This is a genomic window from Leeia oryzae DSM 17879 (genome assembly GCF_000376945.1).
Classification (GTDB): domain Bacteria; phylum Pseudomonadota; class Gammaproteobacteria; order Burkholderiales; family Leeiaceae; genus Leeia; species Leeia oryzae.
In genome coordinates this window covers 458,150-573,054 of record NZ_AQXU01000025.1, presented here as the reverse complement: position 1 = coordinate 573,054, position 114,905 = coordinate 458,150, and the positions used below count along the sequence as shown (strand labels likewise).

General features: G+C 58.2%; 104 protein-coding genes (2 of these 104 running past the window's edge). 60 read left to right on the top strand and 44 right to left on the bottom strand.

The features are described from left to right. Window positions 1-2,531, top strand: partial view of a DUF2339 domain-containing protein gene (locus tag F552_RS0116190; RefSeq protein WP_026182815.1) — the 3' portion only. The gene continues 1,108 nt to the left of window position 1, outside the view; 2,531 of the gene's 3,639 nt are visible here — the last part of the coding sequence; its start codon lies beyond the left edge, outside the window; it ends in the stop codon at window positions 2,529-2,531. Window positions 2,532-2,591: 60 nt separating this feature from the next. Here F552_RS0116190 and corA read toward each other — a convergent pair whose 3' ends face one another. The 4 genes from corA to rpiA form a co-directional block, all read right to left on the bottom strand. Continuing rightward, window positions 2,592-3,656, bottom strand: a complete 1,065-nt coding sequence (gene corA, locus F552_RS0116185; protein ID WP_018152812.1) for a magnesium/cobalt transporter CorA — start codon at window positions 3,654-3,656, stop codon at window positions 2,592-2,594. 3 nt (window positions 3,657-3,659) lie between these two features. Next, the gene (gene ppx / locus F552_RS0116180) at window positions 3,660-5,141 is read right to left on the bottom strand and encodes an exopolyphosphatase (protein ID WP_018152811.1); all 1,482 of its coding nucleotides are present in this window, start codon (window positions 5,139-5,141) and stop codon (window positions 3,660-3,662) included. Between the two features lie 153 nt (window positions 5,142-5,294). Then, on the bottom strand, window positions 5,295-6,005 hold the full coding sequence (gene phoU / locus F552_RS0116175) for a phosphate signaling complex protein PhoU (protein ID WP_018152810.1): 711 nt from the start codon (window positions 6,003-6,005) through the stop codon (window positions 5,295-5,297). A 140-nt stretch (window positions 6,006-6,145) separates the two neighbouring features. Next, window positions 6,146-6,829, bottom strand: coding sequence for a ribose-5-phosphate isomerase RpiA (gene rpiA / locus F552_RS0116170; protein WP_018152809.1), 684 nt, complete (start codon window positions 6,827-6,829; stop codon window positions 6,146-6,148). 264 nt (window positions 6,830-7,093) lie between these two features. Between rpiA and ilvA the strand changes: the two genes are divergently transcribed. The 8 genes from ilvA to F552_RS0116130 all read left to right on the top strand — a co-directional run bounded on the left by ilvA (window position 7,094) and on the right by F552_RS0116130 (window position 14,898). Next, a complete protein-coding gene (gene ilvA / locus F552_RS0116165; protein WP_018152808.1) occupies window positions 7,094-8,599 on the top strand; it encodes a threonine ammonia-lyase, biosynthetic in 1,506 nt (501 codons plus the stop codon). A 131-nt stretch (window positions 8,600-8,730) separates the two neighbouring features. Next, window positions 8,731-9,894: a D-alanyl-D-alanine carboxypeptidase family protein gene (locus F552_RS0116160; RefSeq protein WP_018152807.1), complete on the top strand. Its 1,164-nt coding sequence runs from the start codon at window positions 8,731-8,733 to the stop codon at window positions 9,892-9,894. Window positions 9,895-9,965: 71 nt separating this feature from the next. Further along, a complete protein-coding gene (locus tag F552_RS0116155; protein WP_018152806.1) occupies window positions 9,966-10,241 on the top strand; it encodes a YbeD family protein in 276 nt (91 codons plus the stop codon). A gap of 9 nt (window positions 10,242-10,250) precedes the next feature. Beyond that, window positions 10,251-10,916, top strand: coding sequence for a lipoyl(octanoyl) transferase LipB (gene lipB, locus F552_RS0116150; protein ID WP_373280227.1), 666 nt, complete (start codon window positions 10,251-10,253; stop codon window positions 10,914-10,916). Beyond that, complete coding sequence (lipA, locus tag F552_RS0116145) at window positions 10,913-11,878, top strand: lipoyl synthase (RefSeq protein ID WP_018152804.1); 966 nt, start codon at window positions 10,913-10,915, stop codon at window positions 11,876-11,878. The genes lipB and lipA overlap by 4 nt, the downstream gene beginning before the upstream one ends. Before the next feature lie 529 nt (window positions 11,879-12,407). Next, window positions 12,408-13,157, top strand: a complete 750-nt coding sequence (locus F552_RS0116140; protein WP_026182812.1) for an SDR family NAD(P)-dependent oxidoreductase — start codon at window positions 12,408-12,410, stop codon at window positions 13,155-13,157. 5 nt (window positions 13,158-13,162) lie between these two features. Continuing rightward, entirely contained in the window at window positions 13,163-14,188 is a 1,026-nt protein-coding gene (locus F552_RS19640; RefSeq protein WP_033375685.1) for an AraC family transcriptional regulator, read from the top strand. A gap of 11 nt (window positions 14,189-14,199) precedes the next feature. Then, window positions 14,200-14,898, top strand: a complete 699-nt coding sequence (locus F552_RS0116130) for a Rossmann-fold NAD(P)-binding domain-containing protein (protein WP_018152801.1) — start codon at window positions 14,200-14,202, stop codon at window positions 14,896-14,898. Window positions 14,899-15,205: 307 nt separating this feature from the next. Here F552_RS0116130 and F552_RS0116125 read toward each other — a convergent pair whose 3' ends face one another. After that, the gene (locus tag F552_RS0116125) at window positions 15,206-16,192 is read right to left on the bottom strand and encodes an aldo/keto reductase (protein ID WP_018152800.1); all 987 of its coding nucleotides are present in this window, start codon (window positions 16,190-16,192) and stop codon (window positions 15,206-15,208) included. 427 nt (window positions 16,193-16,619) lie between these two features. Between F552_RS0116125 and F552_RS0116120 the strand changes: the two genes are divergently transcribed. Continuing rightward, window positions 16,620-17,774, top strand: coding sequence for a branched-chain amino acid ABC transporter substrate-binding protein (locus F552_RS0116120; RefSeq protein ID WP_018152799.1), 1,155 nt, complete (start codon window positions 16,620-16,622; stop codon window positions 17,772-17,774). A gap of 204 nt (window positions 17,775-17,978) precedes the next feature. On the opposite strand, the gene F552_RS0116115 is transcribed toward F552_RS0116120, so the two are convergent. Further along, window positions 17,979-18,419, bottom strand: a complete 441-nt coding sequence (locus F552_RS0116115) for an Lrp/AsnC family transcriptional regulator (RefSeq protein WP_018152798.1) — start codon at window positions 18,417-18,419, stop codon at window positions 17,979-17,981. A 258-nt stretch (window positions 18,420-18,677) separates the two neighbouring features. Between F552_RS0116115 and F552_RS0116105 the strand changes: the two genes are divergently transcribed. Beyond that, entirely contained in the window at window positions 18,678-21,725 is a 3,048-nt protein-coding gene (locus F552_RS0116105) for an aminotransferase class III-fold pyridoxal phosphate-dependent enzyme (RefSeq protein ID WP_018152796.1), read from the top strand. A 205-nt stretch (window positions 21,726-21,930) separates the two neighbouring features. Here the strand turns inward: F552_RS0116105 and F552_RS0116100 are convergent, their stop codons facing one another. The 3 genes from F552_RS0116100 to F552_RS0116090 all read right to left on the bottom strand — a co-directional run bounded on the left by F552_RS0116100 (window position 21,931) and on the right by F552_RS0116090 (window position 24,460). Beyond that, a complete protein-coding gene (locus F552_RS0116100) occupies window positions 21,931-22,896 on the bottom strand; it encodes a GGDEF domain-containing protein (RefSeq protein ID WP_018152795.1) in 966 nt (321 codons plus the stop codon). A gap of 42 nt (window positions 22,897-22,938) precedes the next feature. Beyond that, complete coding sequence (locus tag F552_RS0116095) at window positions 22,939-23,745, bottom strand: hypothetical protein (RefSeq protein WP_018152794.1); 807 nt, start codon at window positions 23,743-23,745, stop codon at window positions 22,939-22,941. 163 nt (window positions 23,746-23,908) lie between these two features. Then, entirely contained in the window at window positions 23,909-24,460 is a 552-nt protein-coding gene (locus tag F552_RS0116090; protein WP_211208302.1) for a GNAT family N-acetyltransferase, read from the bottom strand. 81 nt (window positions 24,461-24,541) lie between these two features. Between F552_RS0116090 and F552_RS0116085 the strand changes: the two genes are divergently transcribed. Further along, window positions 24,542-25,090, top strand: coding sequence for an NADPH-dependent FMN reductase (locus tag F552_RS0116085; RefSeq protein ID WP_018152792.1), 549 nt, complete (start codon window positions 24,542-24,544; stop codon window positions 25,088-25,090). Window positions 25,091-25,144: 54 nt separating this feature from the next. Here F552_RS0116085 and F552_RS0116080 read toward each other — a convergent pair whose 3' ends face one another. The 5 genes from F552_RS0116080 to F552_RS0116060 all read right to left on the bottom strand — a co-directional run bounded on the left by F552_RS0116080 (window position 25,145) and on the right by F552_RS0116060 (window position 29,451). After that, a complete protein-coding gene (locus tag F552_RS0116080) occupies window positions 25,145-26,026 on the bottom strand; it encodes a pirin family protein (protein WP_018152791.1) in 882 nt (293 codons plus the stop codon). A gap of 107 nt (window positions 26,027-26,133) precedes the next feature. Further along, window positions 26,134-27,306 carry a cyclopropane fatty acyl phospholipid synthase gene (gene cfa, locus F552_RS0116075; RefSeq protein ID WP_018152790.1) on the bottom strand — a complete coding sequence of 391 codons (1,173 nt, stop codon included), beginning with the start codon at window positions 27,304-27,306 and terminating at the stop codon, window positions 26,134-26,136. A 196-nt stretch (window positions 27,307-27,502) separates the two neighbouring features. Next, on the bottom strand, window positions 27,503-28,102 hold the full coding sequence (locus F552_RS0116070) for an undecaprenyl-diphosphatase (RefSeq protein ID WP_018152789.1): 600 nt from the start codon (window positions 28,100-28,102) through the stop codon (window positions 27,503-27,505). 52 nt (window positions 28,103-28,154) lie between these two features. Next, the gene (locus tag F552_RS19635; protein ID WP_018152788.1) at window positions 28,155-28,436 is read right to left on the bottom strand and encodes a PepSY domain-containing protein; all 282 of its coding nucleotides are present in this window, start codon (window positions 28,434-28,436) and stop codon (window positions 28,155-28,157) included. Window positions 28,437-28,533: 97 nt separating this feature from the next. Beyond that, complete coding sequence (locus F552_RS0116060; RefSeq protein WP_018152787.1) at window positions 28,534-29,451, bottom strand: LysR family transcriptional regulator; 918 nt, start codon at window positions 29,449-29,451, stop codon at window positions 28,534-28,536. Window positions 29,452-29,582: 131 nt separating this feature from the next. Between F552_RS0116060 and F552_RS0116055 the strand changes: the two genes are divergently transcribed. From F552_RS0116055 to chrA, 3 genes are all read left to right on the top strand, one after another. Further along, on the top strand, window positions 29,583-29,948 hold the full coding sequence (locus F552_RS0116055; RefSeq protein ID WP_018152786.1) for a sulfite exporter TauE/SafE family protein: 366 nt from the start codon (window positions 29,583-29,585) through the stop codon (window positions 29,946-29,948). Between the two features lie 59 nt (window positions 29,949-30,007). Then, a complete protein-coding gene (locus F552_RS0116050) occupies window positions 30,008-30,544 on the top strand; it encodes an aspartate carbamoyltransferase (protein ID WP_211208300.1) in 537 nt (178 codons plus the stop codon). Between the two features lie 80 nt (window positions 30,545-30,624). Next, window positions 30,625-31,977: a chromate efflux transporter gene (gene chrA / locus F552_RS0116045; protein WP_026182810.1), complete on the top strand. Its 1,353-nt coding sequence runs from the start codon at window positions 30,625-30,627 to the stop codon at window positions 31,975-31,977. A 127-nt stretch (window positions 31,978-32,104) separates the two neighbouring features. On the opposite strand, the gene F552_RS20190 is transcribed toward chrA, so the two are convergent. Further along, the gene (locus F552_RS20190; RefSeq protein WP_018152783.1) at window positions 32,105-33,721 is read right to left on the bottom strand and encodes a methyl-accepting chemotaxis protein; all 1,617 of its coding nucleotides are present in this window, start codon (window positions 33,719-33,721) and stop codon (window positions 32,105-32,107) included. Window positions 33,722-34,140: 419 nt separating this feature from the next. Here F552_RS20190 and F552_RS0116030 point away from each other — a divergent pair, with 419 nt between their 5' ends. Continuing rightward, window positions 34,141-36,204, top strand: a complete 2,064-nt coding sequence (locus tag F552_RS0116030) for a diguanylate cyclase domain-containing protein (RefSeq protein WP_018152782.1) — start codon at window positions 34,141-34,143, stop codon at window positions 36,202-36,204. A gap of 9 nt (window positions 36,205-36,213) precedes the next feature. Here the strand turns inward: F552_RS0116030 and F552_RS20185 are convergent, their stop codons facing one another. The 5 genes from F552_RS20185 to F552_RS0116005 all read right to left on the bottom strand — a co-directional run bounded on the left by F552_RS20185 (window position 36,214) and on the right by F552_RS0116005 (window position 41,652). After that, window positions 36,214-37,107, bottom strand: a complete 894-nt coding sequence (locus F552_RS20185; RefSeq protein ID WP_018152781.1) for an aldose epimerase family protein — start codon at window positions 37,105-37,107, stop codon at window positions 36,214-36,216. A gap of 2 nt (window positions 37,108-37,109) precedes the next feature. Then, the gene (locus F552_RS0116020; protein ID WP_033375891.1) at window positions 37,110-37,985 is read right to left on the bottom strand and encodes an SMP-30/gluconolactonase/LRE family protein; all 876 of its coding nucleotides are present in this window, start codon (window positions 37,983-37,985) and stop codon (window positions 37,110-37,112) included. Then, window positions 37,985-38,749 (bottom strand): SDR family NAD(P)-dependent oxidoreductase, encoded by a 765-nt coding sequence (locus F552_RS0116015; protein WP_018152779.1) that lies wholly within the window; start codon window positions 38,747-38,749, stop codon window positions 37,985-37,987. The genes F552_RS0116020 and F552_RS0116015 overlap by 1 nt, the downstream gene beginning before the upstream one ends. An 87-nt stretch (window positions 38,750-38,836) precedes the next feature. After that, window positions 38,837-40,558 (bottom strand): IlvD/Edd family dehydratase, encoded by a 1,722-nt coding sequence (locus F552_RS0116010; RefSeq protein ID WP_018152778.1) that lies wholly within the window; start codon window positions 40,556-40,558, stop codon window positions 38,837-38,839. Window positions 40,559-40,698: 140 nt separating this feature from the next. Beyond that, a complete protein-coding gene (locus F552_RS0116005) occupies window positions 40,699-41,652 on the bottom strand; it encodes a LysR family transcriptional regulator (RefSeq protein WP_018152777.1) in 954 nt (317 codons plus the stop codon). A 119-nt stretch (window positions 41,653-41,771) separates the two neighbouring features. Between F552_RS0116005 and araD1 the strand changes: the two genes are divergently transcribed. The 3 genes from araD1 (at window position 41,772) to chvE (ending at window position 45,406) form a co-directional block, all read left to right on the top strand. Continuing rightward, complete coding sequence (araD1, locus tag F552_RS0116000) at window positions 41,772-42,776, top strand: AraD1 family protein (protein ID WP_018152776.1); 1,005 nt, start codon at window positions 41,772-41,774, stop codon at window positions 42,774-42,776. Further along, the gene (locus F552_RS0115995; protein ID WP_018152775.1) at window positions 42,773-44,212 is read left to right on the top strand and encodes an aldehyde dehydrogenase family protein; all 1,440 of its coding nucleotides are present in this window, start codon (window positions 42,773-42,775) and stop codon (window positions 44,210-44,212) included. The genes araD1 and F552_RS0115995 overlap by 4 nt, the downstream gene beginning before the upstream one ends. Before the next feature lie 135 nt (window positions 44,213-44,347). Further along, window positions 44,348-45,406 (top strand): multiple monosaccharide ABC transporter substrate-binding protein, encoded by a 1,059-nt coding sequence (gene chvE / locus F552_RS0115990; RefSeq protein ID WP_018152774.1) that lies wholly within the window; start codon window positions 44,348-44,350, stop codon window positions 45,404-45,406. A gap of 36 nt (window positions 45,407-45,442) precedes the next feature. Here chvE and F552_RS21010 read toward each other — a convergent pair whose 3' ends face one another. Further along, window positions 45,443-45,568: a hypothetical protein gene (locus tag F552_RS21010; protein ID WP_018152773.1), complete on the bottom strand. Its 126-nt coding sequence runs from the start codon at window positions 45,566-45,568 to the stop codon at window positions 45,443-45,445. 84 nt (window positions 45,569-45,652) lie between these two features. On the opposite strand from F552_RS21010, the gene mmsA reads away from it, so the two are divergent. The 7 genes from mmsA to F552_RS0115950 all read left to right on the top strand — a co-directional run bounded on the left by mmsA (window position 45,653) and on the right by F552_RS0115950 (window position 55,265). Beyond that, window positions 45,653-47,185, top strand: a complete 1,533-nt coding sequence (mmsA, locus tag F552_RS0115980) for a multiple monosaccharide ABC transporter ATP-binding protein (protein ID WP_018152772.1) — start codon at window positions 45,653-45,655, stop codon at window positions 47,183-47,185. Beyond that, a complete protein-coding gene (gene mmsB / locus F552_RS0115975; RefSeq protein WP_018152771.1) occupies window positions 47,186-48,382 on the top strand; it encodes a multiple monosaccharide ABC transporter permease in 1,197 nt (398 codons plus the stop codon). It begins immediately after the preceding gene. Between the two features lie 100 nt (window positions 48,383-48,482). After that, window positions 48,483-49,436 (top strand): 2-dehydro-3-deoxygalactonokinase, encoded by a 954-nt coding sequence (locus F552_RS0115970; protein ID WP_051078336.1) that lies wholly within the window; start codon window positions 48,483-48,485, stop codon window positions 49,434-49,436. 42 nt (window positions 49,437-49,478) lie between these two features. After that, the gene (locus F552_RS0115965) at window positions 49,479-50,135 is read left to right on the top strand and encodes a 2-dehydro-3-deoxy-6-phosphogalactonate aldolase (RefSeq protein ID WP_018152769.1); all 657 of its coding nucleotides are present in this window, start codon (window positions 49,479-49,481) and stop codon (window positions 50,133-50,135) included. A gap of 49 nt (window positions 50,136-50,184) precedes the next feature. Next, window positions 50,185-51,804 carry a methyl-accepting chemotaxis protein gene (locus F552_RS19620; protein ID WP_245546701.1) on the top strand — a complete coding sequence of 540 codons (1,620 nt, stop codon included), beginning with the start codon at window positions 50,185-50,187 and terminating at the stop codon, window positions 51,802-51,804. A 189-nt stretch (window positions 51,805-51,993) separates the two neighbouring features. Continuing rightward, window positions 51,994-52,602: a TetR/AcrR family transcriptional regulator gene (locus tag F552_RS0115955; RefSeq protein ID WP_018152767.1), complete on the top strand. Its 609-nt coding sequence runs from the start codon at window positions 51,994-51,996 to the stop codon at window positions 52,600-52,602. After that, on the top strand, window positions 52,599-55,265 hold the full coding sequence (locus tag F552_RS0115950) for a PEP/pyruvate-binding domain-containing protein (protein ID WP_018152766.1): 2,667 nt from the start codon (window positions 52,599-52,601) through the stop codon (window positions 55,263-55,265). Before F552_RS0115955 ends, F552_RS0115950 begins: the two co-directional genes overlap by 4 nt. A gap of 21 nt (window positions 55,266-55,286) precedes the next feature. Here the strand turns inward: F552_RS0115950 and F552_RS19615 are convergent, their stop codons facing one another. The 3 genes from F552_RS19615 to F552_RS0115935 form a co-directional block, all read right to left on the bottom strand. Continuing rightward, window positions 55,287-59,795, bottom strand: coding sequence for a PAS domain-containing hybrid sensor histidine kinase/response regulator (locus F552_RS19615; RefSeq protein WP_156802354.1), 4,509 nt, complete (start codon window positions 59,793-59,795; stop codon window positions 55,287-55,289). Between the two features lie 63 nt (window positions 59,796-59,858). Continuing rightward, window positions 59,859-62,345, bottom strand: a complete 2,487-nt coding sequence (locus F552_RS0115940) for an EAL domain-containing protein (RefSeq protein WP_018152764.1) — start codon at window positions 62,343-62,345, stop codon at window positions 59,859-59,861. 552 nt (window positions 62,346-62,897) lie between these two features. Then, window positions 62,898-63,275 (bottom strand): group III truncated hemoglobin, encoded by a 378-nt coding sequence (locus F552_RS0115935; RefSeq protein ID WP_018152763.1) that lies wholly within the window; start codon window positions 63,273-63,275, stop codon window positions 62,898-62,900. A gap of 360 nt (window positions 63,276-63,635) precedes the next feature. Here F552_RS0115935 and F552_RS0115930 point away from each other — a divergent pair, with 360 nt between their 5' ends. The 5 genes from F552_RS0115930 (at window position 63,636) to F552_RS0115910 (ending at window position 66,685) form a co-directional block, all read left to right on the top strand. Next, on the top strand, window positions 63,636-64,925 hold the full coding sequence (locus F552_RS0115930) for an NAD(P)/FAD-dependent oxidoreductase (RefSeq protein ID WP_018152762.1): 1,290 nt from the start codon (window positions 63,636-63,638) through the stop codon (window positions 64,923-64,925). A gap of 49 nt (window positions 64,926-64,974) precedes the next feature. Next, window positions 64,975-65,361, top strand: a complete 387-nt coding sequence (locus F552_RS0115925; RefSeq protein ID WP_018152761.1) for a rhodanese-like domain-containing protein — start codon at window positions 64,975-64,977, stop codon at window positions 65,359-65,361. A 43-nt stretch (window positions 65,362-65,404) separates the two neighbouring features. Continuing rightward, a complete protein-coding gene (locus tag F552_RS0115920) occupies window positions 65,405-65,755 on the top strand; it encodes a carboxymuconolactone decarboxylase family protein (RefSeq protein WP_018152760.1) in 351 nt (116 codons plus the stop codon). Window positions 65,756-65,895: 140 nt separating this feature from the next. Further along, a complete protein-coding gene (locus F552_RS20585; RefSeq protein ID WP_156802353.1) occupies window positions 65,896-66,075 on the top strand; it encodes a hypothetical protein in 180 nt (59 codons plus the stop codon). Window positions 66,076-66,148: 73 nt separating this feature from the next. After that, window positions 66,149-66,685 carry a DUF4337 domain-containing protein gene (locus tag F552_RS0115910; protein ID WP_018152758.1) on the top strand — a complete coding sequence of 179 codons (537 nt, stop codon included), beginning with the start codon at window positions 66,149-66,151 and terminating at the stop codon, window positions 66,683-66,685. A gap of 76 nt (window positions 66,686-66,761) precedes the next feature. On the opposite strand, the gene F552_RS0115905 is transcribed toward F552_RS0115910, so the two are convergent. Both F552_RS0115905 and F552_RS0115900 read right to left on the bottom strand, forming a co-directional pair. Next, window positions 66,762-67,970, bottom strand: a complete 1,209-nt coding sequence (locus F552_RS0115905) for an MFS transporter (protein WP_018152757.1) — start codon at window positions 67,968-67,970, stop codon at window positions 66,762-66,764. A gap of 64 nt (window positions 67,971-68,034) precedes the next feature. Beyond that, complete coding sequence (locus F552_RS0115900; protein WP_018152756.1) at window positions 68,035-69,306, bottom strand: voltage-gated chloride channel family protein; 1,272 nt, start codon at window positions 69,304-69,306, stop codon at window positions 68,035-68,037. Window positions 69,307-69,720: 414 nt separating this feature from the next. Here F552_RS0115900 and F552_RS0115895 point away from each other — a divergent pair, with 414 nt between their 5' ends. Further along, window positions 69,721-71,205 carry an amino acid permease gene (locus F552_RS0115895; RefSeq protein WP_156802352.1) on the top strand — a complete coding sequence of 495 codons (1,485 nt, stop codon included), beginning with the start codon at window positions 69,721-69,723 and terminating at the stop codon, window positions 71,203-71,205. A gap of 113 nt (window positions 71,206-71,318) precedes the next feature. Here the strand turns inward: F552_RS0115895 and F552_RS0115890 are convergent, their stop codons facing one another. Next, entirely contained in the window at window positions 71,319-72,851 is a 1,533-nt protein-coding gene (locus F552_RS0115890) for a sensor domain-containing diguanylate cyclase (RefSeq protein WP_018152754.1), read from the bottom strand. 219 nt (window positions 72,852-73,070) lie between these two features. Here F552_RS0115890 and F552_RS0115885 point away from each other — a divergent pair, with 219 nt between their 5' ends. The 5 genes from F552_RS0115885 to arsB all read left to right on the top strand — a co-directional run bounded on the left by F552_RS0115885 (window position 73,071) and on the right by arsB (window position 77,191). Then, window positions 73,071-74,690, top strand: a complete 1,620-nt coding sequence (locus F552_RS0115885) for a methyl-accepting chemotaxis protein (RefSeq protein ID WP_018152753.1) — start codon at window positions 73,071-73,073, stop codon at window positions 74,688-74,690. A 99-nt stretch (window positions 74,691-74,789) separates the two neighbouring features. After that, a complete protein-coding gene (locus tag F552_RS0115880; protein ID WP_018152752.1) occupies window positions 74,790-75,140 on the top strand; it encodes an ArsR/SmtB family transcription factor in 351 nt (116 codons plus the stop codon). A gap of 24 nt (window positions 75,141-75,164) precedes the next feature. Beyond that, complete coding sequence (locus F552_RS0115875; RefSeq protein WP_018152751.1) at window positions 75,165-75,644, top strand: arsenate reductase ArsC; 480 nt, start codon at window positions 75,165-75,167, stop codon at window positions 75,642-75,644. A gap of 6 nt (window positions 75,645-75,650) precedes the next feature. Continuing rightward, a complete protein-coding gene (locus F552_RS0115870) occupies window positions 75,651-76,103 on the top strand; it encodes a protein-tyrosine phosphatase family protein (protein WP_018152750.1) in 453 nt (150 codons plus the stop codon). Window positions 76,104-76,147: 44 nt separating this feature from the next. Beyond that, window positions 76,148-77,191 carry an ACR3 family arsenite efflux transporter gene (gene arsB / locus F552_RS0115865; RefSeq protein WP_018152749.1) on the top strand — a complete coding sequence of 348 codons (1,044 nt, stop codon included), beginning with the start codon at window positions 76,148-76,150 and terminating at the stop codon, window positions 77,189-77,191. Window positions 77,192-77,289: 98 nt separating this feature from the next. Here the strand turns inward: arsB and F552_RS0115860 are convergent, their stop codons facing one another. Next, window positions 77,290-77,775, bottom strand: a complete 486-nt coding sequence (locus F552_RS0115860; protein WP_018152748.1) for an ArsI/CadI family heavy metal resistance metalloenzyme — start codon at window positions 77,773-77,775, stop codon at window positions 77,290-77,292. 12 nt (window positions 77,776-77,787) lie between these two features. Continuing rightward, window positions 77,788-78,111 (bottom strand): ArsR/SmtB family transcription factor, encoded by a 324-nt coding sequence (locus F552_RS0115855; protein WP_018152747.1) that lies wholly within the window; start codon window positions 78,109-78,111, stop codon window positions 77,788-77,790. A gap of 118 nt (window positions 78,112-78,229) precedes the next feature. Between F552_RS0115855 and arsA the strand changes: the two genes are divergently transcribed. Together arsA and F552_RS0115845 are read left to right on the top strand one after the other, a co-directional pair. Then, window positions 78,230-80,008: an arsenical pump-driving ATPase gene (gene arsA, locus F552_RS0115850; RefSeq protein WP_018152746.1), complete on the top strand. Its 1,779-nt coding sequence runs from the start codon at window positions 78,230-78,232 to the stop codon at window positions 80,006-80,008. Between the two features lie 150 nt (window positions 80,009-80,158). After that, on the top strand, window positions 80,159-81,292 hold the full coding sequence (locus tag F552_RS0115845) for a methyl-accepting chemotaxis protein (protein WP_018152745.1): 1,134 nt from the start codon (window positions 80,159-80,161) through the stop codon (window positions 81,290-81,292). 89 nt (window positions 81,293-81,381) lie between these two features. Here F552_RS0115845 and F552_RS0115840 read toward each other — a convergent pair whose 3' ends face one another. Then, entirely contained in the window at window positions 81,382-81,990 is a 609-nt protein-coding gene (locus tag F552_RS0115840; protein ID WP_018152744.1) for a TetR/AcrR family transcriptional regulator, read from the bottom strand. Between the two features lie 129 nt (window positions 81,991-82,119). Between F552_RS0115840 and F552_RS0115835 the strand changes: the two genes are divergently transcribed. The 12 genes from F552_RS0115835 (at window position 82,120) to F552_RS0115780 (ending at window position 91,316) form a co-directional block, all read left to right on the top strand. After that, window positions 82,120-83,397, top strand: coding sequence for an NAD(P)/FAD-dependent oxidoreductase (locus F552_RS0115835; RefSeq protein ID WP_018152743.1), 1,278 nt, complete (start codon window positions 82,120-82,122; stop codon window positions 83,395-83,397). 1 nt (window position 83,398) lies between these two features. After that, window positions 83,399-84,172: a DUF1365 domain-containing protein gene (locus F552_RS0115830; protein ID WP_018152742.1), complete on the top strand. Its 774-nt coding sequence runs from the start codon at window positions 83,399-83,401 to the stop codon at window positions 84,170-84,172. Next, complete coding sequence (locus F552_RS0115825) at window positions 84,169-85,380, top strand: SAM-dependent methyltransferase (RefSeq protein ID WP_018152741.1); 1,212 nt, start codon at window positions 84,169-84,171, stop codon at window positions 85,378-85,380. The genes F552_RS0115830 and F552_RS0115825 overlap by 4 nt, the downstream gene beginning before the upstream one ends. After that, the gene (locus F552_RS0115820) at window positions 85,349-85,897 is read left to right on the top strand and encodes a chalcone isomerase family protein (RefSeq protein WP_051078335.1); all 549 of its coding nucleotides are present in this window, start codon (window positions 85,349-85,351) and stop codon (window positions 85,895-85,897) included. Before F552_RS0115825 ends, F552_RS0115820 begins: the two co-directional genes overlap by 32 nt. Further along, window positions 85,894-87,117: an MFS transporter gene (locus tag F552_RS0115815; protein WP_018152739.1), complete on the top strand. Its 1,224-nt coding sequence runs from the start codon at window positions 85,894-85,896 to the stop codon at window positions 87,115-87,117. Before F552_RS0115820 ends, F552_RS0115815 begins: the two co-directional genes overlap by 4 nt. Beyond that, window positions 87,114-87,638: a DUF3833 domain-containing protein gene (locus tag F552_RS0115810; RefSeq protein ID WP_018152738.1), complete on the top strand. Its 525-nt coding sequence runs from the start codon at window positions 87,114-87,116 to the stop codon at window positions 87,636-87,638. The genes F552_RS0115815 and F552_RS0115810 overlap by 4 nt, the downstream gene beginning before the upstream one ends. Further along, complete coding sequence (locus F552_RS0115805; protein WP_156802350.1) at window positions 87,635-88,414, top strand: SDR family NAD(P)-dependent oxidoreductase; 780 nt, start codon at window positions 87,635-87,637, stop codon at window positions 88,412-88,414. Before F552_RS0115810 ends, F552_RS0115805 begins: the two co-directional genes overlap by 4 nt. Window positions 88,415-88,481: 67 nt before the next feature. Further along, window positions 88,482-88,904, top strand: coding sequence for a nuclear transport factor 2 family protein (locus F552_RS0115800; protein WP_018152736.1), 423 nt, complete (start codon window positions 88,482-88,484; stop codon window positions 88,902-88,904). Window positions 88,905-89,021: 117 nt separating this feature from the next. Beyond that, complete coding sequence (locus tag F552_RS0115795; protein ID WP_018152735.1) at window positions 89,022-89,648, top strand: thymidine kinase; 627 nt, start codon at window positions 89,022-89,024, stop codon at window positions 89,646-89,648. 71 nt (window positions 89,649-89,719) lie between these two features. Next, window positions 89,720-90,280 carry a hypothetical protein gene (locus F552_RS21005; RefSeq protein WP_018152734.1) on the top strand — a complete coding sequence of 187 codons (561 nt, stop codon included), beginning with the start codon at window positions 89,720-89,722 and terminating at the stop codon, window positions 90,278-90,280. Between the two features lie 126 nt (window positions 90,281-90,406). Further along, window positions 90,407-90,799: a DUF7793 family protein gene (locus tag F552_RS0115785; protein WP_018152733.1), complete on the top strand. Its 393-nt coding sequence runs from the start codon at window positions 90,407-90,409 to the stop codon at window positions 90,797-90,799. Window positions 90,800-90,971: 172 nt separating this feature from the next. Next, complete coding sequence (locus F552_RS0115780; RefSeq protein WP_033375679.1) at window positions 90,972-91,316, top strand: YnfA family protein; 345 nt, start codon at window positions 90,972-90,974, stop codon at window positions 91,314-91,316. A gap of 47 nt (window positions 91,317-91,363) precedes the next feature. Here F552_RS0115780 and ubiT read toward each other — a convergent pair whose 3' ends face one another. Genes ubiT through ubiU form a run of 3 tightly spaced genes read right to left on the bottom strand, consistent with a single transcriptional unit; the run spans window position 91,364 to window position 93,719 of the window. Next, window positions 91,364-91,792: a ubiquinone anaerobic biosynthesis accessory factor UbiT gene (gene ubiT / locus F552_RS19610; RefSeq protein ID WP_018152731.1), complete on the bottom strand. Its 429-nt coding sequence runs from the start codon at window positions 91,790-91,792 to the stop codon at window positions 91,364-91,366. Then, window positions 91,782-92,702 (bottom strand): U32 family peptidase, encoded by a 921-nt coding sequence (locus tag F552_RS19605; protein WP_018152730.1) that lies wholly within the window; start codon window positions 92,700-92,702, stop codon window positions 91,782-91,784. The genes ubiT and F552_RS19605 overlap by 11 nt, the downstream gene beginning before the upstream one ends. 9 nt (window positions 92,703-92,711) lie before the next feature. Further along, entirely contained in the window at window positions 92,712-93,719 is a 1,008-nt protein-coding gene (gene ubiU / locus F552_RS0115765; protein WP_018152729.1) for a ubiquinone anaerobic biosynthesis protein UbiU, read from the bottom strand. A gap of 156 nt (window positions 93,720-93,875) precedes the next feature. Between ubiU and F552_RS0115760 the strand changes: the two genes are divergently transcribed. After that, complete coding sequence (locus F552_RS0115760) at window positions 93,876-95,093, top strand: NnrS family protein (RefSeq protein ID WP_018152728.1); 1,218 nt, start codon at window positions 93,876-93,878, stop codon at window positions 95,091-95,093. Between the two features lie 3 nt (window positions 95,094-95,096). On the opposite strand, the gene F552_RS0115755 is transcribed toward F552_RS0115760, so the two are convergent. After that, window positions 95,097-95,351 (bottom strand): hypothetical protein, encoded by a 255-nt coding sequence (locus tag F552_RS0115755; protein ID WP_018152727.1) that lies wholly within the window; start codon window positions 95,349-95,351, stop codon window positions 95,097-95,099. A 443-nt stretch (window positions 95,352-95,794) separates the two neighbouring features. On the opposite strand from F552_RS0115755, the gene F552_RS0115745 reads away from it, so the two are divergent. Beyond that, the gene (locus F552_RS0115745) at window positions 95,795-96,994 is read left to right on the top strand and encodes a GGDEF domain-containing protein (protein WP_051078334.1); all 1,200 of its coding nucleotides are present in this window, start codon (window positions 95,795-95,797) and stop codon (window positions 96,992-96,994) included. 76 nt (window positions 96,995-97,070) lie between these two features. Here the strand turns inward: F552_RS0115745 and F552_RS0115740 are convergent, their stop codons facing one another. Genes F552_RS0115740 through F552_RS0115730 form a run of 3 tightly spaced genes read right to left on the bottom strand, consistent with a single transcriptional unit; the run spans window position 97,071 to window position 99,359 of the window. Further along, window positions 97,071-97,466, bottom strand: a complete 396-nt coding sequence (locus F552_RS0115740) for a DUF1987 domain-containing protein (protein WP_018152724.1) — start codon at window positions 97,464-97,466, stop codon at window positions 97,071-97,073. A 39-nt stretch (window positions 97,467-97,505) separates the two neighbouring features. Then, window positions 97,506-98,060: a SiaB family protein kinase gene (locus F552_RS0115735; RefSeq protein ID WP_018152723.1), complete on the bottom strand. Its 555-nt coding sequence runs from the start codon at window positions 98,058-98,060 to the stop codon at window positions 97,506-97,508. Between the two features lie 24 nt (window positions 98,061-98,084). Then, window positions 98,085-99,359 (bottom strand): SpoIIE family protein phosphatase, encoded by a 1,275-nt coding sequence (locus F552_RS0115730; RefSeq protein WP_018152722.1) that lies wholly within the window; start codon window positions 99,357-99,359, stop codon window positions 98,085-98,087. A 236-nt stretch (window positions 99,360-99,595) separates the two neighbouring features. Between F552_RS0115730 and F552_RS0115725 the strand changes: the two genes are divergently transcribed. After that, entirely contained in the window at window positions 99,596-99,796 is a 201-nt protein-coding gene (locus F552_RS0115725) for a hypothetical protein (RefSeq protein ID WP_018152721.1), read from the top strand. Window positions 99,797-99,812: 16 nt separating this feature from the next. Here the strand turns inward: F552_RS0115725 and maiA are convergent, their stop codons facing one another. From maiA to F552_RS0115705, 4 genes are all read right to left on the bottom strand, one after another. Beyond that, window positions 99,813-100,460: a maleylacetoacetate isomerase gene (gene maiA, locus F552_RS0115720; protein WP_018152720.1), complete on the bottom strand. Its 648-nt coding sequence runs from the start codon at window positions 100,458-100,460 to the stop codon at window positions 99,813-99,815. A gap of 123 nt (window positions 100,461-100,583) precedes the next feature. Beyond that, a complete protein-coding gene (locus F552_RS0115715; protein WP_018152719.1) occupies window positions 100,584-101,153 on the bottom strand; it encodes a VOC family protein in 570 nt (189 codons plus the stop codon). 10 nt (window positions 101,154-101,163) lie between these two features. Further along, entirely contained in the window at window positions 101,164-102,240 is a 1,077-nt protein-coding gene (gene hppD, locus F552_RS0115710) for a 4-hydroxyphenylpyruvate dioxygenase (RefSeq protein WP_018152718.1), read from the bottom strand. Between the two features lie 232 nt (window positions 102,241-102,472). Beyond that, window positions 102,473-103,462, bottom strand: a complete 990-nt coding sequence (locus tag F552_RS0115705) for a fumarylacetoacetate hydrolase family protein (protein WP_018152717.1) — start codon at window positions 103,460-103,462, stop codon at window positions 102,473-102,475. A 522-nt stretch (window positions 103,463-103,984) separates the two neighbouring features. Between F552_RS0115705 and F552_RS0115695 the strand changes: the two genes are divergently transcribed. Further along, a complete protein-coding gene (locus F552_RS0115695; protein ID WP_018152715.1) occupies window positions 103,985-105,700 on the top strand; it encodes a response regulator in 1,716 nt (571 codons plus the stop codon). A gap of 30 nt (window positions 105,701-105,730) precedes the next feature. Here F552_RS0115695 and F552_RS0115690 read toward each other — a convergent pair whose 3' ends face one another. Beyond that, window positions 105,731-107,680 (bottom strand): acetoacetate--CoA ligase, encoded by a 1,950-nt coding sequence (locus tag F552_RS0115690; RefSeq protein ID WP_018152714.1) that lies wholly within the window; start codon window positions 107,678-107,680, stop codon window positions 105,731-105,733. A gap of 416 nt (window positions 107,681-108,096) precedes the next feature. On the opposite strand from F552_RS0115690, the gene F552_RS0115685 reads away from it, so the two are divergent. From F552_RS0115685 to oppF, 5 genes are all read left to right on the top strand, one after another. Further along, the gene (locus tag F552_RS0115685) at window positions 108,097-109,692 is read left to right on the top strand and encodes a peptide ABC transporter substrate-binding protein (RefSeq protein WP_245546700.1); all 1,596 of its coding nucleotides are present in this window, start codon (window positions 108,097-108,099) and stop codon (window positions 109,690-109,692) included. Between the two features lie 153 nt (window positions 109,693-109,845). Then, window positions 109,846-110,766 (top strand): oligopeptide ABC transporter permease OppB, encoded by a 921-nt coding sequence (gene oppB, locus F552_RS0115680; protein ID WP_018152712.1) that lies wholly within the window; start codon window positions 109,846-109,848, stop codon window positions 110,764-110,766. Between the two features lie 13 nt (window positions 110,767-110,779). Continuing rightward, window positions 110,780-111,688 (top strand): ABC transporter permease subunit, encoded by a 909-nt coding sequence (locus F552_RS0115675; protein WP_018152711.1) that lies wholly within the window; start codon window positions 110,780-110,782, stop codon window positions 111,686-111,688. Between the two features lie 11 nt (window positions 111,689-111,699). Continuing rightward, window positions 111,700-112,716: an oligopeptide/dipeptide ABC transporter ATP-binding protein gene (locus tag F552_RS0115670; RefSeq protein ID WP_033375676.1), complete on the top strand. Its 1,017-nt coding sequence runs from the start codon at window positions 111,700-111,702 to the stop codon at window positions 112,714-112,716. After that, window positions 112,709-113,695, top strand: coding sequence for a murein tripeptide/oligopeptide ABC transporter ATP binding protein OppF (gene oppF, locus F552_RS0115665; protein WP_018152709.1), 987 nt, complete (start codon window positions 112,709-112,711; stop codon window positions 113,693-113,695). The genes F552_RS0115670 and oppF overlap by 8 nt, the downstream gene beginning before the upstream one ends. Before the next feature lie 86 nt (window positions 113,696-113,781). On the opposite strand, the gene F552_RS0115660 is transcribed toward oppF, so the two are convergent. Both F552_RS0115660 and F552_RS0115655 read right to left on the bottom strand, forming a co-directional pair. Continuing rightward, entirely contained in the window at window positions 113,782-114,387 is a 606-nt protein-coding gene (locus F552_RS0115660) for a DJ-1/PfpI family protein (RefSeq protein WP_018152708.1), read from the bottom strand. 29 nt (window positions 114,388-114,416) lie between these two features. Then, window positions 114,417-114,905, bottom strand: the 3' portion of a protein-coding gene (locus F552_RS0115655; RefSeq protein ID WP_018152707.1) for a LysE family translocator. The gene runs 129 nt beyond the window's last position; 489 of the gene's 618 nt are visible here — the last part of the coding sequence; its start codon lies beyond the right edge, outside the window; it ends in the stop codon at window positions 114,417-114,419.

Sequence of the window (114,905 nt, the reverse complement as noted above, 5' to 3'; positions counted from 1 at the left end):
CATTGGCCATCATGTTTGGCACATTTGGCATCCTGCATCATTTGCTGCACCAGAGTGATGCCCCCCGTTTCCTGAATGCTGCGCTAGGCGAGCGCCTCATCATCGGTGTGGCATTGATCATTTCCGGCCGAATCGGCAGTGCCCGCGGGCAAGCGCAGGGTATGGTCGCTCGCGTATTGGGTGGCGTATGGGTCGTGGGCTCGCTACTGGCCGAACTGGTTCGTATCGATTTCAAATACTGGCGGGAGGTGTTGCAGTGTCTGCTGATACTTGCCCTGGGCATTGTGCCGTTTTTTACCCGAAACAAACCCCACCGGCCGCAATGGCTGGTCATGCTACACCTTGGATTGGCAGCCAATGCCTTTGTGGGCATGCTCAGATTTACCGATACCGAGGCATTTTGGTTTTCCCTGATAGCCTGGGTCATCACGCTCGGTTGGGTCAAGGTTGAACACGCCTCAACAAAGGCAGACCAGACCTTTATCCGTTACGGATTAATACTTGCCGCTGTGCAATGGTATCCGTGGTTAGGCAGCTTTTGGCACTTTAACCCGTATTATCCGCTGCTGCTGATAGTGCTGGCGGCACAAGTCAGCTTTATCCTTGCGTATTACTGGATCAGAGAAAACGTCAGTGCGGTACAAAGTCTGGCATTGATTGCCACCATTCTGGTGGGGGCCATCCAGCTATTTGATACTACCGTCAGCATTCATTCCGCGTTCGAGAGTACGCTGCTAGATATCTCGATACTGTTCCTGATGACGTACTGCGTGTATGTGATCCGCCCGACCATTCACCATCATGCAGAAACGGTATGGATCAATATCCTCGGGTTATTGACCCTGCAAGGCTGGTTATTGAAACTGTTTGGAAGCAAGTCGGTACAGACGCTGGCAGACTTGCAGTATCTGCCTTTCCCGGCGGCAATTTCTTTTGTCTGGGTAGGTTTTGGGGCCATTCTCGCCATCGCGGGCGGCAAGCAGCAGCTTCGCAGTCGCTGGAGTGCCGGTACCTTGCTGATGGTGGTGGCTGCCGTCAAGCTGGTGCTGTTTGATTTTGGATCTTTCGGCAATCTGGGAAACATCTTTGCCTTGCTGCTGTCCGGTGCGGTTTTCATGCTAGTGGCCTGGCTGGTGCCGTTCCCGCCAGCCAAAGTAAAAGTATCTGCCCCTGTGGTGCCCGTGACTCCCGGGATTACAGTGCCCATTGCCGCTGCATCCATACCGACATCGGCACCAGAAATGGTGGCGGCCATCAATACACCGCAAAACCAGGCCTCAGCAACGCTAGTGCCCGTGGCTGAGCCTGAGCCAAATCCTCCGCCCGCTGCACCGTCCGGGGTTGTTTCAGCTGTGGAGTCCGCTGTACCGGTACCTCCAGTAGAGCAGACGCAAGGCGAGATACCCCCTCTTAATCCGACCAAAGTTGCGTCGGAGTCGTTGTCACAAAAGTTAAGGTTACCGTCGCCAACGGATGAATTGCCGCTGGTCCGTGAGCTGGATGCCGGCAAGGGGTTTAAAGGGTTGATGCTACTTGCCTTGATTGCCACCGCGTTATACGTGTTTTTTCCGCACAAAAAGCTGCGTGAGTATGCGCCTGAGCCAGCGAAAAATGGCAACAACCAGACCGAGGCTGCGGCTACACCCCAACCAGAAACAGTGGCCAGTCCCCAGCCTGCCGAACCGGCTTCTGCGGCAACTGTCGCACCAAAGGTAGTGACGGCTTGCTCCACCTTTAAAGACAAATTGCCTGCCACGTATCGCTTGTACGCCGTGGGGGAGTACAAAGGCAAACTGGTGGGATACAAAGAAGTGGCCAGCGGGCATGACATGGGACAGGAGGATGTTTACGTCAATATGCCCGGATCGTCGGTGGTGCTTGCCTTGGGTAACTATGACCCTACTGTGTGGATGATTCACGTTACTGGTGAAACCTCGATTGCCGGGGTGATTCTGTCCGGTTACCACAAGGCATTCGTGACCGGGTTGCCAGCAGATGTGCCGGTACTACGGCAAGGCGCTCAGGACGGGAGTGGTTGCGGGCAAAGTTTTAATCTGCAAGATCAAAGAAGTTACGCCGATGCCAATCAGGCGATCAGCCAGTTGACAGGGCGTACCATAGAGGCTATCTACAAACCATATTCAAACCGGACGGATATTGGCGACCTGGCTGCCAATAGTGCTTACACCAGGGTTGACCCTGCTGCGGCGCTCCAGTTCAAGGAGGCTGGGGCCGGTTACTCTGGCCAGGAAGGCATGATGCTGATGCTTCAGGAAGGTGTGCTCAGAACGGCTACACAGAGTGACTTGCAGCCATATTCAGCATTTTTTGAAAGCGGAAACCTCAGGGGCATGTCACTCAAGGTCTATGTGGTCAACAAACCGGTAAAAGTGCCGATCTCCGGCCTGTCTGGCTTGAATGTGCTGCTTGATCCTGGTGGTCAGGTAGACTCTGGCGGCGGGCCTCCGGGCTCATTGACGGTCTTGCAGCCATATCCGTTGCGCTGCACAGGCATGCTGTGCGGCAGGTAGGCAGGTTACACCAGAAAGGGGCAAGAATTTCTGCCCCCACTACCCATCTGTTGGCTCAGGCTATAGCCACTTCCGCTTCCAGAAAAACAGTCCCATGCCGATGCTTAGTACCGCCATGACGCCCAGCAGGGCAAAGTAGCCCCAGTGCCATTCCAGCTCGGGCATGTATTTGAAGTTCATGCCGTAGAGCGAGGTGAGCAGGGTCAGCGGCATGAAGATGGTGGTGATGACGGTAAGTACCCGCATGTCGCGGTTCAGCAGGTTGCTGGTGGTAGAGACAAAAATGTCCAGCATGCCGGCAATCTGGTCACGCAAGGCTTCCAGCGATTCTAGCGCATGCACGGCGTGATCATAGACATCGCGCAGGTATAGCTGGGTTTCTGCCTCAAAGAAATCGGCATCGTCACGGGTCAGGCTGTTAAGGCATTCGCGTAGCGGCCACAAGTTGCGGCGCAGGCCGGCAATCTGGCGTTTCTCGATGTAGATACAGGCCAGCTGTTCCGGCCCGGGACGTTCGTCCAGCAAGCGGTCTTCCAGCAACTCGATCCGGTCGCCCAGTTGTTCGATCAGGGCAAAATGGTGGTCGACCAGCGAATCCAGCAGCGCATACATCAGGTAATCCGCTTTGCCTTTGCGTTGCTGCGAATGATCTGCCAGTAAGCGGGTCCTGACATGGGCAAACAGGCCGGTACTGCGCTCCTGAAATGTCAGCAGCCAATCCTTGCCCAAAACAAAACTGACCTGCTCAGGCTGCAGCTTACCTTCGTGGTCCGGATAGAACAGATGCGCCACCACAAACAGATAATCCTTGTAGATATCCAGTTTGGGGCGTTGTTCGGTGTTGAGGATGTCTTCCAGCACCAGAGGGTGCAGCCCGTAATGTTGCCCGATCTGCGCTAGTGCTGCCGTATCGTGCAGGCCATACACGTTGAGCCAGGTGGTCTGGCCGGGCACGACCACGGGCGGCAGGGTGTCGGCCGTCGGGCTGGTCCGTTCCAGATGCGTATCGCTGTAGCAGATCCAGTCCAGCAAAGTATGGGCGCTGCGAATCGGCCCGACGTGCACCAGGCTGCCCGGTGGCAGCCCCTGTTTTTTTCGCCGGCTGGCTCTGGTGCGCTTGGCCATGGTTTACTGGCCGATGATCTCGAGTTTGAAACCACTGTCTGCCCAGGCGGCACTTTCCTGTTTCAGGGCAGTGGCGGTGAGCGGATGTGCCTCCAGCCATTCGGTGCTGATGGCCAGCTTGAAGCCGTTTTTGGTCACCGACAGTTCGGTTGCCGGCAGCTCCATATCGCGCCGGCTGCGGTGAAACAGCACCGCCAGCCGCAAGGCCAGAATTTGCGCCCGGCGCGCGGGCAGGGCCAGCAAATGCATCAGCTTGCCCAGCTTGCCGCGGTGCGATAAAGCCAGTTGCGCCAGCTGCAATTGCTCCGGCCGGGAAAACCCGGGCATGTCGGCATGTTCCAGAATATAGGCGCTGTGCTTGTGATACCCGGTGTGGGATACCGACAGGCCGATCTCATGCAGTCTGGCTGACCACTGCAGCACCTGCTCTGCATGTTCATCGGTGAGCGACATGGACTGTTCCAGCTGCTTGAACAAATTCAGCGACAGGGAGGATACCCGCTCGACCTGTTTGGCATCCACATGGTAGCGGCGCTTGAACTGGGTCACGGTGGTATCACGCATGTCTTTGTGGTGATGGCGGCCGATCAGGTCATACAACACGCCGTCGCGCAACGCACCCAGGGTAATTTGCATCTGCTGGATGCCCAGTTCGGCAAACACCGCACACATGATGGCAAACCCGCCCGGCAATACGGGTGCACGGTCTGCGCGCAAGCCATTGAGTTGCAGGTTATCGATGCTGCCTGCCTTGATCAGAATGCCCTTGAGTTTTTCCAGGCCTTCCAGCGTGATACCGGAGGGTGACAGGTCATTCAGTTCCAGAATGTCGGACAGCGAACGGGCCGTACCTGATGTGCCGATGGCAATCTGCCATTCGTCCGGACAGAATTCGGTGACGATGCTTTGCAGCTCGGTACGGGCCGCCAGAATGGCGTACTGCAGGTTGTTCTTGGTGATCTTGCCTTCGGGGAAGAATTTCATGGTCCAGCTGACGCAGCCCATGAACAGGCTTTCCAGCTTCAGTGCCTTGTATTGTGACCCGATGATGAACTCGGTAGACCCACCGCCGATATCGACCACCAGACGCCGCTCTTTGGTGGCCGGCAAGGAGTGGGATGCGCCCAGATAGATCAGGCGGGCTTCTTCCCGCCCGGCAATGATTTCAATCGGCACGCCCAGCGCCGCTTCTGCCGCTGGTAGCACAATGTTGGCATTCTTGGCCACGCGCAGGGTATTGGTGCCAACGGCACGGATGGCTTCCGGCGGAATGTCACGCAAACGCTCGCCAAACCGTTTCAGACAGTTAAGTGCACGCTCGATGGTCTGGGCATCCAGGCTGCCGTCTTCTTTCAGGCCAGCCCCCAGACGCACCGTGTCTTTCAGGGAGTCGAGCGGGTAGATCTGGTCGTCCACGACCCGGGCCACTTGCAGCCGGAAACTGTTGGAACCAAGGTCAATTGCAGCAATGGTATCGAAACTCACATAAACTCCGGCAGTAAAATGACATGTACCCCTTTATTTAGACGCAAAATAAAGGGGTACACAAGTTTTTTCGTCATCCGCGTACAAACCGCAGGCCGGATTTGTCCGGCAGGGATGTGCAAATGAGGATCAGATGGCAGGCATCAGGCGTGATTATTCATCCGTGCTCATCGCGGCACGTTCGACATCGGCCAGCGACAGGTGACGGATATCTTTGCCTTTCACCATGAACACAACGTATTCCGACATGTTCTTGGCGTGGTCGCCAATCCGTTCGATGGACTTGATGATGGTGATGATTTCCAGCGAGCTGGAAATGGTGCGCGGGTCTTCCATCATGTAGGTAATCAGCTGGCGCAGGACGCTATGGTATTCCTCGTCCAGTTGTACGTCGTCCTTGACCACGCTGGCGGCTTGCACCGCATCCAGACGGGCAAAGGCATCCAGTGCCTTGCGCAGCATGGAAATAGCCACTTCGGCGGCGTGCTTGATTTCGTTAAAGCGCGGCACCTGTACGCGGTTGGCGTCAAACAGGTTGCTGCTCATGCGGGCAATCTTCACAGCTTCATCGCCGATCCGTTCCAGATCGGTAATGGTCTTGATCACGGTAAACACCATGCGCATGTCACCGGCGGCCGGCTGGCGGCGAGCAATGATATGCTGACATTCTTCGTCTACCATGACTTCCAGCGAGTTCACGCGGTGGTCAGAATTGATGACTTTGGTGAGTAGCTCACGGTTGGCGGTGGCCAGTCCGTCGATGGCATCACGAATCTGTGCTTCTACCAGGCCGCCCATTTCGAGCACGCGTCCGCGGACGCTTTCCAATTCCTGGTCAAACTGGCGGGATGTATGGTCAGGCATCTCACGCTCCTTTTCTAGCTTAAAGTTCTAATCCCGCTATGCTATAGAGGGAATGTGACAGAAAGATGACAAGTCTGAAAACAGGTGGCAAACAAGACATCCGCCCGCCTGACTGACTGACGACAGGCGGATGATCAGGCTTAGTTGCGGCCTGGAGCAGGATTGCGGTGGGTTTCTACGCCAGTAGCGGTGCCCAGCAGCAGGATATCGGCCGGACGCAGGGCAAAAATGCCGTTGGTGACCACGCCCGGAATCTGGTTAATGGCAGTTTCCAGTTTGATGGGCTCGTCAATGGTCAGGCCATGGACATCAATAATCCAGTTGCCATTGTCGGTAACGGTATTTTCGCGCCAGGCTGGATGACCGCCCAGCTTGACCATTTCACGGCCCACCAGGCTGCGCGCCATCGGAATCACTTCGACCGGCAGCGGGAACGCGCCCAGTACGCGTACCAGCTTGCTGGCATCTGCAATACAAATGAATTTCTCGGCCGTTTGTGCCACGATCTTCTCGCGGGTCAGGGCTGCACCACCGCCTTTGATCATCTGCAGGTTGGCGTTGATTTCATCGGCACCATCAACATAAATCGGCAAGTCACCAATGGCCGTCAGTTCAAACACGCGAATACCATGGGCTTTCAGACGGGCGGCAGAGGCTTCGGAGCTGGCCACGGCACCATCAATCTTGTGCTTGATATCGGCCAGTGCATCAATAAAGTAGTTGGCGGTCGAGCCGGTACCCACCCCAACGACCCAGTCGTTTTCAATGTAATCTGCAGCGGCGCGGGCTGCGGCCTGTTTTTGCTGGTCAACGCTTAAAGACATGATGGTTCCTGATCAAGAACATGGAGGCACCATAGCGCATCCATGGGGGTCAAAATGCGGGGCTGACCGGTGAAGGGCGGCCGTTTACTTACCGCCATTTTACTCCGAAAACCGCAGATCGACGAACCATGTCCCGGCTTTTTGTCGGACCGGCTGATTGTTTGTGTGCGTAATAAATCCCGGAAACCGGTTCCCCCAAGGCGCGCGGGCTGTTATCCTAACGGTTTGATCCCGCAGCTTAATTTCTTAATTCTGGTTGGCCAAATGAAGTTCGATTATCTGGAAAATATCCTGACCGCACCCGTCTATGACGTGGCCGTTGAATCTCCGCTGGAAGAGGCCAAAGCCCTCTCAGGCCGAATTGGCAATACGCTGCTGCTAAAGCGCGAAGACATTCAACCGGTGTTTTCCTTCAAGATCCGTGGTGCTTACGCCCGCATGGCCGTGCTAAGCCAGGAAGAACTGGCCCGTGGCGTGATTACCGCCTCTGCCGGCAACCATGCACAAGGGGTGGCCATGGCGGCCAAGGCCCTGGGCTGCAAGGCCACCATCTGCATGCCGGCCATTGCCCCGCAGATCAAGGTGAACTCGGTCAAGGCGCGCGGCGCAGACGTGATTTTGCACGGCGAGAACTTCGACATTACCAACCAGTACGCACAGGAACTGGCCAAAGAGCGTGGCGCCACCTTTGTGCCGCCGTATGATGACCCGTACGTGATTGCCGGGCAGGGCACGGTGGGCATGGAAATCCTGCGCCAGCGCAAGAATATCGATGCCATTTTCGTGCCGATCGGCGGTGGTGGCCTGGCTTCCGGCATTGCCGTCTATGTAAAGCGCCTGAAACCGTGGATCAAGGTCTATGGGGTGGAGCCGTTCGAGGCCGACTCCATGTACCAGTCCATTCAGGCAGGCGAGCGCGTCAAGCTGCCGCATGTCGGCCTGTTTGCCGATGGCGTGGCGGTGAAACTGGTGGGCGAGCACACCTTTAACCTGTGTAAAGAGTTGCTGGATGGCGTCATCCGCGTGACCAACGATGAAATGTGTGCCGCCATCAAGGACGTGTTCGAGGACACCCGCTCTATTCTGGAACCTGCCGGTGCACTGGCGATTGCCGGAGCCAAACGTTGGGCGCAAGATAGCGGGGCAACCGGGCAGACGCTGGTCGCCATTGCCTCTGGCGCCAACATGAACTTTGACCGGCTGCGCCATGTGGCCGAGCGTTCCGAGATCGGTGAATCGCGTGAAGCTGTGTTTGCGGTAACCATTCCGGAACAGCCGGGCGCCTTCAAGGATTTCCTGACCCAGATCGGCAACCGTTCGATTACCGAATTCAACTACCGCTACTCCGACAAGGTGAAGGCGCATATTTTTGTGGGCGTACAGGTGCAAAATCGCGCCGAAGCGTCTGCCATCGTGCAGCAGCTGTCGGATTCGGGCCATGCCACGCTGGACCTTACCGACAACGAGCTGGCCAAGCTGCATGTACGCCATCTGGTTGGCGGGCACGCCAGTGCCAGCCACGAACGTCTGTTGCGCTTTGAATTCCCGGAACGTCCGGGTGCCCTGATGGGGTTCCTGAACAGCATGAGCCGCGGCTGGAATATCACGCTCTTCCATTACCGCAACCATGGCGCCGATTACGGTCGGGTGCTGATCGGCATTCAGGTGCCGGAGAATGACGCCAGCGATTTCCAGCGGTTCCTGGATGATCTGGGCTACGAATTTGTCGAAGAAACCCAGAACCCGGCATACACCTTGTTCCTAGGCTGATTTAACACACTGATGTGGTGCCGGCCGGGAATTTTTCTTGGCCGGTACACTCGAAAAAACCAAGGCCGCCCATATATACAGGGCAAGCTGACAATCCTCTGTGAATTTGATCCGGAAACCCTATTCTTATCATGATGTTACTGAATAACCCGATTCGCCGCGCCCTGTTGCAACTGGGTGCCCTATGCGTGCTGACAACCAGCCTGACGGCTGTGGCAGCCCCTCCGTTTGTACCGCCCGCACCGGCCATTGCCGGCAAGGCCTACATCCTGAACGATTTTTACAGTGGCAACACGCTGGCCAGCGTTGACCCGGACAAGCGCGTGGAGCCAGCCTCGCTGACCAAGCTGATGACCGCCTACCTGACTTTTCACGCGGTACGCGAAGGCAAGCTGAAGCTGGACCAGACCCTGATTCCATCGCCAAAAGCCTGGAAGGCCGAAGGCTCGCGCATGTTTGTGGAGCCCAACAAACCGGTACGGGTGGATGACCTGATCAAGGGCATGATTGTCCAGAGCGGTAACGATGCCTGCATTACGCTGGCAGAAGCCATTGCCGGGTCGGAAGAAACCTTTGCCCACCTGATGAATGACACGGCGCAAAAGCTGGGCATGAAAAATACCCACTATATGAACGCCACCGGTTTGCCAGACCCGAACCACTACACCACGGCACGTGATCTGTCGATTCTGGCGGCTCGCATCATCCGTGAATTCCCGGAGTTCTTTCCGATCTATTCCATGAAAGAATTCACCTATCACGGCATCAAGCAGCCTAACCGCAACTTGTTGCTGTGGCGTTCTCCGGATGTGGACGGCATGAAAACCGGCCATACCGACAGTGCCGGTTTCTGCCAGGTCAGTACCATGCACCGTGAAGGCCGACGCGTGTTGTCCGTGGTGCTGGGCACCGCCAACGAAGAAGCACGGGCGACAGAAAGCCTGAAGCTGCTGAACTACGGCATGCAGTTCTTTGATACGCCAAAACTGTACAGCAAAGGCCAGGCCTTGCAGAGCGTCAAGGTCTGGAAGGGTAGCGATGCCACGGTGCCAGTCGGGTTCTTGCAGGACTTTTACATGACCCTGCCCAAAGGGGCGGCCAAGCGCGTGCAGGCCCAGCTGGTTACCCAGCAACCGCTGATTGCGCCGGTGACGGGCGGGCAAAAGGTCGGGCAGGTGACGTTCAAGCTGGACGGCCAGACACTGGGTACCTACCCGATTGTGGCCCTCAAGCAGGTCAGCCAGGCAGGCGTGTTCGGTCGCATGAGCGACACCGTCAAGCTGTGGTTTGAATAAGCGGTAGATTTGATTTTTGTTAGCCCGGGCGTGGTCAAAAACACGGCCCGGGCCGTAAAAGGTAAGCCATCATGAGCCAGGCAGACAACCAGGAAACGCTACTCACTTTCCCTTGTGCATTCCCGTTGAAAATCATGGGTTTGCGTACGGACGAATTCACGCAGGTGATCGTGGACGTGGTGAAGGTTCACGCCCCTGACTTTGATGCCAGCACGGTAGAAATGCGTGCCTCTGGCAGCGGTAACTATATTTCGCTGACCTGTACCATTACCGCGACTTCCAAGCCGCAGCTGGACGACTTGTATCGCGCCTTGTCCAGTCACCCGCTGGTCAAGGTGGTGTTCTGATCCATGCAGATCAACATTCGCCAGTTTGGCATGACCGACTACCAGCAGGCGCTGGATGCCATGCAGGCGTTCAACGCCGCCCGTACCGACGATACGCCGGATGAAATCTGGCTGTTGCAGCACCCGCCCGTCTATACACTGGGGCTGGCCGGCAAGCCGGAGCACTTGCTGCGTGCCACGGAGATTCCGCTGGTCAAGATCGACCGGGGTGGCCAGATCACTTACCATGGCCCCGGCCAGATCGTGGTCTACCTGATGCTGGACCTGAAACGTCACGGCCTTGGGGTGCGTGAACTGGTCCGCAAGATGGAAAACAGCATTATTGCCGTACTGGCACGACATGGCGTCTCTGCCCGCGGCGACGAAGCGGCACCCGGCGTGTACGTGGATAGCGGTGCCAAGATTGCGGCACTTGGCTTGCGTGTGCGGCGCGGGTGTACCTACCATGGGTTGTCACTGAACGTGGATATGGACCTGACCCCGTTTGGCTGGATCAACCCGTGCGGTTACCAAGGGCTGGAAGTGACCCAGGCCCGCAATGAAGGGGTGAGCGCCCCGATCGAGCAGCTATCGACCGAACTGCTCGAAGACATTCATCATCATATTCTGCCGGGAACCGAGTGGGTCCGGGCACAAGCTGCATGGCCAGCCATTTCTCAAGGACAGACGACATGACCACCGATTCCAATCCTACACCACCCGTCAAGAAAGAAGTCGGGGTCAAGTTGAAAGGTGAGGACAAAACCTCCCGTATCCCGATCAAGATTGTCCCGCTGGATACCCCGCTGAAAAAGCCGGACTGGATTCGGGTGAAGTCTCCCAACAGCGCCCGTTTTCACGAGATCAAACAGATCCTGCGCGAGCAAAAACTGCACACGGTCTGTGAAGAGGCCAGCTGTCCGAACATTGGCGAATGCTTTGGCGGCGGTACTGCCACCTTCATGATCATGGGTGACATCTGTACCCGTCGTTGCCCGTTCTGTGACGTGGGCCATGGCCGTCCTAACCCGCTGGACCCGAACGAGCCGATTCACCTGGGCGACACCGTTGCCAAGCTGAAGCTGAAATACGTGGTGATTACCAGCGTGGACCGTGACGATCTGCGTGATGGTGGTGCACAGCATTTTGTGGACTGCATTCAGGAAATCCGCAAGCAATCACCAGAAACCCGTATTGAAGTGCTGGTACCGGATTTCCGCGGCCGCCTGGATCTGGCGCTGGAGGTGTTGTCCACCGGTACGCCGGACGTGATGAACCACAATCTGGAAACCGCCCCCCGTCTGTACAAGCAGGCGCGCCCGGGTTCGGATTACCAGCACTCATTGACCCTGCTGAAAGAATTCAAGGCCCGCTTCCCGCATCTGCCGACCAAGTCCGGCATCATGGTCGGGCTGGGCGAAACCGATGAAGAAGTTTTTGAAGTGATGCGTGACATGCGCGCGCACGATATCGACATGATCACCATTGGCCAGTATCTGCAGCCATCGGCCCACCATCTGCCGGTGTTGCGCTATGTCACCCCCGAGCAGTTCAAGGTGTTCGAGCAGGCCGCCTACGACATGGGCTTCAAGCACGCGGCGGTTGGTGCCATGGTCAGGTCCAGCTACCACGCAGACCAGCAGGCGCATGGCGTGTAAGTAACGGTGAAAGATTAGTGAGTGATGAGGAAAATCCATTAGCGCTTTTAATGGGTTTTTCTGGAAATCATTTTAAAACAACGGTTCGCCATTCATTTCTGTCTTAAAAAAGATGAAAATGGATGGCGAATTAACTTGTGTGGTGGGGCGGTATGTCCAGGTCGTCAGCTACCCGGTACACAACCAAATCCTCCAAGAGCTAAGATTGTAGTTCGGCCAAAGCTGTCTAGTGCCAGCGAAGGTAACTGTGTCTGCTATCGACCCTATCCGGACGTTGGGAACGCGGTCGATTGAAGGTCAGCTTTCATCTGCAACCGTTCGATTACTGTTAGGACGCTAACTATTTCATTACTGATAGGGGGGTGTGATAGCGGTGAACGACATCACGTACTGGTCAAACACTAATATTGGCGTATTCTGTTAGTAGGGTGGCGCGTTCCGCATATAGTCGTCAGGGCTTTATGCCTATACTCCTTGCATGCACTTCCGAAGTGCCAACTGTATGTTTAACCATCTCAAGGAGTGTGCAATGTCCAAACAAGTCGCCCTTATTACCGGCGGTGCTACCGGTATCGGTAAAGCTGTCGCCCTCAAGCTCGTCGCTCAAGGCGTTAACGTCGTCATGAGCGGTCGCCGAGCAGAAGTCGGCGCGGTTGCCTTGGCCGAAGTCTCAGCAGCCGCACGCGACGGAGCCCAAGTTCGCTTCGTACAAAACGATGTGTCCGACGAAGCCAAGGTTAAATCAATGATTGACGGCATCGTGGCTGAATTCGGCCGACTCGACATGGCCGTCAACAATGCGGGCATCTTCAACGAGTATTCTTCGCTGAACCGATCCGAGACTCAGAACTTCCGCGACATGCTTGAAGTAAACGTGATGGGCGTGTATTTCAGTATGAAGTACGAAATTGCCCAAATGCTCCATCAAGGCAAAGGGGCTATCGTCAATTTGGCATCGATTGCCGGCCTGAACGGCATCCCCTGGGGCGGAACCTATGCGGCCACCAAGCATGCGGTGGTTGGTCTTACTAAGTCGTCAGCACTCGACCATGCGGCGCAAGGCATCCGTATCAACGGTGTGGCGCCCGGAGCTATCCGCACTGACATCATCGCAGAGCAGTTGAACAGTAATCTCGCCGAACTTGAAGCAATGCACCCCATGCAGCGAGTGGGAAAGCCGGAAGAGATAGCGAATGCCATCAGCTGGCTGCTCTCGGACGAGGCTAGCTTCGTCACTGGTCACATTCTCAACGTGGATGGTGGCTTCCAAGCCAAATAAACATAATGACCAGCTCTATTCCAGACAAAATGAAGGTGCCTAGCGCGCTGTGGGAGGGCCTCAAGCGGGTTGAGATCGACCGTGCTGAGGTAGTCCGCCGGGCGGCACTGCCGCTCACCGTGCTGAAGGACGATACGCAGATTTCCACGGCACAGTTTTTCGCACTATGGCGTGCCATTGAAACCGTTAGTCAAGACGCGACTATCGGGCTAAGCATCGCATCTGTTCTGGATGGGGCTGTCATGCCCTTGGCTTTAGTAGCTGCTCAGCATGCAAGGGACTTCCGTGATGCGCTGAATCGGGTGGCCCGGTTCAAGCGCCTGTGCACGCCCGAGGATGTTGTACTCACCGAAAAGGGTGACCGCGTCGACATCGTTGTCCGCTGGCCGCATGCCGCCTCAGTTTCGATTCCATATTCCCTGATCGATGCCTCGATGGCGTCGCTCGTGGAGCTCGGCCGCAGAGGAACTTCGGAACGGTTGATACCAGTCGTGCTGGAGTTGGCCCGTCCTGCGGCATCGAGGTCCGCGCTCGAACGGTATTTTGGCTGCCAAGTCAGGTTTAATGCCGTGGAAGACCGTATTAGTTTCCGGCGAGATGACCTCGACAAGCGATTCGTCACTTACAACAGGGACTTGTTGGAGGTTATTGCGCCAGAACTGGACCGGCGTCTTGAACACCATTTGATGTCGGATTCTGTTGCTGAGCAGGCCCGCTGGGTACTGCGCCGGCGCTTGACGGCTGGTCGGCCGGACATTCGTTCGGTCGCAGCAGAACTGGCTATGAGCGAACGCTCCCTACAGCGGCGCCTGACGGATGAGGGTGTCAGTTTCCAGGCCCTTGTGAGTGATACAAGACATCAGTTGGCACTTGAGTATTTGTCTGACGCTTCCTTGGCGCTCATTGAAGTTGCCTATATGCTTGGCTACGAAGACAAGAATTCGTTCTTCCGAGCCTTCAGGCAGTGGGAAGAACAAACGCCATCGGAGTGGCGAGTCGCAAATCTAACGAATCGCTCACTGATTAGGTAGGGTCGGTTACGATGAAAGTTCTGTTTTTTGGAGCCTCCGGCATGGTGGGTGGAGGCGTTCTGCGCGAGTGCTTGCTTGCGGCTGACGTTGAACGAGTGGTTTCCATCGGTCGTTCGGCATTGCTGTTGGACCATCCAAAACTGGTTCAGGTGGTGCGTCCGCATTTTGCGACAGACACATCCGAAATTACGGATGATGACCTGCGCAACGTGGATGCATGCTTTTTCTGCCTCGGGGTATCGGCATCGGGCCTCTCTGAGGAGAAATACACAGCGCTGACATACAGCCTCACGATGGCGGTGGCTGAGCGCCTTAGCAGCATCAGCCCGCAGGCGAGTTTCGTTTATGTATCGGGCGCAGGGGCAGACAGTAGCGAACAAGGTTCAAGCATGTGGGCCAGGGTTCGGGGTAAAACGGAGAACGCACTGCTACGCCTACCATTCAAGCATGTACATGTCTTGCGTCCGGCAGTAATTCAGCCATTGAACAACGCAGTGTCCAAGACTGACTCCTATCGCATCTTCTATAAAGTCTTGAGCCCCTTGCTCACTTTTGGCCGGAAGCTTTTCCCGTCATATGTTCTAACCACCGAAGTTATCGGTCAGGCTATGCTCCAGATTGCACGCAGGGGAGCGCCAGTATCTGTGTTGAACGCAGCCGCCATCTATGAAGTTGCATGCTCATCAGTAGAAGCTAACTCAAAGAGATGACAGCAATCAGATAGCAATGGCTGCTTCCGAAACCACAACGGCCTTTGCAGCCGAGCGCTGTTGGGGTGGGTGAGTTTCCGCTTTTGGCAGACAACAGACATTCTAGAATATTTGCATATACGGCTGCTTCGGCCGAATATTGGACATAGCCGCCCATCATCCACACCCAGACAAGTTTGCTTCTTTTATCAAAAGCAAACTTGATCTCTGGTTGTTATTCTGGCCGGCTTTGAGCGGGGGAAACCCTATCACAAGGTAAACCGTCTTTGGCCGAAAAACGGCTGTGAATGACGGTTGGCATAGCCGCTTACCAACGTTGATGCACGTATTGGGCAATCCGGCTTACGTAGATTTGACGAAGCGCTTCCATGGTGTCGTCCGGCAAGGCTGGCAAGGTGCTGGCATGGGCGTTTGATGCTGCCTGCAGTGCACTTTTAGCGCCAGGAATCACGCAACTCACCGCATCCTCCATCAAAATCCAGCGCAGCGCAAATTGCGCCATCTGGGTACCCTCGGGTACCAGTTTCCGGATGTCATCGACAACGGATAGCGCAACTTCGTAGGGTACGCCCGCGAAAGTTTCTCCTTTGTCGAAGGCTGCACCTTCCCGGTTAAAATGACGGTGATCATCTGCGGCAAAGACGGTGGCTAAACTCATCTTCCCGCTCAACAGCCCGGATGCAAGCGGTACCCGTGCGATCACGCCGATGCCGCGTTTTTTTGCCTCTGCAAAAAACAGGCTCGCGGGGCGTTGTCTGAAAATATTGAAAATGATTTGTACGGTTTTGACATTCGGGTACTCGATGGCCTTGAGCCCTTCTTCGACTTTTTCAACAGACACGCCGTAGTGCTGGATTTTTCCATCCGCCACCAGTTGATCCATGAATTCGAAAACTTCGGGCTGATAATAGATGCTGGTTGGCGGACAGTGAAGCTGGACCAAATCAAGACAGTCAGTTTGCAAATTGCTGAGAGAACGATCAACAAACGCGGTCAGGTTTGCTTTGGTGTAACCTTCTGCCACATGGGGTGACAGGCGTCGGCCGATCTTGGTTGCTACCGTGGGTTTGATACCGCCTCGTTCTTTCAGTACCGCAGCGATCAGCCGTTCTGAACGGCCGTCTCCGTAAACATCTGCCGTATCAATGAAGGTGGTTCCCTGATCAAGGGCGGCATGTAAGGCGGCTTTCGCATCCTGCTCTGGCACATTTCCCCATGAGCCACCGATAGCCCATGCACCAAACCCGATTTCCGAAACGGTTTTTCCCGTACGACCCAGTTGTCTATCGTTCATATGAGTTATCGCTCCTTACGCATCCATTGGTCGGCGTTGATATCTATTCACATCAACGGGGGGCTTACTCCTATGGTAATCCTCTCGCCTGTTAGCGTCGAGTCGGCATGTGGTGACCATCACTTAGGGCTGCTTTTTGCCCGCATGTCTCGATCTGTTGTACCTCTCCCTCGCCTGTCTTTTTCATGCACCGGACATTTGCCGGTCAATTCCGACGATCTGCCGGACATTCTGTAAACATGCAAGATGTTCCATGCGAGTTTGCATGCCACCATATTGCCAGGCTTCCCGAGATAACCCGGGCCGTGTCTGGCCTGGTGTGTGGTCGGGCATCCTGTGCATCGTTAGCGCGTCCCCCCGTGAAGAGGCGGTAACGATGCGTCCCCCTGTGAAGTAACGTAACTTGCAAGACTCTTGGAGAGAAACCATGCAATTTCGCCGCTGTTTATTTGTTGCTGCCGTTAGTTTGCCCATGCTGAGCGCGCCTGCCTTTGCAGACATTGTCGTTAAATTCGGTCATTCAGGCCCTTTGACAGGGCCGGCAGGCCACCTGGGCAAAGAAAATGAAAATGCAGTCCGGTTGGCGCTGGAAGAGGCCAATGCGAAAGGAATGGTCATTGGCGGTCAGAAGGTGTCGTTTGAACTCGACAGTGAGGATGATGCCGGTGACCCCCGCACCGGCACACTGGTGGCACAGAAACTGGCCGATGCCAAAGTGTCGGCCATTATCGGGCACATGAACTCCGGGGTGACGATTCCAGCCTCCAAAATTTATGCAGCGGCAGGCATTCCCCACATTACGCCAAGTTCGACCAACCCCAAGCTGACGGAGCAAGGCTACGCAACGACTTTCCGGCTGGTGGGCCGTGATGACCAGCAAGGTCCGGCACTCGCGATTTTCGGGGTGCAAAAGCTGAAAGGCAAAACCTTTGCCGTGATTGATGACCGAACCGCTTACGGCCAGGGTTTGGCAGATGAGTTTGAGAAAAAAGTAAAAGCGCTTGGCGGAAAGGTGGTTTCCCGCGAGTTTACTTCCGACAAGGCGACAGATTTCATGTCGATTCTGACCAGTATCAAGGGTCGCAGCCCGGATGTCGTGATGTATGGCGGGATGGACGCGACGGCCGGGCCATTGCTAGTCCAGATGCGCAGATTGGGTGTGAAATCCAAGGTGTTGCTGGGCGATGGCGCCAGTACCGGTGACATGGTCCGTCTGGGCGGGGAGGCGATGGACAGCACGGTGTATAGCTCTCAGGCGGCCATGGATATTGCGAAAATGCCGGGAGCAAAAGAGCTGCAGGCCAAGTACCAGAAACGTTTTGGCGTGCCGCTGCAGGGGTATGGTTACCAGGCTTATGATGCAACCAACTTTTTTCTGGCCGCCATGGTCAAGGCAAAGTCCACTGACCCAAAAGTCTTTGTGCCGGCCATGCATGAGGTCAAGGTAAAAGGCGTGATCGGGCCGATCAGCTTTGATGCCAAAGGGGATATGAAATCACCCGCCATTACGATTTATGGCTATGACAAGAACTTTAAAGAGAACGCTGGCTGGAAAGCGGCCGACATGATTACGATGAAGTAAGCCGTCACTTAACTCTCTCCATCCTCGATGGATTTACGGGGGAACCATTACACCGGTTCCCCATTTTTTTGCCTGCCAACAGCGTTGTGTGCATGGGTCAAGGTTAGCACGCATCCGGCGTGTCATCGATCTGGCCCTGGCGGCCACCGTGTCTAGCGTGCAACAGACATCATGTTTGCAAATGGATGAATAACCACAAGACCATCAACGCATTTCACGGTCAATATTTCGCCGCAACACGATCGACGTCGTCAGATCGCCTACCGTTTCGTGTGCGGCAAGCCAGTCTCGGACCCGGTTAAGTCCGTCAATATTGCTTGCTTCGATTTCCACAATCAGGTCAAGTTCGCCACTCACCGACGAGACCCGTCGCACTTCGGGCTGTTCTGCCAGCAGGTCCAGTAGCTGGTTTGCTGGGGTACGCTTGAGGCTCACCAGCAGGATGGCACGAATGATATTGGCGTTGATTTCGCCAATATCGGCCCGATACCCCCTGATGACACCGCGTTTCTCCAGGTTCGTGACACGTTCACTCGTTGCGCTGCGTGATAGCCCGACACGGGCGGCCAGTACCTTCACCGCAATTCTGGCGTCCCTGGAAAGGATGGTCAAAATTTCGCGGTCAATTGCATCGAGCTCTCGCATCAAATACCTTCTTGGTTAACCCGGCTAGATGCCGGTCTATTCCGACAATCTGCCGGACATTCCGGAAACATGCATGATGCCCCAAATCAGCTTGCATGCCAACATATTGCCTGACGTGCTGCTGCGGCATGCAGCCCGGAACACTCACGATTGATGTTGCTTGTGACATGCCGCCCGGAACACTCACGATTGATGTTGCTTGTGACATGCCGCACTGGCGGTGGCACAGGCTTATTTAAAACACATTGGAAGCTTGATATGACGGATCTTACTCGCCCTGCACCAAACTATAGCGTCACCGATGCCGAGCAACTCTGCGAAGAGATGTTTGGCGTGAAAGGGGTGGCGTCCCCGCTGGATGGGGAGCGCGACCGGAACTTCCGCGTGAAAACCGGTAGCGGCCAGGACTGGATTCTCAAGATCGTGAATGCCAGCGAGCCCGGTGTGGAGAGCGAGTTTCAGACGGCATTATTGCACCACCTGACCGAAACCGACCCGGCGATGCCGGTCCCGCATTTAAGAGCGAGCCTGTCCGGCAAGCTGCTTGGTTCGACCGTCTCGGCGACCGGAGAAACACATGCGGTCCGTCTGGTGTCATGGATTCCGGGGACGCCGCTGGCCAAGGTCGACAGGCGCTTGGCGTTGCTCGGCAATCTGGGGCGTACGCTGGGAGAGCTTGATCGTGCCTTGCAGGGGTTTATTCATCCGGGGGCGTTACGCGACCTGGATTGGGACCTCCGCCATGCCGCCCGCTCACGCTCGCGTTTGCACTTTGTACAAGACGAAGCGCAACGGGCACTGCTGGAGCGTTTTATCGTGCGCTTTGAGCGTCAGATTGCACCGAAGCTGTCCCGCATGCGGGCACAGGTCATCCATAATGATGCCAATGACTGGAATGTCCTGGTGGACGAAGCACAGCCAGAGAACATTGCGGGTCTGATTGATTTTGGCGATGCTGTCCATTCTGTCCTGATTGCCGATGTGGCGATTGCGTGCGCCTATTCGATTCTGGAGACAGCGGACCCGATTGGGACCGCAGGTGCGCTGGTTGCCGGTTTTCACGAGAAGTACCCGCTGTTGCCGGAAGAAGTCGATATCCTGTTTGATCTTATCGCGATGCGGCTGGTCACCAGCGTGACGTTTTCGGCCTCTCGTCATGATCGCACGCAAGACAATCCTTATCTTGCGATTAGTGAAGCACCCGCGTGGCGGCTGTTATACCGGCTGGATGCCATGAATCCCCGTTTTGCGACGGCCATGTTGCGCAAGGCGTGCGGATTTGATGCGGTCGAAGGTGCTGGGGCAATCCGGCACTGGATTGCTGCCAACACCCGGCATTTTGCGCCGATCGTACGTCCGCACCCGGCCACGATGACCAAGGCGCTGGTGCCGTATGGTGATGCCACCCACTACATGACCGTGGAATCGGCAGCCCAGCATCCCACGAATGCGACGGCATGGTGGGAGGATTTCTGTGCCAGTCACCATGTGCAGCTGGGCATCGGGCCATGGGGAGAAAAAAGAACGGTGTATACCAGCCCTGCGTTTGCGTCGAAATTCATCCAGGGCGAATACCGGATTCACCACCTTGGCGTGGACCTGTTCATGCCAGCCGGAACGGCGGTGTATACACCACTGGATGCGACCGTTCGCAGTGTGCAAATCGAGCCCGATCCGCTTGATTATGGCGGTTTGATCACGCTGTTGCACGAACCCGAAGGCTGCCCGCCTTTTGTGACGTTGTGGGGGCATATGGGGCACGAGGCCGTGACGCGTCTGCAACCAGGCCAGAAGCTGGCGGCGGGGGACCTGGTGGGCCATATGGGTGGCATGACCGAGAATGGTGGCTGGACCCCGCATCTGCATCTTCAGGTGTCGACGGACATCCATCTTGCGGCATCGGACATGCTGGGCGTGGGCGAGACGGCGTATCTTGATGTGTGGGCGGATGTTTTTCCGGATGTGGCGGCGCTGGCCGGTATTCCCCCCGAGGCGTTTACCCAAGAAGGGCGCTCCTGTCCGGAGATCATTTCACGCCGGAAAGAACTGCTGTTGCCAAATTTATCCATGTCTTATTCGGAGCCGATCAAGTTTGTGCGCGGCGATGGCGTCTGGCTGATTGATCATCGCGGGCGCGCCTACCTGGACTGCTTTAACAATGTCTGCCATCTCGGCCATGCGCATCCCGAGGTTGTCGAGGCGATTGCCAGGCAGGCGGCCATCCTCAATACCAATACCCGCTATTTGCATGACAATATTATTTCCTATGCCGAGCGTTTGACGGCCACGCTGCCGGCTGGGCTATCTGTCGCCTCCTTTGCCTGCTCGGGCAGCGAGGCCAACAGCCTGATGTTGCGCATGGCGCGCCAGCATACCGGTAGTCAGGATGCGCTGGTGCTGGACTGGTCATATCACGGTACGACGCAGGAACTGATTGAACTGAGCCCCTACAAATACAAGCGCAAAGGGGGCAAGGGGAAGCCGGACCATGTGTTCCAGGCGGATATTCCCGATAGTTATCGTGCCCCAGCGGATTGGCCGCTAGAGGAGCATGGCAAGCGGTTTGCGCAAAGCGTGGCCGAGCAGATTGAGGCGATGAAAAAGCAGGGCCGCAAGCCCGCCTTCTTCCTGGCGGAATCCATCCCCAGCGTTGCCGGGCAGGTGTTTTTCCCTGAAGGATATCTGAAAGAAGTGTATGCCATGGTACGTGCCGCCGGCGGGCTTTGTGTTGCCGACGAGGTTCAGGTTGGTTTTGGGCGTGTTGGCAGCCACTGGTGGGCTTTCGAGATGCAGGATGTTGTGCCGGATATCGTGACCATGGGCAAACCCATCGGCAACGGGCACCCCATGTCTGCACTGGTGACCACACGAGAAGTGGCAGACAGTTTTAATAATGGCATGGAATACTTCAATACCTTTGCCGGTAACCCGGTCTCTTGTGCCGCTGGCCTGGCGGTGCTGGACGTGATTGAACGCGACGGGCTCAAGCAAAATGCGCTTGATATCGGTCACTATCTGCTCAAGGGTTTCCGATCGATGCAAGCGCGTTACGACATCATCGGCGACGTGCGCGGGCAGGGGTTGTTTCTTGGCATCGAACTGGTGCTGGACCGCAAAACCAAGGAACCTGCGACGGCACTGACCAAAAGGATCTGTGATGGCGCGCGGGAGAGAGGGGTCCTGATGGGGACGGAAGGCCCGTTTGATAACGTGCTGAAAATGCGGCCATCCATGATTTTCAGCCAGGCGAACGCGGATTACTTGCTGAGTGTGCTAGAAGACAGTATCGAGGCTGCGCTGCGCTAAGCGGGGGGTAATAGGCGGGAAAAGACGGAGCGTCCGTTGTGATGGCCCAATGCGGTTGCGTGTAGCGCTGGGTCATCCCACCGGCAGGCCATCAAGACAAAGCCGCCTGCCGTGGTGATTGGCAGGCGGCTTTGTGGCTGACGGCCTGGGGTTTAGTCAGGCATTTGGATATCTTCAGGCACGCAACGTCGTGCCTCGTCTTCGCTTAGGCCAGTGATGCCTCTATTTGCCGGGACTCAATCCGGTTCCGGCCATTTTGCTTGGCCAGATACAGTTGCTGGTCCACCGTCTGGATAAAGTCGGTGGGGGTCAGGTTGTCGTCTGGCAGGATGGTACCGACGCCGATACTGACCGTCAGGCGCAGGCCGTGCGGAGAACCCGTGTGGGCGATGGCCTGTTTCTCGATCAGGCGCTGGCAGCGTTCTGCCACCCGCAGTGCACCGCTGGCATCGGTTTCCGGCAGCATGACCACAAACTCTTCACCGCCGTAACGCGCTACCAGATCACGCGGGCCAGCCAGCCCTAGTTGCAGCGTTTGCGCAATGCTGGTCAGGCATTTGTCGCCTTCGATATGGCCGTACAGGTCATTGAACTGCTTGAAGAAGTCCACATCGAACAGCAGTAACGACAAGGGCTGGCCGCTGCTGCGTGCGCTTTCCCACTCGATGTCCAGACTCGCATCAAAACGGCGGCGGTTGGCAATGCCGGTCAACCCGTCCTTGAACGAGAGGGCTTCCAGCTCTTTTTGCAGCGACAGCAGTTTTTCTTCGGTCTTTTTGCGTTCGCTGATGTCGAACATGAAGCCGATCAGCGAATCGACTTCACCTTGTTCGTTGCGAACCACGTGAACGACATCGCGTATCCACACATAGCCGTTTTCTCTGGTCAGTGCCCGGTAGTCGGCTTCGTGGTCTACCCCGGCCTTGGATTGTGAAACGCAGAAATTCACCACATAGTCGCGATCTTCCGGATGAATGCGCATGGCCCAGTCTTCGGCAGAAACCCAGCTCTCCTGGCTCCAGCCCAGCAGCGGCTCGATTTGCGGGCCAATATACGCAAACTTCATGCTGGCCCAGTCGATCTTCCAGGGAATGGCCTTGGTCGATTCCAGCAGGGTTTTGTAAACCGCGCTGTCACTGCTGAGTTCGCGGACGTCGGACATATCAGACATATCTGACTTTCTCCATGCGTTGATGTGAGGGGAGGGTGTATCTCAACCAATAGCGACGGGTCTGCTGTGCCGGGTTGCTATCGCGTTCCAGTACCAATAGAAAAAACCGTCGTTGTTTTGTAATAACGTATGGGTGACGATGCTGTTTTGCCGGATGTCACCCCAGCAGGCGCGGGCCGAATTGCGGTTATTGTGCAGGTCGATGCATTCCAGCGTCTCTGAAGCAGGCTTGGGCGGAATATACAATGCACTGCCGCGCGGTACCCACAGGTCTGCCAGCCGGATCTTGCCAAGCTTGGGCCAATAACGGCCCACCGAGATGACCAACGGCTGGGTCGGGTCGGTCGAAGCAAACACGTGCGGGAAGTTGTGGTGTTCCAGGTCGGTACATACCACGCTGAGCAAGGTGTTGCCGGTGCCCTGGTAGGGTGACCAGTGCCCTGCAAATACACCGTATTCGTATTCGATTTGCTGCAGTTCCACCACGGGGCTGCTCAGCATCACCGCTTGCCCTGGTTCAACCAGGGTGATGCCAAAGGCCGCGGCGATGTCTTTGGTCGCCCACAGCGGTTCGAATTCGACCTCTTGTGCCGCAAACCCCAGCTGGGTTTCGATGCCGTATGGCAGGGTGGGTTTGACGTTTAGCACATCCGCGACCACATACTCTTTGCCAACGGCCAGCGCGGGCTGGGTCGTGGCAGGTATTAGTGGCGTGATGCCTGGAGGTAATTCGCTGACATAGGTTGGCACGCCGTTTTGGTTGTAAAAGAAGGGCGTGTTGACAGTATTCACCGTGGTTTCGTGAATCTGTTTGATGAATAGCGGTGCATCAAAACCGAGGTCGGACATGGGTACGTCACTCCACCTGTTGAGCAAGCAGTGCACCTGCCAGACGGGCAGCAACAGTCAGGTGCGAATCAGAAACGCCACATTATGCACATTCAATGATAAGAATGTATAGCATTTCTGCGGCGGTGACGGAGATGGGTAGGCAGGTGCAGGCTAGCCCTTGTTACAAGGGGCGCCGAAACCCGTACACCTGCAGCGTACCTTGCAGAAAATCGAGGTCGGGAGAGCGGGTAAAGCCTAACCGCTCGTACAGGTGCCATGCGGTTTGCATGGCCTGGGTGGTATGCAGGATGACCTGTTGCTGCTGCTGGTCTTTGGCGCACTGGATGCAGGCTTCAGTCAGTGCCTTGCCGATACCTTGTCCGCGTGCCGCATGGCTGACTCCCAGCAAGCGGATGCCCGCCGCATGTGTTTCTTGCGTGGCGGAGCCGCCAGACCCGTATTGGGTCATGTCACCAAAGTAGACGATGCCGCCCAGCACCGTAGCGTGCTGATCCACGGCGACCAGCACCCGGGTGGCGGGTTTGTCGGTAAACCGGCCGATATGGGCCAGCATGTCGTAATAACCGGGCTGCTCTGCGGGCGTAGGAAACCCCGGCAGGCTGGCATAGACCTCGCACATCAGCCGGCCGAGCGTGTCATGCTCTTCTGTGCGGATGTCGCGAATCTGGAACGGGGTGGGCATTGTCGCTTTAGAATAAGTTTCGGGAGCCATGACAACTGTCTGCCTATAATGAACTATTCGGGGTGTTGTTGATTCCAACCGTAGATACACACTTATATGGGGAATGTTGCCATGAAACAGATCAAGTTGCTGGGAATTGCGGGCAGTTTGCGCAAAAAATCGACAAACCAGGGGTTGTTGCGCGCAGCAAAAGCGCATTTGCCGGAAGGCGTGAGCATGGAAATTGCCAACCTGCTGGATATCCCGTTTTATAACGCGGATATTGCCGAAAGACCGGCTTCGGTCCAACGGGTGCTAGACCAGATCAAGGAGGCCGACGCCCTGGTCTTTGCCTGTACGGAATACAACTACTCGCTGGCACCTGCGCTGAAGAACATTCTGGACTGGGCCTCACGCGAGCCAAACAACGCACTGCTGGCGGGCAAGTCCGTCGCCATCATGGGCGCGGGCGGCGGCATGGGGTCTTCTCGTGCCCAGTATCACCTGCGGCAAGTATGCGTGTTTCTGGATCTGTATCCGATCAACAAGCCAGAGGTGTTTGCCCAAGCCATGTCCGCTTCGTTTGATGCGGAAGGTAACTTGATTGAAGAGCGCTTGATCCAGCTGGTAACGACCCAGATGGAGGTACTGGTTGCCAAGGTCAGAAACCAGCACGATTGACCGGCATGTACACGTCGGGCCTGTCATCCGCAGATGGCGGGCCCGCGTTGCGTCTTAGCTGCCCGCCCACGGCAAGGGTGGTGCAACCAGACGTCTTTCGTCTGGATTATCCACCACCCCAAAGCGTGGGTCTTTGGCTGCCCACTGTTGCTGGGCTTTCATGATGTCTTCTTTGCTGTGTCCGACAAAATTCCACCACATGGTAATCTGCTCTGCAAAGGGTTCTCCGCCCAGCAGCAGCAGGCGCGTGCCAGCGGTCAGCTCAACCGTCACGGCTGCTGAACCGGCCCCCAGATAAGCCAGCTCGTTGGTGTTGAAGGCTTCTGCCCCACACGTAAAGCCGCCTTCCAGCGCAAACAGTCCATATTCGAAAGCAGGGTCAAGCGGCAGGGTCAGTGTCGTTGCTGCCGAGGCGAGGACATCCATGCCGATCAGCGGGGTATAGAGCGTCGCAGGGGCGGTGTGCCCGGCATACGTACCTGCCAGCAGGGTAAAGGTGCAGTGGTCAGCCACCCAGCGTGGCAGGACCGGGTAGTGGTCAAAGGCCGGCGCACAGTCTTTGGCGCTGGATGGCAGCGCAATCCAGAGTTGTGCCAGATGCATGCCGGTGGCCTCTGGCAGCGTATCTTCGGTATGGACAATGCCGTGGCCGGCCGTCATCAGGTTGACTTCACCGGGGCGGATGACCTGCTTGCTGCCCAGACTGTCCCGGTGCAGCACTTCGCCTTCAATCAGCCAGGAGAACGTTTGCAGGCTGGTGTGCGGATGCGCCCCTACATGCATGCCCTGGCCCGGCGCAAAGGGCATCGGGCCGGCGTGGTCTAGAAAGCACCAGGCACCAATCATGCGGCATTGTTTGGTGGGCAAGGCACGGTAGACAATCATGCCCTCTCCCAGATCGGTGGCTTTGGCTTCGATGCGCTGGATCGGGTTCATGTGTGCTCCTTGCTGGGGCGAAATTGGCGATGTTTGGCGGGTTCAGGTGCAGCTTAATACATGGGCGCCGGCTTTGCAGCTGATTTCGTCTGGGTTGTCCGGAACGGCTACAGACCGTCAGGCCGCCGCCAGCCGCCTTGTACCCCGCCTTTGGAGAGGACCCACTGCCAGAGCTGAATGTCACGCGCGCGGAAAGACCCGGCACAAGAGAGCAGGTAATAGCGCCACATGCGTTCGAACCGCTCTCCCAGTGTGCTGGCAAATGTCGGCCAGGCCGCTTCGAAGTTGGCGTGCCATGCCATCAGGGTGCGGTCGTAATCGGTGCCAAAGTTATGCAGGTCTTCCACCACAAACAGGTGTTCGCAGGCCTTGCCGATACCGGCGATGGTGGGCAGCTCGCCATGCGGGAAGATATATTTGTCGATCCAGGGATCTGTGCCGTGCCCGGTCTCGTTGCGGCCAATGGTGTGCAGCAGAAACAGCCCGCCTTCCGGCAGGCAGTGATGTACCACGTGCATGTAGTCTTGGTAGTTTTTCTGGCCCACGTGCTCGAACATGCCCAGGCTGACGACCCGGTCAAACGTGCCGCTGATGTCCCGGTAGTCCTGCAGAAAAAAGGATACCGGCAACCCTTCGCAGAGCTGTTCGCCCAGTCTGGCCTGCTCGGCAGACACTGTCACGCCGACGCAGCTGACGCCATAGTGCTCGGCGGCAAATTTCATGAAACTGCCCCAGCCGCAGCCGATATCCAGTACCCGCATGCCGGGGGTCAGCCCCAGCTTGCGGCATACCATGTCCAGCTTGTGCTCCTGCGCTTCGTCCAGCGTGGTGGCGTTGTGCCAGTAGCCGCAGGTATAGGTCATGCGCTTGTCCAGCATGGCCTGGTAGAAGGCGTTGTTGAGGTCGTAATGCTGTTTGCCGACTTGCCATACGTGGCGCTGACTCTGGTGGTTGAACCAGCGGTGGCGCAGCATATGGAACAGCATGGGCAGGGGTTTGATCTGGTCTGCCAGGTGGGCGCGGGCGATGTGTTCGAACAGCTGGTCCAGCCGCTCGCACGTCCAGTGTCCGTCCATGTAGGCTTCACCGAAACCGAGGCTGCCATAGGCCAGCACCCGCTCCGGTACGTCCGGGCTCAATAGTTGGATGTCCCAGGGCCGATTACCATCCAGCTGGACGTCGGCCTTGGCCAGCAGGGAGGACAAGACTTGCTTTGCAGAGTTGTTGTCCGGCTTTCCTGTGGGGATCCAGCCGTCCAGTGTCTTGGTGTTGTCATTCATCTATATGGCTCCTGCAATCGGGTGCCAGACAAAATCTCGGGTGGTGCTCGTGATTAAAAACTATGCAATTTTTCTACGCAAATGGCAAATAAAATTGTTGGATGAGCATCATGGTATTTAAGGTATGAAAGGACAATCTGCCCAAAGTTCCATTGGCCGGGCTTCAGCCGGCTGATGGCAAAAAAACACAGACTGGCTAGGGTTTGACCCACCCAGCCCGGATCGCCCCGGCAAACACCAGTCGATATAGCTGGTCGATTGGCCGGTGCAGTTTGTCCAGATAACGCGGCGCGCTCCAGCGGCTCAGGCAAGCAGAGACACCAGCGACCGCGATGGCGCCCAGCATGTCCAGCGGAAAGTGGACGCCCAGATAGATTCTGGCCCAGGCAACGGGCAATGCGAGCAGCAGCAAGGCCAGGCCGGCCAGACGGGTGCGGACATGCAGCCACAGGCTCAGCCCTACGGCACACATCAGCGTCATGTGGTCACTCGGAAAAGACGAGTCTGCCGCATGCGGAATCAGGGTATGCCCAAGCCCGATCATGAACGGGCGGGGGTGTTGCCAAAAGAGGCCAATCAGCTGGTTAAGTGCCAGGCCGATCAGGCCGGCGACAAATGCTTCCAGTGCATGGCGTCTGACCGTGGCAGAGCCGTACAACCAGCCGGCGACCAACAGCAAGGGAATGCTGAAGACCAGATAGTCCGCGCAGAAAATGGCCAGACCCACTCCAACGCCATTCGCATGTGCAGGGGCATTAATCAGCAGGAAGAGGGTGGTATTGAGCTTTTCTAGCATGGTGCTTACCAGGTTGCCGGCAATGGGTTTTGCCGGTAAGGGAGCGTGCTGCTCAGGCGATGTGGCGGGCTACAGACCCGTCCACCGGGTTATACAGCAGGTGTACCGGCTGACCATGTCTGGACAAGCCCTCAATCTCGAAGCATACGCCCGATGTCCGGAAGCCGAGAATGGTGTAACCCGCCTGCTGCACAGCGTTCTGCATGCTGGTTTCTGCCAGTGAGGCGCGGGAGATCAGTGCGGCGGCACTGGTCTCGCTGATGGCGAGTTCGCTCATGCTGAGCAGGCCGAGAGAAGCCAGGATGGATAACAGTTTGCGCATATGGGGGTCCATGGTCAGAAATCATTCAATGCTACCCATGATAACCGGCAATCCTTAAGCGAACCTTAGCAGCCATGGCGGAAGACGGGCAGGTGAGTCATGCAGACCATCATTGTTGTTGAAGGTGCTCCTGCTGCAAAAAACTCAGGAACTGCTGCATGCCGGGGGTAATGGTTTTACGGTCATGGACCAGAATGGAAAAATTCCGTTCGATCGGCGCGAGCTGGCTGCGGATAACCACCAGCCTGCCGCTATCGAGCATGTCTTGCACCACCCAGCGGGACAGACAAGCGATGCCAAGGCCGGCCGCCGCCGCATTCTTGATGGCCTCGTGGTCGTTGAATTCGATGGTGCTATTGAGTTTACCCAATTGTGGCAACAGCAGCAGTTCCAGAATTTCCCGTGTACCGGAGCCTTTTTCTCTTAACAGCCAGTTAGAGTTCGACAACCTGCTGACCGGCGCCGGCTGATCCCCGAAGGCCCGGACGACAGGGTGCCCGGGCGCCGCCACAATCAGCAGTTCATCCGGCAGCCAGCGGTTGACGGTGATCTCTGCGGCATGGCAAGACCCCTCCACCAGGCCGATATCTACCTCGAAACCGGCGACCTGTTGCGTGACGTCACCCGTGCTGGCAACGGTAATCTGCAGGGGCGGCGTTTCATCGCCCAGCTGTAGCCCCAGCGTCTCGAAGTAATGACGGAGCAGCTTTGGCAGGGTGTAATTGCCAATGGTCAGGCTGGCACCGATACGCAATACGCTATGTGCCTGGCCAACGCACGCTTCTTCCAGCCGGTTGGCGTTGTCCAGCAGGTTGAGCACCATGGGCAGCAAGCCCCGGCCTTTGTCATTGAGCTGCAGTTTGCGCCCGGCCCGGTCAAACAGCGGGTTGCCGATGCTGTGCTCCAGTTCGCTGAGCGCCGCACTGACGGCCGATTGTGAAAGCGACAGATAGGCGGCTGCCGCCGAGGTACTGCCGGTTTTGACAATGGCTGAAAAAATCTGCAACTGGCGGAGGGTGAGTTTCATGGCGTACTTTCCATCATCTATCGATTTTGCTGGTAGATTATATGAAAACAATCCGTTTGTTTGATAGATTTGATCGCGATAGAGTACATGACATCAGGTTTTGCCAGCGATGGCGGAAAACGGGGTGTGTGATGTGGATGTTTTTGCTGATCGGGGTATCTGCCGGAGTGGCTTCCGGACTGTTCGGGATTGGTGGCGGGGTGTTGATCGTGCCGGCGCTGATCTACTTTGCCAAATTCAGTCAGCACGCGGCGGTAGGGACCAGCCTGGCCATTCTGCTGCCCCCGGTGGGGATTGGTGCGGCCTACCAGTATTACCAGCACGGCAATGTAGATCTCCGGGCGGCGCTGATTGTGGCGGCGGCCTTCATGGTCGGTGGCTGGCTAGGGGGTACGCTGGCCAGCCAGTTGCAGGCACAGATGCTCAAGCTGATGTTCGGGGTTTTTGTCTTGTTTATCGGTGGGCATCTGATACTGGATGCTATCCGGCAGGTATGATTTGAGGGTTGGGTCTGTGTTTGTCAGATTGCAGCAGGTGTTTTTGAAAGGAGGTGCTCGTGTTAAAACAATTCACCGTGATGACGTTAACGCTGTCCGGATGCAGCACGTTACTGGTTGCCGGGCCAACGTTCGCAGAAGAGACCAGCCGGCAAGCTGAAGTGGCCAGCCGAGGGGCCGAGGTGATGCCGTTTCAGCTACAAGCTACCCGGCATGTGTTTACCAAAACGCCAGCCGGCGGCGTGCAGCAGGTACTGGTACGGGATGCGGGCAATACTGCGCAGATCGGCATGATCCGCATGCATCTGGGCATGATTGCGGCCCAGTTTGGCCAGGGTGACTTTTCAGCGCCAGCGCATATTCATGGCATGGATATGCAGGGGCTGGCCGTTTTGCAGCTGGCCAAGCCAGGTACCGTGCAGGTGCGGTATCAGGACGTACCGGGCGGCGGGCAGATTGAATACACCACCCGGGATGCCTCTTTGGTGACAGCGCTGCATCAATGGTTTGATGCGCAAGTGTCTGACCATGGCAAGGATGCCGAAGCCGGCAGCATGCCGCATGACGGCATGCACCACAACATGATGCAGAATTAAGCCTCCCTACGTTTTCTCTGGCTGAGGCCGGCAGCCGCTTTATGGTAAGGTGTGATTTTTTACCTGCCGGTTCTTCTGCCATGTCTTCAACACCTTCGCTTCCTCCTGCGACACCGCCAGCGCCAGTCAGTTTCTGGCAAGCGTTCCGTTTTTGGCTAAAACTGGGGTTCATCAGTTTTGGCGGCCCAGCGGGGCAGATCTCGATCATGCATCAGGAACTGGTAGAAAACCGGCGCTGGATTTCCGAACGGCGCTTCCTGCATGCGCTGAACTACTGCATGGTACTGCCCGGCCCGGAGGCGCAACAGCTGGCCACCTATATCGGCTGGCTGATGCACCGTACCTGGGGCGGCGTGGTGGCTGGTGCCTTGTTTGTGCTGCCTTCGCTGCTGATTCTGGTGGTGTTATCGTGGGTATATATTGCGTTTGGGGATGTGTCTTTTGTGGCGGGTATTTTCTACGGCATCAAGCCGGCCGTGACTGCGATCGTGATTCAGGCCGCGCACCGCATTGGCGGACGCGCCCTCAAGAACCGTCCGCTATGGGCCATTGCCGCAGCGGCCTTTGTAGCCATTTTTGCCTTTAACGTCCCGTTTCCGCTGATTGTGGCCGTCGCGGCGCTGATTGGCTATGTCGGCGGACGGGTATCACCCGATACCTTCAAGACCGGTGGCGGCCACGGCAAGGCCGATGCATCCTATGGTCCGGCGCTGATTGACGACCATACCCCCACGCCGGCGCATGCCCGTTTCAGTTTCTTCCGCCTGGGACAGGTGTTATTGGCCGGGGGCTTGCTGTGGGCCGTGCCGATGGTGCTACTGACGACGTCACTGGGCTGGTCGCATACCCTGACGCAAATGGGCTGGTTCTTTACCAAAGCGGCCTTGCTGACCTTTGGCGGTGCGTACGCGGTATTGCCGTATGTGTACCAGGGTGCTGTAGGGCATTATCTGTGGCTGAGCCCGACCCAGATGATGGACGGGCTGGCACTGGGCGAAACCACGCCCGGACCGCTGATCATGGTGGTGGCGTTCGTCGGTTTTGTGGGGGGCTATGTCAAAGCCGTATTCGGGGCTGACCAGCTGTTTCTGGCTGGCGCGGTCGCCGCTACGCTGGTGACCTGGTTTACCTTTTTGCCATCGTTCATCTTTATTCTGGCCGGTGGCCCGATGGTGGAATCCACCCATAACGACCTGAAATTTACCGCCCCGCTCACTGCCATTACCGCCGCGGTGGTCGGGGTGATTCTGAATCTGGCCCTGTTCTTTGGCTACCATGTCCTGTGGCCACAAGGTTTTCAGGGGCGGTTTGATATCTGGTCCGCCGTGATTGCGCTGGGAGCGGCCGTCGCCTTGTTCCGCTTCAAGCGCAATGTGATTCACGTCATTGCGGTATGCGCACTGTTGGGGTGGGGGCTGAAGGTGTTGCTGTAGCGCGTCATCCGGAGGGGAGTATTGCCAGATCAAAGGCCGGAGCCGACACAGGCTGGTTGCCAGCGACTCGGTGACGAGCCTGGCTCTGGCGGCATGGCTGCCGCCAGAATGGTGATCTAGTGGGGGCTCAGGCAAATTTGTAAATGGACAATAGCCGTAATTGGTCGCTGGCAATGATTTCCAGTTGTTGCGATGCCTCCGAGGTTTGCAAGGCGATGGCGCTGGACTCTTCGGTTTGCTGGGCAATGGTTTCAATGTGCACGGCAATTTGATTGCTGGCTACGCCATGCTCGCTGATGGCACTGCTGATTTCACCAACCATCTGCACGGTCGATAATGCCGAAGCGCCGATTTCCGTAATGGACTTGTTGGCTTCGTCAGCCCGGCTGACACCGATTTCCACCTGTTCTATGGCTTGCCGAATCTGGTGCGTGGCACTTTGCGTGTCGGTGGTCATCGCATCAATGGTTGCCGTAATTTCGGTGGTGGAGTTGGCTGTTCTTTCTGCCAGTTTGCGCACTTCATCTGCCACCACGGCAAACCCTCTGCCCTGCTCGCCAGCCCTGGCGGCTTCGATGGCGGCGTTGAGCGCCAGCAGGTTGGTTTGTTCCGCGACATCCTTGATCACACTCAAGACTTGGGTGACTTCCAGACTGCGTTGCTCAACCTGCGTGATACGGCTTTGGGCATCCTTGACCAGCGTGGAAATCTGGCGGATGTCATCTACAGTGTCGGAAATGCGGGTTCGTCCGTTGGCAACCAGCTGACTGGATTGTTCTGCCAGCGCTTTGGTTTCCTTGCTGCGGTCTGCCACATGATGAACACTCACGGTCATTTCTTCGACGGTGGCGGCGACTGTGGCGGAGGAATCGCTTTGAATACTGGCGGCAGAGGCAACCTGGGTTGCTGCGGAGGCCATTTGGGCTGCTGCTACGCCAATCTGGTTGGCGCCGTCCTGGATTTGCTTCAGGTGGCGGCTTTGTTCTTCCAGCAACTGGTTAAACAGGGTGGCGGTTTCGGAGATTTCATCCTGACCGTAAACGGGCGATCGCTGGGTAAAGTCATGCTGGCGGGCCACTGTCGCCATGGTGTGCTGGAGGCTGCGCAGCCCGCGATTCAGCCGGCGGGAAACATGCCATCCTGTCAGGATGCAGATGGTCAGGGTGACGAGTACCAGCATGACGATGGTCAGTACGTCATTGTGGTAAGCCTCATCATTCAAGCGGTCATAGCGGCTGATCTGATCATAAAAATGCTTTTGATGGGCGACGAGCTGTTTCAGCAGATTGCCGCCGTTACCCTGTTTGCCTGCCGCGATGGCGGCCGTGGCTTCGCCGGTTTGAACTGCATGCAAGGTGGTATTCAGCTCTTGCACATAGTTTGCCAGTATCACTTTATCTTGCTGAAATAATCTGGCATCTTCCCCGGGTTGTACCATGGGGGCAAGGGTATTCGTGATGGTCAGGAGGTCTTGCAAGGCTGCTTTGGCTTCGCTGACTTGCTGTTGTTTGTTGGGGGCATCATTCAGCGCCGTAAAACCAATGGCTTTCCAGGCGGCAATCCGGGCACGGGCGATGGCCATTTTCCCCTCATCCAGCAGTTTTAGTTCAGGCATGAAATTTTGCTGAACGTGCTCAAACCGGGTTTGCCCCTGTGACTGGGTATACAGCCCTGTTGCTGCCATGATCGCCATGCCGGCAATGGCACCTGTCAGGGTGAGTGTAACTTGTGTAATGATTTTCATTCTGGTTCACCTTTGTGCCTGGCAAGCATCAGAAATGACGGACTGGCTTACCACGGTGCTGGATGCGTATTGCGGACGGGCGGTGACAAGTCCAAGTCAATCAGACGATTAAATTATGACATTTATATTACATTAGCACGGATGCATATGTGGCGATGCGGCCTAAATGTTACTAAAAGTTAATTTTCATATTTAATTCGCATAAATTGTGATTTTGGTCGTTTTCAGACAGATAACAGGGGCACAGAATTCACGTAATGTATTGAATATAAGACGAATATCAGCAATAAATTCACCAAAGCCAGTGGTTTGGTTGTATGCTTTAAAGTCCATGCACACCCGACCAGGTCGGGCGGCGGGCATGGTTTGCCTCAAGGGTTTTCCGGCTTCTGATCCATGATTGGGGTGGTGACCATCACGTGAATACCGGTGCAGGTTTTCTCGTTTGCCGCGTATCTGTTTGGCACAGGCTGCTGTGTCTGCTGGTCTTGTTGTTGTCTGCTTTATCCCTCTCTGCCGATACGCTGGAACCCGTCAGCCTGCAACTGAAGTGGCGGCACGGCTTTCAGTTTGCGGGTTACTACATGGCCAAAGAGCGCGGCTACTACCGCGACGCGGGGCTGGAAGTAAATTTGCTGGAGGCCAAGCCGGGTCATCCGCCACTGCGGGTGGTGGAGGACGGGGAGGCACAGTACGGGGTAGGGTCCAGCAACCTGTTGCTGGAACGTGCAGCCGGGCAGCCGGTGGTGGTGCTGGCGGTGGTGTTTCAGCATTCGCCATCGGTCATCTTGTCGCGGCAATTTACCAGTGCCCCCAGCCTGCACGATCTGACCGGCAAGCGGGTCATGCTGGAACGTCCGGCAGCCGAGCTGATTGCCTATCTCAAGCAAGAGAACGTGCCCTTGTCCAGCCTGACGCTATTGCCGCATTCCTTTACCCCGCAGGACCTGATCGACGGCAAGGTGGATGCGATATCTGCCTACATGACCAACGAAACCTATTATCTGGAAAAAGCGCATTTCCCCTACAGCATGTTCAGTCCGCGGGCCAGCGGCATCGACTTTTACGGGGACAACCTGTTTACCACCGAAGCCGAGTTGCGTGACCACCCAGAACGGGCCCGTGCGTTCCGTGATGCGAGCCTGCAAGGCTGGCAATACGCGATGACCCATGTCAATGAAACCATCGGGGTGATCCTGCGCAAGTACAATCCGCAGCTCAGTCGCGAGTTTCTGGCGTTTGAAGCGTCGCACATGCAGGGGTTGATCCGTACCGATCTGCTGGAGGTCGGTTACATGCATCACGGCCGCTGGCAGCACATTGCCCAGACCTATGCCAGCCTTGGCCTGTTGCCAACCGGATTTTCCCTGAAAGGGTTTCTCTACGAGCCGGAGACCAACCCCGTACCCTGGAAATGGATTTTCACGGCGGTAGGGGTGGTGACGCTGCTGGCAGCCGTGCTGGGGTATATTGTCTGGATCAACCGCCGCCTGAAACAGGCGCTGGCAGACAGTCACCGCACCGCGCTGGCGCTGCGCGAGAGCGAAGAGCGGCACCGCTTGCTGGCAGATCACGCCAGTGACGTGATCTGGACCATGGATGCATCCTGCCGGTTTACCTATGTCAGCCCGTCGGTCGAGAAATTGCGCGGTTATAGCGTCACCGAGGTCATGCAGCAATCGATTGCTGAGGCCTTGACGCCGGATTCGGCCATCATTGCGATGGAGGCACTGGCTTGCGGCATGCAGGCCGTGGCGCACGGGAAACATTTTCCGGAGTTCCGCGGCGAACTGGAGCAACTCTGCAAGAACGGCTCTACCGTCTGGACAGAGACCACCACGACCGGCATCTATACAGCCAACGGAACATTTGTCGGCATTCTGGGGGTGACGCGCGACATTACCGAGCGCAAGAAAGTGGAGTCGCGGATTCATCACATGGCGCAGTTTGACATGCTGACCGATCTGCCCAACCGTGCTTTGCTGTTTGACCGGCTGGGGCAGGCCATCGAAGTGGCCAAGCGCAACCAGAGCAGTTTTGCGGTGATGTTTCTGGACCTGGACAAGCTCAAGCCGATCAACGATACCCTCGGGCATCACATTGGGGATTTGTTGCTGATCGAGGCAGCCAACCGCATGCGGGACAATGTGCGGGCTTCGGACACGGTGGCGCGGGTGGGGGGCGACGAGTTCGTGATCCTGCTGCCGCAGATGGACGACAAGGAAAGCGTCGTGCGGGTGGCGGAGAAAGTGCGCTTTGCGCTGGCTTCGCCATTCCGGCTTGACCAGCACGTGCTGGATAGCTCGTGCAGCATTGGCATTGCCATTTACCCGCAACACGGCGAGAGCGAGATCGAGCTACTGAAGAACGCCGACGATGCCATGTATTTTGCCAAGCAGCACGGGCGCAACAACATCCACTTTTGTGATCTGGACGAAGGACTGAGTTACCAGCAGAACATGTTTAACCATGATTCGCACTGACGGTACGGCTTACAGGGCTTCGCTGACGTCGTAAACACAGGTGATGGATAACTGTTCATCCTGGTTCAGCCAGTGGCCGCCGGTGAGCGCGGCGTCAAAGGCGGTCAGGTTCGGGAAGTCCGGTACGTGTGTGCAGGGTTCCAGGCAGAAATAATCTTCATTTTCCGGGGTGTAGATGGCGAAAAAGTCTGCAGGTGCGCTGCTTTTGAGCGTGATGGCGTGCGTCCCCAGAGTCACGGTGGCGGTATGTTGCCAGCCAAAGAAGGTGTTATCCAGCACGTGCTGGGCGGGGTCGAACACCCCGGCGAGGGTGTTGCTCAAGAAATGGTCATCACTGGGGCGTAGCGGCAGGACGGCTTGGTCCGATAGCCAGTGCCCTGCGCTGTTCAGCGTGACCCGCGCATCCTGCGTGCGGCAAAAGTAGGGGTGAAATCCCAGCCCGTAAGGCATCGGGGTGCTGCCGTGATGGGTCAGCGTCAGGGTTTGTGTGAGGCCGGTGTCGGTCAGGGTAAAAGATTGATCGGCCTGAAACGGGTAGGGCCAGTCGGCGGCATCGACCACCAGCCGCAGATGGGCGCTATCCTCTGTCTGTTGCACCACCGTCCAGGGCCGTAACCAACCGATGCCATGCAGCGCATGCTGCAAGCCGTTCAGGACCGGCAGGCGGACGGTGTCACCCTGTGGCGTCTGGAACTGACGGTCGCGGATACGACCGCAGTACGGCACCATCGGGAAACTGGCCATGGCCGTGATGTCTTGCCGGACCAGCGCATCATCGGTGGCGGGGCGGAACCAGTGGGTTGGCTGCCCGTGGTGTTTGCTGTAAAAGCGGGCGATGCTACCGCCGATGTGCGGGGCCAGTTGCAGATGCAGCTTGTCAGCACGAAGGGTTAGCAAGTCCATGATCAGCCCTGGAAACGCTGTGCCGGCAAGCCGGTGACGCCTTGCGGGTCGATCTCGAACAGGCCGCCCGCCAGTGGTTCTTTGGCCAGATCAGCGGCAGACAAACCGTCGCGGGCCGAGGTGACGATCAGGCGGTCCAGCCGGTCGCCGGCAAAGGCGAGGTTGGTGACTTGGGAGACGGGCAATGGCACGCGCCGAAGCAGCGTGCCGTCCGGTGCGAAGCGGGATACACAGCTACCCCCCCAATGCGCCACCCAGATGGCACCCTCAGTGTCTACCGTCATCCCGTCCGGAAAGCCGTCTGTCTCGGTAAACTGTAGCCAGACACGGCGATGGCTAAGACTGCCGTCCGCCGCCAGATCGTAAGCGTAGATGGTCTGTTTGAGGGTGTCGGTATGGTAGAGCGTGCGCTGGTCTTTGCTGATGCACGGGCCGTTGCAGATCTGGTAGTTGGTATCTACGGTGTGCAGGCTCAGGTCCGGATCCAGCCGGTACAGGCAGCCCGCCGGGATCTCCGGGGTCAGGTTGTGCATGGTGCCGGCAAAAATCTGCCCGCTGGCCGTGGCTTTGGCGTCGTTGAGCCGCATGTCTGGCGATTGCGGATGCGGGTTGATCAGTTTCACCAGCTCGAGCGTGGGCGTCAGGCTCAGGAAGGCAAAGCCATCCTGCAGCCCCGCCACAAAGCCGCCTTGTTCGCGCTCGATGATCCAGCCGATCAGGGCCGGCATCGGCCATTGCTGGTGCTGGCCGGTTGTCAGGTCCAGCGCGTGCAGCGCCGGCGCCTTGATATCGACAAAGTACAACCGCTGGTCACGCGCAGACCATAGCAGCCCTTCGCCCAGCGTCGCCCGGACATCCAGTAACAGACGGGCTTCCATCAGGTCCACCCGGCGTCCACCACAAACTCTTGGGCGGTGATCATTTTGCTGTCGTCAGCCGCCAGGAACAGCGCCATGTTGGCGATGTCATCACCATGCAACCGGCCGTTCAGGCACTGGCTGTCGTCCAGCATTTTCTCGCCAGCCGCATCCACCCACAGGCGCAGCTGTTTCTCGGTCATCACCCAGCCCGGGGTCAGCGTGTTGACGCGGATACCCTGTTTGCCAAGGTCACGCGCCAGCGCGCGCGTCATGCCGATGGCGGCCGATTTGCAGGTCTCGTACACCGGGTAGCCGGCCCCTTTGATTTTCCAGCTGACCGAACTCAGGTTGACGATCACGCCCTTGCCGGCGGCCGTCATGTCGGCAGCTGCGCACTGGGCCGCAAAGAAGCCGGCGCGCAGGTTGATGGCCACCATCTTGTCGAAGTAGTCGAGGGTGACGTTTTCCAGCTGGTGACGGTCATCGTTGGCGGCGTTGTTGATCAGTACGTTCACCGGGCCAAAATGCGCTTTGGCAGCGGCAAAGGCGGTGCGGATCTGCTCGACATCGGTCATGTCGCACGCGATGAACATCGGTGTCGGCCCCACGCCGGTGGCCGCCGCAATCACGGCCTCGGCCGCGCTGGCATTACGGCCGGTAAAGGCCACTTTCGCACCCTGGCGGGCAAAGGCGGTGACGATGTCGGCACCGATGCCGGAGCTGCCCCCGGTGATGAAAACCACTTGCCCAGCCAGGCTGGGGTAAACGGCGAATTGTGTCATGTGTGTCTCTTTGTCGGTGCATCCCGTCGTGGCAGGATGTCTCATGGTGAAAGGCGGGCATGTGCTGCCCGCCCTGCATGCGAATGCTTAGTGTGACTCACGCGGGACGGCCGCGCCACTGCCACCTACCAGAAAGTCCATGTCGGCACCCAGGTGGGCCTGCTGTACGTGCTTCACATACAGCTGATACCAGCCGCGGGTCGGCTTGGCCGGTTCCACCCAGTTCTCGCGGCGTTTAGCCAGTTCTTCGTCGCTCACGTGCAGATGCAGTTTGCGGTTGGGAACGTCCAGCTCAATCATGTCGCCGTTCTGCACCAGGGCCAGCGGGCCGCCCACGGCGGCTTCTGGCGAGGTATGCAAAACCACGGTGCCGTAGGCGGTGCCGCTCATGCGTGCGTCGGAAATCCGTACCATGTCGGTGATGCCTTTTTGCAGCACTTTGGGCGGCAGCTGCATGTTGCCGACTTCGGCCATGCCCGGGTAGCCTTGCGGGCCGCAGTTTTTCAGGACCAGCACGCAGGTTTCGTCCACATCCAGTTCCGGATCGTCAATGCGGGCATGGTAGTCGTCGATGTCTTCAAACACCACGGCACGGCCGGTATGGGTCATCAGTTCTGGTGTGGCGGCGGATGGTTTGATCACGGCGCCATTCGGGGCCAGGTTGCCCTTCAGGACGGCAATGCCGGAGTCTTTCTTGAACGGGGTGGCCAGCGGCGTGATGACGTCGTGGTTGTAGTTGGGCGCGTTGAGTGAGTTCTCGACAATGCTCTTGCCGTTGGCCGAAATGGTGTTGGCGTGCAGCACCCCCCGGATTTCGCGAATCACGGCAGGCAGACCGCCGGCGTAGTAGAAATCTTCCATCAGGTATTTGCCGGACGGTTGCAGGTTGACCAGGCAATCCATCTCGCGGCCCAGTTTGTCCCAGTCTTCCAGCGTCAGTGGTACGCCGATACGGCCGGCAATGGCCAGCAGGTGGATCACTGCGTTGGTACTGCCACCGATGGCGGCGTTGACCTTGATGGCGTTCTCGAACGCTTCGCGGGTCAGAATCTTGGACATGGTCAGGTCTTCCTTGACCATCTCGACAATCCGGCGTCCGGTTAGCTGGGCCAGGCGGTTACGGCGGGAATCCACTGCCGGGATGGCGGCGTTTTCTGGCAGCGACATCCCCAGCGCTTCGACCATGCTGGCCATGGTGGAGGCAGTGCCCATGGTCATGCAGCTGCCTTTGGAACGGTGCATGCAAGACTCGGACGCCACGAATTCTTCCATGGTCATCTGACCGCCGCGCACCATTTCCGACATCATCCACACGCCGGTGCCGGAGCCGACATCCTTGCCCTGGAACTTGCCGTTCAGCATCGGGCCGCCAGACAGGCCAATGGTCGGCAAGTCGCAGCTGGCGGCGCCCATCATCAGTGACGGGGTGGTTTTGTCACAGCCCATCAGCAGGACAACACCGTCAATCGGGTTGCCGCGGATGGATTCTTCCACGTCCATGCTGGCCAGGTTGCGGAACAGCATGGCGGTCGGGCGCAGCTGGGTTTCGCCCAGCGACATGACAGGGAACTCCAGCGGGAAACCGCCAGCTTCATAGACACCACGCTTGACGAACTCGGCCAGTTCTCGGAAATGGCCGTTACAAGGGGTCAGCTCGGACCAGGTATTACAGATGCCAATCACCGGGCGGCCATCGAACATGTCGTCCGGATACCCCTGGTTTTTCACCCAGCTGCGGTGCATGAAACCGTCCCGGTCCTGTTTGCCAAACCAGCCTTGACTGCGTAGTGTCTTTTTCTCTTTTGTCATGATGCTTTCCTGAGGCGACTGCACGTGCTGTGCATGATGGACTGCATCTTAGCAACATCGAATGATGCTAATCTAATGAAAAAATAGATAACATTGATATTGAAAAATATATCATTTAAAAAGCGGCGGGTGCGTACCGCTCAGAAACTGGTGCCATAGATCTCGTTGGCCACCTCTTGCAGCGCATGCATCATGATCGATGCGCCAGGGGATAGCTGCTGGTCACGCCGGGTAATGAAACCGAATTCATCCATCTTGCACGGGAAGTCCACCGGCAGGATGCGGATCATGCCGTAGCGCGCATAGTGCTCTGCCACTTTGGTGGCGATGGCGGCCAGCATGTCGGTGGATTCCAGCAAGGTGGTAATCATCAGCTGTGACACGGTTTCGACCACGTTCATCGGTGGGTCGAGGTTCTGCTGACGGAACGCCATGTCTACCCGGTGCCGCAGCACACTGCCCGACGGGGTCAGGACCCAGGCGGCAGACATCACGTCGCGCAGACCCAGACCCTGAATATTCAATAGCGGGTGGCCGGGACGGCAGACGATGCTGATTGGTTCTTCGGCAATGCTTTCATAGATCAGGTTGGTTTTGTCGTGCTGCTGGAAAATCCGCCCGATCACGATATCGAGTTTGCCGGACATCAGTTTCGGCTGCAGCATGTCGCTGGTATCCACAGTGACATGAATGTCCAGCAGCGGGTATTGCTGCTTGATGCGGGCTATCGCCAGCGGTACCAGTTGGGTGGCGGGGTCGGTAATAGCGCCGATGCGCACCTGGCCGACCATGCCGGCCTTGAGCGCGTTGATCTCTTCGTGCGCCTGGCTCAGGCTAGATAACACCATCCGCGCGTGGCGGATCATGATCTCGCCGTACCAGGTCGGTTTCATGCCGCGCGGCAAACGCTCGAACAGCGGTACCTCCAGCATGTCTTCCAGCTCTTTCAACAGTTTGGAGGCCGCCGGCTGCGTCATCAGCAAGGCCTCGGCCGTGCGATGGATATTGCGTTCTTCGTCCAGCGCCACCAGCAAAAGCAGCTGCCGTGTCTTTAAACGGGCGCGAATAAACCAGTTGGAATAGTTGCCTGCCATGGGGCCTCCATTTTTGTTTGATATCAAAATTGATATCTATATTCTCATTTTTTTCATTAGAAATATATCTTTTATGGGGATAGTATTCGTCAAACCTTTTCAATGCCCGGATGCAAACAATGCTATTGATACAGTATCTCGACACCCGCAAACAACCGCAGCTTGGCCTGTTGTCTGACGACGGTGCGCACTACCAGCCTGTAGAAGGCGTGTCTTCTTCTTACGATCTGGCATGGGCCGCGATTCAGGCCGGCCATGATCTGGCGACCCAACTGCAACAGCATACCCTTGGTGCGCCAGCCGACTACGCCGATCTGGTTGCCCGTGGTGCGGTACTGACCCCGTTGTCGCATCCGGACAGCGCCCATTGCTATGTGACCGGCACCGGCCTGACCCATCTGGGCAGTGCCGCTACCCGCGACCAGATGCACCAGAAAATCAGCCAGACCGAATCAGACACCCTGACCGACAGCATGAAAATGTTCCGTCTCGGGGTGGAAGGCGGCAAGCACCAGCCAGGCAAGCCCGGCGTGCAGCCAGAGTGGTTTTACAAGGGGGATGGCAGCATTGTGGTTGCGCCAGGTCAGCCATTGCCATCCCCTTCTTTTGCACTGGACCACGGCGAAGAACCGGAGCTGGTGGGGCTGTATATCATCGGACCGGATCACAAGCCGTACCGCCTGGGGTTTGCCGTGGGCAACGAGTTTTCTGACCATGTGACCGAACGACAGAATTACCTGTATCTGGCGCATTCCAAATTGCGTCCCTGCTCGGTGGGTCCGGCGTTGCGCGTGGGCGAGCTGCCGGCCGCACTGACGGGCGAAAGCCGTATCGAACGCCGTGGCGAAGTACGCTGGCAGAAACCCTTCCTGACCGGCGAGGCCAATATGTGCCACAGCATCGCCAATCTGGAATATCACCAGTTCAAGTACGCACAGTTCTTGCGCCCGGGCGATGTGCACCTGCATTTCTTTGGCACGGCGACGCTCAGTTTTGCCGACGGCATCAGCGTGGCTGAGGGCGACGAATTTGTGTTGCAAGTACCCGGTTTCGGACCCGAACTGCGCAACCCGGTGGTGGTCGACCAACCTCACTATGACGTGGAAGGCGTGGTGGCATTATGAGCATGCCCGTGTACCGCAATTACATCAATGGCCGCTGGGTGAATGGTTCCACCATGGGCGTGAACCAGAACCCGTCTGATCTGGATAACCCGGTAGGCGAATACGTGCGCGGCAGCGCCACGGATACCACGGAAGCCATCGAAGCCGCCGACGCTGCGTTCCCTGTCTGGGCCGAGAGCAGCGTTCAACGCCGGGCCGACATTCTGGATACGGTCGGTAGCGAGCTGCTGGCCCGCAAGAACGAGCTGGGCCTGTTGCTGGCGCGAGAAGAAGGCAAAACCCTGCCGGAAGCGATTGGCGAAGTCGCCCGCGCCGGGCAGATTTTCAAGTTCTTTGCCGGGGAAGCCTTGCGCATCGGCGGCGAGCATCTGGCCTCAGTACGTGTCGGCGTGGAAGTGGACATTACCCGCGAACCGGTGGGGGTGGTGGGCATCATCGCGCCGTGGAATTTCCCGATCGCCATTCCGGCCTGGAAGATTGCGCCGGCGCTGGCCTACGGCAATACGGTGGTGTTCAAGCCGGCCGAACTGGTGCCGGGCTGTGCCTGGGCGCTGGCCGACATGTTGCACCGGGCCGGGGTGCCGGCCGGGGTGTTCAACATGGTGATGGGCAGTGGCCGGCTGGTGGGCAACACCATCGTCAACCATCCGTCTGTCAACGCCATCAGCTTTACCGGTTCGGTGGGTGTGGGGCGCCAGATCCAGGAAGCCGCGACCAAACGCGGTGCCAAAGTCCAACTGGAAATGGGCGGCAAAAACCCGCTGATCGTACTCGACGATGCTGATCTGGACGTGGCGGTGAACGCGGCGGTGAACGGTGCGTTTTTCTCTACCGGCCAGCGTTGTACCGCGTCCAGCCGGCTGATTGTGCAAAACGGCATTTATGACCGCTTTATGTTGGCGATGCAGCAGCGGCTAAGTGCGCTGAAAGTAGGTAACGCCGTCCTGCAAGGGGTGGATATCGGCCCGGTAGTGGACGAGAAACAGTTACAGACTGACCTCGACTATATCCGCATCGCCAAGGAAGAAGGTGCCAAGCTGGTATTTGGCGGTGATCTGGTCAGCCAGCCTACCCGCGGCCACTTTTTGCAGCCGGCCCTGTTTACCGGCGAGCCTGGCATGCGCATTGCCCGCGAAGAAGTGTTTGGCCCGGTGGCGGTAGCGATCAGGGCTGACTCTTTCGAGCAAGCGATGCAGCAGGCCAATGATACCGAATTCGGGCTGTGTGCCGGCATCTGCACCCAGTCACTGAAGTACGCGACCCAGTTCAAGCGCCGTGCGCAAGCCGGCATGGTGATGGTGAACCTGCCGACTGCCGGGGTGGATTTCCACGTACCGTTTGGCGGGCGCAAAGGGTCAAGCGTGGGTTCCCGCGAACAGGGACGCTACGCGGCCGAGTTTTATACCACCGTCAAGACAGCTTATACCGCTGCCTAGACACGTTTTATGTAGTAACCCCGTTCTGTTGCCGGGTGATGTGGCAGACCAAAGCCAGTGTACCAACATGAAGTACGCCTGATCCGTTATGCTTCGCGGCGCTGGCAAAACAAAGCACTATAAAGAGGAGATCACATGAAAAAGCACGTAATTGGCATGTTGCTGGGTGTTGCAACCATTATGCCTTATACCTCTCACGCAGCAGACAAAGGCCTGGTGGCGATTTCCATGCCAACCAAGTCTTCTTCCCGCTGGATTTCTGACGGCAACAGCATGGTGAAATTCTTGCAGGACCGCGGCTACAAGGCCGACCTGCAATACGCCGAAGATGATATTCCCAACCAGCTGGCCCAGATCGAAAACATGATCACCAAAGGCCCGAAAGTGCTGGTCATTGCCGCGATTGACGGTACCACCCTGTCTGACGCGCTGGCCAAAGCCGCCAGCAAGGGCATCAAGGTCATTGCCTATGACCGCCTGATCAAGGGCACCAAGAATGTCGATTACTATGCGACGTTTGATAACTTCCAGGTCGGCGTGATCCAGGGCGGTTATATCGAGAAAGCCCTGCACCTGAAAGAAGGCAAGGGCCCGTTCAATATCGAGCTGTTCGGCGGTTCGCCAGACGACAACAACGCGTTTTTCTTCTATAACGGCGCGATGTCGGTGCTGAAGCCATACATCGACAAAGGCAAGCTGGTGGTACGCAGCAAGCAGATGGGCATGGACAAGGTCTCCACACTCCGCTGGGACGGTGCAGTGGCCCAGGCGCGCATGGATAACCTGTTGAGCGCCAACTACACCAGCGCCCGTCTGGATGCGGTATTGTCTCCGTATGACGGTATCAGTATCGGTATCCTGTCTTCACTGAAAGGCGTAGGCTACGGTACACCGAAGCAGCCAATGCCGGTCGTGACCGGTCAGGATGCCGAGCTGCCGTCTGTGAAGTCGATTCTGGCCAAGGAGCAGTCTTCTACCGTGTTTAAAGACACCCGCGTGCTGGCCAAAGTGACCGTTGGCATGATTGACTCCATGCTGTCTGGCAAGCCCGTACCGGTGAACGATACCAAAACCTATAACAACGGCGTGAAAGTGGTGCCATCTTACCTGCTGAAACCGGTGAGCGTGGATATCTCCAACTGGAAGCCTGTGCTGGTAGGTAGCGGTTACTACACCGAAAGCCAGATCCAGTAAGCCTTCACTTGTAACCGGGGGCCCGGAAAAGCCGAATCACAGGATGTTCTCCAGCTGGCGCACTCTCCCGCTGCTGGCGGCATCTGCCTGACAGGCGACAAGGGCTGCCCGTTTGTTGTGGATGGTCCCCGTACCCGGACGGGTGCGGGTGCCACCAACCATGTTTCGCTGCTTTTACACAGCAAACCTCCTCAGGCAGTCCGGCCGCGTGTGCCGCTTGCCCGAGTGTCAACAAAACAGGGTGCAATGGTGGAAACAATTCTGGAAATGCGCGACATCACCAAGACCTTCCCTGGTGTGGTTGCGTTAAATCATGTCAATCTGTCGGTCAAAGCCGGTGAAATCCATGCGATTGTCGGTGAAAACGGGGCGGGCAAATCGACACTGATGAAGGTGCTGAGCGGCGTTTACCCGCATGACTCCTACACCGGCGAGATCGTCTTTAACGGTCAGGTGCAGGCGTTTGGCGACATTGCCGATTCCGAGCATCTGGGTATCATCATTATTCATCAAGAGCTGGCGCTGGTGCCGCAGCTCTCGATTGCAGAAAACATTTTTCTGGGTAACGAACAGTCCAACAACGGCGTCATCGACTGGGCGGCGACCCATGCCAAGACCAAACAGCTGCTGAAGAAAGTCGGGCTGAAAGAGTCGCCCTCCACGCTGATTACCGATATCGGGGTAGGCAAGCAGCAACTGGTGGAGATTGCCAAGGCACTCTCCAAAGAAGTGAAGCTGCTGATTCTGGACGAACCAACGGCCAGCCTGAACGAAACCGACAGCGACGCCTTGCTGGAGCTGTTGCTGGAGCTGCAACGCGAAGGGATTACCTCGATCCTGATTTCGCACAAACTCAACGAGATTTCCAAGGTGGCCGACAGCATCACGGTGATCCGTGACGGTGCCGCCATCGAAACCATGGACTGTAGCGACGGCCCGATTCCGGAAGACCGCGTGATTCAGCGCATGGTGGGGCGCGAGATGTCGGACCGCTACCCGCGCCGGACGCCAAACATTGGCGAGACGGTATTCGAGGTGAAAAACTGGCAGGTGTACCATCCGGTGCATCCGGACCGTCTGTTGATCAAAGGCATCGACCTCAATGTGCGCAAAGGCGAAATCGTCGGCATTGCCGGGCTGATGGGTGCCGGGCGTACCGAGCTAGCCATGAGCGTGTTCGGCAAGGCCTACGGCAAGCACATCAGCGGCGAAGTGCGTCTGCATGGGGAAGCCGTGGATGTGGGGACGGTGCGCAAGGCCATCCGCCACGGCATTGCTTACGTCACCGAAGACCGCAAGGCACTGGGGCTGATTCTGCACGACGACATCAAGCGCAACATCAGCCTGCCCAATCTGGGACGGGTGTCCAAGTCGTCGGTGATTGACGAAGGGCAAGAGTTCTCGGTGGCCAAGGATTTCCGCGAGAAGCTGAAAATCCGCTGTTCCAGCGTGCGTCAGCAGGTGATGAACCTCTCGGGTGGCAACCAGCAGAAAGTGGTGCTGAGCAAATGGCTGTTCTCGCAACCCGAGGTGCTGATTCTGGACGAGCCGACCCGCGGGGTGGATGTGGGGGCCAAGTACGAGATTTATACCATCATCAGCCAGCTGGCCAGCGAGGGTAAATGCGTGCTGATGATTTCTTCCGAAATGCCGGAACTGCTGGGGATGTGTGACCGCATCTACGTGATGAACGAAGGCAGCATGGTGGGTGAATTCAGCGCCGCAGAGGCATCGCAAGAAAACATTATGGGTGCGATCGTTCGCGCCGGGAGTCACTAAATGAGCAACGAAACTGCAGTGCTGCCCCCAGTGGCAGAGAAAAAGAAATACACCGGGTTCTTGCGCAAGAACATCCGTGAATACGCGATGTTCCTGTCGCTGATCGTGATCATGGTGTTTTTCCAGATCAAGACCGACGGCACGCTGATGATGCCGCTCAACCTGACCAACCTGATTTTGCAAAACAGCTATATCGTGATCATGGCGCTGGCGATGTTGCTGGTGATTGTGGCCGGTCACATCGACTTGTCGGTGGGGTCGGTAGCCGGTTTCATCGGTGCGCTGGCGGCGGTACTGATGGTGCAGCACAACGTACCGGTGGTGGTGGCGACCGTCATCTGTCTGGTGGCGGGTGCCATCATTGGCGCGGCGCAAGGGTACTTTGTGGCGTACACCAAGATCCCGTCGTTTATCGTCACGCTGGCCGGCATGCTGGTGTTCAAGGGGCTGACGCTGGCCCTGCTGGACGGCCAGTCGATCGGGCCGTTTCCGGAGATTTTCCAGAAGCTGAGCTCCGGTTTCATTCCGGACGTGTTTAACCACGAAACCCTGCGCCTGACCTCATTGCTGATCGGGTTCATCGTGGCCCTGGTGCTGTTCTCCATGAGCGTGCGTCAGCGTCTGGCCCATACCCGGCAGGAGATGGAAGAAGAACCGGCCGCATTTTTCTGGCTGAAAAACGTGCTGTTTGCCGGCATCATGGTCTACTTCAGCTTCAAGCTGTCCGAGTACAAAGGCTTGCCGAACGTGCTGATCATCATGAGCCTGCTGATCGTGCTGTACAACTTTGTGACCAATCGTACCACCGTGGGCCGCCGCATCTATGCCTTGGGCGGTAACGAGAAAGCCACCCGTCTGTCAGGCATCAATACCAGCCGGCTGACCTTCTATACCTTCATCAACATGGGGGTACTGGCGGCACTGGCGGGCCTGGTGTTTGCTGCACGGCTCAACACCGCTACCCCGAAAGCCGGTCTGGGCTTCGAGCTGGACGTGATTGCCGCCTGTTTCATCGGCGGGGCATCGGCTTCTGGCGGGGTGGGCAAAGTGATGGGGGCGGTGATTGGTGCCTTCATCATGGGGGTCATGAACAACGGCATGTCCATTCTGGGCATCGGCATCGACTACCAACAGGTCATCAAGGGGCTGGTACTGCTGGCCGCCGTCTGGGTGGATGTGTATTACAAGAACAAGTAATACCGCGTCCGCGCACTAACGCCTTCCTTCTTCCCGTCTGTCTCCTATTTCGATAGCGCTCCAACAGACGGGTTTTTTCTTCTTGCTGGGTGCAAAAGCCATGGCTAGCCATTCCTTTGCCTCCGATATCGGTCAGGCCGCGCTGATCGGGATCGACTGGGGCTCTACCAACGCGCGCGCATTTCTGTATGACCAGGCGGGACGGGTACTTGAGCAGCGTCATGCCCCGATCGGTGTGTCCCGTTACCCGGGCGAGTCTGGCGTTGCGGCCATGACCGACTGGCTGGGGGCGTGGCTGTCGGCCCACCCGGCATTGCCGATGCTGTTATGCGGCATGGCCGGCAGCAAGTCGGGCTGGCGGGAAACCGGCTATGTACCGACACCGGCGGCGGTTGAGCGACTAGTGGACGGGTTGCTGCAGTTTGAGGCGCTGGGCCGCCGGGTGGCCATTGTGCCCGGTGTGGCTCACGAGCGGCCGGGCGACGGGTTTCGCGATGTAATGCGTGGCGAGGAAACCCAGATTGTCGGTTTGCCGGCGGCGTGCATGCAGGCCGCCCGGCTGGATCTGGTGATGACGCCCGGCACGCACAATAAGTGGATTCATCTGCAGGCCGGGCGCATGACGGCCCTGGCCACCTACATGACTGGCGAGATGTTTGCCCTGTTGCGTCAGCATAGCCTGCTGGGCCCGGTCATCGTGGATGGTCCGTGGGATGAAGCCTGTTTTCTGGCCGGGGTAGACACCGCGCTAACCCACCCCGACTGGCTGCATCAGCTGTTTGGTGTCCGGGCCCGCGGCGTGCAGGGGCTGATGCCGGCGGCGGACCTGGGGCAGTGGTTGTCCGGCTTGCTGATCGGCTACGAGATCCAGGCGGCGCTGAATGCGCTGGGGTCAGCCCGACCTTCGCTGTGCGGCCTGATTGCGTCTGCCGCGCTGTGCCAGCGCTATGCCAGTGCGCTGGCGCACGTCGGCATCGACAGTTTACCCATTGATGGCGACCAGGCTGCTGCCAGCGGCCTGTGGCAGTTGGCCACCCGGGCCGGCCTGTGCTGATGCACCCGCGGCCCTTTTTTAGCATCCAGTCAGGACTTATCCATGAATACTTTGTCTGCAACCCCTGCTATTACCCTGAATGCCGCCATGGCGGACTTGCCGCTGGTGGCGATTTTGCGCGGCATCCAGCCCGATGAAATCCATGATGTCGCCGCTGCGCTGTATAACGCGGGCTGGCGCATGGTGGAAGTACCGCTGAACTCGCCTGATCCGCTGGAGACCATCCGCCGGTTGAGTGAGGCCTGGGGCGATCGCATGGTGGTCGGCGCCGGCACGGTGCTGACGCCAGACGCGGTGGCCCAGGTGGCCGCAGCGGGCGGGCGGCTGATTGTCTCGCCCAATCTGGACTTGGAGGTGGTGGCCGCCGCCAAGGCGCGTGGTCTCTATGTGCTGCCCGGCGTGCAAACGGCCACCGAGTGTTTTCTGGCCCACAAGGCAGGGGCCGATGGCTTGAAACTGTTCCCGGGGGAAAGCATTTCCATTGCCACCATCAAGGCGCTGAAAACCGTGCTGCCGGCGGACGCCCGGCTGCTGCCGGTGGGCGGCGTGACGCTGGACAACCTCCAGGCATTTAAAGCCGCCGGGGTGAGCGGCTTTGGCATCGGGGGGGCTCTGTACAAGCCGGGCATGACGGCAGCAGAGGTCAAGGCGCGTGCGGAGGCGTTTGCCGGGCAATACCGCGCCACTGCATCCGTCTAAGGACGCGTGCCGGTCGCCGTACATCTAAAAAAAATGATAAGAGGAGCACATGATGAGTATTGCCAAACGGATTGTGATCACGCTGGCCATTGCACTGGTGTCTCTGGTGGTGGTGGGTGGCGCTGGCATTCTGGGGCTGAAGAACACCAACGACAATGTCGCTTATGTGCTGGACAACACCATGCCCAGCATGGATGCGCTCCATAGCGTGTCTGACCATTTTTTTGACGCAAGAACGCTGGTGCTGCGGCATATCATGGAAATCGACACCGCCGCACAAAGCCGGCTGGAAGCGGCCCTGAAAGAGGATTATCGCCAGCTGGATGCCACGCTGGACATGTTTGGCAAGCTGCGGGTGGCCGACGCCAAAGACCGGCAGTTGCTGGAAGCCGACAAGCAGGCGATTGCGGCCTACAAAAAAGTGGTGGAGGTGATCTTGCAGCAGTCGCAAAGTGGCATGGCAGAAGACGCCCGCCAGCTGGCGGCCGGGGACGGCCAGCGCAAGGCGCAACAGGTGCTGACGGCCATCGGGCAGCATATCCGTTACAACCAGTCGCTGGCCACCCTGCAGAAGAACAACGCCGCCGCCACCTACCGCGACGGACTGGTGGTCTCGTTATTGGTGATGGCGGTGGCGATTCTGGTGACGCTATGGTTTGGCTGGCGCTTGTTTCGCATCATTGCTGCCGGGCTGGGCAACATTCGCGAGACCGTCAACACGGTTAGCCAGCAGCTGGACTTTACCAAGCGGGCAGTGGCCGGCAGCCAGGATGAAGTCGGCGATACCATCCATGCCTTTAACCTGCTGCTGGAACGCATGCAGGGCAATCTGACAACCCTGCAGACGGGCGCTGGCCAGGTGGCGGACCATGCCGGGCAGATGGCGACCACGGCACAGCAGTTGTCACAGACGGCCGGCAGTCAGAGCGAAGCCTCGGCCAATGTGGCCGCCACGGTCGAACAGATGACGGTGAGCATCAACCACGTGGCCGACCGCGCTGGCGAGGCACTGGCGCTGGCGCAGTCCTCCGGCGAGCTGGCTCGGGAAGGTTCCAAGACCATCGCCCAGACCATTGCCGATATCCGGCATATCTCGGCGACGGTCAGCACCGTGGCCGTTACCATCCAGAATCTGGAAGCCCAGGGAGCGCAGATTGGCTCGGTGGTCGCAGTGATCAAGGAAGTGGCCGAGCAGACCAATCTGCTGGCGCTCAATGCCGCCATCGAGGCTGCACGGGCCGGCGAGCAGGGCCGGGGGTTTGCGGTTGTTGCTGATGAGGTCCGCAAGCTGGCCGAGCGCACCGCCAGTTCGACTCAGGAGATCGCCCGTACCATCGAAGCCATGCATCAGCATTCGCAGCAGGCCACACAGCAAATGAGCTCTGCGGTGGCGTTGGTGAGCAGCAGCGTCAGCCGTGCCGACCGCGCGGACAGTGCCATCCAGGCCATCGGCCAGGCGGCGGACAACACCCGGGTGATGGTGGGCGATATTGCCGACGCTATCCGTGAACAGAGTGCTGCCAGTACCAATATTGCGGTCCAGGTGGAGCGGATTGTGGCCATGACCGAAGAAGCCAGCGCCGCTTCCAGTCAGACCGCGGCGGGTGCCGCCACCCTGGACGACCTGGCCGGGCGGCAGATGTCGGTGTTGCGGCAGTACGTGCTGTAGACTGTGATGGAGCTTGGCGCCATGCTGCTTGGCATGGGCTGGTCTATGATTAAAAAACGCATGCCGACGCATGCGTTTTTTTGATGGCAGATGTGTCTGTTGGCGCGATGGTCAGATTGTCATTTACAAAATAGTGAACGATGTATAATATTTTACTTCGTCTATATTTATGTGAGGGCAGACGCCAGCATGAACGACTCAATTGAAACCGGTCGCCGGGAACGCAAGCGCCAGCAAACGCTGGACCATCTGAGCGATATTGCCTGGCAGCTGTTTGAGGCCGAAGGCTTTGACACGGTGACCATGGAGCGTATTGCCGACCGGGCCGATGTCGCCAAAGGGACGCTTTACAAGCATTTCCCGGTAAAAGAAGCCTTGCTGCGGCATCACTTTCATCGCGAGCTGGCCCGTGGCGTCCCCGACCTGCTGCAGGCACTGGCCTCTCTGCCCACCACAGAAGCACAACTGCGCGAGTTCATGCGCCACGGGGCTGCCTGGGCAGAGGCCCACAAAAAATACCTGTTACCGTATGTCCAGTTTCGCCTGAGCGAGCCGCGTACCCTCAAGGGTGAACAGCGCAGCGGGCTGGACCGGATATTTGCCCGTTTCATTGCGCAAGGCCAGGCATCGGGGGAGTTGCGTCAGGCGCGCGATCCGCAGCAACTGGCCCACTACCTGGAGTTTCTGTACCTGGGTGCCATGCTGCGCTGGCTGCTGCTGGACGGCATCACGCTAGAGACGGAATACCAGCAGATGCTGGACCTGTTTTTCCATGGACTGGTGCGGGGTGAACAATGAACACGACCGGTTTGCTGGATTGGCAGGGCGTGCTGGTCGCCCCGGACGCCGTAGGCGGCAAGGCATTGTCGTTGGCCCGCATGGCCCGTTACGGGTTGCCGGTACCGCCGGGGCGCGTCATTGTTGCCGGCTGGAGCCAGCGTTGGGTCCAGGATGCCGGGCTCGAAGATGCGTTTGCCCAGGCGGTGACCCAGTGTCTGGCAGGGGATGAAGCGCCACTGGCACGGGTACGCCAGCAACTGGCCGCTACCCCGCTGCCGGCTGCGCTGATCGCCCACATCACCACGCTGCTGGCCGAACCGGACTGGTTGCATGCTGCTCTGGCTGTGCGCTCGTCGGCCATTGGCGAAGATGGCAGCAAAGCCTCGTTTGCCGGCATCTACCAGACGGTCCTCAATGTCAGCGGGGCGGATCAGGTGCTGGCTGCCATCCGTCAGGTCTGGCTCTCGTTATGGACGCCGACGGCGCTGGCGTATCGCCAGCGGATACTGGGGACGCAGGATGTTCCCGGCATGGGGGTGGTGCTCATGCCGCTGCTACCTGCCAAAGCTTCAGGCATCGCGTTTACCTGCGACCCGATCACCGGCCGGGACGACCAGCTGGTGATTCACGCCCAGTGGGGGCTGGGGGAGTCGCTGGTGAGCGGGCAGAGCGCCGGGGACGAATACCATTTCGTCGAAGATGCGTATGTAGACCAGTTACAGCCCGCAGCCCGTCTGCGCGGCAGCAAAACGCACAAGACCATCCCGGCTGCGTCTGGCCGTACCGATACCGTGGCCACCAGTGCAGCGGAGGCTGCGGCCGAGGTGCTGGATGCATCGCAGGCGCTGGCTTTGGCGCATCTGCTGCACGATGCTGCGCTGGCGCTGGATTTTGCCAATCCACATTTTGATCTGGAATGGGTGTGGGACGGCAGCCAGTTCTGGTTGACCCAGGCACGGCCGGTGACCCGCCGTCCGCGCTATACCTACCCGCAAATTGCCGCCCAGCCTGCCTGCTGGACCCGCGGCAATACCTGTGAAGTGGTGCCCGATCCATTATCGGCGCTGGACTGGAGCAACTCGCGCAAGCTGGTAAATGCCCTGCTGTCGCAAGGGCTGACCATGGCCGGCTACCCGGTATTGCCGGGTGTGCAGCGCGCCGGCATTTTCCACGGGCGCCTGTATCTGGAGCTCTCGATCATCCAGTGGGAGATTTTTGACGGGTTTGGCGTATCTCCCACTGAAACCAATCTGCTGGTGGGCGGCCACCGTGCCGAAATCCGGGTGGCACCGCCAAGCTGGCGACACAAGCTCAAAACCGGCAGTTACATGCTCCGTTATGCCCTCAAATCACCCGCCCGCCGCAAGCGTGGCCTTAAAGCCATCGACCACAGCATGCAGCTGGCGCGAGAATGGCGACAGACGCCCTTGCCCGACGTACCGGCGGATTTGCACGCCTTGCTGATGCAGCGCTTGCAGGAAGTCCGCCACCACGAAGATATCTTCTTCTTGCAGGGCTCGGGCGCGGCCAGCCTGTCGATGCTGGTGCAACAGATGGAAAAGCGTTTTCCGGGAGAAGGCCAGTCACTGACCACCGCGCTGATGGCGGGTGGCGAGCCGAGCGTCACCGCCAGACAAGGCTATGCGCTGATCGAGCTGGCGCACCTGGCTGCTGATGACGCATTGGCTGGCCCGGCGCTACGGCAGGGGCAACTGGATCAGGCCTTTGTGCAACAACTGCCATCAGACAACCGGTTCCGGCTGGCGTATGCGCAGTTTCTGGACCAATACGGGCACCGGGCCATTTATGAGACCTATTTTCGCAACCCGCGCTGGCGCGAAGAACCGGGCTACCTGCTTGGCGCGCTCAAAGACCTGGCCGGGGTGGATCTGCCGGCGCTTCGCCAGCGACAGCACACGGCTGCACAACAGGCGGAACAGCGGGTAAGGAAGGCCGTCTCCTGGCCCGTCTGGTGGATGCTTCGCTATCTGCTGGGCGCAGCCAGAACCGAATGCAACCAGCGGGAAGCAGCCCGCAGCGCGCTGATGGCGCACGTGGAACCTTCCCGCCATGCGCTGCTGGCCATAGGGCGGATACTGGTGGCCCGTCAGGCACTGGATCAGCCGGACGACATTTTCATGCTGACCACGCCGGAAGTGTTCCGGGCGCTCGAAGGGCATATCCCGGCCGCCGGCCTGCTGGCGCGGGTGCAGGACCGCCAACGGCTGTTTGCCGACTGGCAAGCGGTAACGCCGCCGGACATTCTGATGCAGGATGCCGATTTGCAACTGCACGCCACCCACCATCATGCTGATCATCTGGTGACGTTGACCCGGGCCGATGGCCAGCATTACCAGGGTGTGCCGACAGGCACCGGTATCGGCCAGGGGCGGGTGCGCCTGTTGCGTCACCCGTCCGAGGGACATTTGCTGCAACCTGGCGAGATTCTGGTGGCACCTTCCACCGACCCCGGCTGGACCCCGCTGTTTCTCAAGGCTGGCGGACTGATTGTGGAAACCGGGGGCTACCTGTCGCACGGGGCGATTGTGGCGCGCGAGTTTGGCATTCCGGCGGTGGTGAACCTGCCGGGCATTCTGGGCCTGCTGGCCGATGGTGACCGGGTAGAGGTGAATGGCGTGACCGGTCTGGTGCGCCGGGTACCGGACGGGCCTGTGGAATAAGGGACCCGCCCGGGCGCTGGTCTAGGAGAGGTCAAGCTGTGTCACGAGATGATCAAGCGCCTCGATGGCCTGGGGGAAGTCCAGACCTTCCACCGCATCGGCCAGCGGCTGGAGCAAGGGGTGCCATTCGGGCGTGGCGTGATGCAGCAGGGCATCTACACTGTCCATGGCAGCCAGGTTGGCGGTTTGCAGCAAAGGACGCAAATCGGCCAGGGCTTCGATCAGCGCCGCTTTGCCTGTGCCCTGCGTGCGGAGTGACGCATCCTCAGCCGGACTGCTATCGGCAAAGGCCGTGGCCAGTGCCTCATAGTCTGCCTGTAATCTCGCTTTGAGTTGCTGTTGCACCTCTTCGGTAATGATGTGCGACAACTGGTCCGTATCGGTAAGGAGCTTGATTTGCTGCTCGATGCCGTAGGCAAGCAGGGCCGTCGGTTCGGCGCCCAGTGTCGCGGTCATGCCCTTGAGAGCATGCAACGCGGCCGAGGCCGGTTTGTGATGGTTCATTTGTACAGCCTGATACAAGTCATCCAGCAACAGCTGGCTGTCTGGCAGCAAGCGTGTCAGCACCTTGCGGAACAACAAGCGGTTACCCATGAACCGGTCCATGATGGCCGGAATATTCACCCCTTGCGCCAGATGGATGTCGACAGGCTGGGGCAAGGTCTCGATCGACCCCGTCTGCCGGACATGCATCAGCAAGGTACGGGTCAGCGACCCCAGGTCAATCGGTTTGCCGACATGGTCGTTCATGCCGGCGGCCAGGCATGTCTCCCGGTCGGAATTGGAGGCATTGGCCGTCATGGCAATGATGGGGAGCGACTGAAAGCGGTCATGGGCGCGGATGCGGCGCGTGGCCTCCAGCCCGTCGATATCCGGCATCTGAACATCCATCAGTACGGCATCAAATACGGTATCGCCAACCAGTACCTTCGCCACACCTTCCAGCCCGCCGTCTGCCAGGGTCACGTGGGCGCCTGCCAGCATCAGCAGTTCAAAGGCTACCTGACGGTTCAGTGCATTGTCTTCTACCACCAGTAGCTGCATGCCCGCCAATGGCTGGTTAGGCTGAACGACAAGCGGTGCGGGGTCCGATTCGAAGGCTGGCGGAGCACTCAGTGCTTTCTTGATGGACTCGATCAACTGAACCGGCGTCACCGGTTTGGTCAGAAAATCGGCAAACGGGGCATTGCGGGCCTGCTTGCGTTTGGCAAGCACTTCCCGACCGTAGGCGGTGATCATGATGATCACCGGAGGCGGTACCTCTGGTGCGCACTCCTTGATCTGCTCGGCTACACGCAGGCCGTCCAGCCCCGGCAGACGCCAGTCCAGCAGGACAATGTCAAAGGGTTCACCAAGGCGGGCGGCAGCGCGGATGCTGGCTAGCGCCTCTTCACCGGTGGTGGCCAGGGTGGCCGCCCAGCCTAGGTTACGGACCAGATGCTCCATGATCTCCAGTGCCGACGGATTGTCATCCACTACCAGTACACGCAGTTGCGGCAGGTCATGCAGGTCCATCGACAACATGGGCAACGGATCCGCGATGATCATCGGAATGGCAAACGAGAAGGTACTGCCCTGATCGGGGAGGCTATGCACGGTCAGTGTGCCACCCATCAGCTGAACCAGCCGCTGGCAGATGGCCAGCCCCAGGCCGGTACCGCCAAACCGCCGGGTGGTGGAGGTCTCGGCCTGGGTAAAGCCGTCAAATACCCGGCTGACCTGTTCTTCCGTCATGCCGATACCGGTATCCTGTATCTCTACATTCAGCATCACCTCGGTGGCGGAACGGCGTTCGCAGGCCAACCGGACGATCACTTCCCCCGCCAGCGTAAACTTGAGCGCATTGCCGGCCAGGTTGATCAGGATCTGTTGCAGGCGCAGCCGGTCACCCACCAGGGTTCTCGGCACCTCCGGATCAATCTGGAACAGCAGCTCGATGTCTTTCTGGCCCGAATGGCTCGACAGTATGATGGCCATGTCGCGCATCAGCTGTTCTACATCAAACGGATGCAGGTCCAGTTGCAGCTTGCCGGCTTCTACCTTGGAGAAATCGAGGATGTCATTCAGAACCCCCAGCAGCGACTGGGCGGCCACCTGGGTCTTGCCGAGGTAATCCCGCTGGCGTTCATCCAGCGTGGTGCTTTGAACCAGTTGCAACAAACCGAGTACCGCGTTCATCGGGGTGCGGATTTCATGGCTCATGTTGGCCAGAAAAGCAGACTTGGCCGCGCTGGCTGCATCGGCTTGTTCCTTGGCGATCCGCAGGCTGGTTTCCAGCTGCTGCTGCGTGGTGATGTCGCGGTTGATGCCGGTGACCCGGATGGGCTCTCCTTTGGTATTGTGCTCGATATGGGCGCCCGGCTGGATAATGCGGATAGCTCCGTCCGGGAGCACGATGCGGAAGGCCTTGTTGAAACTGGCTTTGCCTTCAATGGCAGCCAGCAGTCTTGTTTCGGCATCGGCCAGATCATCCGGATGTACCCGGGCACGCCAGTGAGCATAATTCAGGTCGGCCGAGATGGCCTGTTTGTCGTAACCGTAGATCTCATACATGCGCTCATTCCATTTCAGCGCATTCGTCTCCAGCTCCCAGGTCCAGACCCCCAGCTCGGCCACGTTGGCAGCGACCTCCAGCTGGTCGCGCGCGGCAGTCAGCGCGGCACGCTGCTGCTGCTGGTCGGTAATGTCCGTCGCAATGCCAAGGAACCCGGTCAAAAGCCGCTGTTCATCACGCATGGCGGTAATGGCCAGCGACACCATGCAATGCGTGCCATCCTTGCGTACGTAGGTCCATTCGCGGGTTTCTGCACCTTCATGCTCGGCTTTGTGGACAAAGACCCGGAAACCTTCAATCGTCTCGCCGTATTCGGCCGTCAGTTCAGCGCCCCGGCGCTCGACTTCTGCCGGCAAATGCAGAATGGCCGGGGTACACTTGCCCACCATTTCATCGGCCGTGTATCCCAGTATGTGTTCGGCCCCGCGGTTGAACAGACGGATAACGCCGTCTATATCCGTTGCGATGATGGACACTTCGGAAGAGGCCCGCAAGACGTTCTTGACCAGCAGGTTGGCCTGCCGCAGCTCGGCGGTGCGCACTTCCACCTGATGTTCCAGCTGCGTATTGAGCGACATGATCTCTTGTTCGGCCTGTTTCTGAACCGAAATGTCCCGCAAGGTCTTGGAGGCACCGATCACGTTGCCATGCTCTCCCAGAATGGGGGATACCGTGACCGAGACCGGCAGCAGGCTACCATCCTTGCGTTGCCGGGTAGTTTCAAAGTGAGGGATGCGCTGTCCGAGCCGCACCTGCTCAAGGATATGCCGTTCTTCCGGCTGCAGGTCATCCGGGACGATCAGCTCGGCAATGGTTTTGCCCATGGCTTCTGTCGCCGGGTAACCGAACAGTCGCTCGGCACCCTTGTTCCAGCTGGTGACAACGCCCTGCAGCGTCTTGCCGATGATGGCATCTTCCGAACTTTCGACAATGGCCGCGAGGCGGGATTGTTGGGCCATGAACGCTTGCTGCCGCAACCGCATCAGGGAGGCCAACCCGGCCAGTGCCGCAACCAGCAGGGAAATCAGGGCACCAGTCCAGAAAAGCTGCTGGGGTGAACTCAGGTGCAAACGCTGGATGAACGACGGGTGAGCCGCAAGGGTCATTTGCCAGCGCCGGCCAAACACATCCTGCGTCATGCTTTGCGGATACAGTGCCCGGCCCTGTGCGCTGCCACTCTCGAAGAACCGGACCGGATGGCTTGGGTCCGTCACATCACTCAGGGTCAAATGCAGATCGGTGATATTCAGTGGCAAGGTATCCAGCACGGCTTTGGCGTTCAGTGCGGCCAGACTCCAGCCCATCAGGGCGGTTTGCCGGGCGGCGGGCGTATCGGGCATGACGCCGCCCCGGTAGATGGGTAGCAGCAGCACAAAAGACTGCTGGCGGGCGCCGCTGGCTTGCAGCAGGGTCAGTGGTGCGGTCAGCTGGATCTGGCCGGTCAGCCGTGCCTTCTCGGCCGCTGCCCGCCGGACCGGGTCTGAAGCAATGTCCAGGCCAATGGCTGCCGCGTTGCGCTCGGCCGGCTCCAGATACTGGATGACGTACCGGTCGCCGCGATGAGGGTTGAGTTGCAGGAGGTGGAAATCCGGTCTGCCATCATTGCGGGCCGCTTTCAGGAACTGCGCCTCTTCCGCCTGAGGTACCAGACGCACAAAGCCAAACCCCATTGCGCCCGGAAACTCTTTGTCGACCGACCTCGACAAACTGTAACGCCGGTAGGTCTCGCGAGTCATGCCGTATTCACCGGCGGTAATGATGGACCCACGGGTGCCGCGCACGCCGTACTGATACAGCCGCATGCGTTCCAGAATCGCCTTGCGCTGCTTGTCAGCCTCTTGCTTGACCGCCACGCTGACCGTCTCCGCATTGCGCTGCTGTTCCGAATAGGAAAGATAAGCACTGAGCAGCAGCCCGACCAGCAGGGTCAGCAGGATAGTCAGACGGACACGGGGGATCATCGATGGTAATCGCATGGTAAACAGGTCTTCCCTTGCTGATACAGTAGGTGATGTACGATACCGTGACGGTAGTCGCGTTTACGAACGGATGGCGTTGCGGGTGCTGGCTTGCCGGGTTTCCAGCAGGGCAGTGGTTTCCATGAACGGTACCGGCCGGCTGTACAGATACCCTTGCAGGATGTCGCAGCCCTGATCGATCAGGGAATCTGCCTGCTCCTGGCTTTCAACCCCTTCGGCCACCAGATGCATGCCCAGTGTCTTGCCCAGATGAATAATGGCCGTGATGATGGCGGCATCGCTTTTATCGGTCAGCATGTCCCGCACAAAACTCTGGTCAATCTTCAGCACGTCAATCGGGAACTGCTTCAGATAAGCCAGGCTGGAGTAACCGGTGCCAAAGTCATCAATGGCAATCTGCACGCCCAGCGCCTTCAAAGCGTTCAGGGTGGTGCGTGCCTGCTGGTGGTTTTTGGCCAGTACCCCTTCGGTAATTTCCAGTTCCAGCAGCATCGGGTCAATGCCGGTCTCGGCAATAACGCTGGCGACGGTCTGCGCAAATACCGCTTCTTCAAACTGGATGGCCGAGATGTTGACGCATACCTTGACCGGGTAGCCCAGACCGTGCCAGATGCAGGTATCCTTGCAGGCCTGCAGCAAGACAAACTTGCCGATCGGAATGATCAGGCCGGTTTCCTCTGCCAGCGGGATAAACCGCGAGGGCGAGATCAGTTCGTTATCGTCATTGCGCCAGCGTACCAGTGCTTCAAAGCCGGTGATCTGCCCGGTCGCCGCCAGCACCTTGGCCTGGTAGAAGACTTCGAACTTGCCCTCTTCACAAGCCAGTCGCATGTGCCTTTCCAGCAGATGCTTGGCCAGTAGCTGCTCTTCAATGGCTGCCGAAAAGAAACGGTACTGGTTGCGGCCTTCCTGCTTGGCCTGATACATGGCCGTATCGGCGTGCCGGTGCAAAGACTCCTGGTCTGAACTGTCGTCCGGGAAAATGCTGATGCCGATGCTGGCCGTGATATCAAAGCGCTGGGTATCGATGAACACCGGCACACTGATGATCTGGCGCAGTTTCTCGGCAATGTCTTTCACCTGATCTACGCTTTCCAGCCCCGGCAGCAGCAGGATGAACTCGTCCCCGCCCCGGCGGCAGATGGTGTCGTTGAAACGCGCAATCTGCTTCAGACGCTGGGCGACTTCCTGCAGGATATTGTCCCCCACCGAATGGCTGGTAGATTCGTTGACCGATTTGAAGTGGTCGAGGTCCAGCACCATCATGCAGATCCGTCCGCCATGCTGCCTTGCATACTGCAGGGCCTGTTCGGCACGGTCATGCAGCAGAATCCGGTTGGGCAGGTTGGTCAGTGCATCGTGATGGGCCAGGTGGCTCATCTTGATGGCCATGGCGCGGGCTTCGCTCACGTCATGGAAAACGATGATCGCCCCCGTCAGGTTTCCCTCGTGGTCGCGGATGGGGGACGCCGAGTCTTCGACGCTAAAGCGCCGGCCGTCGCGGCTGAGCAAAGAGCTGTTCAGCGCCATGCAGACAATCCGGTCTTCCTTGAGCGCCATCCGGATGGGGTTTTTGAGCGGCGTCTGCATATCGTCCGAAATCAGCGGCATGACGTTTTCAATCGGCTGGCCGATGGCCTCTTGCCCGAACCAGCCGGTCATCGCTTCGGCTATCGGGTTCATGAAGGTGATGAGCCCGTTAACGTCAGTCGCCACTACCGCATCGCCGATCGAATTGATGGTAATGCGCAGTTTCTCTTTTTCATCAAACAGCGACTGTTCGGCCTGCTTGCGGTCGGTGATGTCGGTCATCAGCATCAGAAAACCGTTATGGCCCTGCTCGGAAAGCCGGTGCACCAGCGACACATGGCCATACAGCAGCGGCAGGTTTTCGCGGGTCAGGCCTACATCAAATGACGTGCTCTTGCCGGTCAGTACCTGTTCGATATACGGGCGCATGACTTCAAAGTTCTGCGCCCCAATCACCGAGAAAAACGATTTGCCACGCATCCGGCTAGCCGGAATGCCAAACCAGCGACCCTTGAGGTCGTTGCAAAAGCCGTTATTCAGATGGTCATCCCAGTAGGTGATAAAGGCGGGAAGATGCTCAACCACATCGGCCAGGTTTTGCCGGGTCTGGGTCAGTGCCTTGGTTCTTTGCTGCAAGGTCAGGTGGGTCTGAATCCGGGCCCGGACCAGCGGGACATTGATAGGTTTGTGGAGAAAGTCGATGCCGCCAAAATGCAGCGCATCCAGCTCGTTACCCAGGTCATTGTGTGCCGTCACAAACAGGATGGCGATATCGCAAAGCGCTGGGTCGGCCTTGATGGTTTTGCAAACCTCATAGCCGTCCATCCCCGGCATTTCGATGTCCAGCAGCACAATATCCGGCTTGCGGGTGCGCACAATCTCAAGCGCTGCCTCGCCCGTGGTGGCGAACAGCACTTCGCCAAAATCCCGCACCGCTTCGCGCAGGACTTTGATGTTGCTGATTGCGTCATCCACAATCAACAGCACAGGCTGTTGGGGCAACTCTTCATTAAACATGCGAGAACTCCTGGCTTCATGACCTTAAACCACCTTGTCCCAAGGGGCTTTAGCCCAAGAGACAATGGTGGATTAGCATCAGGTCATGAATGGTCACCATGGGTGTCACTTGTTCTACTATAGGACAGTGTACTGGTATGATCAAGGCATATTAAGCGCTCGTCATTACATTTTGATAACAGGGTCAAACGGCACCGAACAGCGGCCGAATCCACACATAAAATTGGACCTTGATCACCGCTGGCAGTTCAACCCGTACCCCGCCAGGCGCGCGCGAATGTGGCGAAAGAAGGCCTTGAAGTGAGGTCGCCTGGCAGGAACATCTGGTAGATATCGCGACGTTCCATCCACTCTGGGGGGGTAGTCAGATTGATGGGGGCAGCTGATTGTAATGAAGATAGTGTGTAGCGCTTGGGTGACGGGTACGCGACGGGGCAGGTCTTGCCTGTGCACCTTAAGCATTCAACTTCAGGGTGGATGAAGCACCGCAATATCCGCCAAACCACCCGCCCGGTATCCGGGCTGTCAGTGAGTCTTCTTTACGCCAAGCCGTTACGTTGCACCATGAAACTGGTGCATCAGACGCAGGGATTCCCCAATCAGCTCGGCCCGCTTGATCCACAGGGCGGCATAAGTAGCTTCTACATGGGTTTCGATGGTATTGCGGAACAGGGTCAGCCATTCTTCCAGCAGTTCTGGCGTAAAGCCGACATGCAAGTGTTTGGCGGCTACCTGGTAATCGTAACTCATGTAGCGTTCTCCACCCAGTGACACCCACCAGAAATGGGTGAGCAGTGCCTTGTGCTGTGTCCAGTCGTCGACAATGGCAAACGGGGTGGCCAGTGTGGGGTGGGCGCGGATGGCGTCATAAAAACGGTCGATCACGGCTTCTATTTGCGGGCGGCCAATATCGGTGGCGATGTCTTGCATGGGCGGGTGGGCGTCTTGTGTCTGGTTAAATGAGTGGCGGCATGGCCAAAGCAATGCCTGCGTGGCTTCAGGGGGGCTACCATCTCGCCGCTTTTATATTATGAAATAAGTGGCATTTAAAATGCAACTAATATCACCTGCAGCCAGGGGCAACAGGAATAGTCCAATGGTGATGCAGCCTGTAAGCCAGCCAGTGCACGGTATTGTGCTACCCCTTAATCCTGATCAAATTTTGCGCACATTTATTTGACCATATTACTATATAGTTATAAAGTGTTAATGTAATGTGACTGAAATTGCTACGGTTGCTTGCCGTGGCGTCCGTTTGCCGCTGTGACAAAAACTATCGAGGAGACAGGCATGGCACATATCGTGATTATGGGGGCAGGGATCGGCGGGATGCCGGCAGCGTATGAGCTGCGCGCCAAGCTGGATGCCTCGCACCGGATTACCGTGGTCAATGCGACCGACTATTTCCAGTTTGTACCGTCCAATCCGTGGGTAGCGGTTGGCTGGCGCAAGCGCGATGATGTGATTTTGCCCGTCAAACCGTATCTGGAGAAAAAAGGCATCCAGTTCATCGCCAGCCGCGTGGACAAAATTGATGCCGCGGGCAAGACCTTGACCCTGGCTAACGAAGAAATGCTGGCGTATGACTATCTGATCATCACCACCGGCCCCAAACTGGCGTTTGACGAAGTACCCGGCGCCGGGCCAATGGGCGGCTTTACCCATTCGATCTGTAGCGTGGACCATGCCGAGCAGACCTGGGCTGCGTATCAGGAATTTTTGAAGAATCCCGGGCCGGTGATTATTGGTGCCATGCCGGGGGCCAGCTGCTTTGGCCCGGCCTACGAATTTGCCTTCATTCTGGATGCCGACCTGCGCAAGCGCAAACTGCGCCACAAGGTGCCGATTACCTTTGTTACCAGTGAGCCGTATATCGGCCATCTGGGGCTGGGCGGGGTGGGGGATTCCAAATCCATGCTGGAGAGTGATTTCCGTAACCATGACATCAAGTGGGTGACCAATGCCAAAACCACCCAAGTGGAAGACGGCATGCTGCATACCTCGGAACTGAATGCCAAAGGCGAGGTGGAGAAAGAACATCTGCTTCCGTTTACCTTTGCCATGATGCTGCCGGCCTTCCGCGGGGTGGATGCGGTGGCCGGGGTGGAAGGCTTGTGCAACCCGCGCGGGTTTGTCCAGATTGATGCCCATCAGCGCAGCAAGGCATTCGAGTCCATCTTTTCCGCTGGCGTGTGTGTGGCCATTCCACCGGTAGAAGCCACGCCGGTGCCGACCGGGGCACCCAAAACCGGTTACATGATCGAGACCATGGTCACGGCGATTGTGCAGAACATCGTGGCGGATATTGCCGGCAAGCCGGCCACCGCCAAAGGCAGCTGGAACGCCATTTGCCTGGCCGACATGGGCGATACCGGGGCGGCGTTTGTCGCCCTGCCGCAAATCCCGCCCCGGAATGTGAACTGGTTCAAGAAAGGCAAATGGGTGCATCTGGCCAAGATTGCCTTCGAGAAGTATTTCATCCACAAGATGAAGGCAGGCACCTCTGAACCCATTTACGAAAAATACGTGCTGAAGGCGCTGGGTATCGAGCGGCTGGAACCGCCGGCAGACAAACCCTGACCTGCGCCTGGCGCACCCCTCACCCAAACACAGAAAGGTAATGAATCCAATGCTGAAATCTGCACACGAACTGGTCATGACGGCCAAACAACAGGTTAAGGAACTCGCGACAAATGCGGTGGTGGCGAGCATGGACGATACGTCGTGGACGATTCTGGACGTGCGCGAGCCCGACGAATTTGCCGCCGGGCATCTGCCAGGGGCCGTGAATGTACCGCGTGGCATGCTGGAATTCCGCTTGTCGGCCAACCCGGCATGGCAGAACGCCGCATTGCCGGTGCTGGTGTATTGCAAGACGGGTGGGCGTTCGGCGTTGGCCGCAGCGACCATGCAAGCCATGGGCTATGAGCACGTCGTGTCGATGGCGGGCGGTTTTGACGCTTGGGCCGCGGCCAGTCTGCCGGTTGTCACGCCGGCACCGGTCTCCTTCGAATAACCCACCCGCCGTCATGGGCGGCAGACAAAGACAGGTATCAGAGATGGACAGCTACAAAGAACTTGCCAACCAGATTTCGGCCAAGGTCAAAGACATCAAGCAAAGTGCCCCGGACACCATGCAGGGGTTTTACCAGATGAGCTCTGCCATCAATGGGGATGGCGCGCTGACCTCTAAGACCAAAGAGCTGATGGCCATGGCCATTGGCATTGCGGCACGCTGCCAGGGGTGTCTGGCGTTTCATGCCAAGGCATGCGTCAAGATGGGCGTGACCCGTGCCGAATTCATGGAGATGCTGCAAGTGGCCATCTATATGGGCGGCGGACCGTCTTTGATGACGGCAGCCGAGGCGTTGCAGGCGTACGAGGAGTTTGGTGGCGAAAAGGCTATCTAGGTAAAAAGCCTCCCCGCAAGACAGACACGGCGATGCAAGTGCATCGCCGTGTTCTTTTTTGGCTGCCGGATTAAGGTTGGCTTAAGGTTGCCGGCCTATGATGGCACACAACCGTCAATTTGACGCTAACCCGGAGGTTCATGATGCAAGTTGGTTCTAGCAGTTTGTCTACCATGGTGCAGCAGTTGTCTCCTGCTGTTGCAAAACAGCCCGCCGCACCCGTTACCCCGCCAGCGGCGAAGAGTGAAGAGGCCAATGAGTCTGCGCAGGAAAGAACCCGTGAGGCTGGCAAGGGCAGCACCATTGATACCTTTGCCTGAGATATGTGTGACCCGGCAGGGCCAGATGCACCGTACTTACTAACAGAATGAAGCAGTATCAGGGAGTTGCAGGATGAGTGATGACAAAAAAGAGCCGTGGTTGAATTTTCTTGCGCTGACCACAGTGATTTTTGCCGTTTGTGCCACGTTGTCTACCTTTAAAGGGGGCGGTTATTCCACCCGCAGCGTGATCAGCCAGGCGCAAGCGTCTGACCAATGGGCGTATTATCAGGCCAAGAGCATTCGCGAAACGCTGTACAAAATCCAGAGGCAAAACCTGACGCTGACCCGTAACGATCTGGCCAGCCAGCATGGTGCACCGGACCTGAGCAATTACGATGCCGCCATTGCCGAGGCGGACAAGACTATGAATCGTTACAAGGATGAAAAAGATACCATCCAGAAAGATGCCAAGGCGCTGGAAGCCAAGCGTGACGATGCCCAGCGGCATGGGCAGCCGTTCGGGCTGGCGGTGATCTTTTTCCAGGTCGCGATTCTGCTGTCGTCGATTGCCGGGTTGTTCAAGCAGAAGTCGTTGTGGTATCTGGCCTTGCCGGTCGGCGGGGTGGGGCTGGTGTATTTCTTTAACGGGTTCTGGCTGTTCATGTAGCCGTGTCCGGGGTAGTACGTTTCAAGCCATGAGGCCTGTTTTCGGCATGATGACCGGAAGCAGGCCTTTTTTATGGTCAGTCGCGGTCCCGGCTGGCGGTTCTGGCGGGTACGCCATCGTGCAAGGCGTGCGGGAAGGTAAACCACAGCAAGGCCGCTGCCGTTAACGAGCAGCCGCCTGCAAAGCCAAAGGCGTAGATGGGTGACAGGCTCTGGTAGAGCCAGCCGAACACCAGCGAAGAAGGCAGCAGGAAAGCACCGGTCACCAGATTAAACCAGCCAAAGGCGGTGCCGCGCTTGTGCGACGGCGCCAGATCCGCCACCAGTGCTTTTTCTACCCCTTCGGTAGCGGCCATGAAGAGCCCGTAGCTGGCAAACAGGACCAGTAGCAGCCAGCCGCTCTTCTCCAGCAGTCCCAGCCCCACAAACGAACAGCCGAATGCCAGATAACCCATGGTCAGGACGCGGATCCGGCCAATCTTGTCCGAGAAGGCCGCCAGCGGGGCAGAGAAGGCCGAGGCCACCAGCGACACCATGGCCCACAGCAGCGGAATTTCTGCCTGCGGTACGCCGGTGGCCCGGGCTTTCAGCAGCAGGAACATGCTGGACGCATTGCCCATGGTAAACAGTGCCACTACCGCCAGATAGCGTTTGAACATCGGCGGCATGTCGCCCAGTTGCCAGTCAAAGGCTTCGCGGTTGGGGGCTTCGGCCGGGGCTTCCTGGATGAATGCCGTCAGGCACAGGCAAATGACCGCCGGGATGGCAGACCACAAGAACAAATCCTTGAGCGGGACATTCTGGCTGAGCAGCAGGGCGGCCATCAGGGGGCCGACAATGGCACCGGCGTTGTCCATGGCCCGGTGTACGCCAAACACCAGCCCGCGCTTGCTCGGGTCGACGCTATTGGCCAGTAGTGCATCGCGCGGGGACGAGCGCAAGCCCTTGCCGACCCGGTCGGTAAAGCGGATCAGCAACAGCATCGGCCAGCTGCTGATGAAGGCAATCAGCGGGCGACCCACCCCGGCCAGCAGGTAACCCACCACCATCCACGGTTTGCTCTTGCGGGTACGGTCTACCAATACGCCGGAAAACAGTTTCAGCAGGCTGGCGGTGGCTTCGGCCACGCCTTCGATCAGGCCCAGTGCCTTGGGGCCGGCCATCAGCACCGACGACAGGTACAACGGAATCAGCGGGTAGAGCATCTCGCTGGCGCTGTCGTTGACCAGGCTGATCAGGCCGATCAGCCAGACGGTGCGGGGCAGGGAGCGTAAGGTGGCGAGCATGCCGGTGTCCAATCGTGTCGGTGAGTCTATGCAGCCTGTGCCTGGCGGTTTGGCGTGCTGCGCGTTAGCGGTGCTGGTCCAGCTCGCCCAGCTTGATGCCTTCCGGCACGGGCCGGTGTTTGGCGTGGCCGGAGCGCTGCGACTTGTAAATGCCGGAGTGGCCAGAGAACAGGTAGCTGACCACACAGGCGAGGCCGGCATACATGCCGATCTCGCTGCCAAACAGTTCCATCGCCATCAGGGTGGAAGCAATCGGGGTATTGGCCGCTCCGGCAAACACGGCCACAAAGCCGATACCCGCCAGGAGCGCAAACGGCAGGTGCAGCAAGGGGGCCAGCGTGTTGCCCAGCGTGGCGCCGATATAAAACAGTGGTGTGACCTCCCCGCCTTTGAAACCGCTGCCGATCGAGCCCACCGTCAGTAGCAGTTTGGCGGCAAATTCATGCACCGGCAACGGGTGCTGGAAGGCTTCGACAATCACCGGAATCCCCAGGCCGATGTAGCGGTCTACCGGCAGCAGCATGATGACGGCCACCAGTACCACGCCGCCCGTCAGCGGGCGCAAGGGTGCGTAGGGAATGTACTGCTTGAAGCGGGCACCCAGCCAGTGGGTGGATTCGGCAAACAGCTTGCCGGTCAGGCCAAACAGGGCGCCCGCTATGGACACCGCGACCAGCCCCCACGCGCTGACGGGCGGGATGCTGTCGATCAGATAATGCGTGTGCTGCACACCCAGCAGCAGCCCCATCTGGTCTGCGGCAATGGCGGCAATCATGCAGGGCAGGATGGCATCGTAACGCAGGCGGCCAATGGCCAGTACTTCCAGCCCGAAAATCGCCCCTGCCAACGGGGTACCGAAGACCGAGGCAAAACCGGCGCTGATGCCGGCCATCAGGATGATGCGCCGGTCTTCGTGTTGCAAATGGAATACGTGGGTCAGCTGGTCGGCCAGCGTACCGCCCATTTGTACGGCCGTGCCTTCCCGGCCGACGGAGGCACCAAACAGATGCGAGATCACCGTACTGCCCAGAACCAGCGGCGCCATCCTGAGCGGAATGACCTTTTTCGGGTCGTGGACTTCGTCGATCAGCAGGTTGTTGCCGGCTTCGACGTGCTGGCCAAAGGTCAGGTATAGCCAGCCAACCGCAAACCCCGCCAGCGGCAGCCCCCAGATCAGGGCTTTGTGGTGGATGCGGGTCTGGGTGGCCCAGTCCAGCGCAAACAGGAAGAAGGTAGATGCCGCACCCGCCAGCGCCGCAATCAGCAGCGACAGTAGCACCCATTTCAGCAGGTAGCGGGGCAAGGCCGTTTCAAAAGACGGGACGGATGTTTTCATGAATCTGCCATGACAGGGTGGGCTTTCGGACGGGTGGAACCCGCATGCCGGTGCTCGCATTATAGTGGATAACCTGCCGGATAAGCGACCCGGTCACGCCCGGATGGAATATGTGGTCCGGGTAAAATCCGGGGTGGTTTTCAGGCCGGAAAGCGGGATTTTCTGAATTGCGTCATGAATATACGTAAATCATTAGCTCGCAAAATAACCGGACTGGTGTGCCCGCTATAATCGCCGACCTTGAAAAAGTGCGGCTGTCTGATGGCGTGTCATCCCCCTGCTTTTTCATCCAGAACCGTATCAACACAACCGAATGACCACACCTCAACCCGATGTCCTCGTAAGCAGCAAGGGCAGTGTCTCTGGCCGCCGCAAGCTGTACAGAAACCTGGTGTGAACAAGGAGTACGTATTCATGAACGCGAATCCCCCTTCGCTACTGGCGCGGATGTTCCGCTGCAAGCCGATCGAAGATGAAGGCCGTCAAGAAGGCCCGGACGGGCTGGAACGCTCGATGGGCCTTTTTCAGCTGACCATGCTGGGTGTAGGCGCCACGGTGGGAACCGGTATTTTTGTGGTCCTGAACCAGGCGGTGCCGCATGCGGGCCCGGCCGTGATCATTTCTTTCATGATTGCCGGCATTACCGCGGCACTGACGGCGCTGTGCTATGCAGAACTGGCGTCCAGCATTCCGGTGTCCGGTTCTTCGTATTCGTACGCCTATGCCACACTTGGCGAAGTGGTTGCCTACGGGGTGGCCTGGTGCCTGTTGCTCGAATACGGGGTGTCGGCCTCGGCCATTGCGGTCGGCTGGGGGCAGTATCTCAATGAATTCTTCATGTACGTGTTCCACTGGCGCATGCCGGATATCATCAGCCAGCCGCCCGGCCATGGCGGTTACTTCAATATTCCGGCGGTGATCCTGGTGGCCATGTGCAGTCTGCTGCTGATGCGTGGCGCCAAAGAATCGGCCCTGATCAATACCATCATGGTGCTGGTCAAGCTGGCGGTGCTGGTGATGTTTGTGGCCATTGCCGTCACCGGTTTCCAGGCCAAGCATCTGACGCCGTTTGCCCCGATGGGTATGAGTGGTATCGGGGCAGCAGCCTCGACCATTTTCTTCTCCTATATCGGCATTGATGCGGTCTCCACCGCCGGTGCCGAGGTGAAGAACCCGCGTCGCAACCTGCCGCTGGGCATCGTATTGTCACTGGTGATCGTGACGCTGATCTACATGGTGGTGGCGATGTCGGCCATCGGTACCCAGCCGTGGGGCGAGTTTGCCGGGCAGGAAGCCGGTTTGTCGGCCATTCTGTTCAAGATGACCGGCCAGAGCTGGCCGTCGATTGTGCTCAGCGTCGGTGCCATTCTGTCGATCTTCAGCGTGACGCTGGTGGTGTTGTACGGCCAGACCCGCATTCTGTACGCCATGAGCTGTGACGGCATGTTGCCGGCCATGTTCCGCAAGGTCCACCCCAAGACCCAGACCCCCAATACCAATACCATGATCGTGGGCGTGATTGTGGCGCTGCTGGCCGCGTTTGTTCCGCTGGATGTGCTGACTAACCTGACCAGCATGGGCACGCTGGTGGCGTTTGCCGTGGTGTCGATTGGCGTGATGGTGCTGCGCCGTACCCAGCCAAATCTGGTGCGCGGGTTCAAGGTGCCGCTGTATCCGGTGACGCCGGTGGTCAGCATCCTGTTCTGTCTGTACCTGATTGCCGATTTGCCGATGGATACCTTTATCCTGTTTGCTGCCTGGCTCACCGTCGCAGCCATCATCTACTTTAACTACAGCATCAAGAATTCGCGGCTGGCCGCGGCAGATCCGGTTCTGGATCTGGATGCTGAAGAAGAGCCGTTGCTGACAACCCTGGTCACCCAGGAGGCCGAGTCTTAACGCGGATGGCCTGCCTTGGTGCCGCCAGGGCAAAGCACAAAAAAATGGCCGGACATTGCTTGTCCGGCCATTTTTTTTGCGGGTCGATTGGGGCCGATCCTGATCGGCAGCGTTCAGGTCGCCGGGCGAAGCGCAGCTTCCACTTCGATATGGTTCCGTCCGTTATGCTTCGCGTCATACAACAGCAAGTCGGCCCGTTTGATGGCGTCTTCAACCGATTCACCTGTCTGAACCCTGACCAGCCCCCCGCTCAGGGTGACCGGCTGGTCGCCCGGCTGGATGCGGGTTCGCTGGGCTTCCTGGCGCAAGCGCTCCGCCACTGCAAAGGCATCGTCGGCGCCTTCCAGCATCAGCAGCAACACAAACTCTTCACCACCCCAGCGGCAGAACAGGTCAAACGGGCGGCAGCCTTTGCCCAGATAGCTGCCTACCTGCTTGAGTACGCTGTCGCCGGTGTCGTGGCCAAAGGTATCGTTCACCTTCTTGAAATGGTCGATATCCATCATCAGTACCACCGGCGTCAGCTGTTTGCGCTGGGCCATCGCCAGTGTCATGTCGGCTTTCTCGAAAAAGCCACGCCGGTTCAGGGCCTGGGTCAGCGGGTCGACGTGCATCAGCCGGGTCACTTCGGCCAGTGCGGTTTTCAGGCGCAAAGACAACGCCATGACCAGTCCCATCAGCACGATCATGATCCAGAGCGGGCGGGTTTCGCGGGCGGCAGCCCAATAGAGCTGGTTGCGTTGCACCCGGTGGACCAGCCACAGCTCATCCTTGACCACCTGGCTGCTTAGCCAGAGGTCGCTGCTTTTGTCTTCTTTCCAGTCGATCAGTTTGGTTGTCAGGGGCGGGTTGACGTGAAGCCCGGGTTCAAACCCGTGCTGACGGGCAATCAGATGATGATGCTCGCTGATCATCATGGTTTCGCCCAGCGCATCGCTCACGTTGGCCAGTTGCTGCAGCGTGTCGATGCGCAGGTCTATCGCCACCACCCCCAGGAAGCGGTCCCCATCGTATACCGGCTGGGCAAAGGTCATGATCCAGCCTTTGCCGGCCAGATCTTGATACGGGCCGCTCAGAATCATGCGTCGTGCCGGGTTCGCCTTGGGGCTGGCCTGCTGCCAGTAACTACGCTGATACAGCGCATTGGAAAAACGGAACTGCTCCACCGGCGTTTGCGGAGCCAGATAAATGAAATGGCTGGCCGACAGGTAATACGCCCACACCACATCGGCATTGAATTGCAAGGCCGCCTTGATCTGCGGGGTCATGCCGATGGCGCTGGCGATTTCGCGCTGCATGGCCGGGGTGGGCGGAAACGCCAGGTCGCCTGTCACCGTGGCATTGCCCAGCGCCTTGCTGTCTGATACAGCCCAGACGCCCAGTGCCGGGAGCTGCTTGGTGCCAAGCGGCGGAGCGGCTTCTGTTGCCGTCTGTGCGTAGCGATCTGCCAGCAGATTGCGCATCACGGTCACCTGGTCACGGTGCAGGGCGACAAATTTACCCAGTAATTCGCTACGGCTCTGGAAAGCATGTTCGGTATCCGCCCGTATCAGCGACACCTGGCGCACATAGTTGTAGATGCCGCCTGCCAAAAGCAGGAGGCACAGCACGATGGTCAGAAATTTCCAGTTGATTTTGTTCGGCATGGCTCGTGTTTCTTTACGGATGAATCTGCTTATGCCAACCGGGCTGGCAAACAAGCAGGGTTTGATCATTTGATTATAATATTTTTTTCAGAGAACAAATGAGTTATCTGTACACCCAGGGGCGATGCGGGCAGGCGGCAAGCCTGCCACTATCTGCTTGTCATCGTGCTGTAAGATAAAATACATACAATCCAGCCATTCTCTTTTGTGTGGCTTGCTATGTCTTTCGTAAAACGTGTGTGGTTAACCGTGCTGCTGGCCGTGACTTGCCTGCTGGTGGTCATGTTTGTGAGCAGCCAACAGCTGTGGTCTTTGCATCAGGGGTTCGACCAGTATCGCGACAGGCAGACGCTGACCGCCAACCTGCAAATGCTGAAAGCCGAAGTGCTGTCACTGTCACGTGCGGACCCGCTGATGCCGGATACGGCCAGCCGCCTCAACACGATTCATCAGCTGGCGACCCGGCTGATCCCGACCATCTCCCGTGCCTTGCCGGGCAAAGACCAGCAAGCCTTCTTGCAAGCGGCGACGCACTACTGGCAGGACTACCACCGCAACTTGCAGTCTGCGCTAAAGATTGCTGAAAGCGCGCCGCAAGATGCGTTGTCGATCCCGGAAGAGGCTTACAAAATCAGCCTGATGCCGCTGGTCGGCCTGATCGACCAGCAGGTGCGCTCTGAGCGCCAACAGCTAAGCCATGCCGAAGATGCCATGCAGACGCGCCTGGCGGGGCTGGTATGGCTGATTTTGGGCCCGCTGGCTTTGGCAAGCGGGGTGATTGTCCTGTCACTGGCGCTGCTGGCTCGCCGCTTCAAACGGCAGATTGCCGCCATGCAACAGGCATCGGCCTTGCTGGGCGAGGGGGATCTGACCGTCCGGTTGCCGGATGGCGGGCAAGATGAGCTATCGCAAACTGCGCGCAGCATGAACCGGTTTGTTGCCAGACTGACCGATCTGCTGGGCACGATCCGTGACCACGCCAGCCAGGGCAACCAGGAAGCGCAGTCGGTCCTGGCGATGACCAGTGACGTGATCGGCATTACCCGGCAACAGGCCGACAAGGCCGAACACAGCCGGACGGCTGCCAGCCAGATCGTGAACAGCAACGGCGTGATTGGCCAGCACATTACCCAGGCGCTGCAAGATGCCGAGCACGCCAACCAGTGTACCGCCAACGCCCGCGACATGGCTCAGGCCACTTCGCAGACCCTGCAAAACCTGTCTGGCCGCATCCGCGGGGCGGTGAGCGATACCGAACAACTCAAGTCGTCGATTGCTGACATCGCCCAGATCAGCACCATGATCCGGGAAGTGGCTGACCAGACCAACTTGCTGGCGCTCAACGCCGCCATCGAGGCCGCCCGGGCGGGTGAGCAGGGCAGGGGCTTTGCCGTGGTGGCAGACGAGGTGCGCAAACTGGCCGCCCGCACCACCGACGCCACTGCCCGCATCTTCCATACCTTGCAGCAGGTAGAAACTGCCAGCCAGGCGCTGGCCGCTACCATGGAGAGCGCACAGACGGCCAGCGACAGCAGCGTGTCGGCACAGAACACCTTGGTAGATGCCCTGCAAAACGTGGATACCGCCATGGGCGCGATTGATCAGGTCATGCAGGACATCCACCGGGCCAGCCAGCACCAGAGCGTCGCCAGCGGGGATATCTTGAACCACGGGCAGGAAGTCTCCGGACTGGCCGCCAGCATTTTCGAGCAGATGCAGACCCTGTCGCCCGCCATGGGTCGGCTGACGGATGCCTCGCAGCAACTGAACCACCATCTGGGCTGGTTTCGCACCGACGCCCGGACAGTCGGCCAGCCGGCGTCATTGGCGGCGGCATGAGTCTGGCGCCGGTGCTGGCTATCATCCGCAGGGGGCGCAATGACCGCATGTCGGTGATTGCTGATCGCATTATTTCAATAGTTGATGTAATATTGAATCATGGAAAAACAACTGGCTACTACCCTTTTTGAGTCGCTGGCATCCGGCACCCGGCTGGACGTCTTCCGCTTGCTGGTCCGGCAAGGTCATGCCGGCATGGTCGCCGGGGATGTCGCCAGCCGGCTGGGCTTGCCGCCCAACAACCTGTCGTTTCATCTTAAGGCCATGACCCAGGCCGGTTTGCTGACGGTTACCCAGGAAGGCCGGTTTTTGCGTTACCGCGCCAATCTGGCCATGATGCAGGACCTGATCGCCTTTCTCACCGCCGAATGCTGTGCCGATGACGCCGGCCAGTGCGAAGAACTCTCCGCGACGGTGTGCTGCCCCCCCGCCCGCACCGCCACGTCTTAACTTACTGTCTGCAAGGAATTCATCATGAATGTACTGTTTTTGTGTACCGGCAATTCGTGTCGCTCGATTCTGGGGGAAGCCACGTTCAACCACCTGGCACCGGCCGGCTGGCACGCCATGAGCGCCGGCAGTCAGCCGACCGGCCAGGTGCATCCGCGCTCGCTGGCGCTGCTGGCAAAAGAAGGCATCAGCACCAAGGGTTACCACAGCAAATCCTGGGACAACCTGCCTGCCACGCCGGATATCGTGATTACCGTGTGCGCCAGTGCTGCTGGCGAAACCTGCCCGGCCTATCTGGGGCCGGTCTTGCGTACTCACTGGGGGGTAGAAGACCCGGCACATGCCACCGGCACGGATGCAGAGATCGACGCAGCCTTTATGACCGCTTACCGCATTCTGCGGGCGCGCATCGAGGCGTTTCTGGCGCTGCCGCTGGCGACCTTGCAGCAAGACCCGCACGCACTGAAACAGGCGATGGACAAGATCGCGGCCGAGGTGAGGTAAATAGCCATGGCAAACATCAACCCGGACAAAACCTGGCACGAGCTGATTTCCGGCCGCATCTATCTGGGGGCCGCCAGTGACGTGCCCGGCATGGTGGCAGAGGACGGGGTCAGCGTCATCATCGACCTGCGGGCCGAGTCAAGCGGTTGCGCGGTCCCGACGGGCCAACTGGACTGGCAGCAAATTCCGCTGGGGGACGAGGCAACCGATGCCCAAGCCCCCTTGTTTGCCAAGGCCATCCAGGCGGTTGTCTCTGCTTACAGGCAAGGCAGGAAGGTGGGGTTTCATTGCGGCGGTGGTAAAGGTCGTACCGGCACCGTGGCGGTGGGGGTACTGATGGAGCTGGGTCTGGCCGCTACGCTGGCCGAGGCAGAATCCATGGCCAAGGCCATTCGCCCGGTGATCAGCCTCAAGCCCGAACAACGCCAGGCACTGCAGACACTGTATCCGCAAGGCTAAGCCGCCGGTTGTACAACCTATTTTTTGGATGAAAAGGGTTTCGCATGAAACAGGCCAACCATGCGCCGATGAGCGTGTTCGAACGCTATCTGACGCTCTGGGTTTTTACATGTATCGTCATCGGCATCGCTGCCGGACAGCTGCTGCCAGGGGTCTTTCAGGCCATTGGCGGACTGGAAATTGCCAAGGTCAATCTGCCCGTGGGCTTCCTGATCTGGGTCATGATCATCCCCATGCTGGTCAAGGTGGATTTTGGCGCGCTGCATGAAGTGCGGCAGCATGTACGCGGCATTGGCGTCACGCTGGTGGTGAACTGGCTGGTCAAACCGTTCTCGATGGCGTTGCTGGGCTGGCTGTTTATCCGCCACCTGTTTGCGCCGATGCTGCCCGCAGCACAGCTGGACAGCTATATCGCCGGCCTGATTCTGCTGGCTGCCGCGCCTTGTACCGCCATGGTGTTTGTCTGGAGCCGCCTGACCAATGGCGACCCGCTGTTCACCCTGTCGCAGGTGGCCTTGAACGACAGCATCATGGTGATTGCGTTTGCACCGCTGGTGGGCTTTTTGCTGGGCATTTCTGCCATTACCGTGCCGTGGTCCACGCTGCTGACCTCGGTGGTGCTGTATATCGTGATACCGGTGATACTGGCACAACTGTGGCGCAAGCAACTGCTCTCTAAAGGGCTGGCTGCCTTTGAGGCCGCCATGGCAAAGATCGGCCCGTGGTCGATTGGCGCACTGCTGGCTACCTTGGTGCTGCTGTTTGCCTTTCAGGGCGAGGCCATTCTGCAACAGCCATTGGTTATTGCACTGCTGGCGGTGCCGATTCTGATCCAGGTGTTCTTTAATGCCGGGCTGGCGTATTGGCTGAACCGTGCCGTGGGCGAGAAACACAACGTGGCTTGTCCGTCAGCCCTGATCGGGGCCTCCAACTTTTTCGAGCTGGCCGTGGCAGCGGCGATCAGCCTGTTCGGGTTTCATTCCGGTGCGGCGCTGGCCACGGTGGTCGGGGTGCTGATTGAGGTACCGGTGATGCTGCTGGTGGTGAAGGTGGTGAACGGTTCCAAGCCCTGGTACGAACGTCGTTAAAGGCGATTAACCAGGCAGAAGGGCCATCCGGACAGTGTGCCCGGATGGCCCTTGCTGTTTGTGGTGGCCGTTTCTGTGTCAGGCCGTGCGCCTGAGGGTCAGCAGCACGTGCCCGTCGTTTTGCTGGCCGGCGTGCAGCAGGCGGCAGCCGGCTTCTCGGCAGCGGGGACGGGTACGCAGCAAGCACCTGCGGCCGGGGCTTTGTCTGCCTCATTAAATACCGGGATATTGCCGAGGGTATGGAAATGCTCCCAGGCGATGCCTTGCGGGTCGGTCACCCAGTGTTTTTCACTGCGGGCATAGCAGCAGCTGGTACTGCCTTCGTCCAGCAAGGCCATGTCGGCAGATTCGGCACGCTGCTTCAGCGCCGCCAGTTCAGTGGCATCGTCTACCTGAAACCCGAAATGGTCCAGGCCAGCTTGGGTGCCGCGGGTGGAAATGGCAAAGTTCACGCGCGGGTCATCCAGCATCCACTTGGCGTAATCGGCTTCTACCCGCGCCGGCTCGGCGGCAAACAGTCTGGAATAAAAAGCGATACTTTTTGCCAGGTCGTCCACGTGGACATGAACATGGAATCTTTTCATCAGAAACTCCTTTCAGCACTTGCAAGTGGTGGTGCTGTTGTCAGGGCATGCACTGCCCTGACAACAGTTCTCGGTCAGGTATCCCAACAGCGCGCTCATGGTGTCGAACGAGGCACGGTAAATCAGGTTGCGGCCTTGTCGCTCCTGGCTGATCAGACCGGCAGAAGCCAGTTCTTTCAGATGGAACGACATCGTATTGGGGGCAACCTCCAGCTGGCTGGCCAGGTCACCTGGCGTCAGGCCGGTATTGCCGGCCACCACCAGTGCCCGGAAGATTCTCAGCCGGATGTTTTGCGCCAGCGCCGCGAGGGATCGGATTACGTCATTTTCTGTCATGATCTTACTATACAATATTTCTGGAATTATTGTATAGTAAGATGGTGCTATTGTTAAAAGATGACCCCCGCCTTGCAGGTTGCGAGCCGGACAGATGTTCTGCACAAAAGGAAGCCATATGCCGTCAGTCGTCAGATTACTGGATCATCCCACCAAATACTTGTTCTTTACCGGTAAAGGAGGTGTGGGCAAGACCTCGGTATCGACCGCAACGGCCATCGCGCTGGCGGACGCCGGCAAACGCGTGTTGCTGGTCAGTACCGATGCGGCCTCCAACCTGGATGAAATGCTGGGCATTACGCTCAGTAACCAGCCTGTGCTGGTGCCGGGCGTGCCGGGGTTGCAGGTGCTGAATATCGACCCGGACGCAGCCGCCCAGGCTTACCGTGCGCGGGTGGAGGAACAGATGGGGGCGACGGCCAGCGCTGACGAGGTCGCTACCGTGCGCGAGCAGCTCTCTGGTGCCTGTACCACCGAAATTGCCACCTTTGACGAGTTTTCCAGCCTGCTTTCCCGAGGGGGCGAGGCATATGACCACGTAGTGTTTGATACGGCCCCGACCGGCCATACCCTGCGGCTGCTCAGTTTGCCCAAGGCATGGAGCGGTTTCCTGGCGGGGAACGACCGGGGAGCCTCCTGTCTTGGTCCGCATTCCGGCCTGAAAATGCAGGAACAACTGTTCAACCAGGCGCTCCTGATGCTCAATGATGCCGCCATGACCACCATGATACTGGTCACCCGTGCCGAAAAAGGGGCGATTGACGAAGCTGCACGCTCTGCGCTGGAGTTGGCAGAACTGGGGCTGACCCAGCAGCGGCTGGTGATCAATGCGGTATTTACGGCCAGCCGGCAGGATGATCCGGTGGCCGTGGCAATTGAACGGCTCGGCCAGCAAGCACTGGCGGCCATGCCGGCCTGTTTGCGACAACTGCCGACAGATGTCATCCCCATGCGCCCGGTGGATTCGGTTGGCCTGCCCGCGCTCCGTGGCTTGCTGACGGGGGATGAAGCTGGGCTGGATACCCCGAAGGCGATATCGTCCGGACAGGATGACCATCCGGGTCTCCAAGCGCTGGTGACCGACCTTTGCCAGCGTGAGCGCGGCCTGATCATGGTGATGGGCAAGGGCGGGGTAGGTAAAACCACCATTGCCGCAGCGCTGGCATTAGGGCTGGTGCGTGCAGGCAAAACGGTACACCTGAGCACCACCGACCCGGCCGCCCATCTGGCCGAGACCCTGAACGGGGAGGTTCCGGGCCTGAGCGTGGGGCGGATAGACCCCAAGGCCGAGACGCAGAAGTACATCGACAAGATTGTGGCGGCCCGCTCGCCGCAGCTGACTGAAGAAGAAATTGCCCTGCTGCTGGAAGATCTGCGCTCCCCGTGCACGGAAGAGGTGGCGGTATTTCATGCGTTCTCGCACGTGGTGTCGCAGGCCAGAAGCGCCTTTGTGGTGCTGGATACAGCCCCTACTGGGCATTCGCTGCTACTGATGGATGCCACCGGTGCGTATCACCGGCAGATGATGCGCGAGTTCGAGGGCAAGGGATCTGGCAATATCGTGACGCCGCTGATGCGCCTGCAAGATGCTGACTATACCCGCATCATCCTGGTGACCCTGCCGGAAGCCACGCCGGTGTCACAGGCGGCTGCGCTGCAAGCAGACTTGCGCCGTGCCAGCATCGAGCCGTTTGCCTGGGTGGTCAACAAATCGTTGCTGGCCACTGACACCCAGGACCCCCTGCTGCGTGCCCGATTGGCGGGCGAACGCAAACAGATGACGCGCATCACCGCGCAAACCCGGCACGAAGTTTATGTCGTACCTTGGACACCCGAACCGCCAGTTGGCGTTGCCGCGCTGGCAGACCTGCTGAAGGAACGTCATGAGGGGGCGTGACGTGTCACGACGGATCAAGGTAAATGACATGCCGGACACAGGGCGAACTGACTTTTGAGATAGCTCAGTCAATCCATCCGTGATGTGTGCCATAATCTGACCGGGCAGTACACATAAGATTCATATACTGGATAAACAAGGGAACGGGCTATGTGGTTTGGGGCAAAAAAACAGCAACAACAGAATGTAGAAACCGAGCAGTTAAAAGTACAACTGGCAGAGCGTGAGCAGGCGCTGGCCGCTGCCATTGCCAGAGCCGATGCCGCGGCTCAGGAGGCTGCCAATTGCCGTGCAATGGCAGAAGACATGCAGAAACTGGTGCAGAATCTTCAGTCGTTCGGCATGTCGATTACTGAAACCCAGACTTCACTGGCTGACCTGGCCAATGCCATGCGCAACCAGAAATCCCAGGCCGTCGAGGCACAGGACCTGTCCGAGTCCGGCCGCGCGGCGGTGCAGGAAATCGCCAGCCGCCTGGCCACGTTGGCCAGCAGTTCCAGTCAGGCCGCTTCCCAGGTAGGCACGCTGGATACCCGAGCCCAGGCCATTAGCGGCATTGTGCAGCTGATCAAGGAAATTGCCGACCAGACCAACCTGCTGGCGCTGAATGCGTCCATCGAAGCGGCACGTGCGGGCGAGCAAGGGCGCGGTTTTGCAGTGGTCGCCGATGAAGTGCGCAAACTGGCCGAGCGCACCACCAACGCCACCAGCGAAATTTCCACCCTGGTATCGCAGATCAGTATCGAGAGCAAAGACAGCCGCAACAGCATGGAATCGCTGGCGAACGAAGCCGGTACCTTCAGTCAGGAAGGCCAGCAGGCCGCCGAGATCATGCACAAGCTGTTTGAAATGTCGTCCGGCATGGAGCTGACCGTATCTGCTTCTGCATTGCGCGGGTTCTGCGAGCTGGCCAAGGTAGACCACCTGCTGTTCAAGTTCCGCGTGTATCAGGTGCTGTTCGGCTTGTCTAATGATGCAGAAAGCAGCTTTGCCTCGCATACCGAATGCCGTCTGGGACAATGGTATTATCAGGGCGAAGGGCATGCCTGTTTCTCGCAACTGAGCGGTTATCGCGAGCTGGAGCGCCCGCACGAGAAAGTGCATCATGCAGCCCAACTGGCCGTGCGCGCCAAGCATGCCGGTCGTTCGGAGGAGATGCTGCACGCCTTGCAGGACATGGAAGCAGCCAGCATGGCGGTGATCCAGAGTCTGGAGCAAATGGCCGACAACGGCGAAAGCCATCCAAACCTGCTGTGCATGCATGAAGGCAGCCACAGCCACTAAGACCCGGCTGTTGTCACCTAACAAAAAACCCCATGTCACGTCTGTGCATGGGGTTTTTTATTGTCCTTCGTAGGCCGGCTTGGGCAGGCTCAGGCCTGCAGGCCTTCAAAACAGACGTGCAGCATGTGCGTGACAATGTCGTCGGTACCGAGTTTGCTGTACAGCTGCAAAAACTCCACGGCCGGGTCGCAGGTGCGGGAGTAATAACTGAACAAAATCACGTCTACCGGTAGCGCCGGGTTGAGGTCGCCCGCTTTCTGGGCGGAGGTGATGAATTTCTCGATCTGGCCATTGAGCTTCATGACCCGCATCACGTACTTGAGATTTTTCATCAGCATCTCGCGCACTTGCGGGCTGGTGGATGGCAAGAACGGCATGCCGCCTTCCAGCCGGACCCGCAGGGCCCATTCCAGCAAGGCCGCCAGTTTCTGCTTGGCAGACAAGTCAGCCGGCATGTCCGCCAGAAACGCCAGTGCGCCATCTATCAGGCGCACCATGGCTTCGCCCACCAGATCGTCCTTGGACTTGAAGTGCTTGTACAGGCTGGGTTTGGAGATGCCCACTGCATTGGCCACGTCATCCATGGTCATCAGGTCGAACCCTTTGCCAGACAGAATGCGGGTGGTTGCGTCCAGGATGGCATCTTCACGGAGCCGGAAGGCCTGGTCCTTGAAGCTAAGCTTGCCGAGTAAGCCCATGTTTATACCCTACGGTAAAAAAAGTTACTGATCAGTAGATTTTATTATTGGTTGGTAGTAATCTTAGCACCAGAGGCATGAAGCACCCAAATAAATTTGCAACCGCATCCCCATTTTCAAAGGCCCGGCATGTTGAACCAACGTCAGCGCATTGCAGTGATCGGCTCCGGCATTTCTGGTTTGGCCAGTGCCTACTTTTTGAACCGTGGTCACGAGGTGACCCTGTTTGAAGCCGGGAATTATCTGGGCGGGCACACCCACACGGTGGACGTGACGCTGGACGGGGTGACGCATCCGGCAGATACCGGTTTTCTGGTTTTCAACCAGCACACCTACCCCAATCTGATAGCCTTGTTCGCGGAACTGGCAGTGTCCAGCCACGCTACGGACATGTCGTTTGGCGTGTCGATGGACCAGGGGCATCTGGAATGGGCGGGTACCAATCTGGATACGGTGTTTGCCCAGCGACGCAATATGCTGTCCCCCAGGTTTCTGGGCATGCTGCGCGACATCCTGCGCTTTAATGCGGCCGCAGCACAAAACCTGAGCGACAGCCTCGTATCCGGCATGACCCTGGGGCAGTTGCTGGATGCCGGCCGTTACGGCGAGACCTTTCGCCATGCCTATCTGCTGCCGATGGCCGCTGCCATCTGGTCCAGTTCCCCGCGCGACATCCTGGCGTTTCCGGCCAGTACCTTTCTGCGCTTTTGTATCAACCATGCCTTGCTGCAGGTGAATAACCGTCCGCAATGGCAAACCGTGCAGATGGGCGCCCGTGAATACGTGAAGAAAATTGCGGCCACCTTGCCAGACATTCGCCTCAATACCCCGGTGGTCTCCGTGGACCGGCAGGCTGGCCAGGTCAGGGTACGTACCGCTACCACGACCGAGCTGTTTGATGCGGTAGTCATGGCAACGCACGCACCGGATACCTTGCAGATGCTGGGGGACGCCAGCGCAGCGGAAGCCGCCGTGCTGGGCGCGGTCAAGTACCAGCCCAATCTGGCCGTACTGCATACCGACAGCCAGCAACTGCCCAAGCGGCGCAAGGTCTGGTCGGCCTGGAATTACCTGGGCGGAGCCGAGGTGGCGGGCGAACGGCCGGTGTGCGTCAGTTACCTGCTGAACCAGTTGCAACAGTTGCCGTTTGCGCAACCAGTGGTGGTGACGCTCAACCCGTTTACCCCGCCAGACCCTGCCCGGGTCATCGCACGTTTCGAGTATGCGCACCCGGTATTTGACCAGGCCGCCATTGATGCACAGCAACAGCTACCGACTATCCAGGGCAAGCACGGCATCTGGTTTGCCGGTGCCTGGACCGGTTACGGTTTCCATGAAGACGGACTGAAATCTGCGCTGCGGGTGGTGGCCGACTTTGGCATGGCGCCCGAGTGGGCGAGGGTATGACATGAAGCCCGCCGCCATCCTCATCCGTGGACAGGTCATGCACCACCGCTTGCGGCCGGCGGTTAACCGCTTTGTGTATCCGGTGTTTTGCGTGCGGCTGAATCTGGACCGGCTGAATGAACTGAGCAGCCGGTGGTTCGGGGTGAACCGCTGGCGGCCACTGAGTATCCGTACCGCCGATTACGGGCCAAGAAACGCGACGCCGCTGGCAGGCTGGATGCGCGAGGTCCTGACCCGCGAAGGTGTCGTGGTCGATGGCGAGATCTGGCTGCAAACCTTCCCGCGGGTACTGGGGTTTGTGTTCAATCCGGTCAGCTTCTGGTTTTGCCATGACCGGCAGGGTGGGCTGAAGGCCGTGCTGGCCGAGGTCAACAACACCTTTGGTGAACATCACCATTATCTGTTGACCGCCCCCGGTGGCGAGCGCATTCACAACGACACTGTGCTGCTGTGCCGCAAGCTGATGCATGTATCACCCTTTTGCCCGGTAGAAGGCCGGTATGCGTTCCGGTTCCGCGAGTCTGCCGACCACAGTTTTGTCGGTATCGACTATCACGACCGCAATGGTCTCTTGATCAAGACCTCGATTGGGGGACACAAACAGCCGTTTGCCGCAACCTCGCTGCGACAGGCCTTCATGACCCAGCCGCTGCTGACGCTGGGGGTCGTGGCCCGCATTCATTGGCAGGCCTTGCGACTCTGGTTGAAGAAAGTCCCTTTTTTCCGCAAGCCCGCGCCGCCGGTGCTGCCGTTTACCAAAGGAGATGACGCGTGAGCCACTCTCAAACCCTGTCTGCGATACCGCGACAACTGCCCGCTGCGGCAAGATTATTCCTCAATCTGTTATCCCGCCTGCAATGCGGCCACCTCCAGCTGGTGACCCCGCAGGGGGAATACCTGATGTTTGGCGATCTGCGGGAGCCGCCGAGCGCGGTGCTCCGCATTCATGACTGGCGGGCGTGCAGCCGGCTGATGAAAGCAGGGGATATTGGTCTGGCCGAGAGTTACGCCGCGGGCTGGCTGGATAGCCCGGACCTCACTGCGGTGCTGCGGCTGGCGCTACGCAACCAGCACGTACTGGACCGGATGATTTTTGGCGGCAAACTATCCACCCTGTGGTACCGGCTCAAGCACCTGCTGCGCCCGAATACCCGGCAAGGCAGTCGTCGCAATATTCATGCGCATTACGATATCGGCAACGATTTTTACCAACTGTGGCTGGACCCCAGCTGGACGTACTCCAGCGCGCTGTTTAATGGCGATTACCGCCAGAGCCTGCAACAGGCGCAAGAGGCCAAGTACCAGCACATGATCGATGCACTGGGACTGAAGGCGGGCGACCGGGTGCTGGAAATCGGCTGCGGCTGGGGTGGCTTTGCCCTGCATGCTGCCCGGCAAGGCATCCATGTGCACGGGGTTACCATCTCTCCGTCACAGCTTGTCGTTGCCTGGCAACGCGTGGCGGAGGCGCAGTTGCAATCGCTGGTGCGGCTGGAAATCTGCGATTACCGCGACATCGCCGGCCAGTATGATGCCATCGTCTCGATCGAGATGTTCGAGGCCGTCGGTGAGCGATTCTGGCCGGTATATTTCCAGACACTGCATGACCGCTTGAAACCGGGCGGCAAAGCCATGGTCCAGAGCATCACCATTGCCGAAGCCTGCTTTGAACGCTATCGCAGCAGTACCGACTTCATCCAGCAATACATCTTCCCCGGGGGCATGTTGCCGACCCCGCTACGGTTTAAGACCGAAGCCGGCCGGCACGGCCTGAACGTCCACAGCCAGCTTCATTTCGGGACGGATTACGCCGAGACGCTGCGCCGCTGGCGCGACGGGTTTGAGCAGCATCAGGAGATCATCCGGCAGCAGGGTTTTGACGAACGCTTCATGCGCATCTGGCGTTTGTACCTGTGCTATTGCGAGGCTGGTTTTGACGAGGGCAGAACCGATGTCGTCCAGTTCTTGTTGCAAAAGGCGTAATCCGCTCTGGTGGCTACTGTTGCTGTGCGGCCTGTCACTAATGCCGGCCGCCGCCAACAGCTGGCGAACGGATTTGCCAGCGGCCACACTGGTCGGATCGGGCGAGCTGAGCTGGCTGGGGTTTCGCATCTACACCGCCAGGCTATGGAGCGAGCAGAAACCGTTTGCCCCCGACAAGCCATTCGCACTGGAACTGACCTACCACCGCAGTATTTCTCGCAGCCGGTTTGTGGATACCAGCCTGGCGGAAATCCGCCGACTGTCTGCCAACCGCTACTCGCCTGAACAGCTCAAGCGCTGGGAGGAAGAGATGCAGCGCGCGTTTATTGATGTAGAAGCCGGAGACCAGCTGATCGGCATGTACCTGCCTGGCATCGGATGCCGTTTTTACAGCCGGCAACAGGTGCTGGCCGAGATTCGCGACCCGACATTTGCCAATGCCTTTTTTGCCATCTGGCTGGATGAACGCACCAAAGACAGCCGGCTTCGTGCGCAGCTGCTGGGCCAAGGACCATGAACACCGGCAAGGCTGCCTATGCCGCTTACGGGTTGATGGGGTTGCCGCTGGCCATGGTGGCGTTGCCGGTCTACGTGCAGATTCCCCATTACTACACCAGCCAGCTGGGCGCCTCTCTGGAAGGGACGGGGGTGGTGCTGTTTGCGGCCCGCTTGCTGGATACCTGCCAGGACCCGTGGCTGGGCCGGGTGATTGACCGGCAGACACGATTGACCCGCTGGCTGGTTCTGGCCGCCATGCTGATGGTACTGGCGTTTGCCGGACTATGGTTGCCGCAGGTGAGTGGTGCGGCGCTGGTGGGCTGGCTGGGGGTGATGCTGGCGCTGGTGTATACCGCGCACAGCATGCTCAACATCGCCTATCTGGGCTGGGGGGCCAGTCTGGCCGATCCGGCCGGTTTGTTACGGGCGGCTGCCTGGCGAGAGCTGGCCGGGCTGGTGGGCGTGGTGGTGGCCAGCCTGCTGCCGGTCTGGCTGCTGGCACGGCCCAATCCGGTCCCCGGGCTGGTGTGGTATTGCAGCCTCTTTGGCGTTTTGCTGGCCACGGCCGTGTGGTTGCTGATCCGGCATGCGCCGGGCCGGGTAGCTTCCCGCACCGTCATTGCCGACAGGTGGCAACCGTTCCGGCTGCCCGGGTTCCGCCGGCTGCTGCTGCCGTATCTGCTCAACGCCTTGTCGGTTGCCATTCCGGCCACGCTGGCGCTGTACTTTATTGACGACCGCCTGCAGGGTGCTGCCTGGTCGGGCGTGTTTCTGGGCTGCTATTTTGCCGCCGCCATGGCCGGTTTGCCGCTGTGGCTCGCACTGGCCCGGCGCTGGGGTACCTTGTGTACCTGGCGGCTGGGCATGCTGCTGGCCTTGCTGGCGTTTTGCGGCGCCAGCTGGCTGGGGGCTGGTGACCTGGTGGGTTACGGAATGGTCTGCGTAGCCGCCGGGCTGGCGCTGGGGGCCGATCTGGTCTTGCCGCCGGTGCTGCTGGCGCAAACGATACCGGCCAACCAGCCGACGGCGGCCTTTTACGGGATCTGGACCTTGCTGGGCAAACTGGCGCTCGCCCTGGCCGGCCTGACGCTGCCGTTACTGGGCGCGCTCGGGTATCAACCCGGCCTGGGGCAAGGACTGGCGGCGCTCAGCATCCTGTATGCCATTGTTCCGTGCGTCTGCAAGCTGGGCGCGTTGCTGTTGTTACGACGTATTTCCGAACCGGAGGCACTATCATGAGAAAACTGTTACTCGCCCTGTGCACACTGCTGGGTGCCTGTGCCGGGCCCAATGTGCAGCAATACCGGCAGGCCGAACCAAAGCTCGACCTGTTGCAGTTTTTTGAAGGCACCACCGATGCCTGGGGCATGTTCCAGAAGCGCGGCGGCGAGGTGTCCAAACGCTTTCATGTGGTGATTACCGGTACCCGCAAGGACAACCAGCTGGTACTGGACGAGCGCTTTAGCTATGACGACGGCAGCAAGCAGCAGCGGGTCTGGACCCTGACACCCGCCGGTGACGGCAAGTGGCGGGGCACGGCGGCCGATGTGCTAGGCGAGGCCGTCGGTGAGGTGGCCGGCAATGCGCTCAACTGGCGCTATACCCTGTTACTGCCGGTCGATGGCAAGACCTACGAAGTACAGTTTGACGACTGGATGTACCTGATGGACAAAGACAGCATGCTCAACCGGGCCAGCATGCGCAAGTTTGGCATCGAGCTGGGGCAGGTGACGCTGTTCTTCCGCAAAAGGGGGCCATGATGTGGTCCGCCCTGAATCCGGAACTGCCTGTATTGCAGGGTAAGCGCGTCTGGCTGGTCGGAGCCTCCAGCGGCATCGGGGCGGCACTGGCCAGACAGGCCCTGGCGGAGGGCGCGCAGGTGATCCTGTCCGCCCGCCGGCAATCCGCACTGGAGACGGTAGCAGCCGGCCACCCGCAGGCCTGGGTCATGCCGCTGGATGTGCTGGACCCGCAAGCCTGGACGGCGGCTTATGCAAGTATCAAGGCACGCTGGGACGGCATCGACCTGATCGTGTTCTGTGCGGCAGATTACCGGCCCGAACGCAGCTGGGAGGTCGCACCGCAGCAGGCCTGGCAAACCCTGCAGGTCAACCTCGCCAGCGTGTACACCGGCCTGGCGACGGTTCTGCCGGACATGCTGGCCAAAGGGCAGGGCGGGATCGGGCTGATTGCCAGCGTTGCCGGTTACATGGGCTTGCCCAATGCCACGGTATATGGCCCCAGCAAGGCGGCGCTGATCAACCTGGCCGAAATTCTCTATACGGATCTGCACGGCAAAGGTCTGGCGGTGTATCTGGTGAATCCGGGGTTTGTCAAAACCGGGCTGACCGCCAAAAACGATTTCAGCATGCCCGCGCTGCAAACCCCAGAGCAGGCCGCCCGGGAAATCTGGCAGGGTATCCGCCGCGGCCGGTTTGAAATCCACTTTCCGCGACGCTTTACCCGGGTGCTCAAAGTGCTGCAACTGCTTCCGTACCGCTGGCGGTTTGCGTTATTGTCACGGCTGCTGGGCTAGGCTTTGCGGCCAGCCCGGCCTGCGCGGATGCACGATGCAGCCTATCCACCACCCCACAGGGAAAAACATGCCACTGGACGCTTTGCTGCAATGGTTTACCCGGCTGACGCCTGAATCGCTCGACCAGCTCACTGCATGGTATGCCCCCGATGCCCGCTTCAAGGACCCGTTCAATGAAGTGACCGGCACGACGCATATCCACGCCATTTTCGCGCACATGTTTGTGGCCACAGACAATCCACGCTTTGTGATACACGATACGCTCGCGGAAGGCAGCCAGGCGTTTGTGACCTGGACCTTTCATTTTGGCCTGCGCGGCAAGGCATACGTGGTGCAAGGCGCAACGCATTTCCGCTTTGGGGACGACGGGCGGATCACCGAACACCGCGACTACTGGGATGCGGCCGAAGAGCTGCTGCAAAAGCTACCGCTGGTGGGCGCCCCAATACGCTGGTTGCGCCGGCGGCTGGCCACGCCCTTGCCGGCATGAGGTGACGCCATGCCCGGTCGCTGCCGTACCGCGGTTGCATCTGGCCGTCGGATATCGGGTAAAATACGGCCCCGATAACGATACACCCGGTGCGGGTCTGGCGAGGCAGGCAGCAAGATGGCAAAACTCTACTTCCGGTATTCGGCCATGAATGCCGGCAAATCGACCGTGCTACTGCAGGTAGCGCACAACTATGAAGAGCGTGACATGTCGGTACGCCTGTTCACGGCCGCCGTGGATGACCGCAACGGTGTGGGCGTAATTGCATCGCGGCTTGGGGTGTCGCGTCAGGCCGAGGTGTTTGATGCCCACACCGATTTTGTCCGCTCGTTACAAGATGTACGGGCGGATTGTGTGTTGCTCGATGAAGCGCAGTTCCTGACGCCAGATCAGGTACGGCAATTGCATCAGGTGGCCCACCGCTTGGGCATGCCGGTGATCTGCTATGGCCTGCGTACCGATTTTCTGGGAGAACCGTTTGCCGGCGCTGCGTACCTGCTGGCATTGGCCGACGACCTGGAAGAAATGAAAACCATCTGTCTGTGCGGCAAGAAAGCCACCATGAACGGCCGCATCAATGCGCAGGGCGTGCGGGAAACCAGCGGCGCCCAGCTGGAAATCGGCGATAACTCGCGCTACCGCTCCATGTGTCCCAAGTGCTATTACGGGTTCAGATCCCGTCACTTCCGGTTTGTCAGCCGCCACCAAAACAGCCAGTTTTTTACTGGCTGTTTTTTTGCATAAAAAGTTAACAATCTAAACGGTATAAATCGTTTAGATTGTTAGGGTAGGTAAATGCACAAAAGGACAAACACATGACTGCAAAAAAACCGGTAACGCCTACCCAGGCAACCCCCGTCAAGAAAACCGCCCCGGCAACCAGCACCAAACCGGCGACTGCCAAACCGGCCGCCACCCAAAGCAAGCCCGCCGCGTCTGCAGCCAAACCCGTCGCAGCCGCCAAGCCAACTGCCAGCAAGCCGCCTGTGGTTGTAAAACCGGCAACCGTTTCTGCGCCTAAACCGGCCAGTACACCAGTGGCCAAGGCTGCTACGCCTGCGGTAGCTGTTGCCAAACCGGCTGTCGTTGAGGCCAAAGCCCTGCCAGCCGTGACGGTCACGGAAGAAAAAGCTCCTAAAACGCGCAAGCAGGCGGCCAAAAAAGCCAAGCCGGTCCGCGACAGTTTTACCTTTCCAGAAGCCGACTACGCCTTGATCGGGGCGCTCAAGCAGCGCGCACTGGCTGCGGGTCATGAAGTGAAAAAGAGTGAAGTGCTGCGCGCAGGGCTGGCGGTGCTGAATGCCATGAATGACGCCGAGTTGCTCAAGGTCTTGTCACGGGTCGAACGCATCAAGACCGGTCGCCCCGGCAAGTAAGCATGGGCCAGGCATTGTCGGTTTTGGCAAAAATGTAAATTTTCGCTAAGCCACCAGGTCTGGCACGGTATGGGGGCTGCAAAATGCTATGATTCATGCATCCCCCGTCTTTTGTTGTGTCCGCCCATGTCCCTCAAGCTATCCACTGCTGCATCGCCAGTTGCCATCACGTTGCGGGACGATGGCATTGTCTGCGTGGACTATGGCAAGAACCCGTTGTTGTCCGGTGCGGCGCTGATGGAGATCGTGCAGCGACGAAAAGCCCTGTGTCCGTCTCCAACGCCCGTACTGGTGCGGATAAACGGCCGCCCGGTGATGGACGGCACATTGCCGGCAGCGTTGCGCTCGCCCGACTACTGCCAGCTGACGCTGGCAGTCGCCTATGTCACCGACAGCTGGTATGTACGCAAGCTGCTCAATACGCATCTGACCATTGATGCCCCGCCATACCCCCTGTTTGTCTTTGAGCATGAAGACGAAGCGGTTACCTGCCTGACCCGCTATCTGCCAGGCAAGTAGCGGCTCGCCCTGCTTGCTTCGCACTGGGCAAAGTAGTGCTGCAGGTCCATCCACAGCCCTTGCGATTCAGACGCCACCCGCGCCTTGCCCGATGCCACCAGGCCGGCTATGCTGGGTGACATCGCGTGGGGACCGTCTCTGTACGGGCACCACATATACCCTGACAGCACGGATGGACAGGCGGCCTCTCTTGTTACTGAAAACCTTATTCCTGTTTGTATTGACGGCGCTGGCCGAAATCACCGGTTGTTATCTGCCGTGGCTCTGGCTGAAAAAGAACGGACCGCTATGGCTGCTGTTGCCCGCTGCGCTGAGTCTGGTGGCGTTTGTCTGGCTGCTAAGCCTGCACCCTGCGGCCAGCGGGCGCGTGTATGCTGCCTACGGTGGTGTTTATGTGGCGACGGCGTTGCTGTGGTTGCGGTATGTGGACGGGGTAACGCTGACGGCGACGGACTGGATCGGTGCTTCGATGGCATTGGCCGGCATGGCGGTGATTGTGGCGGGTAGCTGGAAATGAAGCCGGATGCGGGTGGGCATATCGCCACCCTCATCCGCTGATGACGGTCAGGCGTGATGCACCAGCCAGCCCGGCAGTTCGATGCTGTCGAGCATGTTTTTCAGGGTCAGCCCCAGCTCGGTATCGCCTTCGATCTGCAACCGCCGCTGGAAGAACAGCGTATCCGGGTCTTCTTCGCGGCGCAGCAGCTTCAGGTAGTCTGCCGTGGTGGCGGTAAATGTCACATCACCCGCTTCGCGGGTCGGGCAGGTCACAAAGCGCTTGCCGTTCCAGCCCAGATGCGTGGTCAGGTTCAGATCAGATATATGTACGCACACATGCTTGCCGGTCAGAAACGTCCAGTCCTGGTTCAGTTTGCCGCCCAGGCGGGCCAGGTTCAGCGCAGCCACCATGGCGTCCGATGGCGGACGTTTGGGCAGCAGGCGGATCAGCTGACGTAGCGGCGCCGTCAAACGGCGGGTGGTGTTATCCGACATGATGTGTCTCCTTGTGGGCTTGACCTGCAACCTGTTGAATGCCCGGCTGTCCGTACCAGTAACCGTCGCACAGGCCGCTTGGTGCCAGGCGGTCCAGTTCGTCCAGCGCCGCTGTGTGCGGGCCGCCGTTCAGCGCTTGCTGGTACAGGTCAATGATGCGGGCGGTGTGCTGCGATTGCGGGCTGATGCGCAGATAGTGCACGTTCATCACGTCCAGTTCCGGCATCGTCCCCAGCAGCTGGTGGCTGGCGGCGGACTGCGTCTGAATGCCGTTCATGCACAGAAAGGCCTGATCGTCGCGGGTATCCAGCTGCATGCCGTCCGGATGCTCCAGGCAGCGGAACTGGCAATCGTCTTTTTTCAGGTTGTAATGACGCGCGGTAAAACAGCGGGCGGAAAACGCCAGCGGCAGCCGTCCGTAGGCAAACAGTTCGGTTTCCAGCCCGTCCGGCAACGAGGGCAGCAAGACCGACAAGCGGGCCTTGGTCATTTCGACCGGCGGTACCCAGCGCCTGGCGCCCTGGCTGGCCACATACGAGAGCGAGCCGAGGTTGTACAGGTTCAGGTGCGGGCCGGCCACAAACGGCAACTTGTTGGCCACCAGCCCCAGTGCCCCCATGTCGTTGACTTCGACCATGAAGTCGGTCTGGTCACAGAATTTGCGCAAGGCTTTCAGGTCGCTTTCGGATTCCAGCAGCGCCTGGCAGGATAACACCACCTGCTTGCCGGCGGCGCGCAGATCAGCGGCCAGCGACAGCCAGTCTGCGCTGCGCATCTGCTGGCGGCGGCTGCACACCACTTCGCCCAGGTAAATGGTATCCACCGGGGACTGGGCCATCTCGGCATAAAAAGACAGGACATCCTGACGTGGCCAGAAATACTGCAGTGGCCCTAGGGAGAGTTTCATCATCGGTACACCTTATTTCCAGGGGCGGCTATACGCGCCCAGTGTCTGTTGCTGGCCTTCGGACAATTTGCCCAGTGCCTGTTGCCACGGTGCCTTGACATGGAAGCGGCTGCCTTCGGTCACGGCGCTGTCGATGGCCGCCCGCAGGGTCTTGGTGACTTCGGCCACGTAGGCCGGGCTGCGTTGGCGGCCTTCCACCTTGATGGCAGAGACGCCAATGCGCAGCAGGTCCGGCAGTACCGACATCACGTTCAGGCTGGTGGGTTCTTCCAGCGCGTAATAGGTTTCGTCGTTGACGTTAAAGCGGCCCTTGCACAGGGTCGGATAACCGGCATTTTCATCCGGGGCGTAGCGGTCGATCAGAATGCCGCTCAAGCGCGCATCCAGTCCGTCTGGCCCCGGTTGCCAGCGCACGGCTTTGGCAGGGGAGCATACGCCGGCGGTATTGGGGGATTCACCGGTAGCGTAAGACGATAGCAGGCAGCGGCCTTCCACCATCACGCACAGACTGCCAAACCCGAATACTTCGATTTCCACCTTGGTATTCTGGATAACGTGCTCCACCTGGGGGATGGTCAGCACCCGCGGCAAAACGGCACGTTCGATACCAAAGGCGTCACGGGCAAAATTGATGGCTTCGTAATTGGTGGCAGACCCCTGTACCGACAAATGCCGGCGCAGACCCGGGTGAGTTCTGGCGGCATAATCCAGCAAGCCCATATCCGCCATGATGACCGCATCCACCCCCCAGCTGGCGGCGGTATCCACAGCGCGCTGCCAGGTTTTCTCTTCGCCCGCCTGGGCATAGGTATTGATCGCCATCAGCACCTTGCGGCCCTTGGCATGCGCATAGCGGATGCCTTCCTTGGCAGACTGCACATCAAAGTTCAGACCAGCAAAATTACGGGCATTGGTGGCATCTTTCAGCCCCATGTAAACCGCATCCGCCCCATGATCAATGGCTTGTTTCAGGGCCGGCAGGCTACCGGCCGGGCAGACCAGTTCGGGTTTGACAGACATGTGTATTGACTCCGGATTCAGCATGCCCAGAGGCTATCACAGCGGTTTTTTCGGGTTGTTTGTTATAGGTCAAGAAAAGCAAATGCGCCTGTGTAAGCCGGTCAAAGTTTGGTCTTATACTGCAGTGACTGAGTAAGTTAGTCGGGTTTTAACATCATGAAATCGCTATTCAAAACATTGAGCACCTTTAGCAGTGCGCCGCACCGGATGATGTTCTTTGTCGGGGTCGTGCAGACGCTGTTGGTCATGCTGTGGTGGGGCGCTACGCTGGGTGGCCGGTTCGGCTGGTGGCCGCCGTTACCGGAAGGCGTGAGCTCGCACGAAGGCCATCTGGTGCTGATGCTGTACGGCCTGTTTACCCCCTTCTTCTTCGGCTTTCTGTTTACCGCCGGCCCGCGCTGGATGAACGTCGACCCGCCTGCTGCACGCGTGTACATTCCCATGGCGCTGGGCTGGGTTGCCTTTGCCATCCTGACCTATGCGGGGCTGCTGGCCGGCAAGCTCTGGCTGGTGCTGGCGTTGCTGACCTGGCTTGCCAGCATGCTGACCGGCACGGTCTGGTTCGTCCGGCAAACCCGGGCCAGTCCGGCGGCCAACAAGCTGCACCCGTACAGTGCCTCTGCCGGTCTGGTGGGCGGTTGCGTGTCGGCTATTCTGACGCTGGCCTGGCTGGCGACCGGTAAAGCCTTGTGCCAGACGCTGGCGATCCAGTTCGGCGTCTGGGGCTATCTGATCCCGGTATTCCTGACCGTGGCCCATCGCATGGTGCCGTTCTTTACCATGAGCGTCATTCCCAGCATTACCCCCTGGCGTCCGGACTGGATGCTGAAAAGCTGGCTCGGCTTGTCCCTGCTGCATGGCGCCTTGCAACTATTGGGCGATAGCGGCTGGCGCCTGCTGGCAGATGCACCGATGCTGGGGCTGGCGCTGTATACCAGCTACCGTTGGCAGGGTTGGCGGAGCCTCGGTACCCCCATTCTCGCCATGCTGCATATCGGTTTTCTGTGGCTGGGCATCGGTTTTGCCCTGTTTAGCGTGCAGGATATCGGCCATTTTGCCGGGGTCAGCCTGTTGGGGCTGGCACCGTTCCACGCCATTACCATTGGCCTGATGTGCTCACTGCTGCTGGCCATGGTCACGCGTGTCACGCTGGGGCATTCTGGCAACAAGCTGGTGGCCAATCGCAGTACCTGGGTCATTTTCTGGGTATTTCAGGGGTGTGTGCTTAGCCGCATGCTGGCCGAGATACTGCCGGGCAACTATGCGGCATGGCTGGGCTTGTCTGTCAGCCTGTGGCTGCTATGTTTTGGCTTATGGGCGAGCCAGTATGCCACCATCTACTGGCGGCCAAGGGCAGATGGCGCAGCGGGGTAAGGGTCAGGCAGCAGAAGACAGATGATCTTCCGCTTGAGGTTCGCAGACGTGATAACCCTGCTGGATCAGTTCCGGAATGGCGCAGCTGACATTGACCCCTGCCGGGAACAGCAGCTCCTCGGAGTCGAGTACGGTACGCAAATGCAGTTCACCCAAAGCGCTCAATAGCTGGGCTGGCAGCTGTTCCAGCCCCATATTGTTATGCATTACCAGCCGGATCTGCCGGCTGTTAACGTCTTCGTAAACCTTCACCTTCATGACACTTGTTTCCTGTGTTAACCGGTATGGCTTATGTAAGCAGACATCGCTGAAGCATCGGCGCAATTCATTTGGTGAAATAATTGCCCCGTTTCTTCATGCTAGATGGAAAGATTCCTGCTGACAAGAGGTTTCGGGCCGCACGGGGCGTAAATCCCGGTCATTCAGGAAAATGCATGGGAAAAGGCAACATGGCTGGCGGGTTGCTGCGCGGCATCGCCGTCCATGTCATGCCAGTGTCTGTTCACCAGACCGGCCGATGTGGTAAGCGCACCCTTCTTGACGCAATGATTATCTTACCCACTTGACATGTGCTACGCTGCTGTCCGGACTCGACCAAGACATGCCGTGTTTGACGGGCGATTCCCCCGGGTCAAGGGTAATTGGCCAGACAATTTCATGTGGCAAGAAGGTCATTGAGCGTAATCCGCAAGGAGTGTTTCATGAGGCTATTCCACTCGACCATGTTGGTGAAGCTGCTCGGCTTGCTACCGGGCGAACTGAGCCCGACAGAGGCCATCTGGCTGGTATCCCCCCGGCCGCACATGCAGTTGATGGGCAATCGCCGCGCCCAGATGATCCTGAACCGCGTGCGCCTGTTTGCCAGCCTGTTCGCGGTACTAACCCCTCTGTGGATGTTTGTCGACCTGTTGGTGCTGCCCAATCCGCTGGCCTGGCATCTGGTGCTGCTGCGTATCGGCGCTACCGCCTGTTTCAGCTTCATTCTGTTCGGCTACAAGCCGGAAATCACCCTGATGAGTGCCTGGCGGGGCATGGCCATGCTGTTTGCCATCCCCACCGTGTTCTATATGGTGTCGTACCTGCTGCTCACCCCTTACCATCTGAATGGTGCTTCTGCTGCGGTCGGTACCGGTTATGCTTTTCTGCCGTTCATTCTGCTGGCGGGGATTTCCATCTTCCCCCTGACCCTGTTCGAAAGCCTTATTTTTGTCCTGCCCATTCTGGTGGCACATATCCTGGCCGGTTATTTCCGCTTTCCGGTGGTTGATTGGCCGTCGTTCTGGGGCGCTTTCTGGCTACAGGGACTGATTGCCGGGGTGGCGGCACTGGCGGGTGTGTGCCAGTTGGCCTTCATGATCGCACTGGTGCTGCAAGCCGTGCGTGACCCGCTGACGGGGGCCTTTTCACGCCGCAGCGGTGAAGAAGTGATTCACCTGCAATGCATGCTTGCCAGCCGGAGCGGCCATCCCTTGTCGGTGGCTTTTTTCGATATCGATCATTTCAAATCGATCAATGACACCTTTGGCCACCATCAGGGTGACCAGGTGCTGCAACAGTTTGCCCAGGCGTTGTGCGACCGCGTGCGTCAGGGGGATATCCTGATCCGTTGGGGGGGCGAGGAGTTTCTGCTGCTGATGCCAAACACCGATTGCCAGCAAGCCATGCAAGCGCTGCAACGACTACGCAACCATGGCTTTGGCCGGCGGCCGGACGATACGCTGCTCACGGCGAGCATCGGCGTGGCCGACCTGCAAGAAGAAGGTAGCCATGACTGGCAGACACTGGTAGATATTGCCGACCATCGCATGTACCTGGCCAAGCAGATGGGACGTGACCGTATCATCGGTACCACCAAACCGCTGGTGTTGCCCGCTGCAGAACTGGGTTACAACCTGCTGTAATCCGGCCGGGGTAGCTAGCAAAAAAATCGCCCGTGAACGGCACGGGCGATGGGAAAAGCCTAAGGCGGGCAGAGGGTCAGGCAGCGGCCAGGTCTTCTGCAATGGCGTGGAAATCCAGCGCCAGAAAATCATCCTGAATCCCTTCGCCAAATTCCAGAATGGTGTCGTCTTCCACGTCATGGAACCAGTTCAGTGTAATGCGGTTACGTGTGCTGGCAGACTCGTTCAAGAGGCCAAACAGCGTGTACAGCATTTTGGTGGCGGCACTGTTGAAATAGGTCAGGCGGAAATCAAACACGATATGCTGGCCATCGGTATGGTCCAGGTAATGCTTTAGCTGCCCCAGCACCGGCAAAAAGAAGTCATTGGCATTTTCCGGGTAGGCTTCGCCCGTCATGGACAAATGGTGGCGGCTAAACTGGAAGTTGATCTCAGGGGAGTGGCTGGTACGGGCCAGATAAAAATCGTGCATGGTATTTTCCTTTTAGATACTTAATGTCTTCTTAAGGTCTTAAACAATCGCTTTCAGATAAAAGTAGGCCAGCTCGTCATGGGCCGGTACGTTCATCAGGCTGTATTCAATCGGTTCAGACGCATCGCGGGCGACAGTCAAGAACCCCAACCCCGCGCCTTTGCTGACGCTGTCTTCGTTCTCGTGCTGGTCGTTTTTCAGCTGGGCGCGGTACGCCTTCTTGATCTCGTCCAGCGTCATGCTGCGCAAGGGTTCGATTTTTTCGCGGATGCGGGCCGCATACTGGCTTTCCACCAGGTTGCCGCATACGATGTAAAACTTGTTGTCTTGCTTACCCACCGCCACGGCGCCTACTTTTTCGCCGTTGCCGTCCGGGTCCGGGGGCGAATAATGGAGCGCGTTCTGCACCATCTCGATAAAACTCGAAAACAGCTTTCTGGCCTTGGCCTGGGCGGCTTCTTCGTTTTCCAGGCGGTGTTTGAGCGTGTCGCTCATGGTGTTGATCACGTTTTGTGACAACTGGCCGTTGTAATAGAACAGCACCCCGTTGAAATCGGCACTGTTACGGAAGGCGCTAAACAGGTCTAACTGCATGACATGCTTTCTGTGTTGGTTTGGTTAGATGCGAAAGCCCAGAAAGCTCACGTCGTCGCGACGGCGCTGGCTGCCCTGGTATTCATAAAAAGCCTTCATGATGGCAGGCGCCTGGGCGGCCATCGGCTTGGCCCGCTGCTCCAGCAGCAGGCGGCAAAAACGCTTCTTGCCAAAGGCAATCTCTTTGCTGCCACCAATCTGGTCGATGATGCCATCGGTGGTCAGGTACACCGACATACCCTTGTCCAGCCGGATTTCCTGGTTGCGCCAGGTGTAATCCATTGGCGTATCCACATAGCCCACGCCTTTTTTGTCACCCTCAATAATGGTGATCTCGGTATCGCCCAGCCCCAGCAAGAACAACGGGGTTTTGGCACCGGCATACACCATCTTGTTCTCCGCCTGGCTGACCCAGCAAAACGCGGTATCCATGCCGTCGTCAGACTTGTCATGGTGGTCATGCTTGCCGCCGTCAATCGGCACAATATTCTGTTCGCTGATCTGCCCCAGTGCAGTTTTCACCTTCTGGTTCATCAGCGCCAGCGCGCCGGCCGGGTCATGACGGTTGTCTTCCAGCAGAATATGGTCCAGAAACGCCGCCATGATCAGGGTCATGAAGGCACCCGGCACGCCATGGCCGGTACAGTCGATCAGGGCAATGAAGAAGCCGTCGTGGAATTTCTTGCAGAAGTAATAATCCCCGCCTACCTTGTCACGTGGTTCCCAGTGGATGAAGTAATCTTCCAGCGCCTCGGCCATGTCCTCGCGCGAAGAGCGCATGAACGATTTCTGGATCACGCTGGCGTAATTGATGCTCTCCATCACCAGCCGGTTTTTCTCGGCCTGCAGGTAGCTGACCACCTTCACCAGGTCTTCACCGGTGCCAATGCCCAGATACATGCCATCATTATCAGTAATGATAAAACCGTCGTTCAGCGTCTTGCCGCCACCGGCAATCACCTTGAAAGACAGTTCCTGAATGCTCATCTGCTCGTTCACCACCAATGGCTGCTTGTCCATGAAAGCGATACAGCTTTTGCGACCATACAGGTCGCGACGGAACGGCTTGGCCATTTCGTCATTAAAGATATTGCGGTTGATCAGCCCGATGGCACGGCCGTTTTCCAGTACCGGCAAACCGATCACTTCATGATGGGTGGCCAGCAGGTCCAGCACTTCAAAACTGGTATTTTGCGGCGTGACGGTGGGCGACTGGCGCATCAGGCTGCGCGCTATGTATTCCGATTCAATCTCGGTCAGTCCGGCCCTGGACTCTTTGACGGCGTGCATGTTTAGCATGTTGATCCTCTGAAACGTTCCCTGACGGTGTGCCCGTGCAGTGTCCGGGCATCTCTTGTGTGTTATGTACGTACAGGGCAGTTTAAGGACATTACATGAAAGTAATATGTCTGATGCATGACGAAAAAATGACAGCATGCATGCAGAAATAAATCTTGAAACCGGCAGAACAAAGCCCCACTATCTCTGTCTGACAAGACAGTGACCACGCGTCATTCACCAACCAAGGAGACCGCATGAAACAGCACGGGAAGACCATCGTCCCCAGAAACGCGCTGGCTGTGCTAGCCAGACAAAGACCGGCAGGTGCCCACGGCCCCAGTCAGAAAGCCAAACGGCAACAAGCTAGGCAGGCACTGCAAAAAGAGCTGAAGCAGTTTGACGCAGACAAAGACAAAGGGCGGAATTTTCCGCCCTTTGTCTTTGTCTGTTTCTAAGCATCAATGGCAGTCTTTATACTGCTGCATCTACCTGCTTCTCTGGTGCCGCCTCTGCAAATGCACTCAAGGTCTGGCAATGGGCATCAATCCGCACCAGTGTCGGGTAGGGGGTAAGGTCGATATTGAAGCGGCGGGCGTTGTAGAGCTGGGGGATCAGGCACAGGTCGGCCAGGGTGGGAGTGTCGCCCAGACAGCACAGACCCGTGGTATCACGGTTGGTCAGCAGGGCTTCCAGGGCGGTCAGGCCGTGTTGTACCCAGTGGGCGTACCATTGCGACTTCTGTTCTTCGGAGATGCCAAGCGTACCGGTCAGGTATTGCAATACCCGCAGGTTGTTGATGGGGTGGATGTCGCAGGCGATGGTCTGGGCAATGCTGCGCACAAAGGCGCGGTCGATGCTGTGGACCGGCAGTAGCGGCGGGTTGGGGTAGCGCTCTTCCAGGTATTCGCAAATGGCCAGCGACTGGGTGATGGCACCGTCTTCGGTGACCAGTGTCGGCACGGTTTCGTTGGGGTTGAGCTGCTGGTAGGCGGGCTGGTGCTGCTGGCCGCCGTCTTTGAGCAGATGCACATACTGGTACTCGGCCTGCACGCCTTTCAGGTTAAGGGCGATACGTACCCGGTAGGCGGCGGAAGATCGGAAGTAGGTATAGAGTTCCATGGGCGGTCTCCGGTACGTGGCAGTTGTGTGATGTTATGGTGCTAGTGGTCGCCACCATGCCACAAGAAAAAGCCGTTATCCGGTGAGGGGATGGCACCGGATAACGGTAACACAACTTAAGCTTTACTTGGCCGGGGTAATGTCGGCAAATTCCTGCTGGTGCAGGAAGGCAGCATGCTTTGGTGCGCGCTTGGTTTGCGACCATTCTTCTAACATCGCCCATTTCACGCTGTCCAGCTGTTTGAGCTGCTCGGTTTCATTTTCGTCCGGGCAGGCCAGTTCCAGACGGTGACCATTCGGGTCAAAGAAATAGATCGAATGGAAAATGCCATGGTCGGTCACGCCCAGCACCTTCACGCCGTTTTCTTCCAGGTGCGTTTTAAAGCCCAGTAGGGTCTCGCGATCTTTCACCTTGAAGGCGATATGCTGTACCCAGTTGGGGGTGTTCGGGTCGCGACCCATTTCCGGCTTGGTCGGCAGTTCAAAGAAGGCCAGTACGTTACCGTTACCGGCATCCATGAAAATGTGCATGTACGGGTCCGGTTCTTTGGTCGACGGCACCAGGTCTTCGGCAATCGCCAGCACAAAGTCCATCTTCAGCATCTTCTGGTACCAGAGCACGGTTTCCTTGGCGTCCTTGCAGCGATACGCCACATGGTGGATGCGGTCGATTTTCAGGGTATCTAGGGTCATGACGGCTTCCTTATGCGTTTTCCAGCACGCCGCGGCGGATCTGGTCTCGTTCAATGGATTCGAACAGTGCCTTGAAGTTGCCTTCGCCAAAACCTTCGTCGCCCTTGCGCTGGATGAACTCGAAGAACACCGGCCCCAGCAAGGTTTCCGAGAAAATCTGCAGCAGCAGGCGCTTTTGGCCATTCTCGGTTGAGCCATCCAGCAAGATACCGCGCATCTGCAGTTCGGAAGGATTCTCGCCATGGCCTGGCAGGCGGCTGTCCAGCATCTCATAGTAGGTGGCTGGTGGTGCCGTCATGAACGGCACGCCGGCTTTCTTCATGCTGTCCCAGGTGGCTAGCAGGTCATCCGTCAGCAGGGCAATGTGCTGGATGCCTTCGCCGTTGTATTGCATCAGGTATTCTTCAATCTGACCTTTGCCGTTGCCGCCTTCTTCGTTCAGCGGAATGCGGATCTTGCCGTCTGGTGCGGTCATGGCGCGTGAGGTCAGGCCGGTATATTCGCCCTTGATGTCAAAGTAGCGGATTTCACGGAAGTTAAAGATGGTTTCGTAGAAGTCGCCCCAGAACTTCATGCGGCCACGGTAAACGTTGTGGGTCAGGTGGTCGATGATGCTAAAGCCGTGGCCTTTGGGGTGGCGGTCTACGCCGTCGATAAACTTGAAGTCGATATCGTAGATGGACTTGCCGTCTTCAAAGCGGTCGATCAGGTACAGCGGTGCGCCGCCAATGCCCTTGATGGCTGGCAGTTTCAGTTCCATCGGGCCGGTCGGGATGTCGATCGGCTGGGCACCCAGTTCCAGCGCACGGTTGTAGGCTTTGTGGCTGTCGCGCACGCGAAACGCCATGCCACAGGCCGACGGACCGTGTTCTGCGGCAAAATAGCCAGCCACGCTGCGGGGTTCACGGTTCAGGATGAAGTTGATATCGCCCTGACGGTACAGGTCTACGTCCTTGGAGCGGTGGGTAGCTACTTTGGTAAAACCCAGCATCTCGAAAACCGGCTCGATCACGTTCGGGGTGGGGGATGCAAACTCTACAAATTCAAAGCCCATCAGGCCCATCGGGTTGTCAAACAAGTCAGCCATGGTGTGTCTCCTCTTTGCGACCTGTTGCGGTGCCAGCGTTTGGTATGCTGGTTCCGGCAACAGGGCGACGATTGATCGCGTTAATAGTCGTTAGTGGGTTCCGCTGCGTTTACCTTGTGGGTGGTGCACCGGAAATGCCGCGAATACTGCGTGCCAGATGGTGGCCATAAATGAGTGGTTGATGGCGTCCTTGCTGGCAATTCAGAATCAGGCTGGGCATGGGTATCGTCGCTTACGGACGCTCGACCACACGCACGGTCTGATCAATGGCCCCGAAAATCGACTGGCCCTGACGGTCGAACATTTCAATACGGACCCGGTCACCATTACTCAGATATGGGGTCTTCGGCTGGCCGTGTTCAATGGTTTCCAGCATGCGTTGTTCTACCAGGCAGGCAGAGCCCTTGCTGCGGTCCACATTAGAGATGGTGCCGGAACCGACAATGGACCCGGCTTCCAGCTCGCGGGTCTTGGCCACATGGGCCACCAGATCGGCAAAGCTGAACACCATGTCGGTGCCGCAATCCGGGGTGCCAAACAGCTCACCGCGCACGTGCACGGTCAACGGCAGTTTCACCTGGCTGTCCTGCCAGTCGCTGCCCAGTTCGTCCGGGGTGACGGCTACCGGAGAAAAGGCCGTTGCCGGTTTGGACTGGAAGAAGCCAAAGCCTTTGGCCAGCTCGGCCGGAATCAGGTTGCGCAGGGTGACATCGTTGACCAGCATCAGCAGGCGGATGCTGCTGGCGGTCTGAGCCGCCGTGCTGCCCATCGGTACGTCGCCGGTAATCACGGCTACTTCGCCTTCCAGATCCACGCCCCAGCTAGTGTCCAGTACGTCAATCGGGCTATGGGGCGGCACAAAGCTGTCTGACCCACCCTGATACATCAGCGGATCGTGCCAGAATTCGGGCGGCATCTCGGCACCGCGTGCCTTGCGTACCAGTTCAACGTGGTTCACATACGCCGAGCCGTCTGCCCACTGGTAGGCGCGCGGCAGGGGAGAGTGGCACTGGGTCTGGTCAAAGGTAAATGCGCCGCTGGCTTCACCTGCGTTTAGCGCTGCGTATACGGCTTGCAACTGCCCGCTTACGTCAGACCAGTGATCCATGGCGTATTGCATGGTCGGGGCGATATCCGGCACCGCAACGGCATGGCGCAAATCTTTGGAGACCACCACGAGGGCGCCGTCGCGGCCACCCTGTTTCAAGCTTGCTAGTTTCATTCGGTTTTCCTCTTCATGCGCCAATTTTCTGATCACGTAACTGGCTTCTGGTCATGCGGTTCAGCAGGTAGCTGATAGGGAAATCATACGCCGCTCGTGTTGATATTTGCTTTTAAAATATTTCCTGTATTGGTTATAGCAAGAAATTTTCAGTTGATTGTATGTGTTTCATCGCAATTAAATAGCTTAGCTTGCTAAGTTGATGGCAATGGAAGCATTGGCCAGGCGTGATGCCGTAGCATGGCATTACCATGCGTATAGAGTAAGACTGATGCGATCTGGCTTGGTTGCAGAAAGATCATGAGCTGCCGCTGCAACGCGCTGTCACGATGGGTCCGCTCTGTGACATGGGTGTGACTGGATTGCAAGCGCTGGTCATTTTGTTGCCGGGTTTTCCTGAAGTTGCGCAAGATGGTTGCTGCATGAAAATGTAAATTAAAGTTATTCCACCGTTTTCTTGCTATGCAAACTTATGATAATGGTCTACTCTGATTGAGTTATGACTTTGTCTTAAGGTGCACGATGAATCATGATCAGAAATTACGCATAGAGACGGCACACTATCTGGTAGTCGATAGTGCGCCGGAAATGCGTGCGTTGCTCTCCAACGTGTTGTCGGGGTTTGGCGTGACCCGGATTGTTCAGGCGGCCAAGGCAGACGAAGCACGTCAGCGCATGACGGGCATTCCGTTTGATGTCGTCCTGTCTGACCTGACGCTCGTGAACCGCTTTGACGGCTTGTACCTGCTGGAAGAAGTCAGAAACCAGCATCTGCTCAAACCCTCGGCTGTTTTCATGATGGTGACGGCGGAGGCCAATGCCAAAAGTGTGTTGTCTGCTGCGGAACATGTGCCGGACGAGTACATTCTGAAACCTTTTTCGGCCGAGACCCTGCGCGTCCGGCTGGAACGTACCTTTTACAAGAAACAGGTGTTTCGGGTGGTGGATGATGCCATCCTGAAGCACGATTACGTCAAGGCGCTGGCATTGTGCAATTTCCGGATTGCCGATAACGACCTCTATGCGCTGGATTTCATGAAGCTGAAGGCGTACCTGTGCCTGCAGATGGGGGATGCGCAAGAAGCACTCAAAACCTATCAGACCGTGCTGAAAACACGCCCGCAGGTCTGGGCCAAACTGGGGCTGGGCAAGGCGCTACTGCATCTGAAGGCGTATGAAGAGGCGCAGCATGCATTTGAATTGCTGATCAGCGAAAATCCGCACCTGATGGTGGCCTATGACGGACTGGCCAGATGCCTGGAAGCACGGAAAGATACGCTGGGTGCACAGGCGCTTTTGCTCAAGGCGGTTAATCTGTCCCCTGCGACCATTCACCGCTTGCGGCATCTCGGCGTGGTGGCCAAAACCAATCAGGACTGGTCTCATGCCGTAAGTGCCTATACTGCGACCATCGATTACGGACAACACTCGTTTCATCATGACCCGCTTGATTATGCCCATCTGAGCCATGCACAACTCAAGCTGGGGGATTTCGCCGCTGCCGAGCTTAATATGGCACGTGTCCGCAACATCTTTGATACGCCCCAAGCCCGGGTTCTGGCGCAAATCATGGAAAGCCGCATCACCTATGGCAAGCAGGATTTTTCGCTGGCAGCGCAGCAACTGGATGCGGCACTCAGGCAGTATCAGCAGATCAGGGAGCAGGTCGGCGCCACTGTGGCCATTGAGCTGGCTGGCGCTTGTTTTGTCAGCGAGCGGCAGGACGTGGCATGCGGCATTCTGAGGCATGTGCTGCGCGACCATAACGACCAGCCCGACGTGCTACGCCACATTGAACTGATGCTGAAGTCGGTTGGCAAGGAACAGGCAGGGGAAGCCCTGATTCAGGAAGAGTCGGAACAAATGACCGAGATTCAGCGGCAGGTCGATGAACTGCTGGCCAAGGGAGATCTGGACAGTGCGCTCATGCAGTTGACCCGCGCCGTCGCGGAGCGCCAGCACCATCTGGGCCTGCTATGCCAGACGGTCAGTGTTACGCTGGCGTATGTCAAGCAGCATGGCTGGCAACCGGCTTATATGGCGACAGCCAAACAGTATCTGGCACGCATTCATCAGCTGGCCCCGACGTACGGCAAATATCCCAGTCTGATGGCGGAGTATCTGGAGTGCGAATCTGCCACCACCACTTGTGAGACGGCTAGTGAGCCCTTGCTGACGGCCGCCGGTATGTTGTCCGGGCTGGGTGGCGCAGTGCTACAGGCTTCCCCGGCTGCCTGAGCAGACCGGGGGCTAGAGAGTAAGCGACGGTTAGCTGGCCAGACTGTCCAGATTCTCAAACAGTTTCAGGGCTTCGGGGTTGGCCAGCGAATCGGTGTTTTTTACCGGCAGGCCGTGAATCACGTTCCGTACCGCCAGTTCGACAATCTTGCCACTGATGGTACGTGGCAAATCGGCCACCGCGATGATCTTGGCGGGTACGTGCCGCGGGCTCGCCCCGTCGCGGATCTTGTGCTTGATGCGCCGAACCAGGTCATCATCCAGTGTGTATCCTGGCTGCATGCGCACAAACAGGATAACCCGCTCGTCGCCATCCCATTGTTGTCCCACCGCCATGGACTCCATCACTTCCGCAAACGTCTCGACCTGGCGATAGATTTCTGCCGTGCCGATACGTACCCCGCCAGGGTTCAGGATGGTATCCGAACGCCCGTAGATGATGATGCCGTCTTCTTTGGTCAGTTCGGCATAGTCGCCATGACACCAGATATTGGGGAAACGTCCGAAATACGCATCATGGTATTTCTGGTTGCCCGGGTCGTTCCAGAAACCGACCGGCATGGAAGGGAACGGCTTGGTACAAACCAGTTCGCCTTTTTCTTCATGTACCGGCTGGCCGGCATCATTGAAGATTTCTACCGCCATGCCAAGGCCGCGACACTGCAAGGCGGAGCGATAGACCGGCAGCACCGGGTTGCCCAGCGCAAAGCAAGACAAGATATCCGTGCCGCCCGACATGGAGCTCAGCCGGACATCCTGTTTGATATCCCGGTACACATAATCATAGCTCTCCGGCAGCAAGGGCGAACCGGTTGAACAAATGGCCTTGAGACGGGCCAGCTCATAGTGCTCCCTCGGCTTGAAGCCGGTTTTTTCCAGTGCCGACAGGTATTTGGCGCTAGTCCCAAAGGTGGTAAAACCGGCTTCTTCGGCATAGTCCCACAACACCCGTTCAGACGGGTAGAAGGGTGAGCCGTCATACAGCGCCAGCGTGGCGCCGACCGCCAGCCCGGATACCAGCCAGTTCCACATCATCCAGCCACAGGTGGTAAAGAAGAACAGCGTGTCGTCCCGGGTCAGGTCGCCATGCAGGACATGTTCTTTCAGATGCTGCAGCAGGGTGCCGCCGACTGAATGGATGATGCATTTGGGAATGCCGGTGGTACCGGACGAATACATGATGAACAGCGGATGGTGGAAATCGCACGGTACAAAGTCGATGTCGGTGGCCGTGTTATGGCAGAAGTCCGCCCAGCGGCTGGCGTGCGGCAGGTCATCAATTGATGCCTGGCTTTGAATGTACGGGACGATGACCAACTGTTGCAGGTCTGGCAGCTGTGCAGTAATGGTGCGGATCTTGTCCAGGCAATCAAGGGTCTTGCCGTTGTAATAGTAACCGTCTACCGCAAACAGCACTTTGGGCTGAATCTGGCTAAAACGGTCCAGCACGCCCTGAGTGCCGAAGTCTGGCGAGCAGGACGACCAGATGGCTCCGAGGCTGGCAGTGGCCAGCATGGCAATGATGGTCTGCGGGGTGTTGGGCATGAAGCCGGCTACCCGGTCGCCGGCGGTTACACCCGTCTGCCGCAAGGCATGGGCGACGCGGGCGACTTCGGCATACAGCTCGGCGTAACTGTAACAACTCTCGATTTTGTCTTCACCCTTGAAGACCAGCGCGGTCCGGTCATCACGGTAGCGCAACAGGTTTTCTGCATAGTTGAGCTTGCTGCCACCAAACCAGCGGGCACCCGGCATCCGGTCGCCATCTTCCAGTACGCTGTCCCATGGCTTTTGTGCGGTGACGCCACAGAACTGCCAGACACTCTCCCAGAAGGCGGCTGGCTGGGCCACAGACCAGTCGTATAGCGAAGGATAATCAGGTAGCAAGAGATGCTGTCGTTGTTCGACAAACGTCCGGAAGCGGGTCAGGTTTGCCGCTGCAATGGCCTCCGGGCGGGGCGTCCATACGGGTGTGTTCATGTCGTCCTCTTATCTTGTGCTTGTTAGGTAATGGCGCACAGTCTATACAGATATAGTAGCCATAAAATCATACCGCTGCCGCATGCATATTTGGTGGCAAATGCGACATGATTTTATGAAGGTTGGGCGCGATATCTCTGGTTAAGTCTGGAATTGCGCAATTTAATTTCACTGGCTGCGAAAAACCTTGAAATCCCGTTCTGTATTTGGCTTTGTATAACAAATAAACATAGAGAATGATTTTTTCTGAGTTGGTGTTATATTTTTGGGTGTGTTTTAATTAACCGCCTTCAGAGGTCGGCATAGAAAACATGACCCTGAGTATTCGCCAATGAAGATGCTGTGCAGAAAAGACTGACCAAATGGTTATTTAATGTGCATCAGGTTTACAGGAGAGAGATTAAATGAAGTTATCCATGAAATTGATTGCAGGTGCTGTCGCGCTAGGGTTTGCTGCCATGAGTGGCGCCGCTGTCGTGCCGGCCGGTGTGAAACTGGCTGCCAAGCAAGAGCTGATTCGTAACAATGGCTCTGAGCCAGAATCTCTGGACCCTGCACTGGCAGAGTCTGTGGGTGCAAACAACATTGCGCGCGACCTGTTTGAAGGCCTGACCGCCAATGACGCCGCCGGCAAAATCGTGCCAGGCGTTGCCGAGAGCTGGAAACAGACCGACCCAACGACATGGGTGTTCAAACTGCGCAAAAACGCCATGTGGTCTAACGGCACACCTGTGACGGCAGATGACTTCGTGTATGGCTGGCAGCGTTTCCTGGATCCTAAAACTGCCTCTCCATATGCCTCTACCTACGGCATCTTCATTCTGAACGGCCTGGCCATTACCGAAGGCAAAAAACAGCCTTCCGAGCTGGGCATCAAAGCCATCGACAAATACACACTGGAAGTGAAGACCGAAGGTCCGGTTGGCTTCATGGCTGACCTGGTATCCAACACCCAGCTGGGCCCAGTCAACAAGGCGGCCATCGAGAAGTTCGGTAAAGACTGGACCAAACCGGGCAACCTGGTGGGTAACGGTGCATATGTGCTGAAAGACTGGCAAGTCAACAGCAAGCTGGTGCTGGAAAAGAACCCTAAATACTGGGATGCCAAAGCCGTGGTGCTAAACAAGGTGACCTACCTGCCGGTAGAAGACGGCAACACCGACGTGAAACTGTTCCAGTCTGGCGAAAACGACTGGGTATACCAATTGCCTCCTGGCACCTATGACCAGCTGAAAACCGAATTTCCGAAAGACATCCGTAATGCGCCAATGCTGGGTCTGCGTTACTACTCTTTTAACAATACCGACCCGCTGATGAAAGACATTCGTGTCCGTAAAGCGTTGTCCATGGTGATTGACCGTGACATCCTGGCCTCCAAAGTGACCGCTGACGGTCAGGTACCAGCCTATGGCGTAGTGGTTAAAGGGACCGCCGGTGCGGATGTGACTGCGTATGACTGGGCTAAATGGCCTATGGCAAAACGCGTTGCCGAAGCCAAAAAACTGCTGGCTCAAGCCGGTGTAAAACCAGGCACCAAAATCAAGTTCTCTTATAACACCAGCGAATACCATAAAAAAATGGCCATTTTCGCGGCGTCTGAGTGGAAAACCAAGCTGGGTCTGGACACCGAAATGGAAAACATGGAGTTCAAGGTACTGCTGAAAAAACGCCATGACGGCGATTTCCAGATTGCCCGCAACGGCTGGGTGGCTGACTACAACGACGTCACCACTTTCCTGACCCTGGTGCAGTGTGATTCTGACCAGAACGACAACAAAAACTGTAACAAGAAAGGCGACGAGCTGATCAAGCAAGCCAGCACCACGCTGGACCCGGTCAAGCGCAAAACCCTGATGACTCAGGCCGCCAAGGTGATCATGGATGATTATCCAATGTTGCCGCTGTTGCAGTACACCGTACCACGTCTTGTGAAGTCTTATGTGGGTGGTTATACCAAGACCAACTCCATGGACCGTTTCCGCGATAAAGATCTGTACATCATCCAGCATTGATGAGTCCAGAAACCGGCCTCTGATGAGGCCGGTTTCTCATGCAATTTCATGTTAGTGACAACCAGACTGGCAAGACCTTCCTGTTCCGCTCTATTGTGGAAGAGGCGGGTGCTGCCAACTGTTTGCACGTAACCACACGCGAGGAATATATCCATGTGGTCTTATGCCTTACGCCGTATCCTGTCGACCATCCCTACCATTCTGGTGGTGATTACCGTTTGTTATCTGATGCTGCACCTGACCCCCGGCGGTCCGTTCGATTCTGAACGCAAAGTGTCGGCTGCCGTGCTGGCCAACCTGCAGGCCAAGTACCATCTCGACATGCCGTTATGGAAGCAGTACCTGTATTACCTGAATAATTTGCTGCATGGCGACCTGGGTGCGTCCTTCCGCTATGCAGACTGGTCCGTGAATGATCTGGTGGCCCGTGCCTTGCCGGTGTCCCTGTCCATTGGCGGTATCTCGATGATCATTTCGATTGTCATTGGCGTGGCGCTGGGCATTGTGGCGGCGCTGAAACAAAACAGTCTGGTGGACTATTTTGTGATGCTGCTGGGTAACGTGGGTAGTGCTTTTCCTTCGTTCGTGATTGGCCCGGTGCTGATCCTGGTCTTCGCTATCTGGGTGAAGTGGTTTCCCGCCGGCGGCTGGGATGAGTTTTCACCCAAGTACATGATCTTGCCGATTGTACTGCTGACCTTTATCAACGTATCGACTATCGGCCGTGTGATGCGCGGTAGCCTGATCGAAGTGATGAACACCAACTTTATCCGTACTGCGCGCGCCAAAGGCTTGCCGCTACGCACGATTGTGATGCGTCACGCCATCCGTCCGGCCCTGTTGCCGGTGGTGTCGGTACTGGGGCCGCTGGCCATCAGTTCCATCACGGCGGCCATTGTGACCGAGACCGTGTTTTCACTGCCGGGCATCGGCAAGCTGATCGTCAACGGTGCGGGCAACCGGGATTACACCTTGGTATTGGGCCTGGTGGTGCTGGTAACGGTACTGGCCGTGGTATTGAACCTGCTGGTCGATTTGGCGTATGCCATTTTGGACCCGAAAATCCGTTACTGAGGGTGCATTGGAAATGACAAAGAAAAATGCAGCACTGGTAGAGGTGCTCCAAACCAGCGTCGAGGCACAGATTGCCGGACGCAGTTTGTGGAAAGATGCGCGGATCCGTTTTTTCCGTAACAAGGCGGCTGTCATCAGTCTGGTGGTCCTGACCCTGGTGGCGCTGGCCTGCGCTTTCGGGCCGATGGTACTGCCGCACTCCTATGAAGATACCGACTGGAACGCCATGGGCATTGGCCCGTCGTTCCATGACTGGCATTTGTTCGGTACTGATGAACTGGGCCGCGATTTGCTGGTGCGTACCCTGATCGGCGGCCGCATCTCGCTGGTAATCGGCTTATTGGCTACCATTGCATCGGTAAGCGTGGGGATTGTCTGGGGTGCCACCGCCGGTTTTATCGGTGGCAAGGTGGATTCGGTGATGATGCGGGTGGTGGACATGCTGTACGCCATTCCTTATCTGCTGATTGCCATCCTGATGGTGACCATCTTCGGGCGGAATTTCTCGCTGGTGGTGCTGACCATTTCGATTTTCTCCTGGATGGACATGGCCCGCGTGGTGCGCGGCCAGACCCTGTCGATCAAATCCAAAGAGTTCATCGAGGCGGCGCGTGCCATTGGCGTGCCAACATGGCGCATTATCTTCCAGCATGTGGTGCCTAACCTGCTGGGCATTGTGGTGATCTACACCACGGTGACCGTGCCTGGCGTGATTCTGACCGAGTCCGTTCTGTCCTTCCTGGGGCTGGGCGTGCAGGAGCCGATGACCAGCTGGGGGGTGCTGATCGAAGACGGTACCAACGTGATGGCTGCCACGCCATGGATGATTCTGTTCCCCGGGGCGGCGCTGTCGATCACCCTGTATTGTGCTAACTATATCGGCGACGGGCTGCGTGACGCCCTCGACCCTAAAGACCGTTAATGGAGCCTGCAATGAGTACGAATCAACCTTTGCTGCAGGTGAATCAGCTTGGCGTGCAGTTTAAAACCAACGATGGGCTGGTGTACGCCGTCAACGGACTCAACTTTGAACTGGGACGCGGCGAGACCTTGGGTATCGTGGGCGAATCCGGTTCTGGCAAGTCCCAGACCGTGCTGGCCATGATGGGTTTGCTGGCCAAAAACGGCACTGCGACGGGCGAAGTGCTGTACAAGGGCCAGAACCTGCTGAACATGTCGACCCACGAGATCAACAAGATCCGCGGTGACCGGGTGTCGATGATTTTCCAGGACCCGATGACCTCGCTGAACCCGTATCTGACGGTGGAACGCCAGATGACGGAAGTGCTGGAACTGCACAAGAACATGACCCGCAAGGCCGCCAAAATGCGCGCCATCGAGCTGCTGGAAGCGGTGAAGATTCCGGAAGCGGCACGTCGTATCTCCATGTATCCGCACGAGTTTTCTGGCGGGATGCGCCAGCGGGTGATGATTGCCATGGCGCTGCTGTGCGAACCGGAAGTGCTGGTGGCGGACGAACCAACCACCGCGCTAGACGTGACCGTTCAGGCGCAGATTTTGGCCCTGTTGCGTGATTTGCAGCGGGATTTTGGCACCGCCATCATCATGATTACCCATGACCTTGGTGTGGTGGCCGGCATCTGTGACAAGGTGATGGTCATGTATGGCGGCCGCATGATGGAGTATGCCAAGTCGGACGACCTGTTCTACCGTCCGACCCATCCGTACACCATCGGTTTGCTGGGTGCTCTGCCGCGTCTGGATTCTGACGCCGCAGAGCTAGTCAGCATTCCGGGCAACCCGCCCAATATGAACAACCTGCCCAAAGGATGTCCGTTTTCCGAGCGTTGTACGCATGTCATGCCCCATTGTGCATCGGACTTGCCACCCCTGGTGGAAATTCCGGGCGGCGAAGGCCGCTGGCGCGCCTGCCATAAGGCCATTGCAGACATCCAGGTAAACGTGGCAGGGGAGGTGCAACATGCCTGATTCCAATATCATTTTGTCGGTCAAGTCGCTCAAGGTTCATTTCAAGGTCAAGGATGCCAAAGGCTGGCCATGGACGCCTGCCAAAACCCTGAAAGCCGTGGACGGCGTATCGTTTGACCTGCGCGCTGGCGAAACACTGGGCGTGGTGGGCGAGTCCGGCTGCGGCAAATCTACCCTGGCGCGCGGCGTACTTAACCTGATCCATCCAACCGAAGGCGAAGTGGTCTGGCTGGGACAACGCATGGACAGCAAGGATGCCGTTGCCTGGCAGCATGCCCGCAAAGACATGCAAATGATCTTCCAGGACCCGCTGGCATCGCTGAACCCGCGCATGACCATTGGCCAGATCATCGCCGAGCCGCTACGCGTGCATTATCCGGAACTGTCCATGACGCAGGTGATGGAAAAAGTCCGGGCGGTGATGAAAGAAGTCGGCCTGACCGAGCAGCAGATCAACCGCTATCCGCACGAGTTCTCCGGTGGCCAGTGTCAGCGTATCGGCATTGCCCGTGCACTGATTCTGGAACCGAAGCTGATCATCTGTGACGAGCCGGTGTCTGCGCTGGATGTGTCGATCCAGGCGCAGATCGTGAACTTGCTGAAAGACCTGCAGAAACGCAAGGGACTGGCGCTGATCTTCATCGCCCACGATCTGGCGGTGGTCAAGCACATCAGTGACCGGATTCTGGTGATGTATCTGGGCAAGGAGATGGAGCTGGCCGAGAAGCATGCGCTCTATGACAAGCCATCGCACCCTTACACCCGTGCCTTGTTGTCAGCGATTCCGATTCCGGACCCGCAACTGGAAAAACACAAGGTGATCCAGCTATTGCAAGGGGACTTGCCGTCACCGATCAATCCGCCATCCGGCTGCGTGTTCCGGACCCGTTGCCCGCAGGCTGCCAGCGTCTGTGCCGAAAAACTGCCGGACCTGAAAGTCGTGACCGAAGATACACAGTCATCTTGCCTGTTTAGTTGATGTACCCCTCTCTCTGAGACTTGCCGTGCGACTTCTTACCCGGTCGCACGGTTTTTTTACGTCTAAACCCTGGTCAAAACCAACCGTTACAGATAAGCCTCGACATGCGCCAGCGCCCTGCTGACGTACTCGTCTTTCTCGCCTACCGGCGCAAAGTAATGCAGCACCTCTCTGGCCGTTTCGCGGTCTTTCAGCCGGGTCAGTAGCCACGCCACCAGATATTGGGATGACAGGCATCCACCTGCTGTGGCCAGATTGCCACTGGTAAAGAAGGGCTGGTTAAGGATGCTGACCCCGGCGGCTTGCACCCATGGCTTGCTGGTGGAGTCCGTGCAGGCAGGCATCTGGCCGATCAGCCCCAGTCTTGCCAGCAGGAACGTGCCTGAGCATTGCGCTGCTATTAGCTGGCGTGACGGGTCTAGCCGAATTTGTTGCATGATGTCTGCGTTGTTAGCTACTTCGCGTGTTTTCATGCCGCTGCCAATCAGTACGGCATCCGCTGTGCTGGCGGTGGTCAGGTCGATATGGGCATTCAGGGTCAATCCGTTCATCGACGTGACCTGTGGTGTCGGGCTGGCAATGCTTACCTGCCAGTCAGTATCTCCCAGCAAGGACAGCCGGCTAAGCATACCGTAGGCCACCAGCGAGTCGAGTTCGTTAAAGCCGTCAAAGGTCAGAATGGCAATATGCATGATGTGTGTCTTTCGATGATGAAACGTGATCAGGAACTGAAAACCAGCCGGCCCGCCAGACCGAGCAGGACGGTCATTAACAGGTAGCGCTGGGTATTGGCCGCCCGCGGAAACCGTTGCAGCCAGCGGCGAACGGGTTGCCCTGCCAACCCGAGCAAGGCATGAAACACGAAAGCCAGCAGCGTCAATAACCCGCCCAGCAGTAACAGCTGGCGCCAGACCGGGCCGGCATCCGGCTGGACGAATTGTGGCAGGAATACCATGAAAAACAGTAACGCTTTCGGGTTGAGCAGACTGTTCAGCATGGCATGCAGGCAGACCTTGTGCAAACCGGATTCAGCCACGCCTGTTTCAGTCGTCCGCGCAGGGCGCTGGTAGACCTGCCATGCCAGATACAACAGATAGATGGCACCCGTTGCTTTCATCAGTAGCAGGGCGGTTGGCCAGGTGGCGACTACGCTGCTGATGCCGGCGGCGGTGAGCAGGCTTAGCACGATGTCGGCCAGCGCTATGCCGCC

Excerpts from the sequence above, each read along its gene's own strand:
- F552_RS0115895 (WP_156802352.1), top strand. The coding sequence starts at position 69,721 with ATGAACGCGAATCCCCCTTCGCTACTGGCGCGGATGTTCCGCTGCAAG.
- F552_RS0116100 (WP_018152795.1), bottom strand. The coding sequence starts at position 22,896 with ATGTCTGATATGTCCGACGTCCGCGAACTCAGCAGTGACAGCGCGGTT.
- F552_RS0115715 (WP_018152719.1), bottom strand. The coding sequence starts at position 101,153 with ATGACCCTAGATACCCTGAAAATCGACCGCATCCACCATGTGGCGTAT.
- F552_RS0115940 (WP_018152764.1), bottom strand. The coding sequence starts at position 62,345 with ATGTTTAATGAAGAGTTGCCCCAACAGCCTGTGCTGTTGATTGTGGAT.
- F552_RS20185 (WP_018152781.1), bottom strand. The coding sequence starts at position 37,107 with ATGGACTTGCTAACCCTTCGTGCTGACAAGCTGCATCTGCAACTGGCC.
- ubiU (WP_018152729.1), bottom strand. The coding sequence starts at position 93,719 with ATGTCTGTCAAACCCGAACTGGTCTGCCCGGCCGGTAGCCTGCCGGCC.
- arsA (WP_018152746.1), top strand. The coding sequence starts at position 78,230 with ATGCCGTCAGTCGTCAGATTACTGGATCATCCCACCAAATACTTGTTC.
- F552_RS0115705 (WP_018152717.1), bottom strand. The coding sequence starts at position 103,462 with ATGAAACTAGCAAGCTTGAAACAGGGTGGCCGCGACGGCGCCCTCGTG.
- F552_RS0115875 (WP_018152751.1), top strand. The coding sequence starts at position 75,165 with ATGAATGTACTGTTTTTGTGTACCGGCAATTCGTGTCGCTCGATTCTG.
- mmsA (WP_018152772.1), top strand. The coding sequence starts at position 45,653 with ATGGTGGAAACAATTCTGGAAATGCGCGACATCACCAAGACCTTCCCT.
- corA (WP_018152812.1), bottom strand. The coding sequence starts at position 3,656 with ATGGCCAAGCGCACCAGAGCCAGCCGGCGAAAAAAACAGGGGCTGCCA.
- ubiT (WP_018152731.1), bottom strand. The coding sequence starts at position 91,792 with ATGTCGGATAACACCACCCGCCGTTTGACGGCGCCGCTACGTCAGCTG.
- F552_RS19615 (WP_156802354.1), bottom strand. The coding sequence starts at position 59,795 with ATGCGATTACCATCGATGATCCCCCGTGTCCGTCTGACTATCCTGCTG.
- F552_RS0115955 (WP_018152767.1), top strand. The coding sequence starts at position 51,994 with ATGAACGACTCAATTGAAACCGGTCGCCGGGAACGCAAGCGCCAGCAA.
- F552_RS0116055 (WP_018152786.1), top strand. The coding sequence starts at position 29,583 with ATGTGGATGTTTTTGCTGATCGGGGTATCTGCCGGAGTGGCTTCCGGA.
- F552_RS0115880 (WP_018152752.1), top strand. The coding sequence starts at position 74,790 with ATGGAAAAACAACTGGCTACTACCCTTTTTGAGTCGCTGGCATCCGGC.
- F552_RS19635 (WP_018152788.1), bottom strand. The coding sequence starts at position 28,436 with ATGGACCCCCATATGCGCAAACTGTTATCCATCCTGGCTTCTCTCGGC.
- F552_RS0116085 (WP_018152792.1), top strand. The coding sequence starts at position 24,542 with ATGAAACAGATCAAGTTGCTGGGAATTGCGGGCAGTTTGCGCAAAAAA.
- F552_RS0115845 (WP_018152745.1), top strand. The coding sequence starts at position 80,159 with ATGTGGTTTGGGGCAAAAAAACAGCAACAACAGAATGTAGAAACCGAG.
- F552_RS0115745 (WP_051078334.1), top strand. The coding sequence starts at position 95,795 with ATGAGGCTATTCCACTCGACCATGTTGGTGAAGCTGCTCGGCTTGCTA.
- F552_RS0116155 (WP_018152806.1), top strand. The coding sequence starts at position 9,966 with ATGAGCCAGGCAGACAACCAGGAAACGCTACTCACTTTCCCTTGTGCA.
- F552_RS0115800 (WP_018152736.1), top strand. The coding sequence starts at position 88,482 with ATGCCACTGGACGCTTTGCTGCAATGGTTTACCCGGCTGACGCCTGAA.
- F552_RS0116090 (WP_211208302.1), bottom strand. The coding sequence starts at position 24,460 with ATGGCTCCCGAAACTTATTCTAAAGCGACAATGCCCACCCCGTTCCAG.
- F552_RS19605 (WP_018152730.1), bottom strand. The coding sequence starts at position 92,702 with ATGATGAAACTCTCCCTAGGGCCACTGCAGTATTTCTGGCCACGTCAG.
- hppD (WP_018152718.1), bottom strand. The coding sequence starts at position 102,240 with ATGGCTGACTTGTTTGACAACCCGATGGGCCTGATGGGCTTTGAATTT.
- F552_RS0115760 (WP_018152728.1), top strand. The coding sequence starts at position 93,876 with ATGAAATCGCTATTCAAAACATTGAGCACCTTTAGCAGTGCGCCGCAC.
- F552_RS0115935 (WP_018152763.1), bottom strand. The coding sequence starts at position 63,275 with ATGCAAGACATCGCCACCGATATTGGCCGCCCGCAAATAGAAGCCGTG.
- F552_RS0116010 (WP_018152778.1), bottom strand. The coding sequence starts at position 40,558 with ATGACAAAAGAGAAAAAGACACTACGCAGTCAAGGCTGGTTTGGCAAA.
- lipA (WP_018152804.1), top strand. The coding sequence starts at position 10,913 with ATGACCACCGATTCCAATCCTACACCACCCGTCAAGAAAGAAGTCGGG.
- F552_RS0115965 (WP_018152769.1), top strand. The coding sequence starts at position 49,479 with ATGAATACTTTGTCTGCAACCCCTGCTATTACCCTGAATGCCGCCATG.
- F552_RS19620 (WP_245546701.1), top strand. The coding sequence starts at position 50,185 with ATGATGAGTATTGCCAAACGGATTGTGATCACGCTGGCCATTGCACTG.
- F552_RS0115785 (WP_018152733.1), top strand. The coding sequence starts at position 90,407 with ATGTCCCTCAAGCTATCCACTGCTGCATCGCCAGTTGCCATCACGTTG.
- F552_RS0115905 (WP_018152757.1), bottom strand. The coding sequence starts at position 67,970 with ATGCTCGCCACCTTACGCTCCCTGCCCCGCACCGTCTGGCTGATCGGC.
- oppB (WP_018152712.1), top strand. The coding sequence starts at position 109,846 with ATGTGGTCTTATGCCTTACGCCGTATCCTGTCGACCATCCCTACCATT.
- F552_RS0115840 (WP_018152744.1), bottom strand. The coding sequence starts at position 81,990 with ATGGGCTTACTCGGCAAGCTTAGCTTCAAGGACCAGGCCTTCCGGCTC.
- F552_RS0115885 (WP_018152753.1), top strand. The coding sequence starts at position 73,071 with ATGTCTTTCGTAAAACGTGTGTGGTTAACCGTGCTGCTGGCCGTGACT.
- F552_RS0115690 (WP_018152714.1), bottom strand. The coding sequence starts at position 107,680 with ATGAACACACCCGTATGGACGCCCCGCCCGGAGGCCATTGCAGCGGCA.
- F552_RS0115805 (WP_156802350.1), top strand. The coding sequence starts at position 87,635 with ATGATGTGGTCCGCCCTGAATCCGGAACTGCCTGTATTGCAGGGTAAG.
- ilvA (WP_018152808.1), top strand. The coding sequence starts at position 7,094 with ATGAAGTTCGATTATCTGGAAAATATCCTGACCGCACCCGTCTATGAC.
- F552_RS0116060 (WP_018152787.1), bottom strand. The coding sequence starts at position 29,451 with ATGAAACTCACCCTCCGCCAGTTGCAGATTTTTTCAGCCATTGTCAAA.
- F552_RS0116095 (WP_018152794.1), bottom strand. The coding sequence starts at position 23,745 with ATGTCCGACCTCGGTTTTGATGCACCGCTATTCATCAAACAGATTCAC.
- F552_RS0116125 (WP_018152800.1), bottom strand. The coding sequence starts at position 16,192 with ATGAACGATAGACAACTGGGTCGTACGGGAAAAACCGTTTCGGAAATC.
- araD1 (WP_018152776.1), top strand. The coding sequence starts at position 41,772 with ATGCTATTGATACAGTATCTCGACACCCGCAAACAACCGCAGCTTGGC.
- F552_RS0115795 (WP_018152735.1), top strand. The coding sequence starts at position 89,022 with ATGGCAAAACTCTACTTCCGGTATTCGGCCATGAATGCCGGCAAATCG.
- F552_RS19640 (WP_033375685.1), top strand. The coding sequence starts at position 13,163 with ATGACCAGCTCTATTCCAGACAAAATGAAGGTGCCTAGCGCGCTGTGG.
- F552_RS0115995 (WP_018152775.1), top strand. The coding sequence starts at position 42,773 with ATGAGCATGCCCGTGTACCGCAATTACATCAATGGCCGCTGGGTGAAT.
- F552_RS0116130 (WP_018152801.1), top strand. The coding sequence starts at position 14,200 with ATGAAAGTTCTGTTTTTTGGAGCCTCCGGCATGGTGGGTGGAGGCGTT.
- F552_RS0116080 (WP_018152791.1), bottom strand. The coding sequence starts at position 26,026 with ATGAACCCGATCCAGCGCATCGAAGCCAAAGCCACCGATCTGGGAGAG.
- F552_RS0115835 (WP_018152743.1), top strand. The coding sequence starts at position 82,120 with ATGTTGAACCAACGTCAGCGCATTGCAGTGATCGGCTCCGGCATTTCT.
- F552_RS0115970 (WP_051078336.1), top strand. The coding sequence starts at position 48,483 with ATGGCTAGCCATTCCTTTGCCTCCGATATCGGTCAGGCCGCGCTGATC.
- F552_RS20585 (WP_156802353.1), top strand. The coding sequence starts at position 65,896 with ATGATGCAAGTTGGTTCTAGCAGTTTGTCTACCATGGTGCAGCAGTTG.
- F552_RS0115725 (WP_018152721.1), top strand. The coding sequence starts at position 99,596 with ATGAAACAGCACGGGAAGACCATCGTCCCCAGAAACGCGCTGGCTGTG.
- F552_RS0115830 (WP_018152742.1), top strand. The coding sequence starts at position 83,399 with ATGAAGCCCGCCGCCATCCTCATCCGTGGACAGGTCATGCACCACCGC.
- oppF (WP_018152709.1), top strand. The coding sequence starts at position 112,709 with ATGCCTGATTCCAATATCATTTTGTCGGTCAAGTCGCTCAAGGTTCAT.
- mmsB (WP_018152771.1), top strand. The coding sequence starts at position 47,186 with ATGAGCAACGAAACTGCAGTGCTGCCCCCAGTGGCAGAGAAAAAGAAA.
- chrA (WP_026182810.1), top strand. The coding sequence starts at position 30,625 with ATGTCTTCAACACCTTCGCTTCCTCCTGCGACACCGCCAGCGCCAGTC.
- F552_RS0115860 (WP_018152748.1), bottom strand. The coding sequence starts at position 77,775 with ATGAAAAGATTCCATGTTCATGTCCACGTGGACGACCTGGCAAAAAGT.
- F552_RS0115920 (WP_018152760.1), top strand. The coding sequence starts at position 65,405 with ATGGACAGCTACAAAGAACTTGCCAACCAGATTTCGGCCAAGGTCAAA.
- F552_RS20190 (WP_018152783.1), bottom strand. The coding sequence starts at position 33,721 with ATGAAAATCATTACACAAGTTACACTCACCCTGACAGGTGCCATTGCC.
- F552_RS0116070 (WP_018152789.1), bottom strand. The coding sequence starts at position 28,102 with ATGCTAGAAAAGCTCAATACCACCCTCTTCCTGCTGATTAATGCCCCT.
- F552_RS0115900 (WP_018152756.1), bottom strand. The coding sequence starts at position 69,306 with ATGAAAACATCCGTCCCGTCTTTTGAAACGGCCTTGCCCCGCTACCTG.
- F552_RS0115890 (WP_018152754.1), bottom strand. The coding sequence starts at position 72,851 with ATGCCGAACAAAATCAACTGGAAATTTCTGACCATCGTGCTGTGCCTC.
- F552_RS0115735 (WP_018152723.1), bottom strand. The coding sequence starts at position 98,060 with ATGCAGTTAGACCTGTTTAGCGCCTTCCGTAACAGTGCCGATTTCAAC.
- F552_RS0116140 (WP_026182812.1), top strand. The coding sequence starts at position 12,408 with ATGTCCAAACAAGTCGCCCTTATTACCGGCGGTGCTACCGGTATCGGT.
- F552_RS0115685 (WP_245546700.1), top strand. The coding sequence starts at position 108,097 with ATGAAATTGATTGCAGGTGCTGTCGCGCTAGGGTTTGCTGCCATGAGT.
- F552_RS0115730 (WP_018152722.1), bottom strand. The coding sequence starts at position 99,359 with ATGCTAAACATGCACGCCGTCAAAGAGTCCAGGGCCGGACTGACCGAG.
- F552_RS0115780 (WP_033375679.1), top strand. The coding sequence starts at position 90,972 with ATGGACAGGCGGCCTCTCTTGTTACTGAAAACCTTATTCCTGTTTGTA.
- F552_RS0115910 (WP_018152758.1), top strand. The coding sequence starts at position 66,149 with ATGAGTGATGACAAAAAAGAGCCGTGGTTGAATTTTCTTGCGCTGACC.
- maiA (WP_018152720.1), bottom strand. The coding sequence starts at position 100,460 with ATGGAACTCTATACCTACTTCCGATCTTCCGCCGCCTACCGGGTACGT.
- F552_RS0115820 (WP_051078335.1), top strand. The coding sequence starts at position 85,349 with ATGTCGTCCAGTTCTTGTTGCAAAAGGCGTAATCCGCTCTGGTGGCTA.
- F552_RS0115670 (WP_033375676.1), top strand. The coding sequence starts at position 111,700 with ATGAGTACGAATCAACCTTTGCTGCAGGTGAATCAGCTTGGCGTGCAG.
- F552_RS0116120 (WP_018152799.1), top strand. The coding sequence starts at position 16,620 with ATGCAATTTCGCCGCTGTTTATTTGTTGCTGCCGTTAGTTTGCCCATG.
- F552_RS0116160 (WP_018152807.1), top strand. The coding sequence starts at position 8,731 with ATGATGTTACTGAATAACCCGATTCGCCGCGCCCTGTTGCAACTGGGT.
- arsB (WP_018152749.1), top strand. The coding sequence starts at position 76,148 with ATGAAACAGGCCAACCATGCGCCGATGAGCGTGTTCGAACGCTATCTG.
- chvE (WP_018152774.1), top strand. The coding sequence starts at position 44,348 with ATGAAAAAGCACGTAATTGGCATGTTGCTGGGTGTTGCAACCATTATG.
- F552_RS0115660 (WP_018152708.1), bottom strand. The coding sequence starts at position 114,387 with ATGCATATTGCCATTCTGACCTTTGACGGCTTTAACGAACTCGACTCG.
- F552_RS21010 (WP_018152773.1), bottom strand. The coding sequence starts at position 45,568 with ATGGTTGGTGGCACCCGCACCCGTCCGGGTACGGGGACCATCCACAAC.
- F552_RS0116015 (WP_018152779.1), bottom strand. The coding sequence starts at position 38,749 with ATGACACAATTCGCCGTTTACCCCAGCCTGGCTGGGCAAGTGGTTTTC.
- F552_RS0116020 (WP_033375891.1), bottom strand. The coding sequence starts at position 37,985 with ATGGAAGCCCGTCTGTTACTGGATGTCCGGGCGACGCTGGGCGAAGGG.
- F552_RS0116005 (WP_018152777.1), bottom strand. The coding sequence starts at position 41,652 with ATGGCAGGCAACTATTCCAACTGGTTTATTCGCGCCCGTTTAAAGACA.
- F552_RS21005 (WP_018152734.1), top strand. The coding sequence starts at position 89,720 with ATGACTGCAAAAAAACCGGTAACGCCTACCCAGGCAACCCCCGTCAAG.
- rpiA (WP_018152809.1), bottom strand. The coding sequence starts at position 6,829 with ATGTCTTTAAGCGTTGACCAGCAAAAACAGGCCGCAGCCCGCGCCGCT.
- F552_RS0116115 (WP_018152798.1), bottom strand. The coding sequence starts at position 18,419 with ATGCGAGAGCTCGATGCAATTGACCGCGAAATTTTGACCATCCTTTCC.
- F552_RS0115695 (WP_018152715.1), top strand. The coding sequence starts at position 103,985 with ATGAATCATGATCAGAAATTACGCATAGAGACGGCACACTATCTGGTA.
- F552_RS0115925 (WP_018152761.1), top strand. The coding sequence starts at position 64,975 with ATGCTGAAATCTGCACACGAACTGGTCATGACGGCCAAACAACAGGTT.
- F552_RS0115870 (WP_018152750.1), top strand. The coding sequence starts at position 75,651 with ATGGCAAACATCAACCCGGACAAAACCTGGCACGAGCTGATTTCCGGC.
- F552_RS0115930 (WP_018152762.1), top strand. The coding sequence starts at position 63,636 with ATGGCACATATCGTGATTATGGGGGCAGGGATCGGCGGGATGCCGGCA.
- F552_RS0116105 (WP_018152796.1), top strand. The coding sequence starts at position 18,678 with ATGACGGATCTTACTCGCCCTGCACCAAACTATAGCGTCACCGATGCC.
- phoU (WP_018152810.1), bottom strand. The coding sequence starts at position 6,005 with ATGCCTGACCATACATCCCGCCAGTTTGACCAGGAATTGGAAAGCGTC.
- F552_RS0115815 (WP_018152739.1), top strand. The coding sequence starts at position 85,894 with ATGAACACCGGCAAGGCTGCCTATGCCGCTTACGGGTTGATGGGGTTG.
- F552_RS0115950 (WP_018152766.1), top strand. The coding sequence starts at position 52,599 with ATGAACACGACCGGTTTGCTGGATTGGCAGGGCGTGCTGGTCGCCCCG.
- cfa (WP_018152790.1), bottom strand. The coding sequence starts at position 27,306 with ATGAATGACAACACCAAGACACTGGACGGCTGGATCCCCACAGGAAAG.
- F552_RS0115810 (WP_018152738.1), top strand. The coding sequence starts at position 87,114 with ATGAGAAAACTGTTACTCGCCCTGTGCACACTGCTGGGTGCCTGTGCC.
- F552_RS0115740 (WP_018152724.1), bottom strand. The coding sequence starts at position 97,466 with ATGCACGATTTTTATCTGGCCCGTACCAGCCACTCCCCTGAGATCAAC.
- F552_RS0115755 (WP_018152727.1), bottom strand. The coding sequence starts at position 95,351 with ATGAAGGTGAAGGTTTACGAAGACGTTAACAGCCGGCAGATCCGGCTG.
- F552_RS0115855 (WP_018152747.1), bottom strand. The coding sequence starts at position 78,111 with ATGACAGAAAATGACGTAATCCGATCCCTCGCGGCGCTGGCGCAAAAC.
- F552_RS0115675 (WP_018152711.1), top strand. The coding sequence starts at position 110,780 with ATGACAAAGAAAAATGCAGCACTGGTAGAGGTGCTCCAAACCAGCGTC.